At 66.0% G+C, this 115343-nt stretch carries 88 protein-coding genes and 3 pseudogenes (1 of these 91 running past the window's edge); 57 read left to right on the top strand and 34 right to left on the bottom strand.

What is annotated here, in order from left to right:
• The 4 genes from BLU54_RS11445 to BLU54_RS11430 all read right to left on the bottom strand — a co-directional run.
• Positions 1-206 carry the start of a branched-chain amino acid ABC transporter substrate-binding protein gene (locus BLU54_RS11445; protein ID WP_091908223.1) on the bottom strand. It extends 937 nt beyond the left edge of the window, so the window shows 206 of its 1143 coding nt (coding positions 1-206); the start codon lies at positions 204-206; the stop codon falls past the left edge of the window.
• 158 nt (positions 207-364) lie between these two features.
• A complete protein-coding gene (locus BLU54_RS11440) occupies positions 365-910 on the bottom strand; it encodes a GAF domain-containing protein (RefSeq protein WP_091908221.1) in 546 nt (181 codons plus the stop codon).
• 9 nt (positions 911-919) lie between these two features.
• Positions 920-2332: an MFS transporter gene (locus BLU54_RS11435; protein ID WP_091908219.1), complete on the bottom strand. Its 1413-nt coding sequence runs from the start codon at positions 2330-2332 to the stop codon at positions 920-922.
• A 469-nt stretch (positions 2333-2801) separates the two neighbouring features.
• On the bottom strand, positions 2802-3815 hold the full coding sequence (locus BLU54_RS11430; RefSeq protein WP_328586122.1) for an Ldh family oxidoreductase: 1014 nt from the start codon (positions 3813-3815) through the stop codon (positions 2802-2804).
• 531 nt (positions 3816-4346) lie between these two features.
• Between BLU54_RS11430 and BLU54_RS11425 the strand changes: the two genes are divergently transcribed.
• The 6 genes from BLU54_RS11425 to BLU54_RS11390 all read left to right on the top strand — a co-directional run bounded on the left by BLU54_RS11425 (position 4347) and on the right by BLU54_RS11390 (position 11871).
• Positions 4347-4865 (top strand): hypothetical protein, encoded by a 519-nt coding sequence (locus BLU54_RS11425; protein ID WP_139169657.1) that lies wholly within the window; start codon positions 4347-4349, stop codon positions 4863-4865.
• Between the two features lie 102 nt (positions 4866-4967).
• A complete protein-coding gene (locus BLU54_RS11420; protein WP_091908216.1) occupies positions 4968-5627 on the top strand; it encodes a GntR family transcriptional regulator in 660 nt (219 codons plus the stop codon).
• Between the two features lie 715 nt (positions 5628-6342).
• Positions 6343-7890 (top strand): Rieske 2Fe-2S domain-containing protein, encoded by a 1548-nt coding sequence (locus BLU54_RS11410; protein WP_091908212.1) that lies wholly within the window; start codon positions 6343-6345, stop codon positions 7888-7890.
• Between the two features lie 86 nt (positions 7891-7976).
• Positions 7977-8990 carry a PDR/VanB family oxidoreductase gene (locus BLU54_RS11405; protein ID WP_091908211.1) on the top strand — a complete coding sequence of 338 codons (1014 nt, stop codon included), beginning with the start codon at positions 7977-7979 and terminating at the stop codon, positions 8988-8990.
• Between the two features lie 597 nt (positions 8991-9587).
• The gene (locus BLU54_RS11395) at positions 9588-10442 is read left to right on the top strand and encodes a class II aldolase/adducin family protein (protein WP_091908207.1); all 855 of its coding nucleotides are present in this window, start codon (positions 9588-9590) and stop codon (positions 10440-10442) included.
• 118 nt (positions 10443-10560) lie between these two features.
• Positions 10561-11871 carry an MFS transporter gene (locus tag BLU54_RS11390; RefSeq protein ID WP_235837908.1) on the top strand — a complete coding sequence of 437 codons (1311 nt, stop codon included), beginning with the start codon at positions 10561-10563 and terminating at the stop codon, positions 11869-11871.
• A gap of 297 nt (positions 11872-12168) precedes the next feature.
• Here the strand turns inward: BLU54_RS11390 and BLU54_RS11385 are convergent, their stop codons facing one another.
• The 7 genes from BLU54_RS11385 to ggt form a co-directional block, all read right to left on the bottom strand.
• Positions 12169-13146 (bottom strand): ABC transporter ATP-binding protein, encoded by a 978-nt coding sequence (locus BLU54_RS11385; protein WP_235837926.1) that lies wholly within the window; start codon positions 13144-13146, stop codon positions 12169-12171.
• Positions 13147-13226: 80 nt separating this feature from the next.
• Positions 13227-14240 (bottom strand): ABC transporter ATP-binding protein, encoded by a 1014-nt coding sequence (locus tag BLU54_RS11380; RefSeq protein ID WP_235837907.1) that lies wholly within the window; start codon positions 14238-14240, stop codon positions 13227-13229.
• On the bottom strand, positions 14237-15163 hold the full coding sequence (locus tag BLU54_RS11375; RefSeq protein WP_091908200.1) for an ABC transporter permease: 927 nt from the start codon (positions 15161-15163) through the stop codon (positions 14237-14239). Before BLU54_RS11375 ends, BLU54_RS11380 begins: the two co-directional genes overlap by 4 nt.
• Before the next feature lie 3 nt (positions 15164-15166).
• Entirely contained in the window at positions 15167-16144 is a 978-nt protein-coding gene (locus tag BLU54_RS11370; RefSeq protein ID WP_091908198.1) for an ABC transporter permease, read from the bottom strand.
• On the bottom strand, positions 16141-17529 hold the full coding sequence (locus BLU54_RS11365) for a dipeptidase (RefSeq protein WP_091908196.1): 1389 nt from the start codon (positions 17527-17529) through the stop codon (positions 16141-16143). The genes BLU54_RS11370 and BLU54_RS11365 overlap by 4 nt, the downstream gene beginning before the upstream one ends.
• Positions 17526-19127, bottom strand: coding sequence for an ABC transporter substrate-binding protein (locus BLU54_RS11360; protein ID WP_091908540.1), 1602 nt, complete (start codon positions 19125-19127; stop codon positions 17526-17528). Before BLU54_RS11360 ends, BLU54_RS11365 begins: the two co-directional genes overlap by 4 nt.
• A gap of 29 nt (positions 19128-19156) precedes the next feature.
• The gene (ggt, locus tag BLU54_RS11355; RefSeq protein WP_235837906.1) at positions 19157-20812 is read right to left on the bottom strand and encodes a gamma-glutamyltransferase; all 1656 of its coding nucleotides are present in this window, start codon (positions 20810-20812) and stop codon (positions 19157-19159) included.
• Positions 20813-20924: 112 nt separating this feature from the next.
• Here ggt and BLU54_RS11350 point away from each other — a divergent pair, with 112 nt between their 5' ends.
• Positions 20925-21842, top strand: a complete 918-nt coding sequence (locus BLU54_RS11350) for a LysR substrate-binding domain-containing protein (RefSeq protein ID WP_091908194.1) — start codon at positions 20925-20927, stop codon at positions 21840-21842.
• 231 nt (positions 21843-22073) lie between these two features.
• Here the strand turns inward: BLU54_RS11350 and BLU54_RS11345 are convergent, their stop codons facing one another.
• The 3 genes from BLU54_RS11345 to BLU54_RS11335 all read right to left on the bottom strand — a co-directional run bounded on the left by BLU54_RS11345 (position 22074) and on the right by BLU54_RS11335 (position 25149).
• Positions 22074-22376 carry an AtuA-related protein gene (locus BLU54_RS11345; protein ID WP_091908537.1) on the bottom strand — a complete coding sequence of 101 codons (303 nt, stop codon included), beginning with the start codon at positions 22374-22376 and terminating at the stop codon, positions 22074-22076.
• A 1-nt stretch (position 22377) separates the two neighbouring features.
• Positions 22378-23760: an acyclic terpene utilization AtuA family protein gene (locus tag BLU54_RS11340; protein WP_091908191.1), complete on the bottom strand. Its 1383-nt coding sequence runs from the start codon at positions 23758-23760 to the stop codon at positions 22378-22380.
• Positions 23761-23844: 84 nt separating this feature from the next.
• A complete protein-coding gene (locus BLU54_RS11335) occupies positions 23845-25149 on the bottom strand; it encodes a CitMHS family transporter (RefSeq protein ID WP_091908188.1) in 1305 nt (434 codons plus the stop codon).
• 98 nt (positions 25150-25247) lie between these two features.
• Here BLU54_RS11335 and BLU54_RS11330 point away from each other — a divergent pair, with 98 nt between their 5' ends.
• Positions 25248-26150, top strand: coding sequence for a LysR family transcriptional regulator (locus BLU54_RS11330; protein ID WP_091908186.1), 903 nt, complete (start codon positions 25248-25250; stop codon positions 26148-26150).
• 122 nt (positions 26151-26272) lie between these two features.
• On the top strand, positions 26273-26482 hold the full coding sequence (locus BLU54_RS11325) for a DUF3820 family protein (protein WP_091908184.1): 210 nt from the start codon (positions 26273-26275) through the stop codon (positions 26480-26482).
• 236 nt (positions 26483-26718) lie between these two features.
• Here the strand turns inward: BLU54_RS11325 and BLU54_RS11320 are convergent, their stop codons facing one another.
• Positions 26719-27606 (bottom strand): fumarylacetoacetate hydrolase family protein, encoded by an 888-nt coding sequence (locus BLU54_RS11320; protein ID WP_091908183.1) that lies wholly within the window; start codon positions 27604-27606, stop codon positions 26719-26721.
• A 490-nt stretch (positions 27607-28096) separates the two neighbouring features.
• Between BLU54_RS11320 and BLU54_RS11315 the strand changes: the two genes are divergently transcribed.
• Both BLU54_RS11315 and BLU54_RS11310 read left to right on the top strand, forming a co-directional pair.
• The gene (locus BLU54_RS11315) at positions 28097-29449 is read left to right on the top strand and encodes an MFS transporter (protein WP_091908181.1); all 1353 of its coding nucleotides are present in this window, start codon (positions 28097-28099) and stop codon (positions 29447-29449) included.
• 26 nt (positions 29450-29475) lie between these two features.
• A complete protein-coding gene (locus BLU54_RS11310; RefSeq protein WP_091908179.1) occupies positions 29476-30093 on the top strand; it encodes a carboxymuconolactone decarboxylase family protein in 618 nt (205 codons plus the stop codon).
• Positions 30094-30223: 130 nt separating this feature from the next.
• Here BLU54_RS11310 and BLU54_RS11305 read toward each other — a convergent pair whose 3' ends face one another.
• Both BLU54_RS11305 and BLU54_RS11300 read right to left on the bottom strand, forming a co-directional pair.
• Complete coding sequence (locus BLU54_RS11305; RefSeq protein WP_091908177.1) at positions 30224-32524, bottom strand: TonB-dependent hemoglobin/transferrin/lactoferrin family receptor; 2301 nt, start codon at positions 32522-32524, stop codon at positions 30224-30226.
• 428 nt (positions 32525-32952) lie between these two features.
• Positions 32953-33642, bottom strand: coding sequence for a GntR family transcriptional regulator (locus tag BLU54_RS11300; protein ID WP_170845121.1), 690 nt, complete (start codon positions 33640-33642; stop codon positions 32953-32955).
• 419 nt (positions 33643-34061) lie between these two features.
• Here BLU54_RS11300 and BLU54_RS11290 point away from each other — a divergent pair, with 419 nt between their 5' ends.
• From BLU54_RS11290 to BLU54_RS11275, 4 genes are all read left to right on the top strand, one after another.
• Entirely contained in the window at positions 34062-35399 is a 1338-nt protein-coding gene (locus tag BLU54_RS11290) for an FAD-dependent oxidoreductase (RefSeq protein WP_091908170.1), read from the top strand.
• A 10-nt stretch (positions 35400-35409) separates the two neighbouring features.
• Positions 35410-36150: an enoyl-CoA hydratase/isomerase family protein gene (locus BLU54_RS11285; protein ID WP_211435340.1), complete on the top strand. Its 741-nt coding sequence runs from the start codon at positions 35410-35412 to the stop codon at positions 36148-36150.
• A complete protein-coding gene (locus BLU54_RS11280; RefSeq protein WP_091908168.1) occupies positions 36147-37766 on the top strand; it encodes a CoA-transferase in 1620 nt (539 codons plus the stop codon). Before BLU54_RS11285 ends, BLU54_RS11280 begins: the two co-directional genes overlap by 4 nt.
• Before the next feature lie 116 nt (positions 37767-37882).
• Positions 37883-39208: an MFS transporter gene (locus BLU54_RS11275; RefSeq protein WP_235837905.1), complete on the top strand. Its 1326-nt coding sequence runs from the start codon at positions 37883-37885 to the stop codon at positions 39206-39208.
• Positions 39209-39368: 160 nt separating this feature from the next.
• On the opposite strand, the gene BLU54_RS11270 is transcribed toward BLU54_RS11275, so the two are convergent.
• Together BLU54_RS11270 and ppx are read right to left on the bottom strand one after the other, a co-directional pair.
• Positions 39369-41552, bottom strand: a complete 2184-nt coding sequence (locus tag BLU54_RS11270) for a putative bifunctional diguanylate cyclase/phosphodiesterase (protein ID WP_091908166.1) — start codon at positions 41550-41552, stop codon at positions 39369-39371.
• A 684-nt stretch (positions 41553-42236) separates the two neighbouring features.
• Positions 42237-43754, bottom strand: a complete 1518-nt coding sequence (ppx, locus tag BLU54_RS11260; protein WP_091908162.1) for an exopolyphosphatase — start codon at positions 43752-43754, stop codon at positions 42237-42239.
• Between the two features lie 135 nt (positions 43755-43889).
• Between ppx and ppk1 the strand changes: the two genes are divergently transcribed.
• Both ppk1 and BLU54_RS11245 read left to right on the top strand, forming a co-directional pair.
• Complete coding sequence (gene ppk1, locus BLU54_RS11255) at positions 43890-46028, top strand: polyphosphate kinase 1 (RefSeq protein WP_091908159.1); 2139 nt, start codon at positions 43890-43892, stop codon at positions 46026-46028.
• 574 nt (positions 46029-46602) lie between these two features.
• Entirely contained in the window at positions 46603-47463 is an 861-nt protein-coding gene (locus tag BLU54_RS11245) for a DMT family transporter (RefSeq protein WP_091908155.1), read from the top strand.
• A 94-nt stretch (positions 47464-47557) separates the two neighbouring features.
• On the opposite strand, the gene BLU54_RS11240 is transcribed toward BLU54_RS11245, so the two are convergent.
• The 3 genes from BLU54_RS11240 to cobA are packed head-to-tail and all read right to left on the bottom strand — an operon-like array spanning position 47558 to position 50112.
• Complete coding sequence (locus BLU54_RS11240; RefSeq protein ID WP_091908153.1) at positions 47558-48766, bottom strand: CmpA/NrtA family ABC transporter substrate-binding protein; 1209 nt, start codon at positions 48764-48766, stop codon at positions 47558-47560.
• On the bottom strand, positions 48763-49344 hold the full coding sequence (locus BLU54_RS11235) for an ANTAR domain-containing response regulator (protein ID WP_091908151.1): 582 nt from the start codon (positions 49342-49344) through the stop codon (positions 48763-48765). The genes BLU54_RS11240 and BLU54_RS11235 overlap by 4 nt, the downstream gene beginning before the upstream one ends.
• A 12-nt stretch (positions 49345-49356) precedes the next feature.
• Complete coding sequence (cobA, locus tag BLU54_RS11230) at positions 49357-50112, bottom strand: uroporphyrinogen-III C-methyltransferase (protein ID WP_091908149.1); 756 nt, start codon at positions 50110-50112, stop codon at positions 49357-49359.
• A gap of 744 nt (positions 50113-50856) precedes the next feature.
• Here cobA and BLU54_RS11220 point away from each other — a divergent pair.
• The 4 genes from BLU54_RS11220 to BLU54_RS11205 all read left to right on the top strand — a co-directional run bounded on the left by BLU54_RS11220 (position 50857) and on the right by BLU54_RS11205 (position 59591).
• A complete protein-coding gene (locus BLU54_RS11220) occupies positions 50857-52239 on the top strand; it encodes an MFS transporter (protein ID WP_407919414.1) in 1383 nt (460 codons plus the stop codon).
• A 101-nt stretch (positions 52240-52340) separates the two neighbouring features.
• Positions 52341-54950 carry a nitrite reductase large subunit NirB gene (gene nirB / locus BLU54_RS11215; protein ID WP_091908145.1) on the top strand — a complete coding sequence of 870 codons (2610 nt, stop codon included), beginning with the start codon at positions 52341-52343 and terminating at the stop codon, positions 54948-54950.
• A 14-nt stretch (positions 54951-54964) separates the two neighbouring features.
• On the top strand, positions 54965-55384 hold the full coding sequence (gene nirD / locus BLU54_RS11210; RefSeq protein WP_091908143.1) for a nitrite reductase small subunit NirD: 420 nt from the start codon (positions 54965-54967) through the stop codon (positions 55382-55384).
• Between the two features lies 1 nt (position 55385).
• Positions 55386-59591, top strand: coding sequence for a bifunctional nitrate reductase/sulfite reductase flavoprotein subunit alpha (locus tag BLU54_RS11205; RefSeq protein ID WP_091908141.1), 4206 nt, complete (start codon positions 55386-55388; stop codon positions 59589-59591).
• On the opposite strand, the gene BLU54_RS11200 is transcribed toward BLU54_RS11205, so the two are convergent.
• Positions 59585-60370, bottom strand: coding sequence for a TetR/AcrR family transcriptional regulator C-terminal domain-containing protein (locus BLU54_RS11200; RefSeq protein ID WP_091908138.1), 786 nt, complete (start codon positions 60368-60370; stop codon positions 59585-59587). The genes BLU54_RS11205 and BLU54_RS11200 overlap by 7 nt on opposite strands.
• A gap of 88 nt (positions 60371-60458) precedes the next feature.
• Here BLU54_RS11200 and BLU54_RS11195 point away from each other — a divergent pair, with 88 nt between their 5' ends.
• The 8 genes from BLU54_RS11195 to BLU54_RS11160 all read left to right on the top strand — a co-directional run bounded on the left by BLU54_RS11195 (position 60459) and on the right by BLU54_RS11160 (position 67925).
• The gene (locus tag BLU54_RS11195; RefSeq protein WP_091908137.1) at positions 60459-61808 is read left to right on the top strand and encodes a TCR/Tet family MFS transporter; all 1350 of its coding nucleotides are present in this window, start codon (positions 60459-60461) and stop codon (positions 61806-61808) included.
• 89 nt (positions 61809-61897) lie between these two features.
• Positions 61898-62620, top strand: a complete 723-nt coding sequence (locus tag BLU54_RS11190; RefSeq protein WP_091908134.1) for a GntR family transcriptional regulator — start codon at positions 61898-61900, stop codon at positions 62618-62620.
• A gap of 229 nt (positions 62621-62849) precedes the next feature.
• A complete protein-coding gene (locus tag BLU54_RS11185; protein ID WP_091908533.1) occupies positions 62850-64016 on the top strand; it encodes a mandelate racemase/muconate lactonizing enzyme family protein in 1167 nt (388 codons plus the stop codon).
• An 80-nt stretch (positions 64017-64096) separates the two neighbouring features.
• Positions 64097-64969, top strand: a complete 873-nt coding sequence (gene ehuB / locus BLU54_RS11180) for an ectoine/hydroxyectoine ABC transporter substrate-binding protein EhuB (RefSeq protein ID WP_091908132.1) — start codon at positions 64097-64099, stop codon at positions 64967-64969.
• A 30-nt stretch (positions 64970-64999) separates the two neighbouring features.
• Positions 65000-65656 carry an amino acid ABC transporter permease gene (locus BLU54_RS11175; protein WP_091908130.1) on the top strand — a complete coding sequence of 219 codons (657 nt, stop codon included), beginning with the start codon at positions 65000-65002 and terminating at the stop codon, positions 65654-65656.
• Positions 65649-66305, top strand: a complete 657-nt coding sequence (locus BLU54_RS11170) for an amino acid ABC transporter permease (RefSeq protein ID WP_091908128.1) — start codon at positions 65649-65651, stop codon at positions 66303-66305. Before BLU54_RS11175 ends, BLU54_RS11170 begins: the two co-directional genes overlap by 8 nt.
• A gap of 10 nt (positions 66306-66315) precedes the next feature.
• Positions 66316-67074 (top strand): amino acid ABC transporter ATP-binding protein, encoded by a 759-nt coding sequence (locus BLU54_RS11165; RefSeq protein WP_091908126.1) that lies wholly within the window; start codon positions 66316-66318, stop codon positions 67072-67074.
• Between the two features lie 272 nt (positions 67075-67346).
• Complete coding sequence (locus BLU54_RS11160; protein ID WP_091908124.1) at positions 67347-67925, top strand: NADPH-dependent FMN reductase; 579 nt, start codon at positions 67347-67349, stop codon at positions 67923-67925.
• A gap of 42 nt (positions 67926-67967) precedes the next feature.
• Here BLU54_RS11160 and BLU54_RS11155 read toward each other — a convergent pair.
• Positions 67968-68789 (bottom strand): annotated as a pseudogene (locus tag BLU54_RS11155) (FecCD family ABC transporter permease); the annotation flags it as partial.
• A 448-nt stretch (positions 68790-69237) separates the two neighbouring features.
• Here BLU54_RS11155 and BLU54_RS11150 point away from each other — a divergent pair.
• From BLU54_RS11150 to BLU54_RS11135, 4 genes are all read left to right on the top strand, one after another.
• Positions 69238-70311: an ABC transporter substrate-binding protein gene (locus BLU54_RS11150; RefSeq protein ID WP_091908120.1), complete on the top strand. Its 1074-nt coding sequence runs from the start codon at positions 69238-69240 to the stop codon at positions 70309-70311.
• Positions 70312-70348: 37 nt separating this feature from the next.
• Positions 70349-71428, top strand: coding sequence for a hypothetical protein (locus BLU54_RS11145; RefSeq protein ID WP_091908118.1), 1080 nt, complete (start codon positions 70349-70351; stop codon positions 71426-71428).
• 44 nt (positions 71429-71472) lie between these two features.
• Positions 71473-73017, top strand: a complete 1545-nt coding sequence (locus BLU54_RS11140) for an AMP-binding protein (RefSeq protein ID WP_091908116.1) — start codon at positions 71473-71475, stop codon at positions 73015-73017.
• Positions 73018-73816: 799 nt separating this feature from the next.
• A complete protein-coding gene (locus BLU54_RS11135; RefSeq protein ID WP_091908114.1) occupies positions 73817-75298 on the top strand; it encodes a SulP family inorganic anion transporter in 1482 nt (493 codons plus the stop codon).
• Between the two features lie 54 nt (positions 75299-75352).
• On the opposite strand, the gene BLU54_RS11130 is transcribed toward BLU54_RS11135, so the two are convergent.
• On the bottom strand, positions 75353-76003 hold the full coding sequence (locus BLU54_RS11130) for a TetR family transcriptional regulator (RefSeq protein ID WP_091908112.1): 651 nt from the start codon (positions 76001-76003) through the stop codon (positions 75353-75355).
• Positions 76004-76670: 667 nt separating this feature from the next.
• On the opposite strand from BLU54_RS11130, the gene BLU54_RS11120 reads away from it, so the two are divergent.
• The gene (locus tag BLU54_RS11120) at positions 76671-77795 is read left to right on the top strand and encodes an LLM class flavin-dependent oxidoreductase (protein WP_091908108.1); all 1125 of its coding nucleotides are present in this window, start codon (positions 76671-76673) and stop codon (positions 77793-77795) included.
• 33 nt (positions 77796-77828) lie between these two features.
• Positions 77829-79160 carry an LLM class flavin-dependent oxidoreductase gene (locus tag BLU54_RS11115; protein ID WP_091908107.1) on the top strand — a complete coding sequence of 444 codons (1332 nt, stop codon included), beginning with the start codon at positions 77829-77831 and terminating at the stop codon, positions 79158-79160.
• Positions 79161-79298: 138 nt separating this feature from the next.
• Here the strand turns inward: BLU54_RS11115 and BLU54_RS11110 are convergent, their stop codons facing one another.
• The 3 genes from BLU54_RS11110 to BLU54_RS11100 are packed head-to-tail and all read right to left on the bottom strand — an operon-like array spanning position 79299 to position 83341.
• Positions 79299-80369: an ABC transporter substrate-binding protein gene (locus tag BLU54_RS11110; protein ID WP_091908105.1), complete on the bottom strand. Its 1071-nt coding sequence runs from the start codon at positions 80367-80369 to the stop codon at positions 79299-79301.
• 45 nt (positions 80370-80414) lie between these two features.
• Positions 80415-81509: an ABC transporter ATP-binding protein gene (locus BLU54_RS11105; RefSeq protein ID WP_091908103.1), complete on the bottom strand. Its 1095-nt coding sequence runs from the start codon at positions 81507-81509 to the stop codon at positions 80415-80417.
• Positions 81506-83341, bottom strand: a complete 1836-nt coding sequence (locus tag BLU54_RS11100) for an ABC transporter permease subunit (RefSeq protein WP_170845120.1) — start codon at positions 83339-83341, stop codon at positions 81506-81508. The genes BLU54_RS11105 and BLU54_RS11100 overlap by 4 nt, the downstream gene beginning before the upstream one ends.
• On the opposite strand from BLU54_RS11100, the gene BLU54_RS23255 reads away from it, so the two are divergent.
• Complete coding sequence (locus BLU54_RS23255) at positions 83323-84468, top strand: IclR family transcriptional regulator (RefSeq protein WP_139169655.1); 1146 nt, start codon at positions 83323-83325, stop codon at positions 84466-84468. The two genes, BLU54_RS11100 and BLU54_RS23255, sit on opposite strands and share 19 nt — an antisense overlap.
• A 286-nt stretch (positions 84469-84754) precedes the next feature.
• Here the strand turns inward: BLU54_RS23255 and BLU54_RS11090 are convergent, their stop codons facing one another.
• Complete coding sequence (locus BLU54_RS11090; protein WP_091908531.1) at positions 84755-86137, bottom strand: aminotransferase-like domain-containing protein; 1383 nt, start codon at positions 86135-86137, stop codon at positions 84755-84757.
• A gap of 189 nt (positions 86138-86326) precedes the next feature.
• Here BLU54_RS11090 and BLU54_RS11085 point away from each other — a divergent pair, with 189 nt between their 5' ends.
• The 4 genes from BLU54_RS11085 (at position 86327) to BLU54_RS11070 (ending at position 90729) form a co-directional block, all read left to right on the top strand.
• On the top strand, positions 86327-87613 hold the full coding sequence (locus tag BLU54_RS11085; protein WP_091908099.1) for a hydroxymethylglutaryl-CoA reductase, degradative: 1287 nt from the start codon (positions 86327-86329) through the stop codon (positions 87611-87613).
• Positions 87606-88619, top strand: a complete 1014-nt coding sequence (locus tag BLU54_RS11080) for a hydroxymethylglutaryl-CoA lyase (RefSeq protein ID WP_091908097.1) — start codon at positions 87606-87608, stop codon at positions 88617-88619. The genes BLU54_RS11085 and BLU54_RS11080 overlap by 8 nt, the downstream gene beginning before the upstream one ends.
• A 209-nt stretch (positions 88620-88828) precedes the next feature.
• Positions 88829-89356, top strand: a complete 528-nt coding sequence (locus BLU54_RS11075; RefSeq protein WP_211435339.1) for a hypothetical protein — start codon at positions 88829-88831, stop codon at positions 89354-89356.
• Positions 89353-90729: a tripartite tricarboxylate transporter permease gene (locus tag BLU54_RS11070; protein ID WP_091908093.1), complete on the top strand. Its 1377-nt coding sequence runs from the start codon at positions 89353-89355 to the stop codon at positions 90727-90729. Before BLU54_RS11075 ends, BLU54_RS11070 begins: the two co-directional genes overlap by 4 nt.
• A 442-nt stretch (positions 90730-91171) precedes the next feature.
• Here BLU54_RS11070 and BLU54_RS11065 read toward each other — a convergent pair whose 3' ends face one another.
• The 3 genes from BLU54_RS11065 to BLU54_RS11055 are packed head-to-tail and all read right to left on the bottom strand — an operon-like array spanning position 91172 to position 93354.
• Positions 91172-91588 (bottom strand): HTD2 family dehydratase, encoded by a 417-nt coding sequence (locus BLU54_RS11065; protein WP_211435338.1) that lies wholly within the window; start codon positions 91586-91588, stop codon positions 91172-91174.
• Positions 91589-91605: 17 nt separating this feature from the next.
• A complete protein-coding gene (locus BLU54_RS11060) occupies positions 91606-92061 on the bottom strand; it encodes an FAS1-like dehydratase domain-containing protein (protein ID WP_091908091.1) in 456 nt (151 codons plus the stop codon).
• A gap of 54 nt (positions 92062-92115) precedes the next feature.
• Positions 92116-93354 carry a CaiB/BaiF CoA transferase family protein gene (locus BLU54_RS11055; RefSeq protein ID WP_091908089.1) on the bottom strand — a complete coding sequence of 413 codons (1239 nt, stop codon included), beginning with the start codon at positions 93352-93354 and terminating at the stop codon, positions 92116-92118.
• A 471-nt stretch (positions 93355-93825) separates the two neighbouring features.
• On the opposite strand from BLU54_RS11055, the gene BLU54_RS11045 reads away from it, so the two are divergent.
• The 6 genes from BLU54_RS11045 (at position 93826) to BLU54_RS24195 (ending at position 102282) form a co-directional block, all read left to right on the top strand.
• Complete coding sequence (locus BLU54_RS11045; protein WP_268874521.1) at positions 93826-95100, top strand: MFS transporter; 1275 nt, start codon at positions 93826-93828, stop codon at positions 95098-95100.
• A 224-nt stretch (positions 95101-95324) separates the two neighbouring features.
• Positions 95325-98051 carry an aconitate hydratase AcnA gene (acnA, locus tag BLU54_RS11040; RefSeq protein ID WP_091908529.1) on the top strand — a complete coding sequence of 909 codons (2727 nt, stop codon included), beginning with the start codon at positions 95325-95327 and terminating at the stop codon, positions 98049-98051.
• Positions 98048-99328, top strand: coding sequence for a 2-methylaconitate cis-trans isomerase PrpF family protein (locus tag BLU54_RS11035; protein ID WP_091908083.1), 1281 nt, complete (start codon positions 98048-98050; stop codon positions 99326-99328). Before acnA ends, BLU54_RS11035 begins: the two co-directional genes overlap by 4 nt.
• A 20-nt stretch (positions 99329-99348) precedes the next feature.
• Positions 99349-100065 (top strand): GntR family transcriptional regulator, encoded by a 717-nt coding sequence (locus BLU54_RS11030; protein ID WP_170845118.1) that lies wholly within the window; start codon positions 99349-99351, stop codon positions 100063-100065.
• Between the two features lie 115 nt (positions 100066-100180).
• Positions 100181-101539 (top strand): 2-hydroxycarboxylate transporter family protein, encoded by a 1359-nt coding sequence (locus tag BLU54_RS24200; protein ID WP_235837902.1) that lies wholly within the window; start codon positions 100181-100183, stop codon positions 101537-101539.
• Positions 101536-102282, top strand: a complete 747-nt coding sequence (locus BLU54_RS24195; RefSeq protein WP_235837901.1) for a transporter substrate-binding domain-containing protein — start codon at positions 101536-101538, stop codon at positions 102280-102282. The genes BLU54_RS24200 and BLU54_RS24195 overlap by 4 nt, the downstream gene beginning before the upstream one ends.
• A gap of 113 nt (positions 102283-102395) precedes the next feature.
• Here the strand turns inward: BLU54_RS24195 and BLU54_RS11020 are convergent, their stop codons facing one another.
• A complete protein-coding gene (locus tag BLU54_RS11020) occupies positions 102396-103292 on the bottom strand; it encodes a LysR family transcriptional regulator ArgP (RefSeq protein ID WP_091908078.1) in 897 nt (298 codons plus the stop codon).
• Between the two features lie 116 nt (positions 103293-103408).
• On the opposite strand from BLU54_RS11020, the gene BLU54_RS11015 reads away from it, so the two are divergent.
• The 9 genes and pseudogenes from BLU54_RS11015 to BLU54_RS10975 all read left to right on the top strand — a co-directional run bounded on the left by BLU54_RS11015 (position 103409) and on the right by BLU54_RS10975 (position 111760).
• Positions 103409-104047, top strand: coding sequence for a LysE/ArgO family amino acid transporter (locus BLU54_RS11015; RefSeq protein WP_211435337.1), 639 nt, complete (start codon positions 103409-103411; stop codon positions 104045-104047).
• A gap of 39 nt (positions 104048-104086) precedes the next feature.
• Positions 104087-104722, top strand: coding sequence for an FMN-binding negative transcriptional regulator (locus BLU54_RS11010; RefSeq protein WP_091908076.1), 636 nt, complete (start codon positions 104087-104089; stop codon positions 104720-104722).
• A 557-nt stretch (positions 104723-105279) separates the two neighbouring features.
• Positions 105280-106155: a LysR substrate-binding domain-containing protein gene (locus BLU54_RS11005; protein WP_091908074.1), complete on the top strand. Its 876-nt coding sequence runs from the start codon at positions 105280-105282 to the stop codon at positions 106153-106155.
• Positions 106152-107291, top strand: coding sequence for a YbfB/YjiJ family MFS transporter (locus tag BLU54_RS11000; protein WP_091908072.1), 1140 nt, complete (start codon positions 106152-106154; stop codon positions 107289-107291). The genes BLU54_RS11005 and BLU54_RS11000 overlap by 4 nt, the downstream gene beginning before the upstream one ends.
• A 229-nt stretch (positions 107292-107520) precedes the next feature.
• A pseudogene (locus tag BLU54_RS10995) lies at positions 107521-108342 on the top strand (tyrosine-type recombinase/integrase); the annotation flags it as partial.
• A 135-nt stretch (positions 108343-108477) separates the two neighbouring features.
• Positions 108478-109596: a protein adenylyltransferase Fic gene (gene fic / locus BLU54_RS10990; protein ID WP_091908523.1), complete on the top strand. Its 1119-nt coding sequence runs from the start codon at positions 108478-108480 to the stop codon at positions 109594-109596.
• A gap of 136 nt (positions 109597-109732) precedes the next feature.
• Positions 109733-110554, top strand: coding sequence for a type IV toxin-antitoxin system AbiEi family antitoxin domain-containing protein (locus BLU54_RS10985; RefSeq protein ID WP_091908070.1), 822 nt, complete (start codon positions 109733-109735; stop codon positions 110552-110554).
• Positions 110538-111448: pseudogene (locus tag BLU54_RS24465) on the top strand (nucleotidyl transferase AbiEii/AbiGii toxin family protein). The gene BLU54_RS10985 and the pseudogene BLU54_RS24465 overlap by 17 nt, the downstream one beginning before the upstream one ends.
• A gap of 69 nt (positions 111449-111517) precedes the next feature.
• Entirely contained in the window at positions 111518-111760 is a 243-nt protein-coding gene (locus tag BLU54_RS10975) for a transcriptional regulator (protein ID WP_091908521.1), read from the top strand.
• A gap of 25 nt (positions 111761-111785) precedes the next feature.
• On the opposite strand, the gene BLU54_RS10970 is transcribed toward BLU54_RS10975, so the two are convergent.
• Positions 111786-112148: a helix-turn-helix transcriptional regulator gene (locus tag BLU54_RS10970; protein WP_091908068.1), complete on the bottom strand. Its 363-nt coding sequence runs from the start codon at positions 112146-112148 to the stop codon at positions 111786-111788.
• A 226-nt stretch (positions 112149-112374) separates the two neighbouring features.
• Between BLU54_RS10970 and BLU54_RS10965 the strand changes: the two genes are divergently transcribed.
• Positions 112375-114732, top strand: coding sequence for an AAA family ATPase (locus BLU54_RS10965; RefSeq protein WP_091908065.1), 2358 nt, complete (start codon positions 112375-112377; stop codon positions 114730-114732).
• On the top strand, positions 114729-115265 hold the full coding sequence (locus BLU54_RS10960; protein WP_091908061.1) for a UvrD-helicase domain-containing protein: 537 nt from the start codon (positions 114729-114731) through the stop codon (positions 115263-115265). Before BLU54_RS10965 ends, BLU54_RS10960 begins: the two co-directional genes overlap by 4 nt.
• The last annotated feature ends 78 nt before the right edge of the window (positions 115266-115343 follow it).

Here is a 115343-nt window from a genome sequence, read left to right as displayed (position 1 = left end):
TTGCCATCGACCTTGGGCCTCGTCGAATTGAAGTCGTCGATTGCAAGTTGCACACCGGATGCGAAGTCCGCGCCGTACTGGGCTTGCGCCCCCGTCATGGGCGCTGCGAGCCCCAGCTTGACGGATTGCACGTCGGCAGCATGCGCGCTGAATGACAGTGCCATGGCACCCGCCGCGGTAGTGAAGCATGTGATGTGACGGTTCATGCAAATCTCCTGGTGGCCGAAAGGTCCTGTCAAAGACGAATCCCGATGAGTAAATTGGATCCAATATCCAAGAGTTTGGTGTATGTTGCCGCCCGCCGTCTCTTCTGTCAATCGACACTTGCGCACGGAAACACGCGCTGCGTGCTCCGCATCGCCCCTTACACTTGCTCCATGTACGCCGGATCGGGCAGTCCGCGCAAACGCGCTGCCTCGTCCTTGAGCACGGACGCTGCAAGTTGGCCGAACACTGCCGCGAGTGCTTGGTCAGCATGGTCGTACGCGCCCGCTGCGTCTAGAAGGTTCAGGGTTCCTACCGTCACGCCGCGCGTGCGCACAGGAATGTTCAGCACGCTCTCGCATCCGATCGACCACAGCGTTTCATATTCCGAGAACACCGACTTTATGTCCTCGCGATTCGATCCGATCAGAAGCTCGCCACGCACGAGAACCTGCTCTGTCCATCGACTTTGCGTCACGCGCTTGATGCCTCCGACTGGGTTGATGTCCGGCCGGTTGCTGTAGAGCCGACAGAGGCGGCGCGAATCCGTGTCGAACGCCAGCACCGTGAAAAGCCGTTGGCCGAATACTGCCGTAAGCGACGTTTCTAGCGTCTTCCAGAACGCTTCGCTGGAATGATTCTCTCGCAGTGCTTCGGCAACGCGTTCGAGAGCCGACAGCGCCGGCGATTTGCCGTTCCGTTCCATATGCGCCTCTTACCTGACTGTTTTCAGACGATTGACGTTTCCATCGGCGCTACCGTCGCCGTACTCTTCCGCCGTGATTTCCTCCAGCGTCTTGCCACTGGTGGACACACCTAAAAAGATGACCGCGAGTGCGCCGAACAGCAGGATGGCGGTCGTTATTCCGAAGACACCGGCGAAGCCCCAGATCGGATAGACATACCCGACGAGCATCGGAGAACAGATTGCGCCGATTCGACCGAATGCCGACGCGGTACCCATCCCGGTCGCCCGCAAGTGCGTCGGAAACACCTCAGGGGTATAGGCGTATTCGCCCGCGTTCACACCATTCATCGCGAACGACATGAAGATCGACGCCATGACGACCGACGTGTCGCTGGCGGCGTTCGCCAGCCAGATGCCCGCCACACACGCAAGCGCCATGTAGGTGACGATGGTCGCCTTTCTGCCAAGCTTCTCGCAGAAGTAGGCCGACGAGTAATACCCCGGAATTTGAGCCAGGTAGATCAAGATCGAAACTGAGAAGCTCTTCGTGATGGTCATGCCACGCTGCATCAGCAGGCCAGGGATCCACACGAAGAACGCGTACGAGCAGAAGGTGACCGAGAGCCACAGGCACCAGCTCATCAGTGTCGTCTTCGCCATCGGCGGCTTCCACAGCAGCCTCAGGTTGCCGAAGAACGAACCGGAGTGGCCATGCGTGGCGGCCGCGTCGCCCTCGACCGGCGTCACCGGCGCGAGTGTGACGCCAGTGCGCTCGACCTGTTGCTCGATGTCCGCAACCACTGCTTCCGCCTCGGCGTGCCGTCCCCGAATTTCGAGCCAGCGCGGCGACTCGTGCAGCGAACGTCGCCACCACAGAAGCACGATCACCGGCAGCGATACCAGGACCAGGGCGTAGCGCCAGCCTTCCGGGCTCAAAGGAATCACGAAGTAACCGATCAGAGCCGCTGCGACGAAGCCGAACGAGAAGAAGCCGGCGAGCGCGCCGGTGAACGCACCGCGATAGCGATTGCTGACGAATTCGACGAGGAACGGCGCGATAATCGCACCCTCTGCGCCCATGCCGATGCCGGCAATTGCGCGCAGGGCCGCGAATGTGTGCCAGTCGCTCACGAACGCGTTGGCAAATGTCATCACGCAGAAGAAGGTTAGCGCCCACATCATCACGACGCGGCGACCGAAGCGGTCGCCCAACAAGCCCGCAAACAACGCACCGATCAGGAAGCCTACGTAGGTGCTGCTGCCGAGGATGCCCGTCTCGAAACTGCTCAGATGCCATTTGGTTCGGACGACGGGAAGGATGAACGCAATGATCGCCGCGTCGATGGCCTCGAACATAAAGCCCAAGCCACCCATTACAAGGAGCTTGAAGTGGAAGCGACTGAACGGCAGCCGTTCGAGACGTGCGGCAATCGGAGACATACGAAACTCCCTATCGGAGACGAGGCCGCACGGAGCGGAGATATGAAAACAATATCCTGTATCCAAAATCCTAAGTCAAGACCCGGTTCGTGCCAATGCTGCGCGGATGGCGCGCGCTTGGCTCAGGCGAAACGCATGGGTGGGGCGCGACCGCGTCGGTGTCGTTGCATGTCGCCCGTTGTCAGGAAGGGCTGGACGCGGGCAACCTGAGTTTCGAAGGCGAGTGTTTGCGGACCGAGAAGATGGGCGGCGCGTCGAGGCGGCAGTCCCATGGTAGTAGTCGTGCCACAGCCGGTAAGTGCGTGATTGCACCCTGGGCCGGCAGTCGCGGTCGATGAACGACATGGCGCCGAAATCCCGTTCCGAGGCGCCGGGCGCACGGGATGCCGGATACGCGGCTTCGCTTGATCGGTCGGGGCTGATAGCGCGGCGACGTCAGTCGAACCAAGCTTGGCACGATGTCCGCTTGTCAGGCAGGAATGAGCGCTTCGACGTCCGCGAGAAGTTGCGCCGATACGAATACACCGTTCGTCTCGCTTCGTGCCCGCGCCTCGAATCGACGCTGGGATGGCAGGCGGGCACCTTGACCGACGATTGCAGCGAATAGTTCCTCGGCGTATGCGTCACCTTCGGCGCGGCGGCCCGCCCCGAACACTTCGGGGTCGAACGCAATAAGCAACTCTCCGTGGCAGGGCGTGGCCCCAGCGCCTTCGTCGAATTTTTGCGACTCGATGGAAGTAAGGTCACCGATAAGCGAGCCTGCGAGCAATTCGACCATGGCAGCCAACGCCGATCCTTTGTGCCCGCCAAAGGTCAACATCGCGCCATGCATCGCGGCGCTCGGGTCGGTCGTTGGCGCACCGGCCTCATCCACCGCCCATCCCAGCGGGATCGATTTTCCGGCGCGTCGGTGCAGTTCGATGTCGCCACGCGCAATGGCGCTTGTTGCGAAATCGAAGACGAACGGCAGTTTCCCAGGCCGGGGCCACGCAAACGCGATTGGATTTGTACCGAATACGGGCTTCGTACCTCCTGCGGGGGCCACCCAACTATGGCTCGGCGTCATCGCGATGGCGGCCAGACCCTCTGCAGCAAGTGCCTCGACTTCCGGCCACAATGCGGAAAAGTGGAAGCAGTTGGTAATGGCCATCGCTGCAATACCCAGACGTCGGGCGTTCTCCACGAGAACTTTGCTTCCCTGCGCGAAGGCGAGTTGCGAGTATGCGAAATGCGCGTTGACGCGCACGACCGCTGGAGACAGATGAGAGATTTCAGGTCGAGCCCCCCCCGAGAGCTTACCTTTGCGCAGCGAGTTCACGCAGACTAGAAGCCGATAAATGCCATGGGAGTGGCATTCGTCACGCTGGCCCGCCGTGATGACCGTCGCGATCGCCTCCGCGTGATCGTGCGCCATGCCATTGCTTGTCAGCACGCTTACCGCAAGCTCGTGAACTGCCTCAAGGGACAAGTTGACCACGTCCACCGCAACTCCTGATTGGATACAATATTCTTCCAGCTTAGGCGGTGGCCGCGTTCGGGTCAACCGTCGAGACAGCGCCCCGACGCCTGCGCCCAGGCAACGCGCGCGCTATTGCCACTGGTGATGTATGCCTCTCTATTTCGGTGCGGGGAACCTTGCGCGCGGCGGCTGCCATGCCCTGTTCGCGTCGCCGAGCTTGCGTTAGGTTCGGCTACTGCGCGCAATGGGGTGGTCGCCTGAGCGGGCGTCGGTCGACGCGTCAGTACCTCGCGCGTCCAGCCAGGCTCGCCAGTAGTTGATGAGCACTCACAGCAACGCGCGCGACCTCTCAGGCAGCCCAGTCGCCGATGCGAACGCTGCATCGTGAGAAGCGCGGTCGCGGCGATCGGCTTACACGTTTGCACGGATACGTTATCCCGGCGCCGGCGAGTAATGTCCGGGTACAGCATTCACTTGGCGCGCTTCCGGGTGTCGGCGCGCGTCGACGGCCCACCGACAGGCGCGATGCATCTTATGTTGAGACTTCCCGATTTCTTGACTGTCGAGTCTGGCGAAGTGACCGAGCCCACGCCCTCGCTGCTCGGCGACTCGGGCTTCAACGCTTTGCGGCCCGGATCGGCTGGCGGCGATCTCGCGGCATGGGACATCGGCGACGAGATCCCGGTCGCCGGCCGGCGTGCATTGAAGGCGCGCGCCTCGCTCTCCGAAATCAGCGGACTGCTGCGTGTACGCATCGACTCGCCCGTGCTGGGCGGCAGCGACGCGTGGTGGATCCTCGCCCGGGCCGCCGAGGCGCTGGCGTCGCTGGTCGTCAGGGACGCGGGCGGCATCAGCGCCGCCCAGTTCGAGGCGGACAAGCGCTTGGCATTGGAGCAAGCACAGCGTTATCGCGCGGACAAAGCGATCGTTATGCTGCAGGCGCTCAGTTGGGACGACGTCAGGCGCGCGAGACACGCGCTCACGAGTGCGGTGTTGGCGCGGGAACTGGTCAGCTATTGCGAGAATGGGCATGTGCCAGTGTGGCTCGCGGTCGTTCCGCACACGAATGGATGAGGGGGAACAGTCCTGATCGCGCGGGAGGTACGCGGTCCTCACGTTTCGGTTATCGAAAGTGCGATTCTGATAGTATCGGGTATCCAGTTCGAAAATCGAAATATGTCGGCTCAACTCGCCAAGGTTCAGGCTCGTACGGACTACGTCGAAGAGGTCTATCGGATTCTGCTGGACGCCATTAGCGAAGGGTCGATTGCGCCGGGCACGCGCATCGTTCAGGAAGAGATCGCGGAACAGCTGTCGGTGTCCCGCTCGCCCGTGTTGCAGGCTTTCCGGCTTCTCAAGAAGGACGGCCTGGTCGAGGATGCGCCCGGACGGGGCCTACAGGTGACGCCGCTCGACATCGCGCGGGTGGGGCACTTGTATCAATTTCGCGAAGCGCTCGACGGTCTCGCGGCGCGTCTGGCCGCGAGACAGCGCGTCGCGCTAGACGAGTCGCTTATCGCCACCGGCCGGAAGGTGTCGCGTGGCAACGATATCAAGGCGATGATCGAAGCGGACATGGCCTTCCACGGCGCCATCTATGCGGCGTCCGGCAATCCGCTGATCGTCGAAACGGCGCACCTCCAGTGGATGCATCTCCGCCGCGTCATGGGCGCCGTGCATCGGGTCGCGGGCCAGCGAAGAACGATATGGGACGAACACGCGGCGATCGCGAAGGCCATCGCGAAAGGCGATGAAGACCTGGCCGCGAGCCTGAGCGTTCGGCATCTCGAAGCGGCGCGCGAGAATCTGATTCGCAACATGCGCGAGCAGGGCTGACCCCGCGTCTGCCCGGGCACCGTTGCTAACGTACTGCCGGCGCCGCGGACGCGACGGCTTGGGCCGCGAGTGCGCTTTCGAACTGACTGCCGGGCCTGTCCCACAATCCATCCGCGTCGGCTCGCCATTGCATCCCGAAAAAGCCGACAACGCTTGGGGCATAGTCAGTAGTGCGCGACCAGCAGGCTGCCCCAGCGGGTTCGCCGCTCAGCGGTAATTGCCTCTTGTCGTCGTGCATTCCCTGCCGCCAGACGCGTTGATTGCGTAATGCGCGCCACAGGCATCAGCCGCTTGAGCGAACCTGCAACGCCACGGATGTTGTCGTCATGCTGGCGTGCGCAGGACGGGTTCGCGCGGGCCGCATCGTCGCGTATCTCGCGCCATTGTTTCCCCGCATTCCCTGATTTCGCGCTGCCCCCGCGGCACGACCGCGGCTTCTCGCGCCGCGCAGCCGAGCGGTTGCGGGCGCCAGCTTGCAGTCGTTCGACGCCAAGTCGCACGTCGGAGCGTTCCACCCAGACGCGCGGCGCGCGCACCGGCGGTAGCGAAAGCGCCCAACGCCAACGCTTTCTGGCAGCTCGGCGTTAACCCATAGAGACAGCAGCGGCAGCGAAATACTAAACTCTGTATACAGAATTCAGAGCACGGTATTCTAGCGACGCGTGCAACGACAAGAACACCAGTTGGTGGCCCCCTCAATCACCGGAGTACAGGCATGAGTGTCAAATCGGACAAGATGGATGAACAGAAGCGCGCCGGCGGCGCCGGTCCGGTGGCAAAGAAGCTGACGCCGTTCGGCGGCTACTACGCCAACCGCACGCCGGATCACGACCCCGAACTCACCGAGACTGGCCCCGGCACGCCGATGGGCGAATACATGCGGCGCTTCTGGCACCCGGTGTGTATGTCGATGGAACTGACGGACACGCCCCGCTTTCTGAAAATCCTCACCGAGGAGCTGGTCGCATTTCGCGACAAGAGCGGGCGCGTCGGGGTGCTGCATGCTCACTGCGTGCATCGTGGCGCTTCGCTGGAATATGGTGCAATCCAGGAACGCGGCATCATGTGCTGCTATCACGGCATGGTGTTCGACGTCGACGGCGCCTGTCTGCACGTCCCCTTTCCGAAGGGCGAGGAAAAGGAAGCGGAGAAGTATGCATGCTCGATTCGTCAGGGCGCATACAAGGCGGTCGAGCGCAACGGGCTGGTTTTCGCGTACATGGGGCCGCCGGAAGAAGAGCCGCCTTTTCCGGAATGGGAAGGGGACTACACGGTGCTGCCTGGCGACGAGCTGGTGCCGTACAGCAATTTCCAGCATTGCAACTGGCTGCAGGTGCAGGACAACGCCGCCGATAACTATCACCCGACGGCGCTACACGCCGGCAAGAATGTGGTGGACGGTCACTATCAAGGCACGACTTTCGACGAAGTGGGCGCCGCCTCGATGGAAGTGGCGCCTGACATGAACTTCGTTCCCGTGCAGAGCGGTCGCAGCCTGGCGTGTGCCGGCGCGCGCCGTGTCAACAAGGACCGGCTTTTCGTGCGCGTCCAGCACCAGGTGCTGCCGAACCTCAGCCTGCACGCGTACACGTCCGAGGACGGCTCGAAGAAGAAGTTTTTCAGCCGCTTCCACATCATCCGCTGGACGGTTCCGGTGGACGACGAGAACAGCAAGATGATCGGCTGGCGAGTGATGGGGCCGGGTATCGACACGCGCGGCGTGGGCCACAAGGAGATGGTCGGCTACGAGACGATCGACTTCCTCGAGGGGCAGGTTGCAATGCGTCGTCCAGAACGCTTCGGCAAGTACAAGCTCGAGGACATGCCGCCGATCCCCACCAACCATCGTGAGCGAGCCATCTACAAGGAGGCTCAATACGCGCCGGGCGACTACGAGGCCATCATCAGCCAGCGACCGATCGCGGTCCACGCGCTGGAAAATCCGACCAAATTCGATGCCGGCCTGTACCAATTCCGCAAGATGCTGCGCGATGCCGTTCGTGGCAACAACGCCGCATCGTCGGCGCACGGCTTTGCCGAATGGTTCCGCGAACTTGGTGGCGCGCCGAACAGCTTTTGTTCGGGCAATGTCTTCGAAGTCGAGGAGGGTGCCACCGTCGAAGAGGAGGTGACGCGGCGGCGCAAGGTGCTCAAGTCGGTCGTCCAGATCCTGACCGAGAGCGACGGCATGAAGGGCGCTGAACGCGCGGACTTCGTGCGCGACAGGTTCGAGGCGCTCGAGCAATCGCTGAAGCGGGCCTGACGCGCGCCTGCAGAGCCGCAGCCGCTTGCACGCCAGCGTTGGCCGGGCGCGGCGGGCGGCGGTCGAACGCCAGGGAGGAAGCGTATATGGACACGGTGTTGGAAAGGATGGAAGCGGTACAGGACATCGAGGCGGGCACGCTCGATGTCCGGGTCAAGCAGATTCGCTACGAGGGCAACGGCATCAACTCCTATGAACTGACGAGTCCGAGCGGGAAGATGCTGCCGCCATTCGATGCCGGCTCGCACATCGACGTTCATTTGAAAAATGGCGTCATCAGGCAGTATTCTCTTTGCAACGCTCCCGCGGAGCGACACCGATACGTGATCGCCGTGCTGAAGGATGCGGGCGGGCGGGGCGGCTCGCGGGCAGTGCATGAGAGCCTGCATGCTGGCGACATTGTCACGATCAGCATCCCGCGCAATCACTTCGCGTTGGCTGCCGGCGCCAGAAAGGTGATTCTCATTGCGGGTGGCATCGGGGTCACACCCCTGAAGGCGATGGCGCACGAACTGGAAATGCGCCACGTTGACTTCGAAATGCACTACTGTGCCCGCAGTCCCGAAGCAGCGGCATTCGGGCCTGAACTGGAAGCGATGCGGCGTGCCGGCAAGGTGCACTATCACTTCGATGATGGCGACGATGCCAATCGCCTTGACCTGAAACGGTTGCTGCTCGAGCCCGCGCCCGACACGCATGTCTACTATTGCGGGCCAGGCGGTTTCATGGCGGCATGTGCCGACGCTGCCAGCCATTGGCCAGCCGGCACCGTTCATTTCGAGCACTTCAAGGCACCCGAGAAACCCAGGCGCGAGGCAGGCGAAACCGCCGAGCGGGCGGCCGGTTGCCAGGTGACGATTGCAAGCACGGGACAGGTCCTGCACGTCGGTCCCGACCAGAACCTCGCCGACGCACTGAACGAGGCGGGTGTCGAAGTACCCACGTCGTGTTGTGCCGGCCTGTGCGCGACTTGCAAGGTGCGCTATCGCGACGGCGAGGTCGAGCACAACGACTTCATCCTCAACGATGACGAGCGCGACGAATTTCTGACTGTGTGCGTTTCGAGACCTGCCGGCCCGACGCTGACCCTGGATCTCTAGCGATAGCCTGCAACGAGTACGGAAAAGTGCTCGCCGTACCAAAGCCGCAGCGACCGGATCGTCGCATGCGGCAGCGCTTTCGCGATACGCGCTCCTCGGAGGTGGTTCATGGCAACGAAGCTGGGCGACGGGACGGCGTCCTACGCGGGCGTGGGCGGGGCCGATGGCACGGCGCGCCAGGTGGTCGACAAGACGCGGTGCGCTGCCGGCCCATGCCAGTGCGGTCGGCGGCGGCAGCGGCGCGAGCAGCCCTCGGCAGGCCGCACCGGCAGGGACCCGACGTGTGTCGACACGACTGACGTCATGATGACGGCGAACCGGCGAGTCGCCGGAGCGCCAGGCTTCCTATCGATGGTCGGTTGCCGATTCGTCAAGCCGCTCATCTGCTAAGCACTACTTGGAATAGGCATGCCAGGCCTGACCGTACCTTTCTTACCTGCATTTTCGAGTCTTTTTACCGTTTTCTTCGCTTCCGGAGGATCAATGCACTGCCCCATTCGGCCCGACCGATGCTGACGGCGCGTCTGGTGCCGCCTCGGGAGGCGTCTTCAAGTGCGCTCGTTTCACGTGGTTCCCTATCAATCGAAGGAGTCTTTCATGTCAACAGTTGCCGAGCCGCAAGCAGAAGTCCAGGCCGCGCCCATCGTCAAAGCGGGAAAGGTGTCGATCTACGAACCGGAGCAGGACGGGCTGATTTTTCCGCGACAACCCGACTTTGCCAACTTCGCCGAGCATCGCAGATATCTGAAGGAACGCTTGGTGGCCGCCTGCCGCGCTTTCGCGCTGCAGGGCTATGACTATGGCTTTGCAGGGCATTTGACCGTACGCGATCCAGAGAACCCAGGTTTGTATTGGACGAATCCGATGGCGGTGCATTTTTCGCAGGTCAAGCTGTCGAATCTCATCTGTGCCGATCACAACGGTACGGTGGTCGAAGGCGAGTACGCGATCAACCGCGCCGGCTTCGTCCTGCACGCGGCCGTGCACCAACAGCACCCGGACATCGTCGCGATGTGTCACGCGCATACGACATATGGCACCGCCTTCGCTTCTCTGGGCCGCCCGCTCGCGCCGATCTCGCAGGATGCGGCCGCGTTCTTCGAGGACCACGTCGTCATTGGCGACGAGGCTGGCAAGGTCGCCGTCGAAGTGAAGGGCGGCAACAAGGTCGCGAACGCTTTCAAAGGTGTGAAGGCAGCGATTCATCAGAATCATGGCCTTCTCACCGCAAGCCGGCACAGCATCGATTCGGCGGCGTTCTGGTTCATCGCCCTCGAGCGCTGCTGCCAGCAGCAATTGATGATTGAAGCCACCGGTCTCACGCCGAGGGAAGTGACGCCGGAACGGGCGCGCTACAGCCGCGAGCACGTCGGCAGCGACTATATCGGCTGGCTGCATTTTCAGACCATCTGGAACGACCTGGTCGTGAGCCAGACAGACATGTTCGACTGAGACGCTCCGTTGTGCCAACCCGCGTACGTCGCTTGCCAGCGAGTCGCGGGTAAAACCGGCGAAAGAATGCCCGAAAAAGGGCACGCGCCGATACATGCAGGTCCCCAGGAGACAAAACGTGAGTTCTCACATCCCTGCCACCTATGTGGAAGGCGCGGACACGCCGGTTTTCACCAAAGCGGCGTGGCGCCTGATTCCCTTCCTGTTCGTTTGCTATCTGTTCGCGTACCTTGACCGGATCAACGTCGCATTCGCGAAACTGCAGATGCTCAGCGATCTCGGCTTCAGCGAAGCGGTGTACGGCTTCGGTGCGAGCGTGTTCTTCGTCGGGTATCTGCTCTTCGAAGTGCCGAGCAACCTGTTGCTGCTTCGGGTCGGTCCGCGCCGTTGGATTGCGAGAATCATGGTCACCTGGGGGCTGATCTCGGCCGCGATGATGTTCGTGTCGACGCCGACGATGTTCTATGTCATGCGTTTCTTCCTGGGCGTCGCGGAGGCGGGCTTTTTTCCAGCCATCGTTCTGTACCTGACGATGTGGTTTCCCGCGTCGCGACGTTCGAAGGTAACCGCGTTGTTCATGACCGGGATTCCGATGTCCGGCGTGCTCGGCGGCCCGATCTCCGGATGGATCATGACGGCGATGAATGGGTCGCATGGTTTCGCGGGCTGGCAGTGGCTGTTTCTGATGGAGGGCGTTCCGACCGCAGTGCTCGGCTTGGTGGCGTTCTTCTACCTCGATGATCGGGTCGCCGACGCGAAGTGGTTGACCGAACCGCAGAAGGCAACGATCGAAAGCGCGCTCCGGCGCGAGCAACCGGAGAATGGTCTGCACTCGACGAGGGATGGCTTGATCAACCCGAAAGTGTTGCTGGTCAGCGGCATCTATTTCTTCTACACGATGGGCTTGTACGGCGTCAGCTTCTGGCTGCCCACGCTCATCAAGTCGAGTGGGGTTGCCGACCCGCTCCACGTCGGTCTGTTGACCGCGATCCCCTATGCGGCGGGTGCCGTGGCCATGGTGCTGGTCAGCCATAGTTCGGACCGCACCGGGGAACGACGATGGCATCTGATCGTCCCCGGGCTGGTTGCGGCGGCGGGTTTGACGATGAGTGTCTGGTTCGCGAATTCGACCTTGCTGGCGATGATCGCGTTGACGATAGGCACGATGGGCGTGATGACCACCATCTCTCAATTCTGGGTGATCCCGCCCGCGTTCCTGGGTGGCGCCGCCGCTGCCGCGGGGCTGGCGTTGGCCAATTCGGTGGGCAGCATTTCTGGCGTGGTCAGCCCCGCACTCATCGGGCTCGTCAAGGAGGCAACCGGTTCGGCGGGCTCCGGCGTGCTGGCGCTCTCGGTCAGCCTGGTGGTGGGCGGTGCGCTGGTGCTCTCTGTGCCGAAAGCGCTGGTGAACAGCCGACGGCGGCCCTAGGCCCTGGCTGGCGCGGTCGAACGCCGGCTTGAGCGAACGCCGGCTTGAGCGAACGCGTCGGGCGCTGCTGCCAGGGGGCTTGGGCGGCGTGTCGCCGAACCATATCGTGTACGGCGTAGATTCGTCGACGCGGCCGTGTGCCGAGCCATGCGGCGTCTGCCCTCGCGCTGGCGCGCTGGACGCGCGGTGGCACCCGATAGTGCCGGCGCCGGCGCCGGCGCGAGAGCGATTCGAAAGCATTTGTCGGCAACGCTTCCGCCACCGGCGCGGCCGGCCGTGACGGCTGTGCGGCCTGCGTCAACTTCCCTGGTCGTTCAAGTGACAGGCGCTCCAGTGTCCGGCCTGTACTTCCTTGAGAAGCGGCTTCTCCGTCCTGCACCGGGCAAACGCGAATGGGCATCGAGGATGGAAATGGCAGCCGCTGGGCGGTGCCAACGGACTGGGCAAGTCGCCCTGCACCAGTGGGAAGGTACGGTTCTTGGTGTCGATGCGCGGCATTTCCTCCAGAAGCAGCCGCGTATACGGATGATTGGCATGAGAGAAGATCTCATGCGCCGGTGCTTCCTCGATCACCCGGCCGAGATACATGATGGCGACGTCATCCGACAGATGGCGCACGATGCCAAGATCATGGCTGATAAAAAGGTACGTCAGGTCAAGGCGCTCACGAAGTGACATGAAAAGATTGACGATCTGCGCCTGAATCGACACGTCGAGCGCCGCCACCGCTTCGTCACAAATCAGCACGTCCGGCTTGACCGCGAGCGCGCGTGCAATGCCGATGCGCTGGCGCTGGCCGCCGGAGAACTGATGCGGATAGCGATCCTTCAATGATGGATCGAGACCGGCACGTCTGAGTTGCTCATCGACATACGGTGCCACCGGGCCATCGATCAGGCCGTGCTGGCGCGGTGCCTCGCCGACGATATCGCTGACGCGCATTCGCGGGTTGAGCGCGGCGAAGGGGTTCTGGAACACCATCTGCGTGCGCAGCCGGCCGCGTCGGCGTTGCTTGGCCGACATGTGCGCGACATCCTCGCCGTGCCACATCAGTCGGCCGGACGAGACAGGCAGAATGCCCGCCGCGATGCGGCCGAGCGTCGACTTGCCGCAACCTGATTCGCCGACCAGTCCGAGCACGCGACCCTTGCGAAGCGCAAGGCTGACGCCCTGCACCGCATGCACGGCGGGCGCGGGCCGAGCCAGCCCCAGTTTCGTGACACCTTTTTCGATCAGCCCCAATCGGGGCGCGAACACCTTGCTGACGTCCTGCATTTCGACGATCGGTACCTCGGCGCGCCGCGCGCCGCAAGCGGCAGCGGCTTGCAGATCGGATCCGGCCTCGCTGGTCGTATTCATCGCAGCGCCTCGTGCGCGGCCACCGGATGGCAGCATCGGTGCGAATGCGTGCCATGGGTCCGCAACGGCTGTGCCGCGGCACATTGCGCATCCGCCGCGTCACAACGGGTCCGGAATGCGCAGCCCGTCGGTAGCGCGAGTAGGCTCGGCGTGATTCCGTCGATCTGCCTGAGCCGCTCTCCCGGGCGATTGCGGCTCGGGACCGACTCGATCAGTCCAACCGTGTAGCGGTGACGCGGTGCATTCAGCACATCCTCGGCCTTGCCATACTCGACAATCCGTCCCGCGTACATCACCGCGACGTCGTCGGCGAGGCGCGATACCACGGAAAGATCATGCGTGATCCAGATCAGCGTCATGCCAAGCTCCCGCACCAGCCGTTGCACCTGCGCAATGATCTGAGCCTGTATCGTCACGTCGAGCGCGGTCGTCGGCTCGTCGGCGATGATCAGCTCGGGACGATGCAACAACGCGATCGCGATGGCGACGCGCTGCCGCATGCCGCCGGACAATTGATGCGGGTAGGCGGAAAGCCGTTCCGCCGGGCTGGGAATGCCGACGGCGGCCAACGCAGCCGTCGAACGCTCGCGTGCTTGTGCCTTCGATACCTGGTCGTGCGCCAGGATCGCTTCGATCATCTGCGTGCCAACCTTCAGAACCGGGTTGAGCGTCATCATCGGGTCCTGGAAGATCATCGCGATGCGCTTGCCGCGCAGACGTCGCATCGACTCTCGATCGAGCGTGGTCAGATCGCGACCGCCGAACAGAATCGATCCTTCGACTACGCGGCCGGGCGGCTCGAGTTGTCCCATGATCGAAAAGCCGGTGACGGATTTGCCCGAGCCCGATTCGCCGACCAGCCCCAGCACGCGGCCACGCGTCAGCGAGAACGAGACCTCGTCGACCGCCTTCACTTCTCCCGCGCGCGTCGGAAACCAGGTCTTCAGCCCCCGCACGTCGAGTACCACGTCGCTGCGCGGAGGGGCGTGTTGATCGATGATGTCTGTCACTCCTGACCTCGCGGATTGAGCACGTCGCGCAACTGGTCGCCGATCAGATTGATCGACACGATCACCAGCAGCAGCGCGATGCCGGGGAAGAAGCTGATCCAATACTCTCCCGAAAGCATGTATTGATAGCCGTTTGCGATCAGCAGTCCCAGGCTCGGTTCGGTGACCGGCACGCCGACGCCGAGAAACGACAGCGTCGCCTCGAGCGCGATCGCACGCGCCACCTGCACGGTAGCAATCACGATCAGCGGCGGCAGGCAGTTCGGCAGCAAGTGGCGGAAAATGATCTTCGCCGACGGGATGGCCAGCGCTTCCGCGGCTTCCACATACTCCTTGTGTCGCTCGACCAGCGCCGCGCCGCGGGCAGTGCGGGCGTACGCGGCCCACTCGGCGATGACCAGCGCGATCACGACATTGACGACCCCTTTGCCGAGGAAGGCGAGAATCATCAGCGCGATCAGGATTGTCGGAAACGACAGTTGGAGATCGACCAGGCGCATGATGACCGAATCCACGCGCCTGCCGAAATACGCGGCGGTCAAACCGAGGGACGAGCCGATCAGCGCCCCGATGAACGCGGACACGAGCCCGACGCTCAGCGAGATCCGCAAACCGTAGAAGATGCCGGAGAGGATGTCACGACCTTGATCGTCCGTTCCGAGCCAGTAGGTCAGCGCGCCCGAGCTCGCCTTCGTGAGCGGTTTCATCCGTCCGTCAAGGACGTCGAGCTGAGCGAGGTCGTACGGGTTCTGTGCCGCAAGGAGCGGCGCGAAAACCGCGATCAACGCAATGGCGACGAACAACACGAGGCCGGCAACCGCGAGCTTCGAGCCGGTAAAGGCGCGATAGAAGCGACGCCATGGCGTTTCCGGCGCGCCGAGCGCACGCTGCGAGTCCGACACCGGGCTGATAGCGGGTTCCATGGGTCAGTTGCCTCGGCCTTCGAGCCGCACGCGTGGGTCCAGTGCGGTGTACAACAGATCGACGATGAGATTGATCGTGACGAAGAAGGCAACCACGATGATCAGGTAGGCGACGATCAATGGCCGGTCCAGTTGATTGATGCTGTCGATGATCAGCTTGCCCATGCCGGGCCAGCCAAAGATGCTTTCGGTCACCACCGAGAACGCGATCACGGAACCAAACTCGAGCCCGATCACCGTCACTACCGGAATCATGATGTTCTTCAGCACGTGCACGCCGATCACGCGCGTTTCCGTCAAACCTTTCGCGCGCGCGAACTTGATGAACTCCTGCGGCATCGTTTCGCGTACGCCAGCGCGAACGAGTCGGATCATCAGCGAGATCTGGAACAACGCCAGATTGACCGACGGCAGCAGCAGATGGTGCAGGCCGTCCCACGTCAGAAACGACCATTGGACGCCGAACAGCAGGCTGGTCTGGCCACGTCCGCTGGCCGGCAGCCAGCCCAGCTGAACGGAGAACACCATGATCAGCAGCAGTCCAACCCAGAACGTCGGCAGCGAAAAGCCCAGAATCGAGCCGCCCATGATCGTGCGTGCCATCGTCGATCGGGGCCTGAGGCCGGCATACAGGCCGAGTGGGATTCCGATGACGACGGCAAGCAAGGTCGCGCTTACCGCGAGTTCGAGCGTCGCCGGCATGCGTTCGAGAATGACGTGCATGGCCGGTTGTCCGAACACGAAGCTGCGCCCGAAATCGCCATGCAGCGCGGCTGCGGCAAAGGCCAGGTACTGGCGCCCGATCGGCTGGTCGAGGCCGAACTGGTGAATCAGTGCCAGCCGTTCTGCCTGCGTCGCGTCGGGCGGCACGAGAACCTGTACCGGGTCGCCGATGACGTTGACACCGACGAACACGATCGCCGACATCGCGATCACGACGAACAGCGCCTGTACGACGCGCCGGCCGATCCACGAAATCATCGGGGGGCCGTCCCGCGCAGTTCACGCAACAGCAGGGTCCAACCCTTGAGACCGAGACCGATCGATTCCATTCGAAAGAATTCGTCGGGCGCGTGCACCGGTTCGTCCGGCAGGTTGTAGCCGAACATCAGTGTGCCAATGCCTAGCATTTCCTGAAAGATTGCGGTGATCGGAACGCTCGCGCCCAGGCGCACGTGGATCGCGCGTTGTCCCATCTGCGTCAGCAGGACACGTTCGGCGGCCGCGACCATGGGGCTGTCGGCGGCCAGTGTCGAGGCGGGGGATGCACCGCCGATGTGATCGATGGTGAGCGTGACGCCGGAGGGGCAGTGGTGCTCGAGGTGCTGTCTAACGGCACCGATCACGCGATCCGGGTCTTGTCCAGCGACGACCCGTACCGACAGCTTGGCGTGCGCTTTAGCTGGAATCACGGTCTTGGAACCGCTGCCGGTGTAGCCGCCCCACATGCCGTTGACGTCGAGCGCCGGACGCAAGGTAATCCGCTCCCGGGTCGTGTAGCCGGTTTCGCCTGCAGGACTTGCCCCGACGTCCTCGAAGAAGGCGTTCTCGTCGAACGGGAAGGCCGCCGTGTCCTCCCGCTGACGACCGGTCAGCGGCAGGGCGTCGATGTCGAAATCGCGCACGGCCACGTTCCCTGCGTCGTCGTGCAGCGTCGCGACGAGGCGCGCCATCTCGTGCAGCGCATTGCGCACCGCACCGCCGTAGCGGCCCGAGTGCAGGTCTGTCGAAGCTGTACAGAGGCTGAACTCCAGCTTGGCATTGCCGCGGGCGCCGGTGTTGACCGTTGCCACGGTGCGGCTGGCCCGCCCGCCGTCCGCGGACAGTACGCCGTCGCTACGCAGCAGGTCGCGGTATTTGGCCACGATCGCACGCAGCGATGGGCTGCCGGTTTCCTCTTCGCCTTCCAGGAAGATCTTGATGTTGACCGGACAGGCGCCCTCGGTCGCCAGAAACTGCCCGACGGTCTCGATGGCGATCGTCGTCGACCCCTTGACGTCCGACGCGCCGCGCGCGAACAGGCAGCCGTCGCGCACGGTCGGTTCGAATGGCGGCGAGGTCCAGGCATCAATCGGGTCGGCCGGCTGCACATCGTAGTGGCCGTAGATCATGTAGGTCGGCTGGCCCGGTGCGTGCAACCACTCGCCGTAAACGGCTGGCTCGCCGCCGCCGTCGAGCAGTTGCACGTTCTCCAAGCCGAATGACTCGAGCCGGCTGACGAGCAGGGCCCTGGCCTGCTGCATGGCGCCCGCGCACGCCGGATCGGCGCCCACCGTCGGAATGCGCAGCAAGGCGTTCAGCCGTTCGACGATTTCCCCTTCACGCGCCAGCAGCGCATCGATCACCGCGTCGTTGCCCGGCGTCATTTGGCTGCCTCCGGCGCCACGTTGATGGGCAACGTGCGTTCGTCCATGCGGGGTGTCATGACGTAGCCGACACGGGTCGCCCAGAAGTTGCTCATCTGCAGCAACGGGATCATCGCGACGTCTCGCGAGGCCATCTCGACCGCTTCAACCAGCAGCTTTTCGCGCGTGCCGTCGTCCAGCGTCGACATTGCCTTGTCGGTCAGGCTATCCAACTGCGGATTCGAGTAGTTGCCGAAGTTGAACACGCCATGGCCCTTGCTCTTGTCCGGCGTCTCGAGCACGTTCGAAAGCAGATATCCCGCTTCGAGCGTCGGGCTGCCCCAACCCCAGAGGGCCGCCATGTAGTCGTCCCGTTCGCGCTGATAGACGTTCCATGGCCGCGCGTCGACCGTGGTCTGCACGCCGATGCGACTCCACATTTGCGCGACTGCCTGCGCGACACCGGCGTCGTTCGGGTAGCGGTCGTTGGGCGTCTGCAGCGTCAGCTTGAACCCTTGCGGAAAGCCCGCCTCGGCGAGCAGCTTCTTCGCCTCGCCGACGTCGTAGGGCGGCACCTTGACGCTGTTCGCGTAGGAGTACGCACCGGGTGGCAGCCATTGACCGGTTGCGACCGCGGTCTTCTGCATCAACCGATCGGCGATTGCGGTGCGATTGATGCTCTCGGACAGTGCAAGCCGTACACGCCGGTCGAGCATCGGATTCTTTGCGAGCGGCTTTCCGTCCGTGTCGGTCGCCCATTTTGAACCGGTCTTGGCCTTGAAGTTGAGTGCCAGGAAGATGAGCCGCATGCCGGGGATCGACGCGACGTGCACAGCCTTGTTCTTGCTGAGGTTCGGCAGATCGGCCGGCGGTACGTCGTCGATCACGTCGACGCCGCCGGCCAGCAGTGCACTCACGCGCGCCGCCGGATTCGGAATCAGCCGGAACGTGACCGTTTGCCAAGGCTGCTTCGGCCCCCACCAGGCGTCGTTGCGTTCGAGTTCGACGCGATCACCGGGCACGTATTTCACCAGTTTGTACGGCCCGGTGCCGATCGTCTTGCGGCCCGCGTTGTAGTCGTCGGTCGACGCGCCTTCGCCGGCATGACGCGAGACAATCGCCACGAACGCGAGCTGTGCCGGCAGGTTGGGCGCCGGCGCCGGCGTGACCAGTCGCAGCGTCAGATCGTCGACTCGTTCGGCTTTCGCGATATCGCGCAAGAATCCGCTGAAGCCTCCGGGGCTGTTCGGCACGTTGCGCGCCCGGTTGATCGTGAACAGCACGTCGTCGGCCGTGAACGGCTTGCCGTCCGACCATTTGACGTTGGGACGCAGTTTCATTTCCCACACGGTCGGCGTGACCGCTTTCCAGGAGAGCGCGAGCCCGGGCTCCAGGCGCCCGGACGGCGAGCGCTCGGTCAGGCGGTCGAACAGGCAATGCGCAATGACCTGGTTCGGCGTGGCATTGAAGAAGTGCGGGTCGATCGTCGTAACGGCGCCGCCGAGGCCGATATTGAGGCTTCCGGCGGGCGCCGCCTGCACGCCGCTGCTCGCCGACGCGACCAGCGCTGTCGCCACCAGAACGTTTGCGGCCGCTTTCCTGAACCTGCCTGTTTGCATCGAAATCGTCTCCTTGCGGGTTGAGGTGTTCACGCCTTCGGTTCGTGTGCGACTGCCAGTGCGACGCCGTCGCGCTGCGGGTCGGCCGCTCCCGCCAGTCTCCCGGCGAGCCGCGTGATCGCATGCGGCGCGGCGAACGCGAAGCCCATTGGCGAGCGCGTGACCGGGTAGCCATCGGATTCGAGCACATCGGTTACATAGCGAGGGATCCGATTCGATACCTCGATCACATTGCTGGTGACCGATACGCGCGGTGCCGAGACGGCTTCGACGATCGGCATGTCGAAATCGACGACGTTCACGATGCTTTGCGTTAGCGCGGGGTTGATCGCGGTGCCGCCCGGCGCGCCGATTGCGACGACCGGTGCGCCATTCCTGAACAGGATCGTCGGACACTGTGCACTGGTGCGGCTCTTGCCCGGGCTGATCGAGCCCGGCCGGCCGGGCCGTGGGTCGAAGCCGCTGATCAGGCCGTTATAAAGGAAGCCCAGGCCGTCGGTAATGACGCCGGAGTTGGTGCCGAGGGTATGCGTCAATGTGACGGCCATGCCATTGCGGTCGATCACGCAAACCTGGGTGGTGTCCTTCGGCTCGGCACCCGCATCGATTCGTGCGACATTGGCGCGCTCGCCCGCGCGAATCGCGTCGGCGTGCTTGCGCGCGTGCGCTTTGGACGCCAGCATTTCCACTGGGACGTCGACGAACTCGGGGTCGCCGATCAGCGTGTCCTTGTCGATCGTCACCCGCTTCAATGTTTCGGCCAGCGTTGTCAGATAGGCGGGCGTGTTGTGTCCCATGCCGCGCAGATCGAAGCATTCAAGGATGTTCAGGCTCTGGATCAGGGTGAGGCCGGCTGCCGGCGGCGGGAAGCCGGCAATGTCGAAGCCCCGGTAGGTGCTCCAGATCGGCGCCACTTCCCTGACCGCGTAGGTCGCCAGATCGCGACGCGACAGTAGCCCGCCGTGCTTGCGCATGTCGGCGTCGATCTGCTCCGCGATCTCGCCGCGATAGAAGGTGTCGATGCCCGCCCTTGCGATACGTTCCAGCGTGTCGGCGTAGTCGGGATTGACGATCACGTCGCCGAGGCGCTTCGAACTGCCATCTTCCCGGAAATACACCCGCCGCCCGGTGCTCGACAGCTTGAGGCGCTGCGGCGTCTGCATCATCCCGCCCTTTGCCTGTTCGATCGCACAATAGTGGTACATGTGCGGCCGCATGCGGAAACCGTTGCGCGCGTAGCCGATCGCGTCGGCGAGCACATCGGCCAGGTCGAGCGTTCCGAAGCGCCGGAGCGCATGCTCGAGACCGGCCAATGTGCCGGGCGTGCCGATCGACAGATAGCCGGCGTCGTTGAGGTTGCCTTCGACGACGAACGCGTAGCCGTCGCTGGTTTCGCTGATGCGCTTGTCGGCCCAGATGTCGGGCGTGATGGCAAGCGGCGCGCGTGCGCAGAAGTCGATGCACGTGTGTGCGCCGCCATTGGGCTCCGACACCTGCATCGTCCCGTAGCCGGCGATGCCGCTCATGAGGGGATCGACCACGCATTGCGTGAAGGCTGCCGCGACCGCCGCATCCACCGCGTTGCCCCCGCGCTGCAATACCCGCGCGCCGGCCTCGGCAGCTTCGGGCTGTGCCGCGACGATCATCGATGTTGGCACGACAGGTGGATTTCGCACGCGCTTCATATCTGTTAATGGGTAGGAATGGGCGATACTATGCGCATGCAAATAGATCGGCAACGATGTCAAAATACTTTCCGGGTTAACGTGAACCCTCCGACCAGAGCATATTGATCGCATGGAATTCCGACATATCGATGCTTTCCGAGCGCTGATGCTGACCCGCACCACGACCAAGGCCGCGAGTTTGATCGGCGGATCGCAATCGGGAATAAGCCGGCTCTTGTCGGAACTGGAGACGCTGACGAATTTGACGCTCTTCGATCGCCAGCGTGGACGCCTGGTGCCAACGCGCGAGGCCATGCTCCTGTTCGAGGAGGTGCAGCGGCGCTACGCCGGCCTCGACAACCTGCGCGAGTTCGCACTGCAGCTGGCGGCGCCGCGTGCCGCGACGGTGAAGCTCGGAACCAGCTTCAGCTACAGCCTCGGCTTCTCTGGCAGTGTCATTTCGCGCTTCCGCAAGCTGCACGAGGACAGCAAGGTGGTGCTGTCGCTGGGCGCGTCCGACCTGATTCGCGATCGTTTGCTGGCTGGCGCCGTGGATCTTGGTATCGTCGCGGCGGGGCGGGATTTGTCGTCATTCCATTGTTTATGCGACATGACGCAGCGCGCGATCTGCGCAGTGCCGTCGGGACACAGGCTGGCCCGCAACAAGTCGATTGCGCTTGCCGAACTGTTGCGCTATCCGTTCATCGCATACCAGGACGACGACATGATTCGGTGGGGCCTGACGCAGCTGATCGCGCAGCGTTCGAAGGACCTCGATATCGCCGCGGTCGTTCGCTACGGTGTGAATGTGTGCACGATGGTGTCGCGCGGCGTAGGCGTCGGCATCGTGCAGGCAGTGGCGGCGTATGACTACCTGGAGTCGTCCGCAATCGTTTTCCGCCCGTTGGAGGAGCCGATCGATTTCCATGCGTACCTGATGGCACCGTCGACTGTCGGGCTCTCTCCGCTTGCCGAGAGCCTGGCTCGGATGGTGCGGGAAAGCTTCGAAGAGGTGCAGACGCAACTCGAGAGGGCAATCCGGTCGTAAGCGATCGGCCGAATCTCCGCCGCGGTATCCGTCCCGACGCGTTGGCGGTCGGGTGCCACGGGCCACCCGCCGCGGCTTGTCTGGCGGAGCGACAGCGGATTGCAGGCTCCGCCCGGGTCACTGCAAGCGGCGTCGACACGCGCCGGGTGGTCATGTTCGCGGCTGTCGTCCGCTGTCGTCCGCTGTTGGCCGACGCGGTCGGCGGCGTGGTCGCGACGGGGGCGCGTCAGCCTAGGCGATCGGCAAGCCAAGCAATGCCGAGCCGAGCGACTTGCCATGTGCGTCCAAGGCCAGCGAGCGCGTGACGCCGCCCCCGAGCGCTTGCTGCATCACGAAGTTCAACGCGGCGATGTTCGGTAACTCGTAGCGAACCACCTCGCCCTTCACCACGTCGGCGAGGTGCGCCTTCACCCGCGCGGCGGTGACCTGCTCGCAGATTGTCAAATAGTCGGCCGGGTCATGGCAGATCACCGATACGTTGAGCGTATCGCCTTTGTCGCCGGTGCGCGTATGCGCGATCTCGCGAAGTTCCATCTCAGGCTTCTCCTGCTGCATCGTCGAGCGTGACCATTTCGAAACGCGGCTGCACGGCGCTGCGCGGCAGCAGTACCGACTGGACGGCGACGATCGCGCGCGTCTGTTTGCTGGCGCCGCCGCCGCCTGCCGGGCCGTTGGTGTAGAGCGTTTCAACCTCGTTGCCGATGCGTATCGCCTCGGCTTGCGTGGCGGTGCGTCCGGCCACCCGCAGCCGGACTTCATAGGGATGAGCGCCGCTTTCCCGCGCACGGGCCGGGCCATGCAATGCGTCCACGCCGATCAGGTCGAAACGCAGTTCGCTGGTTTCGACACCGGTCAACGCAAGCCGCTCGCGAACGATCTCGCGCGCCAGTTCCGCGCGCGCAACGGCGTTCGGGCCGGCGTAGGAAATCTGTCCTTCGCCCATGAAGCCGTCGCGGTAGGCCACCGACACCTTCAGCGTGTCGGGACGGGCGCGGCCCCGCCCGCCGGTCACACGGACGCGATCGGGCGCGAGCGTCGCGACGCGTACGTCGCTGAAGTCGGCGCTCACGTCCGGTTGCAGGTAGCGCGCTGGATCGTGAATCTCATAAAGCAGTTGTTCCTTGCAGGTCGCCTCGCTGACACGGCCGCCGGCGTGCGCCACCTTGCAGATGACGACCGTACCGTCGGCGCTGACCTCGCCGATCGGGAAACCCAGCCGTGCAAGATCCGGTATGTCCTTGACGCCCGGATCGGCGAAGTAGCCGCCGGTGATCTGGCCGGCGCATTCCAGCAGATGGCCAACCACCGTGCCTTGGCCCAGGCGATCCCAGTCGTCCATCGACCATCCGAAGCGATGGATCAGCGGCGCGAGAAACAGGGCCGGATCGGCGACCCGGCCGGTCAGCACGACATCCGCGCCAGCCGCCAACGCATCGACGATCGGCTGCGCGCCGAGGTAGGCGTTGGCTGCGACCAGCCGATCGTCGAAGGCGGCGACCGGCTGGCCGGACTCCTCGAAGCGCAGGCCGCTGGCGCGCACCTGCGCGAGCACGTCGTCTCCACTCACCGCGGCGATGCGCAGCGCGGGCAGGCCGAGTTCCCGGGCGATCTGCGCGGTGCGGCGCGCCGCGGCGCGCGGATTGGCGGCGCCCATGTTCGAGATGATGCGCACGCCGCGGCGCTGCGCGGTCGGCAAGACTGCCCGCATGCGGGCGTCGAGCAGCGGGTCGTAGCCGTGCGACGGATCGGCCTGCCGGAGTTGCTGGGCCAGCGCGATGGTGCGTTCCGCAAGGCATTCGAAAACGAGGTAGTCGAGTTCGCCATGCTCGGCCAGTTCGACAGCCGGCTCGATGCGATCGCCCGAGTAGCCGGCGCCGGCGCCGATGCGAACGGTGGAGGACGGTAGGGCGTCAGTCATGCGGATGAACTCCTGTGGCTGCGGTGGACGACAGGCTGAACGGCGATGGCGCGTGCAGCGGCGCGCGCGAGTGGCGCGGGCCGATCACAGCGGGAAGACGCCCAGGACGACCGCGGCGACTGTCATGACCAACGACGCGCCAAACAGCAGTGGGAAAGTGAAACGTTGATGGTCGGCCAGGTCGATGCCGGTCGGTCCGACCACCAGGAACGTCGCTGGAGTGAGAGGGCTCACCGGAAAGCCGGTGGTCATCTGGCCCAACAGGGCCGCCTGACCGACGTGCAGCGCAGGCACGCCGAGCTGGCCGGCCACTTCGGCAATCACCGGCAGCACGCCGAAATAGAAGGAGTCCGGGTCGAACAGCATGCTGAGCGGCATCGACAGCACGCCCAGCACGACCGGGATGTGTCCCGCCATCGACGGCGGCACGAAGCCGACGGCCGCCTGCGCCATGGCCTTGAGCATGCCGCTGCCCTGCATGATGCCGGTGAACACGCCAGCGGCCAGCAGGATGCCGGCCATCATCAGCGCGGCGCGCGCGTGCGCATCGATGCGGCGCCGCTGCATCTCCATATTCGGATAATTCACCATCAGGGCGATGCAGAGGCCTACCATGAACATCATGGCCGGCGGCACCTTCTCCCCCATCACGACCATGGTGCCCAGCACCACTACGGTGAGAATGATGTTGAACCAGAAGTTGCGCGGGCGGCGCAGCGCCTTTTCGTCATCGCTCAGGACACGCTGCGGCAACGGTGCGCCGCTGACCAGGCCAGCGGTGCCCAGACGCTTTTCCTCGCGGCGGCCCAGCAGATAGGCGACGCTGAAGACGAACACCAGTCCCACCAGCTGCACCGGAATCAGCGGGTTGAACAGCGCGGAGACCGGCAGGTGCAGCGATGCGGACGCGCGGATCATCGGACCCGTCCAGGGCAGGAAGTTGATGCCCGCGGCCAGCGACACGGCGGCCGCGAGCACGCGCCGGTCCATGCTGAGGCGGTCGTAGAGCGGCAGCATCGCGGGGATCGTGACGAGGAAGCACACCGCGCCGGAGCCGTCCAGGTGAATCAGCAGGGCCAGCAGCGTGGTGCCCATCACGATCCGGGTCGGCCGGGTGCCCACCGCGCGCAGGATGCGGTCGATGATCGGGTCGAGCGTGCCGGCATCGGTGATCGTGCCGAAATACAGGATCGCGAACACGAACATGCCGACGACCGGAGCCAGGTTGCGCAGGCCATCGATTGCGAACTTGCTCGTCTGAAGTCCGAAGCCGCCCAACAATGCGGCCACGACGGGAACGATGATGAGGGCCACCAGCGGCGACATCCGCTTCGACAGGATGGCCGCCAACAGGGCGACGATCGTGCCCAGGCCGAGCAGTGCGAGCATGCCGAGTCTCCAATCTTGTTATTTAGTACCGGCTAGCGTAAGGTGCGTCGAGCCATACAACAATTGAAATGATTTGATCGCAGCCATCACGAAATCATATGGACCTGACGCTGCGTGATCTGCGTGCCTTCGTCGCCGTGGCCGACACCGCGAGCTTCACCCGGGCCGCTGCCCAACTGCATGTGTCGCAGCCCGCGCTCAGCGTGCAGATCCGTCGGCTGGAGGAAACGGTGGGCGCGCGTCTGCTCGACCGCAACAGCCGCCGCGTTGCATTGAGCGCGCTCGGCCGTGACCTGCTGCCCGCCTTGCGCAAGTCGTTGCGGGACATGGAGCAGGTGCTGCTCGACGCGCGCGCGCTGAGCGGTGGCACGACCGGCACCGTACGGCTGGCCTGTCTGCCGACTTTCGCGGCCAGCGCGCTGCCACGCCTGATCGAACGCTTCGGTGCCGCTCATCCGGGCGTCACCTTCGAGATTCGCGACGCGATCGCGCAGGCAGTGGACGCACAGGTGGTCGACGAGGCGGTCGATATCGGCGTGACCGGCGGTGCATCCGCGCATCCCGCGCTGGAAGTGCTGCATCGCGCGGTCGACCGGCTCGTCGTGGTCTGTCCGGCTGAACATCGACTCGCCGGCAAGGCGCGGGTCACCCTCGCGGATATTGCGCGAGAGACCCTGGTGCTGACCCCGCGTGGCACGAGTGTGCGCGAGGTGGTTGATGCGGCACTTGCTCGATCGCGCCGTCAGCCGCGCGTCAGTTGCGAGCCGACCTACATGATGACTGCCGTGGCGATGGTGCGCGGCGGGCTTGGCATCACGATCCTGCCGGGCAGCGCCCGGGAGGTACGCGCGGAGCCGGAGCTGGTCGTGCGGCAGATCGACGACAGGCAGTTCGCCCGTCCGATCGCCGTCATCAAGAAACGCGGACGAACGCTGCCGCCAGTCGCGCATGCGTTCATCGACGCGCTCGCCACCGCCCTGCGCGAAACCGGCAGGCCATGAGGCAAGCCGAGCGCCATCGCTCGCGGACCGCTGTCGGCGCTTCGGCCCCTGCGGCCCGCTGCGGCCCCCCGCGCTCCCCTGCGCTCCCCTTTCACCCGCTCCCACCCACGCGAGGCGCAACGATGCAGGCCGATGATCTGGAAAGCCTCGTCACCATCACGATGCCTTACGGCAAGTACCAGGGCCGCGTGCTCGCCGATTTGCCGGGCGCTTATCTGGCGTGGTTCGCGCGCACCGGTTTTCCGCGCGGACGGCTCGGCGAGCTGCTGGCCCTGATGCACGAGCTCGACCACAACGACCTGCGGGGCCTGCTCGCGCCGCTGCGGAAGTAAGTCGCCGTGTCGAGCGGCGATGCCGTGCTCGGAGCCGAGCCGTCGGTGGCGGACCGCGGCACATGCCCGGGCGCCGGCGAACCGCATGTGCGGTAAATACGCAAAGCATGCGCCTGCATGCTTGGTTTCGCGGCTACGCCAGGAATGGCGTAGCCGGAGTCGTTGCCGCAGCTGGACGGCGCCGGGCAACGTTGGCACAGCCGGGTCGAGCCGCATGCCGACGGGGCGCGTCGCCCTCAGTCTTCCGCGACCACCGTATTGCGCAGGGTCCCGAGACCCGCGATTGCCACCTCGACCTGGTCGCCGACCTGCATGAAACGCGGCGGCTTGCGCGCGAAGCCGACGCCGGACGGTGTGCCGCTGACGATCACGTCGCCCGCGCGCAGCACAAACGCTTCGCTCAGGTAGGCAATGATCGCCGGCAGGTCGAAGATCATCTGATCGGTATTCGCGGCTTGCAGACGTTCGCCGTTGATGCGCGTTTCGATCGCCAGCCCCTTGCCCAGCAAGGGGACTTCGTCCGCGGTCACCAGCCACGGCCCGAGCGCGCCGCTCGCAGCGAAGTTCTTGCCCATGGTCCACTGCGGGCCGCGCTCGAGTTGATAGTCGCGCACCGAGCCTTCGTTGCAGATCGTATAGGCGGCAATATGGCGTGCGGCGTCGCTCGGGGCGATGCGGCGACCGCCGCTGCCGAGGACGGCCACCATCTCCCCCTCATAGTCGAAGGCATCCGACGCGCGCGGCTTCACCAGCGGGGCGTCGGCACCGACGAAGCTGTCCAGCGTGCGCAGGAAAATCACCGGATGCGCGGGCCGGGCCATCGCGCTTTCGTCTGCATGGTCGGCATAGTTGAGTCCGACGCAGAAGATGCGAGCGGTCGGCGCCACCGGCGGCAGCAGCGTGACGGTGGCGAGATCGACGGTAGCGTGCGACCGCCGCGCGGCATGCGCGATCGCTGCATGCTCCGCGGCGCCGAGGGCCAGCAGCGTCTCCGGCCGCAGCTCGAAGTCGAGATCGAGCGCGGCGGTGTCTAGCCACGCTTCACCGGCTTGCACCGCAACCTCGATGGTGCGCGTTTCCTCGGATGACGCCGACCTGCCGGTCTGGAAAAAGGCGAAGCGCATATGGATTCCTGTCGTGAATGGGCGGGCGGCGGCAGGCGCCGGGGGTGGCGTCATGATACGACCGCGCACGGGCGCTGCGTGATCCATCGACTCAGGGCCGCCTCGGCTTCGGCATGCAATGCGTCGCGAGTTGCGTCGCGCTGTGGCACCCACTAACGCTCCGCCCGCCGCGCTGAAGAGCACGTTCTGGTCGGTGGCCGTCGACGCTCGGCTGCGACTCCGATCCGCATGCCGAGAGGGTCGCTCGAGTGGTCATGCGATCGCAAAGTCCGGATCACGATCGCGTCGGCGCTCGTCGGCAACCTCGGCACCTGTCTTCGAGCTACGAGCTTGCAGGTCAGGTCGATGCGGCTTCGCGCCGCGCGGTCGGCGCCCCTTGCCAGTCCGTCTGCAATGTTAAGCAGAATTCTTCGTTTGGCATCGCGCAGCGCCCATGGTCAACTGCTCGGCTGAGGGTAAACACTGACCCTCCTTATATCGAGATTGACACATGTCGAACCCATCCGCCGCGGCCGCTCCAGCCGCGCCCGCCACCCGAGTCGGGTTGGCGGCCTTCCTCGGCACCACCATCGAGTGGTACGACTTCTACATCTACAGTACCGCGTCGGCGCTGATCTTCAGCCGGGCCTTCTTCCCGGCGTCCACCGACCCGGTCACCGCGCTGCTCGGTTCCTTCGCTGCCTATGGCGTCGGCTTTTTCGCGCGACCGTTGGGCGCGGTGCTCGCCGGGCATTTCGGCGATCGCGTCGGACGCAAGCGCGTGCTGGTGTTTTCGTTGATGCTGATGGGGGTGGCGACAGTCCTGACAGGTCTGCTGCCCACTTATGCGCAGGCGGGGCTCTGGGCAACGGGTTTGCTGGTGGTGCTCCGCCTTCTGCAAGGTGTAGCCACCGGCGCCGAGTGGGGCGGCGCGTCGCTGCTGTCGGTCGAACATGCGCGGCCCCGCTCGCGGGGCCTGCTCGGTTCCTTCACGCAGGTGGGATCGGCGGCGGGTATGTTGCTGGCCTCCGCGACCTTCCTCGGCGTGCGCAGTGCCTTGACCGAGGCGGACTTCGCCGCCTGGGGCTGGCGCCTGCCGTTCCTGTTCAGCGTGGTACTGGTTGCGGTCGGCATCTTCGTGCGCTTGCGGATCGAGGAGCCGGCGCCCTTCCAGGCCGCCAAGGCCGAGGGCAGGATCAGGCGGCTGCCCGTCGCTGACGTGTTCCGGCATCATCGCCGCGCGCTGTTCGTGACGATCGGTCTGCGCTTGGTGCAGCCCGCCATGTACGCGATCGTCACCACCTATGCGATCAGCTATCTCAACCTGAAGCGGGGCGGGGGCGCTTCCTTCGCGTTGAGCGCCGTGATCGTCGGCTCGGCGTGCGCGGTGCTGGTCACGCCGCTGTGGGCCGCCCTGTCGGATCGGATCGGCCGTCGACGGCCCGCCATCTGGGCGGTCGTCGGCATCGGGCTCTTCGTCTGGCCGTTCTTCTGGTTCCTCGAACACGGCGATCTGCGTTGGCTGCCGCTGGTGTTCGCGATCGAACTGGCGGTGTTCGACGCAGCGATCTACGCGCCCGGCGCGGCATGGTTCGCCGAGCAGTTCCCGGTCGAGGTGCGCTACAGTGGCATCTCGCTGGGCTATCAGATCGGCACGCTGCTCTCCGGCGGGCTGACACCGTTTGTCGCGACATGGCTGTTCGCGGCCGGCGACGGTGCGCCATGGCTGATCTGCGCCTACATTTCCGCGCTCGCAGTGTTGAGCCTGCTGGCCGTGTTCGCCGCCGTCGATCCCGCGCGCCAACTCGGCAGACGCACCGATCCCGTCGCGGCCAGCGATGCCGCGCTTGCCGACCCGCGTTGAGCGCAACGAACCAAGGAGGCAGGCCGATGAGCCATCCGCGTAATCACGATCAGGAAGCGCGCATCGTTGGCGCGCTCGAGCGGCAACACCCTGACCCGAAGGCGTTTCGCACGCTGTCCGCGCCGGTGTGGCGCAGCGGCGCGTTGAGCGAGAAGGACAAGCATCTGATCGCGGTCGCCATTGCACAGATCACCCGCTGCGCATTCTGCATCGAGCATCACGCCGCGCTCGCGCGCAAGACGGGCGCAACGCGCGACGAGGCGTTGGCCTTCAGCTATCTGAGCGCCGTGCTCGAAGCGTTGGGCAGTAGCGACGTGTCGATCGAGGCCGGGCAACTGGTTACGGTCGACGAGGCCGCGGTGGCTGGCAAGCCGATTGCCGATGCCCGCCTCGCTTTCGCGCGCCAAGTCTTTGGCAATGACCTGCTGGAACCCGGCCTGCGCTGGCTGGCCGCCGCGGCCATCGCCTACGCACAGTCGAACGAAGCCAACCGGCAACTGTTCCACCGGCAGGCGCTGGCCAACGGGCAACCCGAGGCGGCGCTGGACGAAGCCTACGCGCTGGTCGTGGTGCTGCGCGCCGGCGCCGTCTATGCGCACACGCTGCACGTCGTCGACGCATTCGAGGATGCGCCGGACGCCTGAGCGCTTCCGAGCAGGTTTCGGCACGGCCGCCGCGCGCTGGCAGCCTGCGCGCGCGGCGCAGGCGCTCTCGCACGGACCGCGATGCGCGGCCTGCCCAGAGGCGACGTTCAGGCGTCGCCGGGTCGCGTGCTCAGAAGTCGACCTTCAGGCTCACCGACACGCTCCGTCCCGGCGCCGTGTACGCGCGGGTGACTGCCGACGTCTCGGCAATGCCGCGCACGTCGGACCACGTCCAATACCGCCGATCGAACAGGTTGTCGATGCCGACATAGCCCACGACGTGTTGGCTGAAGCGGTAGCCGGCGTGCAGATCGACCACCATCGAGCTGGGCGGCAGGAAGCAGTCCTGGCCCGCGCAGCTTTTCGCGGTGACGTCCGATGCCCGCTTCGCCGCCTGGAACAGGACGTCGGCTTGCGCGAACCAACGCGTCGACGGTTCGTAGCGCAGGCCTAAGACTGCTGTCAACGGATTGACGGTGTCCAACGGCTGCGCCTTCCCGTCGTCGCTGCGCACCGTGCCGCGCGTGAAGGCCATCGCGGCTTTGAACGTGACGCTGCGTGGCAGCAGCCACTCGACCCGTCCCTCCAATCCGTGCAGCCGGGCGCGCGCGACGTTCACGTTCTGGAAGACCATCGGATCGCCCGGCCGCCCGCTGCCGCGCACCACGCGTTGGCTGATGAAGTCGTGATAATTCCCCGCGAACACCGCTGCCTGGTAGTGCAGCGGACCGGCGCCCGTGCCAAGGCGGCCACGCACGCCGAGTTCGACCGCGTCGCTGGTTTCCGGCTTCAGATGCGGGTTGCCGATCGTCGTGTAGCCGAACAGCGGATTGGCGAAGCTGTTGTTCACCTGATCCGGCGACGGCGCCCGGAAGCCTCGTGCGTATTGCACATACACCATCGCCGTGGGCGCCCATTCGTACTGCACGGTCAGGCGAGGCGAAACGGTGCTGGCGTGCGACGGCACGGCGTCGCCGACGAAGCGCGGATCGCCGGTTGACACATTCAGTCGGTAGACGTCGAAGCGCAGACCGGGCGTCACGGCGAGCGCGCCGTATCGCACGCTATCCTGCAGGAAGGCGCCGAACAGAACATAGTCGGTGTCCGGAAATGCCTTGTTCGGAAATGGCGGCTCGCCGACACCAGGCACAGTGCCGTCACGCAGGTTGGTGATCCTGTCCACGCTGCCGTCGGCACCGTAGACCAGCGTGTGAGCAAGCGCACCGGTAACAAAGCGGCTCTCCGCCAGCACGCTGCCGCCGAGCGTCCGCTCGTCGTAACGCCCAACGCGTGAGCGCGAAGCGGCGCGGCCCCGCGTCTCGAACGCGTATTGCCGCTGCGACGCGTCCTGCAGATACAGCTGCATGTGCGCACGCTGTAGCCAGGGCGTGTCCGGGTCGCGGCGGTCGTAGCGCACGCTGTAGCGATTGCGCTCCAGACGGTCGTTGCCGATGAGCGCGAGCGTTGTCGGCGGCCGTACCGCGGAGAGTACATCGCTGTTCAGCCGGCGCCTGACGGTTTCCGCGGTCAACGTGACCGTGTCCTGTCGCCCAGGCGTCAACACCAACTTGCCGAGAAGGGTCTCTGCATACGTGTCCTGCGGGTTGGGGGCGGTACGCGCGGTACTTGCGGAGTTGTCGTCGCCCTTGTTGCGGCGTTCGTGGCCGCGCCTGCCGTCGGCGATCACCATCGCCTGTATGCGGTCGTTGCCGCCGGCTAGAGAGACGGTTGCGCCGACGCTGCGGTCCAGCGAGTCATAGCCGGCGCCCAATGCCGCATACGACGACTTGCCATGGATCGCGAGCAATTCGGCAGGCGTGCGAGTGACGAAGTTGACTGCGCCAGTCAGTCCGTCGCTACCGTAGAGCGTCGAGGCGGGCCCGCGCAGTACTTCGATGCGCGATAGCGTGGCGATGTCGGCATAGTCGCCGCGCCCGGCCTCGAGCGGTCCGAAGGTAAAGCCGTACGGCAGTCGTACGCCGTCTTCCATCAACAGAACGCGATTGCCTTCGAGTCCACGGATATTGACGCCGGCATTGCCGTCGCGCCCGCCGCCGCCCGCGGCGGAAGCTGGCCGGTAGCTGGCATGGCGCACGCTGACCGACGGCTCGTAGCGCAACGCATTCTTGAGATCCTGCGACTGGTATTGCGCCAGGGTCTCGGCATCGATGACCGAGAGGCTTGCAGGCGTGCGGCTCTCGGGGGTCTCCATGCGGGTTGCGGTGACCGTGACCGGGTCGAGTCGCGCCGAGACCTGCGCAGCCGCGCCGGAACGCCGAGCCAGTGCCGGTTGTACCGTTGCGGTTGTGCTGTCTGGATGGGGCGTTGGCGGTGTTTCGGCGGCAGTGGAAGTGGAAAACGGCAGCGAGGTCAGTGCCGCGAGTGTTGCGAAGGAGAAGCCGTGCCTGGCGTGGAAGCGATTACTAAGCATGACGTAGCAAGTGATGCGTGAGTATCCCGACGCGATGCGAAGTCGCCCCTGGCGTCGGCGCAAGCCTGCACGTTATTGGTAATGAGAATCAGTTTCAATTTTGGGGATGGTTAAATTGTCATTCTGTAACTGCATCGCCGCTGCGCCTCATCCCCGTCCGCGCGCCGTTGGCGCCATTAGGGAGCCGGCCTGACGGCTCGACGGCTCGACTGGCCGACCGCTATGGCGGCATGCCGCGCATCAGTGGGCCGTCAAGCGGCGGGCGAGACGATCGTGCCGCCAGGTCCGACAGGAGGCGACGCGTCGCCGGCCGGACGCTGAATCACGCGAGCGTTGGCCAGCGTCCCGCGGTGTCGGACAGGCGTGGCTCGGTCACGCACCTGGACGCGGGCCGCGAGCCAGCGTCGCGGGGAAACGCTCGGGCAACGCTATCTGAACGACTCGATGGCCGAGCGCGTCAGGCGGTCCAGAAAGAGCAGCAGTTGCGCGGCACCGTCGCTCGCCTCGGTTTCGTGGCCGCCGACGATTGCGTCGAGGACCGCAGCATGCCGCGCCGCGCCCTCCTTGAACGCGCCGCTCTGTTGCACATGGACGTACCAGAAGCGACGTGACTGCGCATGGATGATTTCCATCGTGTTGGCCAGCATCGAATTGTGCGCGGCGGCAACTTCGATGTCGTGGATCGCGCGATTGACGCGGAAGTAAGCATGCACATCGCCGCTGTCGGCCGCTGCGACGATTTCCGCGGCGAGACGCTGCATTTGTGCGCGCTCGCCAGGCGTCGCGCGTGAGCACGCTGACACGACCATCAACTGTTCCAGGACCCGCCGCACCTCCAGCAACTCTAGTTGCTGACGCACGTCGACGCCGGAGACCAGCGTGCCGCGGCGCGGATGGGTTTTCACGAAACCGACATGCTGCAGGCGGGCAAGCGCCTCGCGCACCGGCGTGCGCCCGAGCGCCAGTTCGCTGGCCAGCTGGACTTCCGAGACAAGGGCGCCGGGTGGCAACTGGCGCGTGACGATCATTTCTTCCAGGCGCCGATAGGCGTACTCGGCCTTGGGTTCGGCGGCCTCGGCTTCCGGCGAGGCGGTGGGTGCGCTGTTCTTCTTGATCACTGCGGGAGCGGATTCGCTTCGGCTGTTCAGGTTAAGTCGAATAGTACACATGAAACCAGGCGCGGCCGGTGTCGCCGGGGCCGCCGCCGATCCAGGCGCCAGCGAGACGCTCGACAGGTCCGCCGCGGGGGCGCTGTCCTGCGCCCGGAGCAATGTCGAATGCGTCGCAATGTGGATCGTCGTGGGGCAGCGTGTCTCGATGCCGAAACGTGCCGCTCAGCGCCGCTTAGGCCCGCTTAGCGGGCAGGGCGGGCTTCTCGTCCAACCGCGGGTCGGCGGCAGCACGGTCCGTGCGTCACAGCGCGCTTCCGCCGTGTACCGGCTCGCGGGGCCCATGGGGTAAACACGCAGGGTCCGGTCGTTGACTGAAAAACGTATAGTCGGTAGCCTGTCGTCATCTGACATATCAGATGAACATTATGAATTTCGAAGATGTGGATCGCCGTCCGGCGCTTCGGCGGGTTTCGGACGTGCTTGTGGTCGGCGGCGGTGCGGCCGGCGTCGCGGCGGCCGCGACCGCGCGGCGTCAGGGCTTGCAGGTCACCTTGCTTGAGAAGTACGGCTTTTGTGGCGGCGGCGCGGTGGCTGGGCTGTCTGGCACGGTGTGCGGCCTGTACCTCGCCACCGAGCGTGCCGGCGCAAGGCCTGAGCAGGTCGTGTTCGGGTTCGCCGACGAATTCGTGCGGGCGCTGGACGCACGTGGCGGCATCGCGCCGCCGGTGCGCTACGGACGGACCTGGACCCGGGTACACGACCCGTTGATCTGGCGTGACACGGCGGACGATCTGCTGGCCGCGGAGGGTGTCACGGTGATCTACCACGCGCTGGCCACGCGCGTGCTGCTGGACGGCGACCGTATCGCTGGCGTATCCGCCTGGACCAAACAGGGCCGCGTCGACATCGAGGCTGCCATCACTGTCGATGCGAGCGGCGATGCCGATGTGGTCGCGATGGCGGGGTTGGGCAGCTTCGTCGGCGACGACGGGCACGTGCAGAATCCGACGATGATCTTCCGGCTGCTGGGCGTCGACGTCGCCCGTTTCCGGGCCGAATACGGCGACGACACGATCATGGGAGAGGCCGTGTCGGCGGCGCTGCGCCGTGCGCAGGCCGCGGGCAGGCCGCTGCCGCGCAGCAAGGTTTGGCTGTTTCCCACCACGCGGCCCGGCGAACTGCTCTGCAACTGCACACGCATCACCGGTGCGGACGGACGTGAACTGGATCCGCTGCGTTTCGCCGACTTCACCGAGGCCGAGATCGAGGGACGGCGCCAGGTACACGCGTATGCCGCGTTCATCCGCGACCATCTGGTCGGCTGCGAACAAGCGTTCGTCAATGACACCGGTGTCCAGGTTGGCATCCGTCAGAGCCGGCAGGTGCAAGGCACCGCGCGCCTGCTCAACGCCGACGTGGTTGCCGCCCGCAAGTTCGACGATGGCATCGCCCGCTCGCCCTGGCCGATCGAATTGCACGCCGGCGACCGGCCGAAGGTCGAGTGGATTCTCGACGACTACTACACGGTGCCGTACGGCTGCTTCGTACCGACCGCAGGCGAGGGCCTGTTGGTGGCCGGCCGCTGCCTCTCGGCGGAGCACGAGGCGGTCGCTTCGGCGCGGGTCACCGCGCAATGCTTTTCATACGGTCAGGCTATCGGTCATGCCGCGGCGCTGGCGGTACGCGACCGACGGCAGCCACGCGCGGTGGACGCCGCGGCGGTGCGCGATGCGCTGCGGCGTGACGGTGCCGCCATCAACTAGGGAGACACACTTGAAGATCGACACTATCGGCCACGTCCGCCATCTGATCAACGACCGTCCGGAGCGGCGCAATGCGCTTGGTGCGGAAACCATGCGCCAGTTGCTGGCCGCCCTCGAAGCCGCCGAGCGCGACGCCGAGGTCAAGGCCGTCGTGCTGTCGGGCGCGCCGCCGGCGTTCTGCGCCGGCAGCGACCTGAAGGAACTGGGCGCGCTGTCGATCGACGGCATGTGCGAACACGAGCTTGAAACCGCACGTATTGCACGCCGTATCGGCAGTCTGTCGAAGCCTGTGATCGCCGCCGTGGAAGGCTTCGCGCTGGGCGGCGGCTTCATCCTCGCCATCTCCTGCGATCTGGTGGTGAGCGCCGCGGACGCGCGCTGGCACTTGCCGGAGGTGGCCAACGGCTGGCTGCCGCCGTGGGGATTGCAGGCATTGTTGACGCGCGTGAGTCCCGCACAGGCGCGCCGCCTGGTGTGGGGCGATGTGCCGATCGACGGTCGGCGAGCGGAGGCTCTCGGCCTGGTCGATGTTCTGGCCGATGACGGCCGCGCGCTCGGCGAGGCTCTGGCGCTCGCGGAACGCCTTGCCGCGCTGCCGGCGCAGGCCGTCGCGTCGACCAAGCGTTTCTTCGCGCCGTTCACCAGCCTCGATGGCGAACGACTCGACGTGCTCGCGGCGCGCTATTTCGCCGACGACTGCCGCGGCAGCGCCGCGCAGACAACCCTTCGGAAATTCATGGTGAAACAATGAGCAAGATCGTTACGGCCGAACAAGCAGTCGCCTCGATACGCGATGGCCAGACCGTCGCCTCGGTCGGGGTGATCGGCTGGGTGGTGCCCGATGCCACCCTGAGCGCGCTGGGGCGACGCTTCGAGCAGACCGGCGCGCCGCGCAACCTGACCTTCTACTTCCCCTGCGGCACGGGCGACGCGGTCGGCATCAAGGGCATGGACCACGTGGCGAAGGAAGGTTTGATGAAACGGATCGTTTCGGGGTCCTACATCAATCCGGTCGATCCGCGTACCGGCGAAAGGCCAGCCTTGATGCGCTTGATCCAGGAGAATCGCATCGAGGCGTATTCCTGGCCGATCGGGGCGTCGATGCACTGGCTGCGCGAGGTGGCGCGCCGCAGTCCCGGCTACGTTACGCGCGTCGGCGTCGGCACCTATGCGGACCCCAAGCACGGCGGCGGGAAATTCACTGCGCGTTGCGAGGACGATCTGATCCAGCGGCTCCAGTTGGGTGATGAGACCTGCCTGTTCTATCCGACCTGGCCGCTCGACGTCGCGATCATCCGGGCCAGCAGCGCAGACGAGTTCGGCAACCTCTCCTTTGAGGACGAGCCCTTGGTATCGGCGGGACTCGCGCTGGCGCTGGCCGCGAAGGCGAGCCAGGGACGCGTGATTGCGCAGGTGCGGCGGATCGTGCCGCGCGGCAGTCGGCCCGCGACGAGCGTGCGCCTGCCAGGCAACTTCGTCGATGCGATCGTCGTCGATGCCGACATGATGATGACCACCGACGTGCCGTACGACCGAAACTATCTCGTGCCGCAGGCGGATCGACACGCATTCCCGGTGCTGCCGTTCGGTCCTGACAAGGTGATCGCGCGACGCGCGGCGCGCGAGGTTCGCAAGCGCGAGCTGGGCATCTTCGGCTTCGGCGCGGCGGCCGATATTCCGCTGATCATGGCCGAGCAAGGGTTGATCGATGCACAGACGGGCTCGGAGGATTACTGGTTCACGACCGAGCACGGCTCATATGGCGGCATCGTGATGAACGGCTGGCAGTTCTCGGCAAACCTGCACCCGACCGCGCTGCTCGATGGTCTGCAGCAGTTCGACGTGATCGACGGCGGCCTCTGCCGCTTCGCGGCGCTGGCTTTCGCCGAGTACGACGCGCGCGGGCACGTCAACGTCAGCAAGTTCGGCAGGGCCAATCCCGGCGCGGGCGGCTTCACCGACATCGCGGCCAACGCCGAACGATTGGTCTTCACCGGCAGCTTCACCACAGGCGGCCTGGACGTCGACTATGCCGGCGGACGCGCGACCATCCGGCGCGAGGGCAAGGTGAGCAAGTTCGTCGACACCGCGCAGAGCATCACGTACGCGGTGCAGGACGGCGTCCGGGCCGGTCAGAGCGCGCTCATCGTGACCGAGCGCGCGGTCTTCGAGGTCGGGTCCGAGGGTCTGGTATTGAGCGAAGTCGCGCCAGGCATCGACGTGCGCCGCGACGTGCTTGGTCAGATGGGCTTCGCGCCCGCCCGCATCCTCGACCCGCTGCCGCTGATGGACGCGCGTCTGTTCGAACCGCACGAGGCCAGCGCGGCAGCGGCGCTGGCCGATGGCGACCCATCCGTCGTGAGCTGAGCGCGGGTGGCGCGGCGCCGCGCTGCCGGTGCGCCGCGCCCCCGACCGGCGGTTCACGCGAGACGCGGACCGCCTTCAAAACATACAAGGTTCGTGAAGAGCCGCAGGAGACCGCCGTGAAACTTTCGCAATTCCGTTGGTTCATCGTATTCATGCTGTTCCTGGCCGGTGCGATCAGCTACCTGGACCGCGCGGCGCTCGCGATTGCGGCGCCGCTGATCACCAAGGACTTGAACCTGACGCCTGCGGAGCTAGGCATTGTGTTCAGCGCCTTTTTCGTCGGCTATTCGCTGTTCTGCTTCGTCGGTGGGTATGCAGCGGACCGCTTCGGCGCGAAGCGCGTGCTGGTGGCAAGCATGGGCCTGTGGTCGGTCTTTTGCGGCCTCACCGCGGGCGTGGTCGGCATGGTCTCGCTGCTGGTTGTGCGCGTCGTGTTCGGCGCCGGGGAAGGCCCGTACGCGACATGCACGAACAAGATGATCAGCGGCTGGTTCGAGCGAAGCAGACAGGCCACGGCGGTGGGCTATGCGAATGCCGGGCAGCAATTCGGTGGCGCGATCGCGGGGCCGATCGTCGGTTTGCTGGCGGTGGCCGTCGGATGGCGGGTCGCCTTCGTGATCATTGCCGCCCTCGGCCTGCTCTGGGTGCTGCTGTGGGCGCTGACGGTCACCGACCTCCCCGAGCAGAACCGGTGGATTCGGCCCGATGCGCGCGACGCGGCGGGCAGCGCCGCGCTGGCGCCCGGTCGTTCCGCGGCGTCGGATCGGCTGCAGGCGACCGCCGACCCGGATGCGTCGCTCGGCACCTTCCTGCGGAGCCCGGCCATTCTGGCCACTGCCTTCGCGTTCTTCGGTTATGCGTACATCCTCTATTTCTTCCTGTCCTGGTTTCCGAGCTATCTGACCATGGAGCGGCACCTCAGCATCCAGTCGATGAGCTTCGTCAACGTCATCCCCTGGGCGTGCGGCGCGGTCGGCATCGCTCTGGGTGGCCTGACGTCGGACACGATCTTCCGTGTCACCGGCAAGGCCGTGCTGTCACGCAAGATCATCATCGTCACCAGCCTGCTGATCTCGGCGGCGTGCGTGGCGTTGGCCGGGCGTGTGCAGACGCTGGAATGGGCGGTGGCGCTGATGGCGATCACGGTGTTCTTCATCAACCTGACGCTCAGCGCCTACTGGGGCATCATCCTCGACACCGTTCCCCAGTCGCGCATGGGCAGCGTTGGCGGTTTCATGCACCTGATCGCCAATACGGCGGGCATCGTGGCACCGGCCGTCACGGGCTTCCTGGTGCAAGGCACGGGCTTGTTCGCCAGCGCCTTCCTTCTCAGCGGCGGCGTGGCGCTGGCGGGGGCACTGGCCGTGCTGTATTTCGTGCGCGCGCCACGTCAGCCGGAGCCCGCGGGCCGCGCAACGGCGATGGCGGCCAGCGGGCATTGAGGCAATGCTCGAGACGCGCGGTCCCTGCGGCAGACTGGCAGACGACGTATCGACGCCGTGCAGCGATGCCAGCGTCGATGCCTGCGTCGGTACCAGCGTCGGTGCCACCGTCGATACGTCGGCCCGGGCAGCGGTGACAGGCGTCGGCCGCGAGGTCCTGTCAGTTCGGCGCCGCGCCGGCCGTGATGAAGCGCTGCGTGAACTCGTCGGCCGGCAGCGGCCGCCCGAACAAGTAGCCCTGTGCCTCCGCACACTGGTTCTCGACCAGGAAAGCGAGTTGCGCCTCGGACTCGACGCCCTCGGCGATGACTTCCAGGCCGAAGCTGCGGCCCAGGTAGACGATTGCGCGCACGACCGCGGCGTCGGCCGGGTTGCGGGCTGCCTCGCGCACGAATGAACGATCGATTTTCAGCCGCGAGACCGGATAGCGTTTGAGCAGGCTGAGCGATGCGAAGCCGGTGCCGTAGTCGTCGAATGCGAGTCCGACGCCCAGGTTGCGCAGTTCCCGAAGTAGGCGCAGCGTCGACGGATCGTCGCGGATCAGGATGTTCTCGACCAGTTCGAGTTCGAGGGCGCTTGGTGCCAGCGTGGTGTCCGCGAGCGCGCGGCGCACTACGGACAGCAGCGTGCCGGCGCGCAGTTGCGCCTCGAACAGGTTCACGCTGATGCGAAAGCCCGGCACCGAATCGCGCCACCGCACCGCCTGCTGGCAGGCGGTACGCAACGCCCATTCGCCCACCGCGGCGGCCGACGGTTTCTTGCCGAGGATTTCGATGAACGCGGCCGGTGCGAGCAGGCCGCGCTCCGGGTGACGCCAGCGCATCAGCGCTTCCGCACCGATCAAACGGCGCTCGCCGATCGAGAATTGCGGTTGATAGTGCAGTTCGAATTCGCCACGTTCGAATGCGAGCTTGAGTTGCCGCTCGAACTCCCGGCGCGCGACCGCGACCTCGCGGATCGCCGGCACGAAAAATTCATAACGGCCGCCTCCGGACGCCTTGGCCCGATAGAGCGCGAGGTCGGCCGCGCCGAGCACATCCTGCACCGATGCGCCGTGCGCGGGCGCGAACGCGATGCCGACGCTCGCGCCGATCCTGACCGTATGGCGGGCGAGCGAGATCGGGCGCGACAGTTCAGCAATCAGGCGCTTTGCGGTGAGGCGGGCCCGGCTTTCGCCACTGCCCGCGAGCTGCGCCACGAACTCGTCGCCGCCGAGACGCGCGACCGTCACCGCGCCGTCGCAGATCGCGCTGAGGCGGCTCGCGACTTCCTTGAGCACGGCGTCGCCCGCGGGATGCCCCAAGGTGTCGTTGATCTCCTTGAAACCGTCCAGGTCGACGAGCAGCACCGTGGCGGGCTCGCCGCGCACCAGCGCTTCCTCCAGGCTCATTTGCCAGGCGCCGCGATTGGGTAGGTCGGTGAGCGGGTCGAGCGACGCCAATTGAAAGAGGCGCGCTTCCTTTTCGCGCAGACCGGTCACGTCCCGCACGAAGGCGGCGATGCATTGCGCGCCGCATTCCGGCCAGGCCGACAGGAAGATCTCCGCCGGGAATTCGCTGCCGTCGGCACGCAGACCGAGAAGCTCCAGCGCCTGTTCCGACCGTACCGCCTCGGGACACTCCTGGAGATGCTGCCAGCCGGCCTCGAACGCGGCGCGCGAGGCCGGCGCGACGATGGCTTCGCCGGCACGCCCCAGCACTTCGCTGGCGCGTCGGCCGAACATGGCTTCGGCGGCCGGATTCCAAAAGACGATGCGCGCCTGGGCGTCCCAGCACACGACCGCGTCCGGCGCGTTGTCGGCCAGCGTCGCGAAACGTATCCGCTGCAGCTCGTTGACGCGGTTGACACGATGCACTTCCATCCTGTCCATCACCAGCGCCGCAAGGTCGCGCAGATTGCCGCGTTCGGCCTCGCTGAATCCGGCATGGGGCAGCGTGTCGATCAGGCAGACCGTGCCAAGGCGGGCGCCGTCGGGCGTGACCAGCGGCTGCCCGGCATAGAAGCGGATATGCGGCGGGCCCAGCACCAGCGGATTGGTACTGAAGCGCGGATCCAGAAGCGCGTCGGGCACGAACAGGACGTCGTCCGAGACCAGTGCGTGTGCGCAGAACGAGACGTCCCGGCTGGTTTCGCAGACATCGAGACCGGCGCGTGCCTTGAAGAACTGCCGCTCGGCGTCGACCAGCGACACCAGCGCGATCGGTACCGAGAAGAGATGCGTCGCCAGCCGCACCAGCCGATCGAAATCCTCGCTGGCCGCGGTGTCGAGCATGGCGTAGGCACGCAAGGCTTCCAGTCGGCGCGCTTCGTCGTCTGGCAGGGGATACGGAAGCGCAGTCGTCATGGCGGTGTCGGAAGCGGGCGCACGGGCAACGCACGCAGCCGTGCCTTCAACGCGAATCAGGCATCGACGGCGTCTCGCGAAATCGCGTGCTGGACGTGTGCGTGTACGGTTCCAGAACGCGGGGCGCGGTCGTTGCCGAGACAATGTTGCCACAGCATTTGGCGTGACGAGACGCGCAGACGCGATCGGAAGAAACGAGTCGCATGATACGCGAAGCCGCGCGCGCCGCGGCGTTTCGCGTCGAGGCGATCGGCGCGGAAGCGTTTGGCGCGAAGGCGCGCCGGGATGCGACAGGGCCCGCGCAAGCGGCGAGCCGGCCTTCGGGAGCGGCGATTCGTGACCGGCGCGTCCCCCGCCTGCATTGGTCGCCGGTATCAGTCGCCGGCATCAGTCGCCGGCATCAGTCGCCGGCATCGGTAGCCGGCATCGGTAGCCGGCATGCGGGCGCTTGCTGCAGCCAGCGGGGTGTTGATCGCCTTGGGCGGCAGGCGCGGTTGAGCGACGGCGGCGCGCGGCCACTGGTGGGGACGTGTGTCGGCTCGGCACCGCGTCGGCGTCGACCGACCACGCCAATACGGCGGGCGCTTCGACCCATGTGGGGTCGACCGATGTGGGATCGACCGATGTGGGATCGACCGATGTGGCGCCGGGACGATCGCCTCCGCGCGGCGTTTGCGCCGGCGCTCAGTCGGCGCTGATGACGTAGCTCCAGCCGATGCGCTGCCATTCCTCGGCCTCTGCGCTCAGCATGTAGGCGGCGAGCGGGTTGGCCTCGGACCAGGCGGGCGGCAACCTTACTTCGATGTGCAGGTTCTCGACATCGGCGCGAACCTGCGGCACCGGTGCCACAACCGGATGGCGCGGCCGGTTCAGCACCACGGCCAGGCGCAGCGCAAACAACATGGCCCAGTCGATCGGACGTTCGCCGTTGGCAAGCTTGCCCAGTTTGCCGGTCTGGCCGAGCAGCAGCGTCGCGAGCCGCGTCTGGTCGGTCCGGCTGAAGCCCGGCATGTCGGCATTTTCAGCGATGTAAGCGCTGTGGCGGTGATAACCGGTGCGCGAGACGAGCAAACCGATTTCATGCAATGCGCACGTCCAACCGAGCAGCGCGTGGTCCGCGGCGCCCTCGTCGAGGGCAACGCTCTGTTCGTGTACCGCGAGCGCCAGCCGACGCACGCGTTGTGCGTGCGCGACGTCGACGCCATATTTCTGCATGAACTGGCGCGTCGTCACTTCGCGCACATCGTGATGGCTGTGACGGCCGAGCAGATCGTAGAGCACGCCGAGCCGCAGACCGCCGTCGGTGACCTGCATCGTCTCGACGCCCAGCTCGTCGAACACTGCAATCATGATCGCCAGTCCGCCCGGCAGCACCGGCACGCGATCCGGCTTCAGCCCCTTGAGCGTGGTCCGGCCTGCGTGTCCGGCCTCGATCAGCAGCGCCTTCAACGCGTGCAGGCCGGCGCGGTCGATCGTTTGGGGTGAGCCGCCGCCGAGCGCATTGACGTGGATCAGTTCGGCCAGTGCGCGGGCCGTGCCCGAGGAGCCGAGCGCCTGCTCCCAGCCAAGTTCGCGAAACTGGCCGGCGACGGATGCCAGTTCCTGGCGCGCCGCGTACTCCGCTTCGTGGAACGCCCGCGCATCGACCTGGCCCTGCGCGAAGAAGCGCCGGCTGTGCGACACGCAGCCCATGTACAGGCTTTCCATCGGGCCGGGTTCGTGCCCGGTGCCGATGATTAATTCCGTCGAGCCGCCACCGATGTCGACGACCAGCCGCTGTCCCGCCACGGGGGGCGCGTCGTAGGAGGCGCCGACGTAGATCAGGCGCGCTTCCTCGCGCCCGGCAATGACTTCGATCGGGAAACCGAGCGCGTGCTCGGCTTCGGCGAGAAAGGCCGACGCGTTGCGTGCGACCCGCAAGGTGTTGGTCGCGACCGCGCGCACCTGCTCCGGCGCAAAACCGCGCAAGCGGTCGCCGAAGCGGCGCAGCGCGGCGACGCCGCGCCGGCGCGCGGCCGCGTCCAGATGCTGCTCCGGCGTCAGACCGGCGGCCAGTCGAACCGGCTCGCGCAGCGCGTCGAGCGGCACCACCTGCCGGACCTCGTCGCCGTCGGCGCGAGTCGAATAGACTCGCCCGACCAGCAGGCGAAAGCTGTTGGAGCCCATGTCGACAACGGCGAGGGGCGAGGATAGATCATTCATGGCGGCGGTTCCGGTGCCGATGCAGGGTACGCCGCGCGCGTGACAACATCGTGACGGCGCACCGTCATCATCTTGCAATGAAACGTGTGCATGCTCCGAGCGCATCGCCTCGATGCGCTACCAAGTCAGCTGTACATGCGTCCTCCCTTTGCACTTACGTTGATCAACCGCGAACTGGGCATCCTGGAATTCAATGCCCGGGTACTGGCTCATCATGCCGCGCGCGACCTGCCGCTCCTGGAACGCCTGCGCTACGTGTGTATCGTATCGGGCAACCTGGACGAATTCTTCGAGGTGCGCGTGGCCGGTCTGCGCGAGAAGCTTCGCGACAATCCCGCCGCGGTCAGCTCCGACGGCATGCTGGTGCGCGAGGTGTACCGCGCGGTGGCCGAGCGCGCTTGCGAACTCGTGCAACAGCAATACACCGCTCTCACACAGGATATCCTGCCGAAGCTCGCCGAGCGAGGCGTGGTGTTCCATGCCGCGGACGACTGGAACGCCGTCCAGCGCGAGTGGGCCGCGCGCTACTTCCATCGCGAACTCACCCCGATCCTCACGCCGATCACGCTCGACCCCGCGCATCCGTTCCCACGGGTGAGCAACAAGAGCCTGAACTTCATCGTGCAGCTTGGCGGCCGCGACGCATTCGGACGCGCCGTGCGATTGGGCATCGTGCAGGCGCCGCGCACGCTCGCCCGCGTGGTGCGCATGCCCACCGAACTGTCCGGCCACCCGTACGGGCTGGTGCTGCTTTCCGCCTTCATGGAAGCGTTCGTCTCGTCATTGTTCCCCGGCATCGAGGTGCTCGGCTGCTATCAGTTCCGCGTCACCCGCAATGCGGAGTTGTTCGTGTCGGAGGACGAGGCGACCGACTTGCGCGAGGCGTTGCAGGGCGAGCTGCCGGAACGGCATCACGGCGCGGCGGTACGGCTGGAAATCGCTCGCGGCGCGCCGCCGCCGCTGGTCGACCGCCTGCTGCGTGAATTCGACCTCGGCGCGGACGATTGCTACCGCGTCGACGGCCCGGTGAATCTCGTCCGTTTGCTGACCGTGCCGGACATGATCGACGAGCCGGACATGAAGTTCGATCCGTTCGTACCGAACATTCCTGCCGAGATGGCGGGCGAGTCGGTGTTTCGCACGCTGCGCAAGCGGGATGTGCTGCTGCATCACCCGTACGAAAGTTTCGCGCCGGTGCTGGAGTTCCTGCAGGAGGCGGGGCGCGATCCGGCCGTGCTGGCGATCAAGATGACGATCTACCGCACGGGCAGCGAATCGGCGGTCATGGAAGCGCTGATCGATGCGGCCCGGCACGGCAAGGAAGTGACCGCCGTGGTCGAGCTGTTCGCGCGCTTCGACGAGGAAACCAATATCGACTGGTCGGCGCGCCTGGCCGCGGCTGGCGTGCAGGTGGTGTACGGGGTGATGGGCCACAAGTGCCACGCCAAGATGACGCTGATCGTGCGCCGCGAGAATGACGCGCTCGGCACGCCGTATCTGCGCCGCTACGTCCACCTCGGCACCGGCAACTACCATGCGCGGACGGCGCGCCTGTACACGGACTTCGGCCTGCTCACCAGCCAGGAGGAGATCGGCGAGGACGTGCACCACCTGTTCCAGTTGCTGACGGGTGCCGGCGATCCGCCGAAGCTGCATCATCTGTGGCACGCGCCATTCACATTGCATGACAAGCTGATCGAGAAGATTCAGGCCGAGGCCGAGCAGGCGCGCCAAGGCCGTCCGGCCCGCATCATCGCGAAGATGAATGCGCTGCTCGAACCGACCGTGATCGCCGCGCTTTACGACGCTTCGTGCGCAGGCGTGCGGATCGACCTGATCGTGCGCGGTGTGTGCGCGTTGCGGCCGGGCGTGCCGGGGCTCTCGGAACACATCACCGTGCGCTCGATCATCGGCCGATTCCTCGAACATCACCGCGTTTTCTACTTCCACGCGGCCGGACAGGACCAGGTTTACCTGTCCAGCGCCGACTGGATGGACCGCAATCTGTTTCGGCGCGTCGAGATCGCCTTCCCGGTGCTGGACCGTCGCCTGCGCGATCGCGTGCTGCGCGAAGGCTTGCGTCTGCCGCTGCGGGACAATAGCAACGCGTGGCTGATGCAGAGCGATGGCCAATACGAATTGCGCCGGTCGCGCGCCAAGCAGCGGCTGTCGAGTCAGGGCGCGCTGCTCGCGCACTTCAGGCAGGGCCGGGCCGGGGCCGGCAAGGTCCCGTTGCTGCCGCTCGATCCGCGCCTGCGCAAGCGGCAGGAGTGAGGACCGGTGCACGCCGCCGCCTGTCTCGACAGGTCGCGTTGGCGTGCCGCCTTCGTCAGCGCTGCCAGCGCCGTGCCAGCGCCTGAGCCGCAGGCGGGACACGCCCCGCAGGCGTGACGCGCCCCGCAGGCGTGACGCGCCAAATCGGATCGTTGCCTCGATCGCATCGTGTGCCTGCTGGTCTCGGCGTGCTAGACTGCCGCACAGGCGTGGTACTCACGCCTGTGCGCATCCCTCTCTTTCTGACCGATTCAATGGACTCGTCGGCACCTGCCTGCTTCGCGACTTCGATCACGCATCGCGTGACGCGCAGCGCATTGCGGGCGACGGATCCGCCCCCGGTCTCATCTGTCGCACCGCCGACTGACGTCGCAGCCACCTGCGTCGCAGTCGCCTCGGTCGCACTCGCCGGCGTTCATCCGCCGCGCGCAGTCGCGCTGGGCTGATCCAGCCCTAGACCCTTCCGGCTCCCGGCTTCTCGCGCTCGGCATTCTGGTCGCGAGCGATCTTCGCCGACGCACGTCGTCAGCGAAGCGCCGGAGCCTGTGCGTTCAATCGACAGATGAGTCACCCTATGACGACCCATTCCTCCTCATGGACGGCGACCGCCGCCATGATGCTCTTCGTGCTGCTTTGGGGCAGCGCCGCCGTGTTCACCCGCTGGGCACTTGACCATGGCTCCGTGTTCGCGGTGCTGATTCTCCGCTACGGCGTGGCGCTGTTCGCGTTGTTGCTGATCGGGCTGCCGCGCCGACGATGGCTGGCCAAGCGCGGCACGCGTTCGCACGTGGCGGCGGCCGGGCTGCTGCTGATCGGCTGCTATTCCGTCTGCTATTTCCAGGCAATCGCGCACGGCGTGACGCCCGGCCTGCTCGCGACGCTGCTCGGTGTGCAGCCGCTGCTGACGCTGCTGATCACCGAGCGACGCGTGTCGCGATGGCGCCTGCTTGGCTTGCTGTTGTCGCTGACCGGTCTCGCGCTGGTGGTTTGGCAAAGCCTCGAGATGGCTCGGCTGTCCTGGCTCGGCATCGGTTTCGCGCTCGGCGCGCTGGTGAGCGCCACGCTTGGCGCGATGCTGCAGAAGCGCGTGCAGCAAGCGCCGTCCGAAGTGCTGCCGCTTCAGTATCTGGTATCGCTCGTGCTGTGCCTGTGCTTCCTGCCCATGCAGCCGTTTCGCGTGGAACTGGACGCCGGCCTGCTGATTCCCGTGCTGTATCTCGGCCTGGTCGTGTCGGTTGGCGCGCAACTGCTGCTGTATCGGTTGATTCGCGGCGGCAATCTGGTCAACGTCACCAGCCTGTTCTATCTGGTGCCCGTTGTCACGGTGATCTTGGATTACCTAGTGCTCGGCAACGTGCTGCCGGTGCTGGTGGTCGCCGGCATGCTTGCGATTCTCGCAGGGCTGGTCCTGGTCTTCAGACAGCCGGCCGGCTAGGCACGCGGCGGCGTCATCGTCGTCGGGCGCTCTTGGCCGGAACGTCGCGTTGCTTTCGCGTGCGCCGGCGCCCGACGCAGCTGCGCTTCAGGGGTCACGCCCGCACGGACAAGGCCGCGAGGTAGTCGGACGTGGCTTGACCGTGCCAGACGGTGCCGTCACACAGGACGTGCCGGTACCCGGGATCGGCGGGCAAGGAGACGCCGGCGCGTGCCGCGGCGTCTCGGTACAACGCCGCATGGGTCACGCGGGCCGCGGTGGCGGCGTCCTCGGCATCGGCTCCGCCCTGTTTCGCGCGCGTTTCGCTCGCGTCGGGCCCCTGCCGGTTCGGATGCATGCCCCAGCGGCGGAATTGCGTGATGAACCACAAGCCATCCTCCGCGCGCGGCAGGTTGACCGCGCCGTCCGCGTGAAAGCGCAGCGGCGCCGCGCCGTCGATGGCGCCATCCGGGAAGCGGTCGAGCAGCCGTGCGGCAATCAGCTCGCGCGGCGCGTCGAGCAACGTGGGTGCGGCCAACCATTGCGCGGCGCGCAGCCGGTTCGGCGCACTGTCGAGCCAACGGCATGCTTCGAGCAGCGTGCCGATCAAGGCACCGGCGATGTCGGGGTACAACGCGGCGAAATCGCGGCGGCAGGCCAGCACTTTTTCGGGATGATCGGGCCAGATCGCGCTGGTCGGCAAGATCGTCCGGCCGGCGCCGGCTGCTTCGGCCACCGCGTGCCATGGTTCGCCGGCGCAAAAGCCGTCCAGCTCACGCGCGGCAAGCGCGGCAGCCATCTGCGGCGGCGGAATCACGATCGACCGGACCTCAGCCAGCGGATCGATGCCGTGCGCAGCCAGCCAGTAGTTCAGCAGCATCGCATGGGTGCCGGTCGGAAAGGTCTGCGCGAACACCGGCTTGCGGCCGAGTCCCGCCATCGCGCCGCGCAGCTCGCCCGACGCGCGATAGGCGTCGGCTAGCCCAGGCGCGAGCGTGATCGCCTGGCCATTCCAGTTGAGGACCATCAGTACGGCCATGCCACATTGCGGGCCGCCGATGCCCAGCTCCATGCCGTACGGCAGACCGTAGGGCATGTGCGCGGCATCGAGTTCGCCCGACATCAGCTTGTCGCGAACCGCCGACCATGACGGCTGTCGGCAGAGGACGATCTCCACGCCATGGTGTGCATCGAGTTGCAACCGGTGCGCGGCGACCAGCGGGGCGGCGTCGCTGAGCGCGACGAAACCCACGCGCACGCGTTGCGCGCCGGCATGCGGCGAGGCGGACGCGCCCGTGGGCGCAGGTAATGTCGGTGCAGTCATAGGTCTCCGTGGCGCCCATTGCTGGCCGTCACCATCGCGCGGGCCACCTCTGCAATGCGTTGACCGCTGTCCATCGCGGCGCGGCGCAATGTCGTGTACGCAGCCTGTTCGGTGAGGCCCTGATCGATCAGCAGGCGTTTGGCTCGGTCGATCGCCTTGCGGTCGGCCAGCTCGGCCTCAACCGCTTCGAGCCGCCTGCGCAACTGTGCCTCGTGCGCAAAGCGGGCGACGGCCACCTCCAGAATGGGCGCGAGCCGGTGCGGCGCAAGGCTCTCGACCGAATACGCGGTGACGCCCGCGCCGACGGCTGCGCGGATGAATTGCTGATCGCTTTCGACGCCGAACATGACGACCGGACGCGGCGCATCACGGCTCATCACGGCCAGTTGCTCGAGCGTGTCGCGCGACGGCGACTCGGCATCGATGATGATCACGTCGGGACGCTGCCTCTCGACCGCGCGGGGCAGGGCGGCGGGCGAGGCCACCGCGTCGAGCATGTCGTAGCCGAGGCGCGCGAGCGCCTGACGCAATTCGCCGATTGGCTTGTCGGTGTCGGTGACCAGCAGCACGCGCAGCATGAGGACGACGTTCTAGGCGGCGCGCGCGAGCGTCGCCTCGGGCCGCGCGGACGCGTTCCGCGCTTCGGCGATCGCAGGTCCGACCAGAATGATGGCGGGGCTGCCCAGTCCCGCGGCGTGCGCTGCATCCGCCAGCCGATCGAGCCGAGCGACCACGCTTCTCTCGTTGGCGCCGCCGGCATGTTGCACCACTGCGCCGGGCGTATGCGGTCCCAGCGCGTCGCCCAGCGCTGCGCACAGGGCGTCCAGCCGGCTCATGCCCATGTAGATCGCCAAGGTGGTGCGCGTCGCAGCCAGCGCCGACCAATCCGGCTCACGGTGATCCTGCAGATGCGCGGTGACGAACGTCACTCCCTGGCAGTGCGCGCGATGGGTGAGGGAGATGCCCAGCGCATTGGCTGCCGCGAAGGCCGACGACACGCCATTGACGATCGCGGTAGCGATGCCGGCGTCGCGCAGCGCTGCGAGTTCTTCGCCGGCCCGTCCGAACATCAGCGCATCGCCGCCCTTCACGCGGACGACGTGAAGTCCGCGGCGCGCGTAGCGCACCATCAACCGTTCGATGAAGGCCTGCGGCGTGGAACGGCAGCCACCGCGCTTGCCGACGCGCAGGACGCGCGCCGATGGCGCCAGCGTCGCGATCTCGGGATTGGCGAGATCGTCGAGAAGCACGACGTCGGCGCAGGCCAGCACGCGCGCCGCGCGCAACGTCAACAGGTCGACGTCGCCGGGTCCGGCACTTAGAAGGGTGACTTTTCCGCTGCTCATGGTGAAGTGATTCCGCGTGACGCAAAGTGGCACGAAGACGGCCTGCGCATCGATTCATGAAAGACAAAACGGCGGCCGCTCGCTCTACTGCGAGTGGACGCCGTTGTCCGTTGCTGCCGATACTGCCGTTGTTCGCCGCATTGCCGCATTGCCGCTTTGCCGCTTTGCCGCTTCGCTGTTAGCCGTCGTGGCTATCGACGCCGGGCCGTGGCGGCCGTTGCCATCCGCGCGCTGCTGCCCGCGCCATTGCGGACCATGGTTGGGACAAGGCAATAAGCGGACCATCGGCCGCGACGACGCAGATCCATGAGTTCGGCGGTGCGCCCGCGAATCGTCTGCACGGCCGTAGTGCTCTTGCGCACCACGTGTGTGCAGGCACATGCCGCCGCGATCACACGATGAGCGCCAACGGTGCGTGCGTCCCCTCGCGATCCGTTGCGGAGCGGGTGCAGGGTTGGCTCGGTGAGCGGCAGCGCGAAACGCAGCCTTCGCATCGTCGGACGCTTTTCGCCCGCCGCTACGGCAACGCGCGGCATGCCGGGCCGGCGATGACATCGCCGCCGGCTGCGGCGCGTGGCGGTTCCGCGGTGCATGGCATGCCGCTTGCCTTTGGTGACCGCGCGGCATCAACGGCGACGTCGCGCGGTTTTCGCAAACGAAGCACCCCCCAGTATCCGGACAAAGGCGTCCCCGGAACGGTCATCGACCGATTCCGCGGACGCCTTTTTCATTTGAGAGACAGCTATGGCCGAAAAAGCGACAGTGACCGCACGCGACGACGCAATCGCTGGCAAGGCGACGCGTATCGACTTGTTCAGCTTGCGAACGCCTGCGATGCGGATCTTCCATCTGACGTGGCTCGCGTTCTTCGTGTGCTTCTTCGCATGGTTTGCCTGCGCGCCGTTGATGCCATTGATGAAGCGCGAGTTCGCGCTGAGCGCCGAGCAGATCGCCAACATAAATATCGCCGCAGTGGCGATCACCATCGTCGTACGACTGCTGATCGGCCCGCTGTGCGACCGTTACGGCCCGCGGCGCGTGTACTGCGCGCTGCTGGCGCTCGGTGCAGTGCCTGTGCTGGGTGCCGCGTTCGCGCACAGCTACGAGAGCTTTCTGATCTGCCGGCTGGGCATCGGCGCGGTTGGCGCCAGCTTCGTCATCACGCAGTATCACACCTCCGTTTCGTTCGCGCCGAATGTCGTCGGTACGGCGAACGCAACCACCGCGGGTTGGGGCAACGCGGGCGCTGGCGCGGCGCAGATGTTCGTGCCGTTGCTGCTGGCGGGACTGATTGCGCTCGATGTCGACGCATCGCATGCATGGCGCGCCACGCTGTTGCTGCCCGGCCTGGCAATGCTGTTGATGGCCGGCTTGTATTGGCGCTTCACGACGGATACCCCGCGCGGGAACTGGCCAGTCGGCGGCAGTCGGGGCAACGCGCGCGGTGCCGACGGGCGTGGCCCGTTGCGCCGTGGCGGCGAAGGCTGGCGCAGCTTCGTGGCGGCGTGCGCCAACTATCGCGTGTGGATGTTGTTCGTTACCTACGGCGCCTGCTTTGGCGTCGAGGTGTTCATGCACAACGTCGCGGCGCTCTACTTCGTCGAACACTACCGTCTGTCGCTGACGGCGGCCGGCATCGTCGCGGGCAGCTTCGGACTGCTCGCACTGTTCGCCCGCGCGCTTGGCGGGCTGCTGTCGGATCGTCTCGCCGCGCGCCGGGGCCTGGGCATCCGCGCGACGTTGCTGTTTGCGCTGATCGCGGGCGAAGGCCTCGGCCTGTTGGGCTTTGCCCATGCGCCGGGGGTCGCTGCGGCGGTGGTGGCGATGCTCGTTTTCGGTCTTTTCACGCACATGGCCTGCGGTGCAACCTACGCGCTCGTGCCTTTCATCGACCGCAAGGCGCTGGGCGGCGTGGCGGGCATCGTCGGCGCCGGCGGCAACGTCGGTGCGGTGGCGGCGGGCTTCCTGATGAAGGGCATCGGCGAATTGGGCCAGACCTTGAGCGTGCTCGGTCTGTTCGTGCTGGCCGCAGCCGTCTGTGCACTGGCGGTTCGGTTCAGCGCCGAACACGCGGCGCGCGAAGCGGCGTTGCGCGATGAGGTGCTGGCGCTGGGCGCCGGCCACTGACCCGGCATGCCAGGAAGCGGCACGCTGCGCGGCCCGCACGCCAGCATCGAATCACATGTACGGCGTGCCGCGATACGCGTTGCCGTCCACCGGAGCAAATCATGAAGATCGTTGTCATCGGCAATGGCATGGTAGGCCATCGCTTTCTCGAAACGCTCGCCGCTGCGGCGGACCCGGCGGACGCGCTCGACGTCACCGTGCTGTGCGAGGAGCCGCGACCGGCCTACGATCGCGTGCATCTCTCGTCGTTCTTCTCGGGCACGTCGGTGGACGAACTGTCCCTAGTAACGCCGGGCTTCTTCGAGACGGCAAACATCTCGTTGCGGCTGGCCGCCCGCGCGGCGATGATCGACCGTGCCGCCCATGCGGTCACCCTGGCCGACGGCAGCGTGGTGCCTTACAACAAGCTGGTACTGGCCACCGGGTCCTACCCGTTCGTGCCACCGGTGCCTGGCCGCGAGCGGCCCGGATGCTTCACTTATCGCACCGTCGACGATCTGCTCGCCATGCAGGCGCACGGCGCGACGGCCCGTTCGGGCGTGGTCGTCGGCGGCGGTCTGCTCGGCCTCGAATGCGCAAAGGCGCTGCGCGACATGGGGCTGGAGACGCACGTGGTCGAGTTCGCCCCCCGTCTGATGGCGGTGCAGGTCGACGCCGACGGCGCGACGCTGCTCGCCGAACAGATCGCCGCGCTGGGGGTGCAGGTTCATACCGGCAAGAACACGACGTCGATCGAGCCGGGTGCCGATGCGCTGCACCGCATGTGCTTCAGCGACGGCAGTGTGCTGGAGACCGACATGATCGTCTTCTCCGCGGGCATTCGCGCTCGTGACGAACTGGCGCGAGCCGCAGGCCTCGCGCTCGGGCCACGCGGCGGCGTGGCGATCGACGACGCTTGCACGACCAGCGATCCCGATATCCTCGCGATCGGCGAGTGCGCCGCGTGGCGGGGCCAGACGTACGGCCTGGTCGCGCCCGGTTATCAGATGGCGCGGGTCGCGGCCGCCACGTTGCGCATCGCCGCAGGCCTCGCCGCCGACGCCATGCATTTCGCCGGTGCCGACATGAGCACGAAGCTCAAGCTGATGGGCGTCGACGTGGCCAGCATAGGCGACGCGCACGCAACTACGCCCGGCAGCCGCGTGTGTCGCTACGCCGACGATCGACGCGGGGTCTACAAGAAACTGGTGCTGTCTGCGTGCGGTACGCGGCTGCTTGGCGCCGTGCTGGTCGGGGACGCGGCCGACTACGGCTCGCTGCTGCAATACGTGCTGAACGACATGCCGTTGCCGGCTGAGCCCGAGCGTCTGATCCTGCCGGCATTCGACGGCGCGCCGGCCAGTGGTGCCGGGGTCGCGTCGCTGCCCGGCGGCGCGCAGATCTGTTCGTGCAACAACGTCAGCAAGGACGCGATCTGCGCCGCGGTTCGCGACGGCGCGAGCCACATCGGCGCGGTGAAGCAGGCGTGTGGCGCCGGCACGTCCTGCGGCGGCTGCGTGCCGCTCGTCACGCAGGTGATGCAGGCCGAGATGAAGCGATGCGGCTTGGCGGTGGACGAACGGCTGTGCGAGCACTTTGCGTACTCGCGGCAGGCGTTGTATCACATCGTGCGGGCGGGCCGCATTCGCACCTTCGAGGCGTTGCTGGCCAGTCATGGGCAGGGGCACGGTTGCGACGTCTGCAAGCCAACCGTCGCCAACATCCTGGCCTCGTGCTGGAACGATTTCGTGCTCGAGCCCGAGCACGCGTCGCTGCAGGATTCGAACGATTACTTCCTCGGCAATATCCAGCGCGACGGCACGTATTCCGTCGTACCTCGCATGGCCGGCGGGGAAGTCACGCCGGATGGCTTGATCGCGGTCGGGCAGATTGCCAAGCGTTACGGCCTGTACACGAAGATCACGGGAGGCCAGCGGGTCGACCTGTTCGGCGCCCGTGTCGAGCAGTTGCCGGACATCTGGGAAGCGTTGATCGCCGCCGGCTTCGAGACCGGGCATGCGTACGGGAAGTCGCTGCGCACGGTGAAGTCGTGCGTCGGTTCGACTTGGTGCCGGTACGGCGTGGGCGACTCGGTTGGCTTGGCGGTGATGCTGGAAAACCGCTACAAGGGGCTGCGCGCGCCGCACAAGATCAAGTTCGGCGTCTCCGGATGCGCGCGCGAATGCGCGGAGGCGCAAGGCAAGGATGTCGGCATCATCGCCACCGATGCCGGGTGGAATCTGTACGTCTGCGGCAACGGCGGGATGAAGCCGCGCCATGCCGAGCTGCTGGCCGCCGATCTCGACATGCCGACGCTGGTGCGGTACATCGATCGCTTCCTGATGTTCTATGTGCGCACCGCCGATCGCCTGCAGCGCACCAGCGTGTGGCGCGACAACCTGGAAGGTGGTCTTGCCTACCTGGTCGACGTGGTGGTCAACGACAGACTCGCCATCGGCGCGGAACTGGAGGCGCAGATGCAGTCGGTGGTGGACAGCTACGAATGCGAATGGCGGCGTGCCGTCAACGATCCGCAGACGCGGCGGCGTTTCCGCCATTTCATCAACAGCGACGCCGCCGACGACACGCTCGCCTTCATGCCGGTACGCGGCCAGCACCGGCCGGCGTTGCCCGACGAGCGCGCGTCGCGTCCCGAGGGCGAGGCGGCGCACTTGGCCGACGCGGCCGACGCGGCCGACGCGGCGCTCGCGTCCGTAGACCTGTCGGCCTGATGCAAGGAGGAACGATGACACTTCACCAGCGTTCGAGCCATTCCGCTGTCTCCGACCCGTCGTCGACCGGCCCATCGACACCCGCCGTCGCCTGGACCCGGGTGTGCCGGTGCGAGGAGATCGTGCCGGACACCGGCGTGTGCGCGCGCGTCGCTGGCCAGCAGGTGGCGGTGTTTCGCCTCGCTGACGGCAGCGTCCATGCGATCGGCAACTACGACCCCAATGGCAGGGCAGCGGTGTTGTCGCGTGGCCTGACCGGCAGCCTGGGCGGACGCCTCGTCGTGGCGTCGCCGCTTTACAAGCATCACTTCGATCTGCGCACCGGCGAATGTCTGGAGATACCGGCGAACAGTGTGCCTGCCTACCCGACACGCGTCGAAGATGGTGTGGTTTGGGTGCAGACGCAAGCGGTGCCCGCCGCATTGGATCGGTGACATGACGCAAGCGCCGAACGAGGTATCGACGGTCTGCCCGTATTGCGGCGTCGGGTGCGGCATGACGCTCCATGTCGAACGCGGCGAAGTGGTGCGCGTGAGCGGCGACAAGCGGCATCCGGCCAATCGCGGGCGCCTGTGCACCAAGGGCCTGTCCGCCCATATTCCATTGCGGAACTCAGGGCGGCTCGAACAGGCGTTCATCCGGCGCGAACGGGGCGTCGATCCGCTGCCGTTGCCGATCGGGCAGGCCGTGGCCGAAACCGGGCGCCGCCTGCGTGCGCTCGTCGACTTGCACGGACCGGACGCCGTTGCCTTCTACGTGTCCGGCCAGTTGTCGTTGGAAGCACAGTACCTCGTCAACAAGCTCGCCAAGGGCTACATCCGTACCCGGCACGTGGAGGCGAACTCGCGGCTGTGCATGGCGAGCGCGAGCACGGGCTACAAGCTGTCACTGGGCGCGGACGCGCCGCCGGGTTCCTACGACGACATCGACGCCGCCGATCTGTTCCTGGTGATCGGCGCGAACATGGCGGATTGCCATCCGATTCTGTTCCTGCGGATGATGGACCGCGTGAAGGCCGGCGCACGCCTGGTCGTCGTCGATCCGCGGCGCACGGCCACCGCCGACAAGGCCGACCTCCATCTCGCGATTGCGCCGGGTACCGACCTGGCGTTGCTCAACGGCCTGCTGCACCTGTTGGTCCGCGACGGGCACATCGATCGCGACTTCATCGAGGCCCATACCGAGGGCTGGGACGCGATGCCGCCGTTCCTTGCCGACTACGCGCCCGCGCGCGTGGCCGAGATCACCGGTATCGCCGTGGACACCATCGAACAGGTCGCGCGCTGGCTCGCGGAGGCGGGCGAGTGGCTGAGCCTGTGGACGATGGGCTTGAATCAAAGCACGAACGGGACGTTTCATACCAACGCCCTGTGCAACCTGCATCTCGCCACCGGACGCATCTGCAGGCGCGGCAGCGGGCCGTTCTCGCTGACCGGACAACCCAATGCGATGGGTGGCCGCGAGATGGGCTATATGGGCCCCGGCCTGCCGGGGCAGCGCTCGTCGTCGGACGCCGACGATCGCGCCCAGGTCGAGAAACTGTGGTCGCTGGCGCCCGGCACGCTGCGCGCGGACCCGGGCGACGGCACCATCGACATGTTCGAACGCATGCGTGACGGCGAGATCAAGGCGTGCTGGATCATCTGCACCAACCCGGTGGCCAGTGTCCCCAACCGGCAGACGGTGCTCGACGCACTGCGCACGGCGGAGCTGGTCGTCGCCCAGGACGGTTTCCTCGACACGGAGACGAACCGCTACGCCGACATCCTGTTGCCGGCGGCGCTGTGGGCGGAAGGCGAGGGCGTGATGGTCAATTCCGAACGCAACATGACGCTGATGCAACGGGCCGTCGCGCCGCCGGGCGACGCGCTGCCGGACTGGCAGCTGATCGCTGCCGTGGCGCGCGAGATGGGCTATGGCGACGCGTTCGCCTATGCGAATGCCTCGGCGGTTTTCGACGAGATCGTCGGCGCGTCGAATCCCCGCACGGGTTACCTTCTGGACGGCGCAAGTCATGCGCGTCTGCGCGAGGGGCCGGTGCAGTGGCCATGCCGGCGCGACGCGTCGCGCAGTCCGATTCGCTACGTCGATGGCGCGGGGCAACTGCGGTTCCCGACGCAGAGCGGCAGGGCACGCTTCCACGCGCGCGCCTGGACGCCGCCAGCGGAGGCCTGCAACGACGAACGACCGTTGGTTCTCAACACAGGTCGACTCCAGCATCAATGGCACACGTTGACGAAAACGGGCAAGGTGCCGACGCTGAATCGCCTCGACCCCGCGCCGTTCATCGAATTGCACCCGACCGATGCGGCGGCGCGTGGCATCGTCGCGGGCGACGGCGCGACGATCACGTCGGCGCGGGGCAGCATCCGACTGACCGCGCGGCTCAGCGAGCGCGTGCAGCCTGGTCAGGCTTTCGCGCCGATGCATTGGAACGACGTCTACGGCGATGCGTTGTGCGTCAATGCGCTCACCCAGGACGCGGTCGATCCGCTGTCTAAGCAACCCGAGTTCAAGTTCTGCGCGGTGTCGATCGAACGCGCGACGCGGCCGGCCGACTTCCCCGGCGATGCAGATGCTTCTCCTGTCGGACCCGCGTCCACCGCCGCGACGCGTCACCCCGCAGCGACCTCGAGCGGGCGCCGGACGAGGCAACCAGGCCGCGCCGCGCGCACGCCTTCATCCACGCACCCTGCCACCGCCGAGAATGCGATGCTGTCGAATACAGGCGAAGCCTTGGCCGATCTGCTCGGCCTGCCACCCGTCGCGCCGCCCTTGACGGACCAGGAACGCCTCTATCTGGCCGGCTTCAGCCGTGGTCTGCAGTCGCCACACGCGCAGCCGGGCGTGCCGATGCTGCCGGCCGATGCGCCGTTGTCCGTCGCCGCGCGGCTGTGGGCGGCGGGACTGCTTGCGGGTCTGCATGCGCGCGCGCCGCTGGTGGCGTGCTCATCGCCGGCAATGCAGGACGGGCATGCTGATGCGCCCGTGGGCCTGGCGCGCCACGGCGAAGGCGCGGGCCGGCAAGCGGCGACCCGACCGAGAGTGCTGCTGCTGTGGGCGTCGCAGACCGGTAACGCCGAAGCACTGGCCGAGCGCTTCGCGATGCAACTGGTCGACAACGGCTTCGACATCCGCACGCACGCGATGTCGGAGCTGGCGCCGGCGGCCTTGCCGAAGGACCGGCACCTGCTGCTGCTGACCAGCACGTTTGGCGATGGCGACGCACCTGACGATGCGCAGTCGTTCTGGCGATCCCTGGCGGCCCCGGACATGCCTCGCCTGGACGGCGCAACCTTCGCGGTGTTGGCGCTGGGCGACCGCAACTACGACGACTTCTGCGCGTTCGGCCGGCGCCTCGACGCACGGCTGGCCGAACTTGGCGGCCGGCGCCTCGCCGAACGGGTCGACTGCGATGTCGACTACGACGCGGCGGCGGGCGTATGGCTCGACCTGGCGGTGGACTCGATCAAGGCCGCGGAAGCGGCGCGCGTCGTCACCGGCGGCATTGCACCGGGAATAGCGCTGCCCGCCACCAAGGCCCGGCCACAGCCGGCGCTGGTTGTGGGGAATACGCGGCTCAATGGTCCCGGCGCCGCGAAGGACACGCGCTGCATCGCCTTGCGCAGCAGCGGCGCGGCACTCGCTTACGAGCCAGGGGACGCGCTCGGCGTGTGGCCGAGCAACTGTCCGGCTCTCGTCGACGAACTGCTGTCGGTGCTGCGACTGCGCGGCGAGAGCACGGTACGCGGGCTCGACGATGAGGACTGCCCGCTCGCCGACTTGCTGCTGCATCGCATGGAAATCGCGCGGCCCAGCCCGGCCATGTTGCAGCTGATGGCCGAGCGCGGCGGCGACGCGACGCTGCGCGGCTTGCTGGCCAGCGAACGGCGTCAGGAGCTGCGGCAATGGTTGTGGGGTCGGCAGCTTGTCGACCTGCTGCGCGAGCTGCCGATCGCATTGACGGCAGACGAGCTGGTCGCGGCGCTCGCCCGCCTGCAGCCGCGCCTGTATTCGATCGCGTCGAGTCCGGCCACGCACGGCGAGGACATTCATCTGACCGTGTCGACGGTGCGGTACGAGGCCGCGGGGCGAAGCCGCAAGGGCGTCGCGTCGACCTTTCTGGCCGAGCGCGCGACGCGGGCGTCGATCTACGTGCAGACGTCCGCGCATTTCCGATTGCCGACCGATGGCGAGACGCCGATCGTCATGATCGGGCCGGGCACCGGCATCGCGCCATTCCGTGCTTTCCTGCACGAGCGTCGTGCCCGCGGCGCGCGCGGGCGCAACTGGCTGTTCTTTGGCGAGCAGCATGCAGCCACCGATTTCTATTACCGGGACGAACTGGAAGCGATGCGCGCCGACGGCTTTCTCGATCGTCTCGACACCGCCTTCTCGCGCGACCAGACCGACAAGGTGTACGTGCAGGACCGGATGCGCGAGCAGGGCGCGACGCTGTGGCGTTGGCTGCAGGAGGGTGCGCGCCTGTACGTGTGCGGCGACGCCAGCCGCATGGCCCGGGATGTGGACGCCGCGCTGCACGACATTGCGATGCGACACGGCGGCATGTCCGACGACGCCGCGCGCGCCTGTCTCGACGGCCTGACGCGGGACAAGCGTTATCTGCGCGACATCTACTGAGCGCCGGGTCCGCGTTTGCGTCGGCGGGGCGACGGAGCCGAGGCAGTCGGCGCAGTGTCCGCGGGTGAGCCGTCCGCGGTGGCGGCGGAGCGACTGCGGTTGCCACTGCTTGTACCCGATGTCCCGCGTGTCGCGGACAAGCCGGACCTGCCGGGCCTGACCCTGTCATCCGGCGCGGCAAGCCGCGCTCGTGCGCCGTCCACCAAGAGCGCAAGTCCGGCCTCGAAGGTTGCCTCGTGACCCTGGGCCCGGTAATGGGCGAGGCCGCTGGCCAGCAGTGGAAACGCGGCGACGGCGCGGTCGAGCGTGTCGTCTTCCGGACGCTCTGCCTCGGCCTGCTCCTCGAGCACGCATCCGACCGTATAGCGGCTGATCGCCACCAGGATGTCCAGCGCTTGCGCGGGCGTGAAGCCGGCGCCGGTCAGGCAGGCCATCTGCCGTTCCGATGGCGCAAGGTCGTCCAGATTCGCTTCGGTGCCTGCATGCACCCGCGCGCCGTCGCGCCGGCTGCACAGTGCCCGCCTAAAATTGCGCGCCACCTTGAACAGGAATGCGTCCCAAGGCTCGCCGGCGGCCGGCACCCGGTCGGCATAGGCGTCGGCCAGAATGCGGTCGTTCATCGCATCCAGCAGCGCGCGACGACTCTTGAAATGCCAGTACAAGGCTGGCTGTTTGACCGCCAGGCGCTGCGCCAGCGCGCGGGTCGACAGGGCATCCAGCCCGACGTCGTCTAGCAGCGCCAGTGCGGCGTCGACGATGCGTTCGCGATCCAGTTTCATGCAGTGCTTCCGCGCGGTTGTCAGTCGATTTTATCGGTGATAAAGTACTTATCAACGATAAATTATCGGCTCGACGCATCTGGTCCGCATGCGACTCTCACTTTCAGCGGTGCTGGCGACGGCCGCGCTCGACGCAATGGGCGTCGCGCTGACGCTGCCCATTCTGCCGGCCTTGCTGCGGCAGGTCGGGCACGACGGCGCGCCGGGTTGGCGTTATGGCGGCTTCCTGGCGCTCTATGCGCTCATGCAGTTCCTGCTCTCGCCAACGCTCGGGGCGTTGTCCGACCGCCACGGTCGTCGTCCCGTGCTGCTGCTGTCCTTGCTCGGCCAGTGCGCCTCGTATCTGCTGCTCGCGCTGGCTCCCAACTTCACGCTGCTGATGCTTGGACGCGCGCTGGCAGGCGCCACTGGGGCGACCGGCGCGGTGGCGGCAGCTTACCTGGCCGACGTCACGCCGCCGGCCGGGCGCGCTCGCCGCTTCGGGCAGCTTGGCGCGTGCGTCGGGCTCGGCTACATTGCCGGCCCCGCGCTGGGCGGTGCACTCGGCGAGCACGGCGTGCGGCTGCCGTTCCTGGCCGCCGCGGCGCTCGCGCTCGTCAATGCAGCGTGGACCGCCTCGGTGCTGCGCGAATCCCGGCAGCATCTGCGTGACGAAGCACCGACGCCGGCAATGCCTCCTGCTTCGGAAGCGACGCCGATGACCTCGGCGACTGGTCACCTTGCCGGGCCGGCAGCGTGCGCCGACGCACAGCCCGCGGCCGGTTTGGACCGCACGATGCACGTTGCCCACCACCCACTCGATCCACTCGGGCCACTGCGCTGGGGCTGGCGCACGCCAGGGCTGCCGCCGCTGCTCGGGATCTACGCGATCTTCGCATTGGTCGCCGAGATTGGCGGGACCGTCTGGGTACCGTACGGAGAAGACCGCTTCGGCTGGTCGCCTTGGTCCGTCGGCGTGTCGCTTGCCTGCTTCGGCGCGTGCCACGCGCTTGTGCAAGCCTGCCTGACCGGCCCGCTTGCCGAGCGCTGGGGCGAACGGCGAACGTTGCTGCTGGGCGCCGCCGCGGACGCCAGCGCCTACCTGCTGATCGCCATTGCGTCGCAGGGCTGGATGGCGTTCGCGCTGCTGCCGCTGTTCTGTGTCGGCGGCCTGGCGGCGCCGGCACTGCAGTCACTGCTCAGCGCCAGCGTCGACGGCGCGCATCAGGGACGCCTGCAGGGACTGCTGGCGAGCACGGCGGGCCTGGTGTCGGTCGGCGGGCCGTTGACCATCAGCGTGCTGTACTTCGCCTCGCGGCACCGCATGCCCGGCCTCGTCTGGTGCGTCGGCGCCGCCTTGTACGGGCTTGGGCTGCCGCTGGCACTGCTGGCACTGCGATCCCGTTCCGCACGCTCGACGCACCCGCCACGGGCGACGCCGCCGACCGGTCAGGCGTAGTGCTGCCGTTGCGTGCTTCAGTGCCGCACGGGCAACCAGGCGTCGTGCAGGCAAGCTACACTTCGGGCTGCATTCATGGAGGTAGAGCAATGGCTCTGGTCAAAATCGAGAAGCAGACGGCGGAGACGCTGGCTGCCGACGCCATCCGCGAGTACATTTTGAGCGGGCAGATCGCGCCGGGCTCGCGGCTCACCGAAGCGTTTCTCGCCGAGCGCTTCGGCCTGTCCAGGGCGACCGTGCGCGGAGCGTTGCAGCGGATGTCGCAGGAAGGCCTGGTCCGTCTCGAACCGTATACGGGTTGGGAGACGATCAGCATCACTTCGCACGATGCCTGGGAGCTGTACACGCTGCGCGCCAGCATGGAATCGCTCGCCGCCAGCCTGGCATGCGCGAATCTGGACGACGCCGGGCGGCGGGCGCTGCGCACCGCCTATGAAGCGCTCCTCGACGCCTGCAAGGCGCAAGACAATCGCGCAGTCTCGCGCGCGGACTTCAATCTGCACCGGACCATCATCGAACTCAGCGGGCACGAGCGGCTGGCGCAGTGGTATCGCGTGGTCGAACAGCAGATCACGCTCTACATCACGTGGAGCGATTTCATCCCGCGCAATGTCTACGAGACGGTGCCGAAGCATCATGGACCGATCGTCGATGCGATCCTCGCGGGCGATGCCGGCACGGCCGCGCGTCTGTCGTCCGAGCACAACGTCGCAGCTGGCGAGAAACTCGTGTCGCATTTGAAGCGGCTCGAAGCGTCCGAGCGCAAACCGGAAAGCGCGCCGCTGCGTACGGCGCGTGCACTTGGTGCTTGACTGACCGAATTTTGTCCGCCTACACTTCGGGTCGATGGTCGACCATCGTCCATCGACCACGGGCGCGGCGATTTCGGGATGGTACGGGCAGCGCGGCGCTCCGCAGGTGGCGGCGGCGTCCGCGCGCCCAGCCAGCGGCGCGCGCTGTGTTGCGCAGCGCGCCAACCGTGTCGCGCGGGACGATGGCGAGCGACAACCGTACACAGTCAGGCATTTCAAAGGAATCCATATGAAGATCCGTGAGGTCCGCGTCTACGTGGTGCATACCGCGCGCATCCACCCGGTGGTCATCGAGGTCGAGACCGACGAAGGGGTGGTAGGCATCGGCGAGGCCGGCATTGCGTACGGCCTCGGCCAGACCGCGGTCTCCGGCATGGTCAAGGACATTGCCGAGCGTCTGTTGATCGGCAAGGACCCGATGCGCATCGAGGCGCTCTGGTCGGAGATGTACGACCACACCTTCTGGGCCAAGGGCGGCGGCGGTCCGATCGTCTTCGGCGCGATCAGCGCGATCGAGCTGGCGCTGTGGGACATCAAGGCCAAGACGCTGAACGTCCCGGTGTTCGAGCTGCTCGGCGGCAAGATCCGCGACAGCGTGCGCCTTTACGCGAACGGCTGGGGCCAGCCGCATGAGGAAGTCAAGGCGTTCGCGGACGCCGCCGAAAAGACGGTCGCCGAAGGCTTCGATGCCCTCAAGTGCTACCCGTTTGCGTATCGCGAAAGCGACGCGCGCGCCACGTCGCGTCACCCGTCGATGCGCGCGCTGGACAAGAGCGTGCTCAAGCGCTCGCTCGAAAAGCTGCGGGCGGCACGCAAGGCCGTCGGGCCGGACGTGGAAATCATGCTCGACCTGAGCGGCGGCCTCACCTGTGACGAAACCATCCGCTTCTGTCGGCAGGTCGAGGAACTGGACATCTTCTTCGTCGAAGAGCCGTGCGACCCGTACGACGTCGGCGCGATGAAGAAGATCTCCGACCAGGTGCGCATCCCGATGGCGGCCGGCGAGCGCCTGTATACGCGCTACGGCTTCCGGCCCATCATGGAGGCGCACGCGGTCGACATCATCCAGCCGGACATCACCCTCGCCGGCGGTTTCATGGAAACGAAGAAGATCGCGGCGATGGCCGAAGCCTACGACATGCGGGTCCAACCGCACGTCTGCGGCAGCCCGCTGTCGACGGCGATCGCGCTGCATCTCGACGCATGCATCCCGAATTTCGCGATCCAGGAAATCTATCCGTACTGGCAAACGATGCCGGGCTATATCGAGATCGTTGACGATGCACCCGAGGCCCGTATCAAGAACGGCCGCCTGGATATCACGGACAAACCGGGCTGGGGCGTGAACCTGCGGCAGGAAGCGATTCGTCCGTTCCTGGTGCACACGATCGCCTGAACACGCGATACTCCGTCTTGCGCTTCAAACTGGCCGCGTCGCGATGACGCGCTTCAATTCGTAGAGAAAAAAGAAAAGCCATGAAAAACCTGAACCTTCGCAAACTGGCCGGCGCACTCGCCATCGCTGCCGCGGGACTGAACGCTTCGGGGACGAGCGTCGCGGCCGAACCCGCCCTGGGTGTCGAGACCCTGAACGTGGGCATCGCCAACAACAAGCCGTGGGCGTACAAGGACACCGACGGCCAGGTCAAGGGCGTGAACGCCGACATCCTGCGCGCCGTGTTCGAGCCGCTTGGCGTCAAGCAATTCAACTTCGTGGTCGGCGATTTCGGCTCGCTGATTCCGGGCCTGCTGTCGAAGCGCTACGACGTGGTCGACTCCGGGGTGGTGATCACGCCCGCGCGTTGCAAGCTGGTGAATTTCGGTGATCCGGAACTGACCAGCCTCGACGCGCTGCTCGTCGCCAAGGGCAACCCGAAGAATCTTCACAGCTTCGCCGATGTGATCCGCAATCCGGACGTCAAGATCGGCGGCAGCCGTGGCGGCCAGCAGACCAAGAACGCGGCGACGGCCGGTGTCACCGGCGAGAAGCTGCAGCAGTTCCAGAACACCGAGACGACGGTTTCGGCGCTGCTCGCCCATCGCGTCGACGGTGTCGTGTTCACCTCGGGCACCGCGCTCAGCCTGCAGCAACGTCCGGAACTGGCCAGCCAGATCGAACGCGCGAAGCCGTTCACCGGGCTGATCGATCCGAAGACGGGCAAGGAGACCGAATCCTATATCGGCGCCGCGTTCGGCAAGGACGGCGTGAAGCTGCGCGACGCGTACAACACGCAACTGGCCAAGCTCAAGGCGGACGGCACGATCGGCAAGATCATGCGCAAGTATGGCTTCGCCGACAACGAGAAGGCGCCGGCCGGCCTGACCAGCGCCAAGGTCTGCGCGGAATAAGCAAGCGACTGAACAGGGCACGTCGAGCCGATGCACTTCACTGACATTCTTGTTGCGATCTGGGGTGGGTTCGGCGTGACGGTAACCGTCGTCGCGCTGGCTCTGCTCTATGCGATCCCGTTTGCCTTGGTGTTCGGCACGTTGCAGCACGAACTGAAGGACTGGAGACGCGCGCCGGTTACCGCGTTCATCGAGTTCTGGCGCAGCTCGCCGATCGTCGTGCTGCTGTTCGTGTTCTATTACGCGCTGCCGATGTTCCGAATCGAACTGTCGGCATTGAGCGTCGGCAGCCTGGTGCTCGGCATGAACATGGGCGGCTATGGCACGCAGGCGGTGCGCGCGGGTCTGCAGGCGGTGGACCGCGGCCAGAAGGAGGCCGCGATTGCGCTCGGTCTCTCCCCGCTGCAGGACCTGATGCTGGTGCAGCTGCCGCAGGCACTGCGCGCCGGCATTCCGACCTACGTCAATCTCTTTATCCAGTTGGTCAAGGGCACGGCGCTGGTGTCGTTGTTGAGCCTGGCCGACATGACCTACCGGGCAAAGGAGATCGCGCAGGTCACGTTCGCGCCCGCCCCCGCATACATGGGCCTGCTGCTGTCGTATTTCGTGATCTGTTATCCGCTTACCGTGCTGGGCCGCAGCCTCGAACGTCGCCACGGCGCATCCAACGCAAAGCGCAATGTTTGATCCGACCTTTCTCGTACAGGCCTTTCCGGTCATCCTGGCGTCGCTGGGCACGACGCTGTGGGTCGCCGTGGCGGCCAGTCTGCTCGCCGCGGTGCTGGGCTTCGCGCTCGAAATCCTTCGCCGTGGCAGCGGCCGCGCCAGCGCCGCGGTGCGCTTCCTGATCGACTTCATCCGGTCGACGCCGATCCTGGTCCAGATCTATTTCTTCTACTTCGTGCTGCCGCAGTGCGGCGTGACATTGCCCGCACTGTTCATCGGCGTGTTCGCGCTCGGCCTTTACTTCTCGTCTTATCTGGCGGAAGTGTTCAAGGCCGGCATCGACGCGGTGCCGCGCGGACAGAACGAGGCGGCGGTCAGCCTTGGCCTGTCGCACGCGGACACGCTGTTTCGGGTCGTGGCGCCGCAGATGCTGCGGCATATCGCGGCGCCGATGGGCAACTACTTCGTGTCGCTGCTCAAGTCCACGCCTTATCTCGCCGTCATTGCCGTGCCGGAAATGCTCGGCGCGGCGCTGGAACTGGGCTCCGACAGCTTTCGCTACGCCGAGCCGATGGTTGCGGCGGAGATCATCTTTCTGCTGCTTTCGATCGGCATTGCACAATTGGTCCGGCTGCTCGAGCTGCGCATGATGCGCTCGGCACGGCGCTGAGGAATCGACGATGAACACCATTTCGCCCGCCGCTTCCAACCACGCGGTCGCCATCCAGGGGCTCAACAAGTGGTACGGCAGCTACCATGCGCTGCGTGACATCGACCTCAACGTCGCACAAGGCGAGACCGTCGTTGTCTGCGGACCCTCCGGCTCGGGCAAGTCGACGCTGATCCGCTGCATCAATGGGCTCGAGCACCATCACAGCGGCACGATCCTCGCGAACGGCATCCGGGTCGGACAGGATGCGCGCAGCATGCGCGAAGTCCGCAAGAACACCGGCATGGTGTTCCAGCACTTCAACCTGTTCCCGCACATGACGGTGCTGCAGAACTGCATGTTGGCGCTGGTGCGCGTGCGGCGACAGTCGCGCGCCGATGCGGAGCAGGTCGCGCGTACCTTCCTGGCCCGCGTGCGCATGGACGAGCATGCGCACAAGTACCCGAGTCAACTGTCCGGCGGCCAGCAGCAGCGCGTCGCGATCGCCCGCTCGCTGTGCATCAGGCCGAGCGTCATGCTGTTCGACGAGCCGACCTCGGCACTTGATCCCGAAATGATCAAGGAAGTGCTCGACGTGATGAAGTCGCTGTCGAACGACGGCATGACGATGATCTGCGTGACCCACGAGATGGGGTTTGCCCGCGAGGTCGCCGATCGCGTCGTTTTCATGGATGCGGGTGCGATCGTCGAGGAGAACACCCCGGCGGCATTCTTCACCGCGCCCCGGCACGAGCGCAGCCGCCAGTTCCTCGCGCAACTGCTGCATTGAGCGGTTTGTGGCGCGCGTCGCGGCGGAATCACGGCACGAGCCGGTCGCCCGGTCAGGGGCGCGGCGGGCGCCGCATCGATTCGGCTGCATGCCGACGGTGCGGCCGATGACGGGAAGGAAGTTCGGCGAGCCGTGCGAACCCGGTCGCGGCGCGCCATCGAACTCCGTGTGCCCACGGACCCGCTCGATGGCTGTTCAGACGCGTCACGCGGAAACGCGCGATGATAGTGCTTGCGCCGCGGCGCTTCCGCCACTCTCACCGGGAATCTGCAATGAGCACTGAACGTCCCCTGCATTTCGTCACCTTGCTGGGCAGCTTGCGCCACGGCTCGTACAACGCCGCGATCGCCCGCGCGCTGCCCGAACTGGCACCGGCGGGCGTGACCCTCTCGCCGCTTGGTTCAGTGGGCGATTTCCCGCTTTACGACGCCGACGTGCAGGCCGAAGGGTTCCCGGCACCGGTGCTCGCGATGGCGGATCAGATTCGCGCGGCCGACGGCGTGATCGTGGTCACGCCGGAATACAATTATTCGATCCCGGGCGGCCTCAAGAATGCCATCGACTGGCTGTCGCGGGTCTCGCCGCCGCCGTTCGCGGGCAAGCCACTGGCCATCCAGACCGCGTCGCCAGGTGCCTTGGGCGGCGCGCGCGCGCAGTATCATCTGCGCCAGACCTGCGTGTTCCTCGACGCGCTGGTGCTGAACAAGCCGGAGGTGATGGTGGGCCAGGTCGCGTCGAAGGTCGATGCCGAAACGTTGACCCTGACCGATGCCTCGACGCGTGAGTTCATCGCGGGGCAACTGAAGGTTTTTGCCGAGTTTGCCCGCCGCGCGGCACGACCGGCGGCCTGACGCGGACGGCGGACGGCGGCCGCCAATGCGACCGCTGCGCACCTAGCGACATCGCATCAGCGCGACCAGCAAGGCGCCGCCGAACAGCGACGTGACGATGCCGACCGGCAGGTCGTCGGGGGCGATCAGTGTGCGCGCCGCGACGTCTGCCCAAGTCAGCATCAGCGCGCCCGCCAGCGCGGCGCACGGCAGCGTGCGGCCGTGCTCGACGCCAACCAGGCGACGCGCGAGGTGCGGGGCGAGGAAGCTGACAAAGCCGACAAAGCCGACAAAGCCGACAAAGCCGACAAAGCCGACAAAGCCGACAAAGCCGATCGTGCCGCTGACTGCCATCATCGCGGCGGTCATCAGCGAGCACACCACGAACAGTTCGCGGCGCAAGCGCCCGACGTCGACGCCGAGCGTGCTGGCGGCAACGTCGCCGCTGCCGAGTGCGTTCAGTTCGCGACGCCCGGCAAGCAAGAGCAGGACGCCGGCCGCGCAAAAACACGCCGGCGTCAGCAAGCTTTCCCATCGTGCATTGCCCAGCCCACCCAGCATCCAGAACAGGACCGAGGGCGCGGCGCGTTGATCGCCGAGGTACAGCAGCAGGTTGGCGCACGACATCGGCACGAACGACACCGCCACGCCCGACAGCAGCAGCCGTTGCGGATCGACCCGGCCGGCTCGCATGCCGAGCAGCACGGTCATGCCGGTCGCGCCCAGTGCACCGACGAAGGCGGTGGCCGGCAGCGTCAACGGGCCGAGCGCCGCGCCGAGCGCCGCGCCGGAACTCACGCCAAACAGATGCGGCTCGGCGAGCCGATTGCGCGTGGCCGCCTGCAACGCCACGCCGACACTGGCCAATGGTGAGCCGGCGACGGCTCCGGCCGCGCGTGCAACACCGGCTGACGCGAGCCACGGCTGTACGCGTCACAGGTGCCACGCGCGCCGCTGCCGTGGCGAGCCGAGGTGGCGCCGGCAGCGTGCGCGCCTCGGCAGGCCTGATCGCACCGGAGCGGCCCAGGTGCGTGGCGCCAGCTTCTTGGGGGCCCGAACGCGCCAATTTCTACACAAACGCGCGCACGTATCACCATCCTGGTGCGTGATGCGACGTCTCGCGCATGGCGACTACTCCGCATCCCGACGGTTGCGCAAAGAAGAACGACTGCTTATCCATTGGATAAGCCAGCAAAGGATTAAGGCCACGCGCTTTTTTGCATGCTTAGTCTTTGTTCACGCGGTCGAGCAGGCGCCGCGGCCGTTGCCGGGCCGGCACGTGCGACGCCGACCCGTCTTCCTGAAGCGAGTATCGAGCGAGAGAGCGGACACCATGTCGAAGCATCGAGATGCACTTGTTTCCCGGGAACGCAGGCAGTTCCTCGCAGGCGCGACCGGCCTGGCGGTAGCCGCCAGCGCGCCGGCGATTCTGCACAGTCGGTCCGCACACGCCGCCGACAAGCGCATGACGCTGGTCAGTTGGGGCGGCGCGTATCGTCAGGCCGTCGAAGAAGCGTTGGTCAAGCCTTTTTCAAAGGCGGAAGGCGTGCAGGTGACCATTGTCGACACGCCCGATCTGGCCAAGCTCCGCGCGCAGGTCAGCACCAATAACGTTCAGTGGGACGTATTCGATGCGCCCAACGCGCTCGGCGTGGCCGGCGCCAATGCCGGTCTGTGGGAACCGCTCGACCTGTCGCTGTTCGATCGAAGCGACCTGGTGATCGACATCAAGAACAACCTGCTGCCCTGGTACGTGTTCGTCGGCGGCATCGCCTGGGACCCGAAGAAATATCCGGAGGGCAAGCATCCACGCAACTTCCGCGAATACTTCGACGCCAAGGCGTTTCCGGGCCGGCGCACGTTCCGGAACCGACCGAGCGAAACGCTGGAGGCGGCACTGCTGGCCGACGGCGTCTCGCCGAAACACCTGTACCCGCTGGATGTCGATCGCGCGTTCAAGGTGCTCGACCGGATCAAGCCGCACGTCGTGAAATGGATCGACCAGACCCCGCAGACGCTCAGCCTGTTGCAGACCGGCGAGACCGACTTCAGTTACACGTATGCGTCGCGCGTCAAGCCCGCCAAGGCCAGCGGGCAGTCGGTCGACTTCTCGTTCGACCAGACGATCAACGGGTTCGAATATCTGGCCGTCGTGAAGAATGCGCCGAACAAGGCGAACGCGATGAAATTCCTCGCGTTCGCCGCCCGTCCGGATCGGCAGGCCGCCTTCATGGAACTGCTCGGCAACACGCCCAGCAGCAAGAAGGCGCTCGGCTTGATGAGTGCCGAGAGCCGCAAGTGGATCCCGGATCTGCAGGCGCCGAACAGCGTGCTGATGGACGACGCCTGGTGGACCACGCATTTCGACGACATCACGCGTCGCTTCAAGGAGTGGGCGTTGTCCTGAGGACGCGTCCGTGACCCCAAGGTACGGAGACATACAGGTGGAAAAGAGCAAGCAAGATAGTTTCGCAGGCGAAGACCTCGACGCACTCAAGCGGCGCGCCGACATCGTCGGCAACTTCGGCTGGTCGGTGGTGTCGGGCGTGACCGCAATCGTGCTGCGGGAGAAGGGCGAGACCGCGCTGAACAACGTGTGGCGCGCGCTGATGACCGCCGAACAGTCGCATCGCTTCGTCGAGGCGCTTGAAAAGCTGGGCATCCGCAACGACCCACCCGCCGTCACGGCAGCCAAGTATCACTATTTCAGCAACACGATCGGTGGCCTGCGGCTGCAGTACATGGCCGAGTCGCCGAAGAAGGTGTGGATCCGCTATCTGCCACCGTGGGGCACGTTCCCGGGCATCTCGGCACTGGCCGTGCCTTCGTCGGTGCGGCGCACGATCCTGTCGACCTGGCACCCGCGCAACGGCGAGCTGCTCGGCTGCCCGCGACTCGGCTGGGTCGCGACCAAGTTCGTCGCGGAAGGGCATCAGTACGATGAAGGCTACTTCATGGAGTACGACCACGATCTGCGCCCGGAAGAGCGTTTCAGGGTCGAGCATGTGGCGCACACCCCGGAGTTCGATCCGGCGACGGCGCCGCAACTCGATCCGCAGGTCTGGCCCGAGGCCCGCATTGTGAAGGGCGGCGCGAACTATGCGTCGGACTACGTGACGCACGTGATCGAGGCAATCGTCGCGCAGTTCGGCATTCACGCCGCGAGTCAGATGGTTTCCTCGGCCATGAAGCTGTTGGCGGTGCAGTTCACCCCCGCACTGAAAGCGCAGACCGGCACGACGGGCAACAGCGTGGCAGCCATTGCCGAGACGTTCGCGACCATCGTCGGCGCGTTCAAGAACACCGTTCACGTCAAGGCACTCGACAACGACCGGGTCGAACTGGTGTTCGACAGCTTCAAACCGTTCCCCTTCCTCGACGCGCCCGCGATGCGCAACGCGGTATTCGATTTCTTCGAGATGAGCGTCAGGACGCTGAATGGTCATGTGCGTATCGAGCGGCGAAACCAGCCCGACGGTACGGAGCATTGGACGCTCACCGATACCCATGCCTGGCTGTGGTGATGACGACACGACATTTACATCGACCCGTTGCGAGGTGACCTTCGATGGCCCATTTCTCGGCGGATGACAACATCCCCCGCCTGCTGCGCACATGCGCGCGCGACAACCCTGCGCATGTGTTCTGCCGCTCCGGCGACGAAACGGTTACCTACGCGGCCCTGAACACGCGGGTCAACCGGCTCGCCGCAGGCTTCGATGCCGCGGGCGTGCGCGCTGGCGATCGCGTCGCGGTGATGCTCGAGCACCACATCGACCATGCGCTGACCTTCTTTGCGCTGTGCAAGGGTGGCGCGGTGCAGGTGCCGGTCAACGTCCATCTGAAGGGCGCTGCGCTGACGCACGTGCTGACGCATTCGGACCCGGCGTTCGTGGTGGCGGACCTATCGTTTCGCGCAGCGCTCGCGCCGATCCTCCAGGCGCGGCCGGCGCTGCGCGTGATCTGGCGCGGCAGCGGCGAGGAAGGCGAGCTGGCATTCGAACGCCTGGCGGACAACCCGAGCGATGCGGAGCCGGCAGTGCGGAGCGACGACAGCGACCTGCGTGCGATTCTCTACACGTCCGGTACGACGGGGCCCGCGAAGGGCGTGCAGATGAGCGACCGCATGTATCGCGCGGCCGCCCTCGGCGCGTCATGGATCGGCTCGATCACGCCGGGCAGCGTATTGCATTTCTGGGATCCGATCTACCACGTGTTCGGCAGCGAAGTGCTGGTGATGGCGCTGATGCAGCCGATCACCCTTGCATTCGTGCCGCGCTTCAGCGCGTCGCGCTTCTGGCAGGAAGTGGCCCTGTACCAGGCGACGCATCTGCATTTCGTCGGCGGGGTCTTGCAGCTCCTGCTCAAGCAGCCGCCGTCCGAGGACGACCGCGGGCACTCCATCAAGGTGGCCTGGGGTGGCGGCGCACCGGTGGAGGTCTGGAAGGCGTTCCAGGCCCGCTTCGGTGTTCCGGTGCGCGAAGGCTACGGCATGACCGAGACGTCGAGTTTCAGCCTGATCAACCTGGACGACACCGTGGGTTCGGTGGGCAAGGCGGTCGACTACTTCGACGTGGAGATTGCTGGCGACGACGGCCAGACCTTGCCGCCTGGCAGCGTCGGCGAGATACGCGTGCGGGAGCGCGAGCCGGGCACGATCACGACCGGCTATTTCCGGCAACCGGAAAAAACCGCCGAGACGCTTCGCGATGGCTGGCTCTACACCGGCGATCTTGGCCGGCAGGACGAGGCGGGCCATTTCTTCTTCCTCGGTCGCAAAAAGGATAGTCTGCGCCGACGGGGGGAGAACATTTCCGCGTGGGAGGTGGAAAACGTCGTCAACGAGCACCCGTCCGTGGAGGAAAGCGCACTGATCGGCGTCGTCAACGAGTTCGAGGACGAGGACCTGAAGCTGTTCGTCAAGCTCAAACCCGGCGGCGCGCCATTGATTCCCGCCGACTTCGTCGCATGGTGCGAGACCCGCATGGCGAAATTCCAGGTGCCGCGTTTCATCGCATTGGTCGACGAGTTCCCGAAGACGCCGACGCAGCGCATCCAGAAGCAACTGCTGTCGAAACGGACCGACGACTGTTGGGATGGCCAGAAACGTTAGCAGCACGTGACGGGCGCGGTCGCATCGGGCATCGCCGAGTCTGGCGTCGCGCGGTGCCTGCGCGGTGCCCGCGCTTCGCCCGCGCCGTGCCGGCGTCGGGCGCGCGGCATCGGTTGACCTCGCTCGCTCGCCGCCGCCGCGCTGCGGTTGCATTGCCGGTTTGATGGTCCCCGCCTGGCCCCTGGCCCCTGGCCCCTGGCCCCTGGCCCCCGGGCGTCGTGCGTTCTGGCGGTGGCATGCGCCTGTCCGCACGCTGGACGCGTCGCGAGGGATCGGATAGTATCGGCCGCTTCCGGCGCAATGCCGGGCTTCCCGCCTGACGAGATTCCCATGTAGTCCTCCGCGCCGCGCCCGCCGTTGTTCAATCCGACCGACAGGCGTTCGCGCATTTGTCACTGGTCTGCCGCTTCCGCTACCTGTCCGGGCAGCCGTTTCCGCCCACGTGCGCCCCTCGCGTCCCTCGCGCCGCTTCCGCAGCGGCGTCCGCGAGCGGCGGCAGGCCAGGCGTCACGCCAGCGGCGCATGAGCCGCGCGGCCATCGCGTTTCATGCGACGACGTTCGGCGAGCGACGCTCGTGCCGCCTCGAAGCGCAGCTGCTGCCGCCGCGCGACCTGGCGTGGCACGGCACAGCGCGGCACGACGCAACGAAGCACAACGCAACGAAGCACAACATGCGGCATGCCATCGGCGCGTGGCACGGGATGTTCCCACCTCGCGCGGCGCCGTCCGTTGCGGGCTGTCGTCATGCCGATAGGGTCGGTCGGCCGCTTCCCGTCTTCTCTTTCCCGATTCCTTGCCATGCCCACACGCACCCTCCGTGACGAATGGTTTTCCAATGTTCGCGCCGATCTCCTGGCCGGGCTCGTCGTCGCGCTCGCGCTGATTCCCGAAGCGCTCGCCTTCTCGATCATTGCCGGCGTCGATCCACGCGTTGGCCTGTATGCCGCCTTCAGCATCGCGGTGGTGGCGGCCATCGCCGGCGGCCGGCCGGGCATGATCTCGGCGGCCACCGGCGCGGTGGCGCTCGTCATCGCGTCGCTGGTCCGAACGCACGGTGTCGAGTATGTGCTGGCCGCCGGCATCCTGGCGGGCATCCTGCAGATCGCCGCGGGCTACCTGAAGCTCGGGGCGTTGATGCGCTTCGTGTCGCGATCGGTCATCACCGGCTTCGTCAATGCGCTCGCGATCCTGATTTTCCTGGCGCAGTTGCCGCAATTGCGCGGCGTGCCGCCGTTGGTCTACGGCATGGTGGCGGGCGGGCTCGCGATCATCTACCTGATGCCGCGCCTGACCCGGGCCGTACCGTCGCCGCTGCTGTGCATCGTGGTGCTGACGGCGCTTTCGATCGCGATGGGTTGGCACCTGCCGACGGTCGGCGACATGGGCGCCTTCCCCGACCGGCTGCCGACCCTTGCGCTCCCAGCCGTGCCTTACACGCTCGACACGTTGCGGATCGTGTTCCCGTATTCGGCCGCCATCGCGGCGGTGGGCCTGCTGGAATCGCTGATGACCGCGGCCATTGTCGACGACTTCACCGATACGGCGAGCAGCAAGAACCGCGAGTGCCGGGGGCAGGGCCTGGCCAACATCGTGGCGGGGTTCCTCGGAGGCATGCCGGGCTGCGCGATGATCGGACAGACCATCATCAATCTGAAATCCGGCGGCCGCGGCCGCCTGTCGACCTTCGCCGCCGGCGTCTTCCTGCTGGTGCTGGTCGTGTTCCTTGGACCTTGGGTGCGTCGCATCCCGATGGCAGCGCTGGTGGCTGTCATGATCATGGTGTCGATCAGCACCTTCAACTGGCGTTCGATTGCGAATCTGCGTACCTACCCGAGGAGTTCGTCCTGCGTGATGCTGGCGACGGTCGCGGTGGTCGTCGCAACCGGCAATCTTGCAATCGGCGTGCTGGTCGGCGTGCTGCTGAGCGCGGTCTTTTTCGCCTCGAAGGTACGACGGGTTCTGAGCGTCGATTCTGCCCTCGACGCCGCCTCGTCCGTGCGCCGCTATGCGGTGCGCGGCCAGGTCTTCTTCGCCTCGTCGGCGTCGCTGTTGGCGGAGTTCGACTTCAAGGAAGCGCTGCGCGCCGTGCAGCTCGATCTGACTCACGCCCACTTCTGGGACATCACGGCGATCGAGGCCCTTGACCGCATCGTGCACAAGTTCACGCGCAACGGCATCGACGTCGAAGTGGTGGGCTTGAACCGGGCGAGCGCGACGATGGTCGAGAAGTACGCGACGCACGACAAGCCGCATGCCGCAGCGGGTGTGCCCGGGCACTGAACGCCGCGTCCGTGCCGATCGTGCCGGGCGGGGCGAACACTGCGCGCCATCCGCTCATTCCCGGCGATCTCGCTGGTCTCGCTGGTTCAGCTGGTCGATGTACGCGCGGAACATCTGTGAAAGCGCATCCGCGTAGCGCGTCATCTCGATCGGCGCCGGCGTGCTCGAAAACTCCTTGCCCACCGTGCTGAGCGTCGTGGTCAGCACGTTTCCCGCGAGGGCGCGCGTCTCCTCGGAGGCAGCCGGCAGCATCTCGCGCATGAATTTCGCGAAAATCGCTTCGCCTGCGGCACGCGCTTCCCTGGCCTCGGGCGCATCTCGATAAAGCGGCGCCGCGTCATTCAGTGCGACGCGCATCTCGGCTTCCTCGCATTCCGACCGAATGAACGCGTGGACCAGCGCATGCAGGCGCTCAGGCGCCGGCGCGTCGTCGCTTTCCAATATCTCGCGCAGCATGTTGGCGGTCTGTTGCCACTCGTCGCTCTGCAGCCGGAACAGAATCGCAGCCTTGTTCGGGAAATATTGATACACCGAGCCGATGCTGACGCCGGCTTTTTCGGCAACGCGCGCGGTCGTGAAGCGGGCCGCGCCCTCCTTGGTCAGCACCTGTGTCGCCGCCTGCAGGATGGCGGCGACCAGTCCGGTGGAGCGGGCCTGCTTGGGCTCTTTACGCGAGGCGATCTTGGGCGGGCGGCGCGGGCTCATGGCGAGATCGGTTGGGGACGACGTGGCGTGTGGCGCGACTGCGTCAACCGCAGCCAATGGCGGCGGCGCAACGCGACCAAAACATCGCATTCTAACCGTGCGACGGCATCAGTCGGACGAGGCGTCGCAGCCGCGTCGGGCGGCCGGGCTGCGCGGCATGGCAGGAGGGGAATGCGCAACGCATGTGCATCGGCGCAAGCTGCATCGCGCCGATGCGACGGCGAAACACGTTGTCCGAGGGGGCACGGGCGCGACGGCGGCTCGTGAAGCAGAAATGCAAGCGCCCGCGCGGCATCCGGGCATCGACATCGGGGCGCGCGCCTGCACCGCCGTGTTGATCACTTCGACGCGGCGAGCCCGTCGATCGCCCGTCGCGTGGCAACCGTGTGCTCGGAACCGTGTGCTCGAAACCGTGTGCATGCGCGCCGTGCACCCGTCGGCGGGCGTCATGCGAGGGGCATGCGGAGGCGTCCCGCCCGCAGAGTTTACCGGGCGATCAGGTCTCCCGTGAACCACGGATTTCGGCTTTCCTTAGCGCACGAAATGATATGCCGGTGCGTGGTCCGCGGGCTATTGACTCGCGCGCCAGATGAACTTTAAATGGTCTTTCGTGAAATGAGATTTCTTATTTAGAAATCTTTCCGGCGTCAATTTTCGAGAACGATCGATGTCTGTTGAACTCATCGGCTACGTGCCGCACACCCGTTCCACGGAGACCACGGGCCTGTGGTGGTCGGACGACTTCGACCTGTCCTACATCGAGGAAACCGCGCAGGCACACGAGGCCGCCGGGTTCGACTGGGTGCTGGTGGGACAAAGCTCGTGGGGCCCCGATCCGATGATCATCGCGGCACACGTGCTGCGGGTGACGCAACGCCTCAAGGTATTCGTCGCGCATCGACCGGGCTTCGTGCAACCGACCGTCGCGGCACGGCAGGCTGTCACGCTGCAACGGATCGCCGGGGGCGATCGCGTCGGTCTGCACATCATCACCGGCGCGCCAGGCGGTGAGTTGCAGCGCGATGGCGATACCTTGCCGGACGACGAACGCTATCGCCGCACAGCGGAGTACATCGATGTGCTGCGTCGCACGTGGGTCGAGCAAAGCCCTTTCGATCACCACGGCGCGTACTTCGAGGTGCGCCAGGGATATAGCAGCGTGCGCCCAGCCGCGGTGCCCGCCGTTAGCTTCGCCGGCTCGTCGCAAGGCGCGCTCGACGCCGGACCTGGCCGGGCCGACCGCTACATGATCTGGGGCGAGCCGCTCGCCGAAACTGGCGCCAGCATCGACACGCTCCGCCGGCTCGCACGCGAGCGCGGCCGCGACCTCGCGATCAGCGTGTCGCTGCGCGCGATCATCGGCGAGACGGAGGCACAAGCTTGGCAGAAAGCACAGGCGCTATACGACCGCGCCGAGGCGCAACTCAAGGCGTCGCGCGCAGACACTGCGACGCACCTGCAGCAAGTGGCGGCCAAGATCGATTCGGTCGGCGCCCGCAAGCTCGATGACATTGCGAAGCTCGGCGATGTGCACGACGAGCGCCTCTGGTTGGGTTTCACCCGCCTGGTCGGCCGTGGCGGCTCGACTGCCGCGCTGGTCGGCACGCGGGAGCAGGTGGTCGAGTCCTATCTGCGCTACTACGCGCTGGGCGCGCGTGCGTTCTATCTGCGCGGATGGGACATCGCCGAGGACGCGCGCGCGTATGGGCGCGACCTGATCCCCGCGCTGCGCGCCGCGATCGCCGCGGCAGACACGGCAGACACGGCGCCGGCGAGCGGCCGCCACGCGTGAATTCACATTGCGATTCCAGTTCAAAGACAAACCATGAGCAAACGTACCGGCCTCAAGCTTGGCCTCAGTGTCACGTCCAACGGCTCGCACGCGGGCGGCTGGCGCGACCCGGGCGTGCCCGCCAACTGCTCGCTCGATTTCCCGTTCTGGCGGGACCTCGCGCGTCGCGCGGAGGCGGCGAAAATTCACTTCATCTTCTTTGCCGACGGGGCGGCCGTGCGGCAGGGCGCGGACGATCCGGACCAACTGCGGTACATCGGCAAGATCGACCAGTTTGAACCGCTCACGCTGATCGCGGCACTGTCGGCCGTGACTTCGCGCATTGGCTTCGTCGCGACCGCGTCGACCACCTACAACGAGCCCTATACGATCGCGCGCAAGTATGCGTCACTCGACCATCTCAGTGGCGGACGGGTTGGCTGGAACGTGGTGACGTCCTGGAGCGAGGCCGAGGCGAAGAATTACAACCTCGAGACCTCGTTGCAGCACGACGTGCGCTACCGGCGCGCGCAGGAATTCGTCGACGTCGTCACGGGGCTGTGGAACAGCTGGGAGGACGACGCGTTCGTACGCGATCAGGTCAGCGGTGAATATGTCGACCCGACCAAGCTGCACGTGCTGAATCACAAGGGCGAGTTCTTCTCGGTGAAGGGTCCGCTGAACATCGCCCGGCCGGTGCAGGGCTTCCCGCTCATCGCGCAGGCGGGGTCGTCGGAGCCCGGCCAACAGCTCGCCGCGCGTACCGCCGATCTCGTCTACACCGCGCAGCAGGACAAAGCCGCCGCGCAGGCCTTCTACACCGGGCTGAAGGCGCGCGTGCGCGCCGAAGGTCGCGGCGCGGATTCCGTCAAGATACTGCCGGGCATCCTGCCGATCATCGGCCGCGACGAGGCCGACGCACGCGCGCGTCACCAGGCGCTGCGCGAGCGCGTCCATCCGAAGGTGATTTATGCAATGCTGGAGCCGAAGTTCGGCGACATCTCGGGCTACCCGCTCGACGGCCCGATTCCGGATCTCCCGGAGACGAACGGCATCAAGAGCATCAAGGGCCAGCTCGACGCCGCGCGCGCGAAAGGCCTGACGATTCGCGAGCTGTATGAGGCGTCGGGTGTCGGCGGGCACCGTCAGATCGTCGGCACAGCCAGCACGATTGCCGACCTGATCGAGGAGTGGTTCCAGGACGAAGCCTGCGACGGCTTCAATCTGATGCCGCCGTATTTCGGTGACGGGCTTGATGGTCTGCTGCAGTGGCTGGTGCCCGAGTTGCAGCGCCGCGGGCTGTTTCACGACGACTACACCGGGCACACCCTGCGCGAGAATCTCGGGCTCCCGCGTCCACAGCACCCGGCCGTGCGAACCCGCTGAGGAAACGGCCCTTGCGCCGCCGTGGCAGCGGCTTGCGCTGCCACGACAGGGGCACGCGTCGCCACGACGCGCGTCCCGCCACGCGTCCCGCCACAACGCGCCTCCCGCGGAGTCGCGCGTCCCGCCCGGCCGCGCCGTTCAGGCGGCCAGCCAATCCTGCCAGCGCCGGCCTACTTCGGCGCCGTGCTTCCCCCACCACTGTGCGTCCAGGTAGAAGCTGGTCTTGCGCGTGATATCCGTGCCAGCCAGGTCACGAGCGCGCTCCGGCGTGATGCGCGCCAGCGCGGTACGCGTCACCGGTGTGCAGCCCAGCGAGTCCATCAAGGCTTTTTGCGGCTCCGGACGCAGCGCATAGGCAATCGCCTGGCGGGCTTGCGCCGCATCCGGCGCGCCTTTGAGCACGACCAACTGCTGGACGTCGGTGAGCGCCTGCTGCCACGTATAGCGCAGCGGAACGCCGGCCGCCTGGATCGCCTTGATCCGCGCGAGACTGATGATGCCGATCACCAGTTCCTGCGACGAGATCGCGCTTGCGAGCGAGTTCGTGTCGAGGAACACGGCGTGCGGCCGGATGCGATCAAGACTTGCGAACGCGCGATCGACGTCGAGCGGGTAAAGCTTGTCCAGCGGCACGCCATCGGCCAACAGTGCAATTTCGAGAGAGAACCAAGGCAGCTTCGAAAGCCCGCGCTTGCCGGGAAACTTCTTCACATCCCACACGTCCGCCCAGGAGGCCGGCTCGCCGCTGACAGCGCGCGGATTCCAGAACAGATTGAGGCTGAACTGGTACCACGGCACGCTGAAGGCGGTTGCACGCGAGCGGTCGAAGAGGTCCGCGTTGGCGATCAACTTGCTGTCGATGGGTTCGAGCAGGCCGTCGTTGATGAACTGCCCCAGCGTCGCCCCTTGTGCGTCGACCAGATCCCAGCTTGGACGACCGGACCGCACCATCGCGCGGATCTTGGCGACATCGGAGCCACCGGTTGTCAACGTGACGTCGATTCCGGTTTCCTTGGCGAATGGAGCGAACAAGCCTGCGTTCACGGCGCGCTCGTAGCTGCCGCCGAAGCCCGCATAAACGAGACGTCCTCGGTCCGCGGCGCGAGCCTGGGACCGGCCGAAGCCGAGGGGAGCGAGTGTTGAGCCGGCGAGCAGGGCGCCGTTGGTGAGAAGGAAGCGACGACGATCGAGGGCGGAAGGCTTGTCCATGCGCGTAACGAAAGTTGGAAGGAAGCGAGCCGTGCTCGCGGGAAATCAAACGGTTTGATCGACTGGAAAGACACGGACGTCGCTGGCGGCCCAGTCGATGCTCACGGTGTCGCCGATGGCGGGTGCGCAACAGCGACCGTCGCTTGCGCTCAACACGCGGAGTTGACCGAAGCCGGGTGCGTCGACGATGAGCTCGTACTGGCTGCCGAAGTAGGTCGACGCTTCGACCCTGGCGATGTGTCCGGCACCGTTCGTGTGCCACCGCAGCCGCTCCGGGCGCAGCGTGGCAATGACCGCCGCGCCGTCCGGCAGGCCGTGTTCTGCGGTGGCCAGTAGACGGCCATTGTCGAGGCGGATCGCGCCCGGGCCCGCGCTTCGCGCTGCCGGCAGGCGGTTGTTGTCGCCGAGGAATTCCGCGATGAACAGACTGGCCGGCGTGTCGTACAGCCGTTGCGGGGGATCGACCTGTGCCACGCGGCCATGCCGCATGATCGCGATACGGTCCGACATCGCCATCGCTTCGTCCTGGTCGTGCGTCACGTAGATCACCGTGATGCCCAGCCGGCGCTGCAGCGCGCGCAGCTCTCGCTGCAGATGTAGGCGCAGGCTGCGATCCAGCGCGCCCAGCGGTTCGTCCATCAGCAGCACCGGTGGATCGAACACCAGCGCGCGTGCAACAGCCACGCGTTGCTGCTGGCCGCCGGACAGTTCGGCCGGCAGTTGATCGGCCTGCGACAGTTGCACCAGCTCGAGCACACGACCGACACGGTCGGCAATCTCGTGGCGCGGCATCCCACGCATTTCGAGTGGAAAGGCCAGGTTCTCGCGCACGCTCAGGTGCGGGAACAGCGCGTACTGCTGGAACACGACGCCGAGGCCGCGCTGCGGCGGCGGCGTGGCGGTGATGTCCACCCCGTCCAGTCGCACATGGCCCGCGTCCGGCTGCAGAAAGCCGGCCAGCATCATCAGTGTCGTTGTCTTGCCACAGCCCGACGGTCCGAGCAGCGTGAAGAATTCGCCGGGCCGGATATCGAGCGACAGCGTGTCGACGCCGGCCTGTCCGCCGAAACGTTTGCGCAGGCCGACCAGTTCGAGGCGGCCGCGCGGGGCCGGAGCCAACGAAGCAGAGATGGCATTCATGGTTCGGTCCTTGGCGTCGAGGTTTCCGGTCGGACGTCGGCAGGAGGCCGCTGCCGCCCACTTGACCACCGTCCCGACAGCAGCGTCGCGGCCGCCGTCACGGCCATCGCCACGATCGCCACGACGGCAACCGTCGGGTCGCTTTCCCAGGCAAGGGCCTCGTACATGCGGCGCGGCAGCGTTTTGACATTGAGGCCGGACAGCATGATCGAGATGGCGGCTTCGTCGAACGATGTGGTGAATGCGAAGAACGCGCCGGTCAGCACACTGCGCTTCAACAATGGCAGAACGATGCGTCGGAGGATCGCGCCATTGCCGGCACCGAGGCTCGATGCGGCCCGTTCGTAGGTCGGATTGAGGGCACTGAGGTGGCCGCTGACGATCAAGAACACAAATGGCACGGCGAGCGTCGTGTGCGCGGCGACCAGCCCGATCCAGGTGTCGTCGAGGTGCAGCGGCAGGAAGGCGATGAAGAACGCGGTGGCGGCGACGATGGTGGGAAACAGCAAAGGCAGCAGAAGGAGCAAGCGCGCAATCGCACCGGTGCGGCCGCTCAGGCCGCGCGTGACGCCAAACGCAGCGAGCGAACCGAGCAACACCGCCAGCGCGGTGACTGCCAGACCGACCGTTACGCTGGTCAGCAGCGGACCTGTCCAGTCCGGCGTCGCGAACGAGGCGTACCACTGCAACGACCAGCCCGGCGGCGGGAATACGAGCGTTCGACTGGACGAGAAGGACAACGGAAGCGTCACCGCCTGCGGCAGCACGACCGCCAGGCCCATGACGGCCGCGAAGCCGCTCACGCTGCCGGGCAGCGACGACAGGCCGGCACGATCGAGCCAGGCTGCCGGACCGCTCAGCACCTTGACCAGGGTCGACGCGAACCAGCCAGGACGTGCCGCGGTTGCGTCACGTGCGAGTCCCTGCGTGCGGTCGCGGGCCGGCACCTCGACCGCCACCGCTTGACGGCCCGACAGGCCGCGTCGGAGCACGAATCCCACCGCGCAGACGAGGCTGGCCAGAATCACCGACGCAGCGGCCGCCAGACCGTAGTCCGCCTGCTGCGAGATCGCGGTCTGCACCAGCGCGCCCAGCATGCGTCCGCTGTTGCCGCCGAGCAGCGCGGGAATCACAAAGGCGCCCACACCATAGATGAAGCACAACGCGGTGCCGGTGCGAATGCCGGGCACACTTGCCGGCACGAACACGCGCACGAAGGTCACCGCGGGACCGGCGCCGAGGCTGGCGGCGGCACGCCGCAGCGTCGGGTCGATGCCTCGCATCACGCTGACCAGCGGCAGAATCATCATCGGTAGCAGGAAATGCGTCAGTCCGATCAGGACCGCGGCGGGCGTGAACAGCAGTTCGAAGCGCGCCAGGCCCACTGCGTGCAGCAGTTGATTGAACGGGCCGACGCGGCCCAGCAGTACCTGCCAGGAGAACGTCCGGACCAGGAGGCTGGTGACATAGGGGGCGACGATGCAGAACGTGAGGAAACGCGCCAGGCGCGTGCCGGCACGCATGGCCATCACGTAGGCAATCGGATAGCCGAGCAGCAGTGCGAACACGGTCGACAACGCGGCCAGCCCGAGGGTTCGACCGATCGTGCGGAGATAGCCGGCATGCTGGAGGATGCGGCGGTAGTTTTCCAGCCCGGGCTCGGGGTCGGAGACGCTACGCGTCAGCAGTGCGAGCAAGGGCACGGCGTAGACGAGCGCCATGAAGCCGAGCGCGGGCACGGCCAGCCAAGCGACCGGCGAAGCGGCGCCGCCCGCCCACGCACCGAACCGACGCCCGTGCCTGGCGGCGGAAAATGCGGAATCCAATTTCATGTTCAGAAATTTGCTGGTGGGCATCTCTTATAGCGCCGGGCGCCGAGCAAGCAAACCAACGATTTTCGCTAACGTTATCGACGGCGCCGCTAATGCGGGCGTGGTCGGTGGAAATTGATCCGAAGCCGCGGAATATCCTATTATTCAGGCCGGTCGCGGGCAGACCGCCTGCCGACCGATGGTCCGACGCAGGCTCGCGCGGGTCGTCCTCCGCCTGCCGCGCCGCGTCACCGCGGCGTGCAGTCGTGCCGATGCGCAGACGGATGCGCGCGCGGCGGATCGGTGCCGTCGCCGCGACGACCCGTCGGGAACGGCTCCAATGTTTCGTCTGGCTCCCGAGCCGGATCCATCTCGGGGAGAAAAGCCGGGTGCTTACATCGGTAAAGAAAGCAGCGACCATCATCGAAGCGTTTGTCGGTGGCCAGCGGGAGTGGACCATCCTCGAGCTCAGCCGCAAGCTCGGCATGCCGCAACCCACCGTCCATCACTTTCTGGCGTCGTTCCGCGAACTCGGCTGGATCACGCAGGACAGCGCGACCAAGCGCTATCGACTCGGCATCAAGCTGTGGGAAATCGGCTGCGCGTCGGTGAACTTCCGCGAACTCGCCGAAAGTGCGCGTCCACACTTGCGCAAGCTGGTCGAAGCGTGCGGAGAGACCGCCCACCTGGGCATGATTTCCAACGAGGACCCGACCACCGTCGTGTACGTCGACCGTGTCGACAGTTCGCAGCCGGTACGCATCGTCACCATGCTTGGCAGCCGCGCGCCGTCACATTCGTCCGCGATGGGCAAGGCGATCCTGGCGCACAACGCCGACTTCGAGGCGCGGGTGCTTGCCGGTCCGCTCGAGGCGGTCACGCCGCATACCTTGATCGAACCCAAGGCTTTCCGAAGGGATCTCCAGCAAACGCGCGCGCGGGGTTATTCGATCGGGCGCGGCGAATTTGCCGGCGACATGATCGGCATTGCTGCGCCGGTCTATGACCGGGTCGGTGCGGTTGCACTCGGCGTCGGAATTTGGGCACCCGCGGCACGTATGACACGGGAGGTTATCGAACGCGATGCGCCGAAGGTGGTCGAGGCCGCGCACGGCATTTCCCGCACCCTGGGATTCCTCGGCGCCTAAGCCGTCTTTTCGGCAACCGGCGCGCGGCCCTGCGCGCGTCGATGTCATCGTTTTCCGATGAGCGGCACACAGGCCTTCTAGCCACGGTCCCGAAATGTCGGCAATGCGGTCATACCGACAGGCGAGCGCTGCGCAGGGGTCGGCCGCGATGGCCCGCCACTTGGCTTGCAGCGCTGTCGCGCAGCGACGGGGGCACGATGCCGCCGCGCCTGCAAAGCGCTCGACGCTACCTCAAAAAACGATCTTTTCCGTGCATTCGGCGTACCGTCGCCCCGACCGGTCGGGCTCACAACTTCTGCAGCGCCTTGACGAAACGCGGGTCTTCGAGATAAGCAACGTTGAAGCGGCACCACGGCGAGCACTTATCGCCCTGCGGCGAGAACACCGCGCCGGGCGCGAGAATCACGCTCTGCTCGAACATCCTTCGCGCCAGCTCGACCGAGTCGTCCTGGCCCGGCAGACGCGCCCACAGATAAAGGCTTTGCTCGCTTGGCCGGAACAGCGTCGCGCCAAGGCGCTCCAGCGCCTTGATGCCGTTCGCGGTTGCGCGCCGCAGCTTGTCCTGCAGGTGCGTGGTATGGCGCAGGAAATGCCCTTCGCTGAGGATCACCTCCAGCGTGCGTTCGCAATATTCGGAACTGCTCACGTGGGTGAGCATCTTGACGTCCGCGAGATCGCTGGCAAGTGCCGCGTCACACGCGATGAAGCCGACGCGCAGTGCGGCCGATACAGACTTCGAGAAGCTGCCGATGTAGATCGTGCGACGCAACTGGTCGAGCGTGGCGATGCGCGGCGTCTGGCGCGGTTTCAGATCGGCGAGCGCGTCGTCTTCGACGACGATCAGATTATGCGCCTCCGCTAGCTGCAGGATGCGATGCGCCTTGGCCGCGCTGGTGTCAGTGGCGGTCGGGTTGTGGCCGACCGACTGCGTGAAGAAAAGCTTCGGTCGGTGCTGCTTGAGCAAGCCGGTGAGTACGTCGATGTCAGGACCGTCCGCCCGCCGTGGCACGCCGACCATTTTCACGCCGCTCAGTTTGATTTTTCCGAACAGCACATAGTACCCAGGGTCGTCCACCAACACCGTGTCGCCCGGCCGGGTGAAGTAGCGCAGGACCAGGTCCATCGCCTGGTTCGCGCCGTGCGTCAAGACGATCTGCTGCGGCGCCGCCTCGATCTCGTACGCCGCGAGCTTGTGTTGCAGGTGTTGTCGCAGTGGCAGATAGCCAAAACGGCTGCCGTAGCGGAACAGCGACGCGAGGCCGGTGCGTACCACGCGTTGATGGAACTGGTCGAGCCGGATCTCTTCGAGCCATCGAATCGGCGGAAATCCCTCGCCCAGATTCAGGAATTCCGGCTTGCTCTGCAACTGTTCACGCATCAACCAGACGATGTCGATCGCGCGGTCGAGCGTCGTCGTCTCCACCATGTCGGGCTTCGGTCGCCCGCCGCGCGTCACGAAGAAACCCGCGCCGCGCCGCGGCTCGATCATGCCATTCGCCGTGAGGATGTCGAAGGCGCCGATCACGGTGTTTTTCGAGTAGCCGTTGCCGTTGGCGTATTCCCTAATCGACGGCAGCTTGTCGCCCTCGCGCAGCACACCGTCTTCGATCTGTCTGCTCAAGTTGTCCGCGATCGTTGCCGCCAGGCTCTGCGCTTTGCGCGCCATCATGCCTCCGTGCCGCCAGGACGGCTTGTTCAAGCCGCGCTGTTCTGGATACAGTTGTCGAAGTGTTTCCGTCGATTGTACCTTTCATGTGCCTGCAGTCCGCTTAGTATTTTCGTTCCAACCCGCCCGTGGCAGGCACGCGTGACTACGGGCACGCCGTCGACGGCGCAATAGAACGAGAGGAGCAAACGGATGAGCATCGATTCGGCCCTGGCCAATTTTCGCGCGCTGACCCCCGCGCAGCGATCGGACCACATCGCGCGCGTCGCGGAACTGGACGACGCCGAGCGCGCGCTGTTGAGCCGGCCGGGCGCGCTGCCACTGGAGACGGCCAACGGCATGATCGAGAATGTCATCGGCACATTCGAGCTGCCGCTGGCCGTTGCCGGCTATTTCCAGGTCAATGGACGCGACGTACTGGTGCCGATGGCGGTGGAAGAACCGTCGATCGTCGCCGCCGCCTCCTTCATGGCGAAGCTCGCGCGGCAGGCGGGCGGTTTCAAGACGTCGACCAGCGGGTCGCTGATGCGGGCCCAGGTGCAGGTGCTCGGCCTGAGCGACCCGTACGGCGCACGCCACGCGATCCTGCAACACCGCGACGCGCTGGTGGACTTGGCGAATAGCCGCGACAAGGTGTTGATCGGCCTCGGTGGCGGCTGCCGCGATATCGAGGTGCACGTGTTCCCGGACACGCCGCGCGGCCCGATGGTCGTTGCGCATCTGATCGTCGATGTGCGCGACGCGATGGGTGCGAACACGGTCAACACGATGGCGGAATCGGTGGCCGGCAAGATCGAAGCGATCACCGGCGGCAAGGTCAGGCTGCGCATCCTGTCCAACCTGGCGGACCTGCGGCTGGCGCGGGCGCAGGTGCGTTATGCGCCGGACACGCTGGCGACGAAGGAATACAGCGGCGAGGAAGTGATCGCGGGCGTCGTCGATGCCTACGTCTTCGCGGCCGTTGATCCCTATCGCGCTGCCACGCACAACAAGGGCATCATGAACGGGATCGATCCGATCATCGTCGCGACCGGCAATGACTGGCGCGCGGTCGAGGCAGGTGCGCATGCCTACGCGAGCCGCAGCGGCCGCTACACGTCGTTGACGACGTGGGAGGTCGCAGGCAATGGCGATCTGGTCGGCACCATCGAGATGCCGATGCCCGTCGGCTTGGTCGGCGGCGCGACCAAGACGCATCCGTTGGCGCGGCTGGCGCTCAAGATCATGAACGTGCGTTCGGCGCAGGAGCTGGGCGAGGTGGCGGTTGCCGTCGGTCTCGCGCAGAATCTGGGCGCATTGCGGGCGCTCGCGACCGAAGGTATCCAGCGTGGCCACATGGCGCTGCACGCGCGCAACATTGCGCTCGCCGCGGGCGCGGCGGGCGCGGATGTCGACTGGGTGGTACGCAAGATGGTCGAAGCGCGCGACGTGCGGGTCGACTATGCGGTGAGCCTGCTGGCGGGTCCGCGCGATGCCTGAGCGTCACCTGCGAAGCGGTACCGAAGGCCTGCCGCCGGTGGTGCGCATCGTCGAGGTCGGGCCGCGTGACGGCCTGCAGAACGAGGCCGGCTTCGTGCCGACCGAGACCAAGGTGGCGTTGATCGAACGGCTGCGCGCAGCCGGCATTCGTCACATCGAGGCGGCGGCATTCGTCTCGCCAAAATGGGTGCCGCAGATGGCCGACGGGGCAGAGGTGCTGCGACGCGTGCGACCGGCATGGCGCGCGCAGGCCGGTGCGGCGCCGGTACGCTTCGCCGCGCTGGTGCCCAACCTGAAAGGCATGGCTGCCGCGTTGGAAGCGGGCTGTGACGAGGTGGCCGTGTTCGCCGCCGCTTCGGAGACCTTTTCCAGACGCAACATCAACTGTTCGATCGAGGAGAGTTTCGCTCGCTTCCAGCCTATCGCGCAGCTGGCCCATGCAAATGGCATCGCGTTGCGCGGCTATGTCTCCTGTGTGCTTGGCTGCCCGTTCGAGGGCCGTATCGCGCCGGAGCAGGTCGCCGTCGTCGCGCAGCGCCTCGTCGACATGGGCTGTCACGAGGTGAGCCTGGGCGACACGATCGGCGTCGGCACGCCAGCCGCAACCGAGGCACTCGTCGCGGCGTGCGCCGCGCGTGTCCCGATCGGAGCGCTGGCCGGCCATTTCCACGACACCTGGGGCATGGCGATCGCCAACATCCACGCCGCCATGCGCTGCGGCGTCGCCACCTTCGACAGTTCCGTCGCGGGTCTCGGCGGCTGTCCGTATTCGCCCGGCGCGACGGGCAATGTCGCGACCGAGGACGTAGTGTATTTGTGCGACGGTCTCGGTGTCACGACCGGTGTCGACTTCGCGCGCGCGAGCGAGGCGGGCGAGTTCATCTCGGCGGCGCTGGGCCGCCCGACGTCGTCGCGGGCGGCACGTGCCTTTGCCGCGCGCAGGCAGCGCGACGCCGAGGCGAAGTCGACGCAAAGTCGACGCAAAGCCGACGCGAAGTTCGGCTGAGCAACACATGACCGGCGAAGCGGCTGCGCTGGCCTGCGCGAGCCACGTCGCGGCCCGCCTCGCAGCAGTCGGCCGTGCGGGTCGGGCGCGATGCCGGGCGCAACTTCAGCTGCACGGAGGTGAAGCGACACATTCGCACTGGCGGTAACAGAACAATGGGCTGCGCGCGGACGCGGGCAGATCCTCGAACTTCCATACAGGGAGGAGACATGGCAGTACAAGACATCGCCGTCGCGCGCGCGACGACGGCCAAGCGGCGTTACGAGCTTGTCGAAGTGTGGGGCGACACGGTCGACATCCGTCACCTGCGCTGGGCAATCGCGCTCGGCATCGCGATCAGCTTCGGTACGTTCATCGGCGCAAGCTACGTGCTGGCTCGCTTCATCGACGATCCCGCGATGACTCGCGCGTACGCGATGCTGGTCGGACTTGGCGGCTGCCTGGTCGCGGGTGCCGTATGCGCGCGCCTGTTCCAGCCCAAGCGCATCGCCGCCGAGGCGCACGCGGACGAGCGCCGGCGCGCGGAGCTGATCCATTCGCTGGTGGTTGATGGCAGCCATGGCACGGTTGCCGACGTGCGCACCCTGCCGGAACACGTGCTGGCCGAGATGCGTCAAGTCGGGTTGTACGAGCTTTTCGCCGAACAGGAACGCCGCGCGCGCGGCGCGGCCGGCGAGACGGACGATGGCCTGCGCGCCGCCGTGCTTGCCGACCAGCCGAAGGAGGTGCTGCGATGAATCCGCTCTATCACGATATTCTGTTTGCGCTGTTGATGGGTTTGATCGGCGCCGTCGTGTTCGCTGGCATCGGGCTGATCTCGGGCACCGACGAGACCACCACGCTGGCACCGCTCACCCTGCTCGTGGTCTTGCTGGGCGTGCCGCCCGCAGGCGTCTTCACCTTCTTCCTCGCCGGTGCGATCTCGAAACACATGACGCACGCCATCCCCACCGCATTGCTCGGCATACCAGGGGATACGTCGGCGGTACCGCTGCTGCAGGACGCGGATACGCTGCGCCATCTCGGCGTGCCGCACATCGCCCTGCGCAAGATGATCTCCGGCGGCATCATCGCCGCGCTGGTTGCGGTGCCCGCAGCGGTACTGTTCGCCGTGCTGCTCGCACCATTCGGCAAGGCAATCGCCGCGGCCGCGCCATGGGTGTTCCTGCTGGCGGCGCTGATCATCGCGTATTTCTCGGGCGGTCGCTGGGCCGGTGTCGCGGCGCTGGTGCCATTCGTGTTCGTGATCATCGCGTTGCAGGCCGTCACGGCCGCGTATCACGTGAAACTGGGCGTCAGCTACTTTCTCGGCATCGCCGTGGGGCCGTTGATCGCCGACCTGTTCTCGGTGTTGTCGCCAGCCGATCGCGTCGCGATGCGTCGCGAGACGGCGCGGACGTTTTCGCTGGCACCGGACGTCAAGGGGTGGGGCGGCTATTTCCCGAACCCATTGCGCGTGCTCGACGCCAAGCAGGCGCGGCTGACCATCGGCAGCGCGACCGTTTCCAGTGCGACGTTCGTGTTCAGTCCAGTTGCGATGACCATCGTGATCGGGGAACTGATCGGCGCCCGCATTCATCACGCCTACCACCGCTTGACGACGGTTCTGGCGGCCCGCAACGGCGTGACCGAGGCCACCTACATCGCCGAGACGCTGATTCCGCTGATCGCCTTCGGCTTGCCGCTCAGCCCGGTGGCCGCCGGCCCCGCCGGGCCGCTGTTCAATGCGCCGCCCCGCTTTTTCGTCGAAGGCGGCCATATCCAGAACCTGCACACCATGATGACCTCATGGGAGTTTCTTGGCTACGGTCTGATGTCGGTGGTGCTGGCCGGCCTCATCGCCTACCCGCTGTCGATGAACTTCGCGCACCGCGCCGCGTCGTTCGTCGCGCGCCGCATCAGCCATGAAGCGATCATCGCAACCTTCATGGGCCTGGTCGTGGTCATCGGCTACTGGGAAGGAAAGTTGCTCGGTGTCCTGTGCGTGCTGACCGTGGGGCTGTTGGGCGGCGTGCTGGCGCGCAAGTTCGCAGTCAACACCGGCGTACAGTTCATGGGCTACTACACCGCCGTGCTGAGTGTGCCGGCGTTGACCAAGCTGATCGCGTGACGCCCTGCGCCGCATTCGACGCGGCGCATGACGATGCGCCGCGCTCAACTTGCGGGCGGACAGTCCGGACCTGCACTGGACACCGGCCGTGCTTGCGGCGACACGCATCGCGCGCCGGCCCCAACTTCCTGTAGACGGTCACGCCGCCGCAACGCGCGGTGTCAAGGACGCGGCCCCCCGGCTTTCTAGCCGCGGACGGCGGCGCGAGCGTGACGGTATGTGCCCGGGCGTGGCGCATGACGCGGCTGGGCAGCGCGAAGCCAAGGCGTGGCGATGCGGTAACGTGCGGCTCGACGGCAACGCCCATCTGCCGTCGGGCGCGGGCAAGCGTGTTTCCGGAGCACGGCGCCGCGCGAGGAGCGCGAAAAGCGAGAGAAGCACGTGCGCCACCGTTGCCGCGGCAGGCGCGAGCGGTGCGGCAGATATTGCCAGGCCGGTGCGCTCAGCCGCGCCGCACCGTGGCCTCGCCAACGGTGGTCGGCAGTCCCTCTGCGTTGCGTGCGCGCAGCGAATACGCGATGATCGCGCCGTCGATCGATGCGACCTCTCCCTCGATCCGCAAGGTTTCGCCGACGTAGGCCGGTCGTCGATTGCTGAAACGGAAGGCGAGCAGCGTGTCTTGCTCGCGCATCGTTTCGTACACAGCCTGCAGCAGCCAGTCGCCTTGCAGCGGTCCGTCGATCAACAGGCCCGGATGACCTTCTTCGCGCTCGGTGTACGGCAGGTCGTAATGAATGCGGTGCGGGTTCCAGATCGCGGCGTTGTAGAGGAATAGCTGAACGGTGTCGGCGCGTCGGTCGCACGCGGGCAGCGGCTGTCCAATGCGCGGTGGTTCGTCGTGGGGCAGGGTAGTGTCCATGTCGTCAGAGCGCGAAGTCAGCGAGCAATGCGGGTCAGCCGCTCCGTCACCACCGGCTCCCCGTCCGGAGTTTCGAAACGGTTTTCGAACACGAGAAAGATCAGCGGCCCCTCGCTGCCGCTCTTTTCGAAGATGTCGGCCAGGGACTGCTTGCAGACGAGCATCTCGCCGCCCATGATGCGGCGGTGCACCTGATACTCGCTGCCGCCTGCCATGATGCGCTTCAGCGGCAGGTCCGGGATCAGCGGGCTGTCCGGTTGCCGGCCGTCGGCGAGCAGTGCGTCAAGCGGCAAAACGGGCATCATCGCGCCGAACAGGAACATCAGCGGCGCTTCGTCGCCGGACAGGAAACGGGCCGCGCGCTGGCCCGTCGCCACCGCGTACTTGCGGATGTCCTGACGGCTGCACTCGAAAGTGAATGGCGGCAGCTGCGCGCCGATCTGCCGCCTGATTTCATCGGTCAAAACGCTCATGCTTGACGATCCGTGTTGGGCCTGCGGTGAGCGCGGCGCGGCCGCGCCGGGCATTCAGATCACTTTTTGCGCGGCGAGCGCGTCGTAGCGCGCCGCATCGAGGCCCAGCCATTCCCTGAACACCTGACGATTGTGCTGGCCAACGCTGGGCGCGTGTGCGTTTCGTTCCAGCGTGCCGCCGGACAGCTTGATCGGATTGCCGAATACGTCGAACCGCGCGCCCTGATAATGCACGGGCACGACCATCTCGCGGGCCTGGATATGCGGGTCGGCGACCACTTCCTCGATTGTCTTGATCGGCGAGAGCGGGAAGCGATCGCCGGTCATCGCTTCGAGTTCCGCTTTCGTGTGAGCCCCCAACCAGCGCTTGACCACTGGTTCGACGCGGCGCCGATACGTTTCGTCGTCGAAGCGTTTCGCCATCGTGTCGATCTCCGGATCGTCGGCGAGCGCCGCGTCGCCGAACACGCGGCACGCCTCGCGCCAGAACTTGTCGGTGTAGGCGCCGAAGAACACGAAACCATCCTTGCACGCAAAGCGTCCGTACGGTCGCACGAACGGATGGCCATTGCCGGTGGGTTCGGCGACCTTGCCCGTCTCGGTAAAGGTGACCAGCGCGTTCTCCGTCAGCGATAGGATCGAATCCTGCTGCGAGACGTCGACCAGTTGTCCGCGGCCGGTCCGTTCAGCCTCGCGCAGCGCGCCCAGCGTACCGATGGCGGCGTACAGGCCGGCGGCCAGGTCGCCCAGCACGGTGCCGACGCGCATCGGTTCCTCGCGCGTGCCATTGATCGACCACAGTCCGCCGGACGCCTGAGCGCTGCTGTCGAACGCAGGACGCAGCGTATTCGGTCCCGACTGGCCGAAGCCGCTGATCGCCGCGTACACGATCGCCGGGTTGGCGGCCTGCAACACTTCGTAGCCCAGCCCCAGCTTGGCCATGGTGCCGGGGCGGAAGTTCTCGACGACGATGTGCGCGTTCTCGACCATCTCGAGGAACAGCGCCTTGCCTTCCGGCTGCTTGAGATCCAGGCGCACGGCGAGCTTGTTTCGATTGTACTGGGCGAAGAAGCCGCTCGACACGGTCCCCGCGTCGTTCCGCGCCGGTGGAAATTCGCGCGTCAGATCCGGTTCGCCGGGGTTCTCGATCTTGATGACCGTGGCGCCCATGTCGGCGAGGATCATCGTGCAATAGGGACCGGCTACCACCCGAGTCAGGTCGAGCACCGTCACGCCGCGCAGCGCGCCGCTCGATCTTGCCAGCAAAGCCGTTGTTTCGGCGGTACCAATCATTTTCAATCCTCCTTTTGCGGCGGTCGACGCCGTGGCCGTCGCGATGGCCGCGGAAGCGTTCGTCGAGCGCCGGGCATCAGCCGCATCGAGCGCGATCGCTGAATGGGTCGACGGCGCGCGCCCGCCGCGTCTGACTACGCGGTCGCAGGGCATGGTTCGGCGCGTGCCTGGTGAACGTGTGGCATGGCGAGCCGGGCGCCGCAAGGCGCCGTCTGTCTCCGATTTCGTCGAGTTCTTGTGCGAAGCATGGTAGCACCGGTGTACCCATGCAGAAAGGTACAGCTTGGCCGGACAGTTTTGCGACAGCCGCGCTGTCCACGGCGCCAGTCAAGCCGCGCAGGCATGACAGGTCCGTCCCCCTGCGGCTGCGTCGCGTGCGCTGTGGCTCGAATGTGAAATAGCGTTCAAGACGCGGATCCGGCAACGCGGCAGCATCGGGCTTTCTTTGGCTAGATCGCCGCGGCGCGCGGCGTGGGAGACGGCATCTTGAATGACGCGAGCGGCGGCGGGGCGAACGCGGAAGGCGCTAGTCGCGCGCTTCTCGCATGTTTCGCGTTACTGGCCATTTCTTTTGCGATACGGTCCAGCATCGGACTCGGCATGACGCCATGGCTGCGCGACTTTGGCTGGTCCAGAGCCGAGGTTTCGGCAGTGGGCGCGCTGGCGCTGTGCGTGATGGCGTTGGCGGTGTCGGCGAGCGGCCACGCCGCCGATCGTTGGGGCGCTCGGCGGATCCTCGTCGCAGGCTGTGTGGCGCTCGGCGCGGGCCTGGCGGTCGTCGCGTCGATGCGTCATTTCTGGCAGTTCGTGCTTGGCTACGGCGTGCTCGGCGGCCTTGGCTTCGGACTCGTGTCGTTACCCGTCGCGGGGAGTCTCGTCGTGCGCCGGGTCCGGCACAGGCAGGGCATTGCCACGGGCGTCGCGACCTCCGGCACGACCGCCGGACAACTGCTGATCCTGCCGGCCATGACCCTGTTGTTCGCCGCCATCGGGTGGCGCGGCACGTTCGCGGCCTTCGCAGTCGCCTGTGTCGGCACGGCCGCCGGGGCTTACTGGCTGATCGGGCGAGAGCCTGTTTCGTCGCCGCGCGGTCTTCGTAGGCCCACAGCGGCCGGGCCGGCCGCCAGCGGATCGCTGTTGCGCAGCCGCGCTTTTCATGGCCTGTTCTGGAGTTTTGCGCTGTGCGGCTTCACCTCGACCGGCGTGGTCGAAACGCACTTGATCCCATTCGCACGCGCGTGCGGCTTTGCGCCGATGCCGAGCACCGTCGCTTATGGCGTGTTCGCCGCCTGTAATCTGCTCGGCATGCTGGGCGTCGGCTTTCTGTCCGATCGCGTCGACCGGCGCCGTCTGCTCGTTGGCATCTATGCCGTACGAAGCCTCGCGTTCGTGATTCCGCTGTTCGTCGGCAGCAACTACGCGCTGCTGGTGGCATTCAGTGCGCTGGTCGGCATGGCGTTCTATGCGAGCTTCCCCGCCACGATCGGCTTGTCGGCGGCTCACTTCGGCAAGGAGCGATTGGGCCTGGTGATGGGAGTGTTGACCGTGGGTCATGCCATCGGCGCGGCGGGCGGCGCCTACGTCAGCGGCTATCTGTTCGATCTGTTCCTGCGCTACGACAGTGCTTGGCTGCTCTCGATTGCGCTTGCCGCCTCGTCCGCGGTACTGGCCGCACTGGTCAGCGACCCGCGCTCCGCAACGCCGGCACCGCTGGCCACGGGCGCTGGCGCGCCGGCGCCACGCTAAGCGCCGTTGCTCGGACGCGCGGCGCTTGCTAACGAGGTTGGGCTGCAAGGCGGCGCCGCTTGGTGGTGGGCGACGCTAGCCAAACGTGTTTCGACAGCGCCATATTGTCGACATAATTTCGCTTTATCACGCCTTAGCTAGCCAGTATCAGGGTTTACCTGCTTAATGTGTCGACACTTATCGCTTATCATGGCGGCTCGAACAGGTCCCGAGCGGTGAATGCAGTGAATGAGCAGGGCAAGCGGATTGGAATTCTCGAAGTAGGCGGCGAACAATTTCGCTACGCCAGTCTGTCGTCATTGCACGACGACTATCCTGGCGCGGTGGCACGCCTGCCGAAATGTCTGCGGGTTCTAGCAGAGAACGTGCTGCGCAACCTCGGCAACAGCGACGTGGAAGAGGCCGATCTGGCGCGGCTGCTCGGCTGGCGCGCGCAAGGCGATGATGTGGTGCCGGTGCCGTTTCATCCGGCACGCGTGCTCATGCAGGACTACACTGGCATTCCGACGCTGGTCGATCTGGCGGCGATGCGCGACGGCGTGACGGCGTTGGGACTGGACCCGCAGCGCGTCAATCCGCGCATCCCGGTCGACCTGGTGATCGACCATTCGCTGATTGTCGACCGCTCCGGCAGTGCCGATGCGATCACGTTCAACCTCGCCCGCGAATTCGAGCGCAATGCGGAACGCTATCGCTTGGCGAAGTGGGCAAAGGCTTCGCTTGACCGCGTGCGCGTCGTTCCGCCGGGCAACGGCATCCTGCATCAGATCAACATCGAGCGAATCGCCCAGGTCGTGCATTGCGAGGCGTCCGATGGACCGGCCTGGCTGTATCCCGACACGATGGTCGGCACCGACAGTCACAGCACGATGGTCAATGGCATCGGCGTGCTCGGTTGGGGGGTCGGCGGCATCGAGGCAGAGGCGGCGATGCTGGGCTTGCCGCTGATCGTGCCGCTGCGGCGCGTGGTCGGCGTGCGCCTGACCGGCTGCCTGAGTACCGGCGTGACGGCAACGGATCTGGTGCTGAGCCTGACCGAACGGCTGCGCGCCTTCAACGTGGTCGACGCGTTCGTGGAGTTCTTCGGGCCCGCGCTTGACCGGCTCGCGGTCGCCGATCGCGTCACGATCGCGAACATGGCGCCGGAGTACGGTTCGTCCGCTGCGTTCTTTCCAATCGATCAGGCGACGCTCGACTACCTCGGCACGACCGGGCGCGACGCGCGCCAGGTCGCGCGGGTCGAGGCCTATGCAAAGGTGCAAGGGCTGTGGCGCGAGGCGGGCGACGCGGGCGCCGATGGCGAGTGCTACAGCGCGACGATCGCGTTCGACCTGGGCGAGGTCGTGCCGTCGGTCGCCGGGCCGCGACGTCCGCAGGATCGTGTCTCGCTTGCCGACGTGCCTGACAACTTTCGTCGCGCGTTCGAGCCGCGCGCGGTTTCGCGTGACGTGCTGTCGGACGGCGCGGTGGTGATTGCCGCGATCACGAGCTGCACGAACACCTCGAATCCCGCCGTGATGCTGGCCGCGGGCCTGTTGGCGCGGCGCGCGCGGCAACGCGGTCTGCGCACGCGTAGTTGGGTGAAACCGTCGCTGACGCCGGGTTCGCGCGCAGTGGGCGAGTACCTTGAACGAAGCGGGCTGCAGCAGGATCTGGATGCGATCGGCTTCCAGATTGCCGGCTACGGCTGCGCGACCTGCGGCGGCAACTCCGGCCGACTGTCGGACGACGTCGAGGCGGAGATCGCGCAGTCGGATATCGTGGCGGCCGCGGTATTGTCCGGCAACCGCAATTTCGAGGCGCGCATTCATCCGCTGGCCCGCGCCAATTATCTGCTGTCGCCGCCGCTGGTGGTGGCCTACGCACTGGCTGGCAACGTGCAGATCGATCTGGCGCACGAACCGATCGGCTTCGGCGCCGACGGCGCGCCGGTTCATCTTCGCGACATCTGGCCGAGCGACGAGGAGATCGCGACCGCGGTGAGGACGTTCGTCACACGGGACGCGTTTACCGACGCCTACCGCACGCTCTTCGACGGGAGCGCGGCATGGCGCGAACTGGACGTGCCCTCGGGCGCCAACTTCCCCTGGGATCCGGACAGTGATTACATCCGGCGCCCGCCCTATCTGGACGACTTCACCGAGACCGCGCCGCGTGTGGAAGACGTGCGCGACGCGCGTGCATTGGTCATGCTGGGGGACAGCACGACGACCGATCACATCTCGCCGGTGGGCGACATCGACGTGGCCTCGGCGGCGGGGCGTTTTCTCGCCGCCCGCGGCGTGCCGCGCAGTGCGTTCAATGCCTATGGCGCACGGCGGGCGAATCATGAAGTGATGGTTCGCGGCACCTTCGCGAACATCCGCCTGCGCAACGAACTGGTGCCGGGCGTCGAGGGCGGTTACTCGCGTTTCGTGCCGGACGGTCCAGTGGAGTCGGTCTTCGAGGTCGCGATGCGCTATCGTGCGGCGGGCACACCGCTGGTCGTGATCGCAGGCAAGGAATACGGGACGGGCTCGTCGCGCGACTGGGCGGCCAAGGGAACGCGTCTGCTCGGCGTGCGGGCAGTGATCGCCGAGAGCTTCGAACGCATCCACCGCTCCAACCTGATCATGATGGGCGTGCTGCCGCTGCAGTTCCCCGCCGGCACGACGCGTCGCTCGCTCGCGCTGGACGGCAGCGAGACCTTCGATCTGCCCGGACTTGCCGCGCGGGCCGTGCCGGGCGGCACGGTCTCGCTGACCGTGCGCCGTGCGGACGGCAGCGCAGTGGCGGTGCCGCTGCAATGCCGCCTCGACACCGCGAACGAGTGGAAGGTATGGTCTGGCGGCGGCATGATGCCCCATGTGATTCGGCAGCTCGTGTCGCAGGCGGCCGACGAGGACGGGGTGCGGTCACAACCCTCACAGCAGCCGCAGCACCCGCAGCGGTCTTCGGAGAAAACGGCATGAAGCAACGGCGGATTCCCGCGGTCTACGTCCGCGGCGGCACGAGTCGGGCCCTCGTCTTCAAGACGACTGACCTTCCGTCGGACGCCGCGGCGCGCGACGCGATCCTGCTTGCCGCGATCGGCAGTCCGGACCCGAACCGGCGTCAGCTGAACGGGCTTGGCGGCGGCGTCTCATCACTGTCGAAGATCGCGATCGTCGGCCCCTCGACGCGCCCGGATGCGGACGTGGACTACACCTTCGGACAGGTCGCGATCGACGCGCCGCTGGTTCAGTACAAGGGCAATTGCGGCAATATTTCCGCGGCGATCGGCCCTTATGCGGTGGAAGCCGGCCTGGTGGAAGTACGGGGCGAGCGGGCCCGGGTGCGGATTCACAATACCAACACCGGCAAGATCATCGTGTCCGAATTCGCGCTGCTGGACGGCGTGCCGGACGTGGACGGCGACTTCGAACTGGACGGCGTGGCCGGCAGTTGGGCACCGGTTCGTCTCTCGTTCCTGGCGCCCGGCGGCGCGGCAACGGGCAAGCTGCTGCCGACCGGCCGCGTGCGCGACACGCTCGACGTCCCCGGCCTGGGCGAGGTCGAGGTCTCGCTGGTCGATGCGAGCAACCCGGTGGTGTTCGTGCGGGCCAGTGCCTTCGGCCTCGACGGCACCGAGATGCCCGATGCGCTGGACGCCCGTCCCGATCTGCTGGCCCGCTTCGAGGACGTGCGCGTTGCCGCGGCCTTGGCGATGGGTTTGACGTCGGACCCCACAGTTGCGCGGCACGGCATTCGGAATCTGCCTCAGGTGGCGCTGGTCGCCTCGCCGATCGAGAGCCGAACGCTGGCCGGCAAGACCATCGCGGCGCGCGACGTCGACATCCTGGTAAGGATGATTTCGGCGGGTCAGCCGCACCGCGCGACGCCGCTGACCGGCGGCATGTGCGTCGCCTGCGCGATGCGCCTGCCCGGCTCGCTGGCCGCGGCGGCGATGCAGCCGCGGCGGCCGCACAACGACTCGCAGGACGACGCGCAGAACGACCCGCACGCAGGCGATGACGACCTGCTGATTGCGCATCCGTCCGGGGTTCTCCGCGTCGCGGCCCGCGTGCGCGACGACGCCGGCCGGCCGTACGTGGAGTCGACGGCGGTCTATCGCAGCGCGCGCCGGTTGATGGAGGGTAACGTGCTGGTCCCTGAAAGTCGGCTGACGCCTTCGACCGGCAGCGCAGCCGAGACTGCAGGAACGGCGGGGGCGGCCGGCGCGCGCGCCAAGGCGTCGGGACAGGCATGAAGATAGGCACGGAGCTAGGCATGAAGACCGAGCAAGCGGAGATGGACGGTCAAGGCGGGCTGGAGCTGGTCGCGGACAGCGTCCTGTCGCGCCTGCGGGAAGGCATCATGGCCGGCGATCTGGCTCCCGGCGCCAAGATCAGCGAGCCGGAGGTGGCTCGACGCCTCGGCGTGAGTCGCGCGCCGCTGCGCGAAGCCTTGCGTCGGCTCGAAGAACGTGGCCTCGTCACGCGCACGCCGCGCCTGGGCGCACGCGTCGTGGTGCTGTCGCCGGAAAAGATCCAGCAGATCTTCGTGGTTCGCGAGGCGATCGAAGGGATGGCGGCGCGTCTGGCTGCTACCCACATCACCGATGACGAAATCGTCAGGCTGCGCGCCCAGCTGGAACATCAACGCGCGCGCTCCTCGCAAATCGGCGCGGTCCAGTTCCTTACCAAGGAGCTGGACAACGACTTCCATTCGACGATCGTCGAGGCAAGCCGCAACGAATTTCTGATCCGTGCGCTGCGCGAGGACTACCGCGATCTGATCAACCTGTGCCGCGTGCATCAGCGTCATATCGAAGCGCGCGCGCATCGCGCGCTGGTCGAGCATTCGCGCATCGTCGATGCGCTCGAAGAGCGCGACCCGGATCTCGCGGAGCTCATGATGCGGCGCCACGTCGCGTCCGCGCGCAAGGGCATGCAGGCGCAGGCAATCCAGCTTGAGGTGCCCGAGGCCGCTGGCAGCCGGCGCTAGACCGACGCGCCCCGCGCGGGCGCACACAAGCATGCAACACCCTATAAGGCGATGCCGCCCGGACATCGCCATGCCGGCGCACGTCCATCGTGCCCGCTTCACGGAGACAAGCCCCATGAAGGCGAACCCGCAGGACACCCTCGATGTCTCGCATGCCGACGAGACGATAAGCGCGCCCGTCCGGCGCGCAGGCCTCTGGCCACGGCTCGTCGACGCCCGCATCGGCGTGCTGCCAGTGCCGCTGTTCCTGCTGATGGCGGCGGTACTCGCCGGACTCACCTTGACCGGCAAGCTTCCGAACGACATCGTCACCTCGATCGTGCTGCTGTCGGTCGGCGGCTTCGCGTGTGCGGAACTCGGCAAACGCATCCCGGTGCTCAACAAGATGGGCGCGCCATCGATTCTCGCCACCTTCGTTCCTTCGGCGTTAGTGTTCTACCACGTGCTGCCGGCGCCGTTCATCAAGTCGGTGACCGAGTGGACCAAGTTCAGCAACTTCCTCTACCTGTGCATCGCCGCGATCATCGTCGGCAGCATCCTGGGCATGGACCGGCGAGTGCTGATGGTGGGCTTCTTCAAGGTGATCGTGCCGCTCGCGCTTGGCTCACTGGCGGCCGCGGCGGTGGGCACGCTGGTCGGCACGGCGCTGGGCATCGGCGCCTACCGATCGTTCTTCTTCATCGTGGTTCCGATCATGGCAGGCGGCGTTGGCGAAGGCGCAATCCCGTTGTCGATCGGTTACGCGACGCTGCTCGGCCTGGAGCAGGGCACCCTGTTCGGACAGATCCTGCCATCGGTGATGCTCGGCAGCCTGAGTGCTATCCTGTTTTCGGGCATCCTCGACTCATTGGGCAAGCGCTATCCGCGCCTCAGCGGCAACGGCGCGCTGTTCAAGAGCGAGAACGACGACTTCGCCGCGCCCGCCAATGCCGCGCCGCGCAGCGTCGCGCTGCAGGATGTCTGGTCGGGACTGGCGCTGGCGGTGACGCTTTATCTGCTCGGCTATATCGTGCAGCGGCTGACGCATTTCCCCGCGCCGGTTCTGATGCTGTTGTTCGCCGTGCTGCTCAAGATCGGTCGCATCCTGCCGCCGCACCTCGAACACGGCGCCTACCGCGTGTATCGTTTCTTCGCGGTGTGCGTGAATTTTCCGCTGTTGTTTGCGGTCGGGGTCGCCCTCACGCCGTGGGAGGAACTGATGGCTGCGCTCAGTTTCGCGAACGTGCTCACCATCATGACCACGGTCGCCACGCTGATGGGCACGGGTTTCGTGGTCAGCCGCTGGCTGCGCATGAACGCCATCGAGGCCGCGATCGTGAATGCGTGCCACAGCGGGCAGGGCAGTACCGGCGACCTTGCCATCCTGAGTGCTGCGAACCGGCTGGGCTTGATGCCGTTCGCACAAGTGGCGACGCGTCTGGGCGGCGCCGCCACCGTGACTATCGCTTTGATCGTGATGAGGTGGTTTCTGTGAGTGACATTGCATCCCGTGCCGCATTGCTGGCGCCGACGGGCGTGCTGCGCGCGTCGATCAATCTGGGCAATCCATTGCTGGCCAGCCGCGGCGGCCCGGCAGGGGCCACCGGCGTATCGGTCGATCTCGCCACTGAACTCGCCGCTCGTCTCGGCACGCCGTTGTCGCTGGTAGTCGTCGAGTCGGCCCGGGAATCGGTGGAGCGCGTCGCCGGCGGCGACGCCGACATCGGCTTCTTTGCGGTCGATCCGAAGCGCGCGGAGGACATCGCGTTTACCGCGCCCTACTTGTTGATCGAAGGGGCCTACCTGGTTCCGGCGGGGTCTGCGCTGCGCAGCCTCGGCGAGGTGGACGACGAGCGCAACCGGGTCGTCACCGCGACCGGCAGTGCCTATGACCTGTTTCTCACGCGCTCGCTGCAGCACGCCCGCATCGAGCGCGTGACCGAGTCGCCGAACGTCGTCGATGCGATGGTGGCAAGCGGCGCCGAAGTCGCCGCAGGCGTGCGTCAGCAGCTGGAGCGCGACGCCGCGCGTATCGGCGGCCTGCGTCTGCTGCCGGGCCGCTTCATGGTGATCCCGCAGGCGATGGGCGTCGCGCGGGCGCGCGATCCCAAAGCCGCCGTTGGTCTTGCGCAGTTCGTCGAGGAGATGAAGGCGTCGGGCTTCGTCGCGGCGGCGCTGGCGCGACATCGGATCGACGGGGGAAGCGTGGCGCCGAGGGCGGACCGCGCACCGACCTGAGCCGAAGCCGCGCGGCCACCACCACGGCCCGGCACGAGACAGCGTCGCATGGCCGCGCGCATGGTGCGCCGCAGCCAGGCGTTGCAGTCAGCGGCTGCAGTCAGGGGCTGCAGTCAGACCCGCAGCGCGGTGGCCGCAGTCTCGCGCAGCGCGAGACTCAGCTGTTGCAGCGTGCTTGACCGCACAGCGGCATGCTGCCAGTAGAGCGGCACGTCCAACCAGCGCGCTGGATCGATCACTACGATGGTGCCGGCTGCGAGCGCCGGATCGGCGAGCGACTCCGGCGCCAGGCACCAGCCCAGGCCTCTTGCCGCGGCTTCCACGAAGCCTGTCGCACTCGGCAGGTAGTGTACGGGTGGGACAAGGCGCGCGCGGGTGATACGGCGGACAAAGCGCCACTGTAGGGCGTCCTTGCGGTTGAACACGATCATTGGCGCGTGCGCAAGCGCGGCTGCGTCGACGCCGGCGTCGAAGTAGCGCGCCGCAAACGCCGGCGACGCGATCGCGCGATAGCGCATGACACCCAATGGCTGCACGTTGCAGCCGCGCAGCGGCGTGGCCTCGGCCGTGACCGCGCCGAGCACCGAGCCATCGCGCAGCAGTTCCAGCGTGTGATCCTGATCGTCCACCCGTACGTCGAACAAATAGCCGTGTTGCGCGTGCAGGCGCGACAGGGCGGCGACCACCCAAGTGTTGAGCGAATCGTCATTGACTGCGATGGCGATCGACCGCGCACTCGACACTGCCGTGTCTTCCGGCAGGAAATCGGCCAGTGCCTCGGCTTCGAGCGCCTGCATCGGGCGCACCCGACGCAATAGCCGCTCGCCGGCCGGCGTCGGCCGACACGGTGCCTGCCTCACGACCAGAACCTGACCCAAGCGGTCCTCCAGCGCCTTGATGCGCTGCGAAACCGCTGACGGCGTGATCGAAAGGCGTCGTGCTGCTACTTCGAAGCTGGCTTCCTCAATGACCGCGGCGAATGCCGCGAGTTGCGGATGGATCAGGTCCATCGTGGGCTCCGCTTAAGTTTCTCTTAATTATATGCAGAACAAATAGCTGTGCTTCGGCTGGCTGGCACGCGAGAATGGCCGCTCGATTCCGTTCCACAGACACGCGGTAGCTTTCCATGATTTCCCTCGCAGCGGCCAGCGCCGGCTTTGCAGCCAGCGCCGGTCTGATCATCGCCATCGGTGCCCAGAACGCATTCGTGTTGCGGCAAGGACTGCAACGTTGCCACGTCGCCCTGGTGGTGGCGATTTGCGCATGCGGCGACATCGCTTTCATCCTTGCCGGTGTGGCCGGCATCGGCGCGCTCGTGCAGCGATGGCCGGCAATGCTGTTGGCCTTGCGCTTCGGCGGCGCGCTGTTTCTGGCAGCCTACGGCTTGATGGCAGCGCTCCGGGCCTGGCATGGTTCCGGCGGTCTCGCGCCGACCGAGGCGCAGCAGTCGAATCGCCGACGCGCGGCGCTGGCATGCCTGGGCTTCACCGTGCTCAACCCGCACGTCTACCTCGATACGATGGTGCTGCTTGGCAGCCTTTCCACCCAGTACGCCGGTGCCGCACGCTGGGCATTCGCCGCTGGGGCCTGCGGCGCAAGTCTGGCCTGGTTCACCGCACTCGGCTTTGGCGCGCGCCTGATGCAGCCAATATTCCGCAAGCCGGCGGCGTGGCGCATACTTGACGCGTCCGTCGCCGCGTTCATGTTTTCGCTCAGCGCTTTGCTGCTGCTCGATCCGCTTGAGACGCTGGCGCAGGCGTCGTAGCGCGCCGCGCTTCCATTCCTTGAATCCGAAACTGCTCTCATGTACGTGCCCACGATGTTCGCCGAGGATCGACCCGAGATCCTGCATCGTCTGATCCGCGACAATCCGCTCGGCGTACTCGTCACGCACGGAGCGGGCGGACTGGAAGCCAACCACCTGCCGTTCCTTCTCGACGAGCGCCATGACACCGGTCCGCTGCTGCTCGCGCACGTCGCGCGCGCGAATCCGGTCTGGCGGGAGCTGGCGGACGGTGCCGAGGTCATGGTCATTTTCCGCGGCGCGCATGGCTACATCTCGCCGAGCTGGTACCCCAGCAAGCATGAGACCCACCGTCATGTACCGACCTGGAATTACGAAGTGGTGCACGCCCACGGCCGCTTGCGCATCCGGGACGACGAAAAGTTTCTTCGGGGTGTGCTGGCGAAACTGACGCGCACGCATGAGGCAAGCGAAGCGCGGCCATGGAAGATGGGGGATGCCCCGTCGGACTTCCTGGACACGCTGATCGGGCAGATCGTGGGCATCGCGGTCGAAGTGACGCGTTTCGAAGGCAAGCGCAAGCTGAGCCAGAACCGCGACGCCCGCGATTTCTCGGGCGTGGTGGGGTCGCTGCAGGAGCGTGGCAATGACACGCTCGCCGCGACGATGGCCGCGCTCGACGAGCGGCCGCGATGACGGCGTGAGGTGACGGCGTGACACGACGGCGTGACACGACGGCGTGACATGACACTGCGCCGTGACATGACGTTCGAGTCGGGCTGACGGTCCGCCGACGCGGCCAGCGACAGCGCGCCGCTTCGGGCATGCGCGGTGTCCGCCACGCGCGGTGCCAGGCTCGTGGTTGCTGGACCTGCCGAACTGAATTGCGGCACGGACGCGCTGCACGGTCGCATTCCATCCGCCTCCGCGGCGCGCTTCCGTGGCCGTCGAATGACCCGAAAGACGGGCGCGGCGACGCGCATCCCGCCTTGCGTATCGCCGCAGGGGACGTTCGACAGTCGCGCACCGCTCGGTGCCGCTCGTCGCGCGGCGACATCCGCGCATCATATTCTGCTTCGCCGAGCCGGCCCACCCCCTGGTGCTTGCGCGGCAGGCTGACGGCGCTCACGCAGTCGACGCGAGGGACCTCGGCAACCGATTGCAACCGCGGATGGAACGCGGTGCCGGAGCGCTGGCGTAATATTCTCAAAAAAAGAATACAATTCGCCCTCTATTCATTTTTTGAGAAATAGATGGATTCCGACTCGCTGCGGATCTTTTGTACGGTTGCGACGGAGCTCAGCGTGACGCACGCGGCCACGCGGCTCGGCAGAGCGCCGTCCAATGTCACCACCCGCATTCAGCAACTCGAAGCCGATCTCGGCACCGCCTTGTTCGTGCGCTCGGGCAAGCGCCTGACGCTGTCGAATTCCGGCGTGCAGTTTCTTGACTACGCGCGTCGCATGCTGGCGCTGGAGGACGAGGCGAGGCACGTCGTAAGCGACGGACGCGAGGGTGGGACATTGCGGATCGGCAGCATGGAAAGCTCGGCTGCGAGCCGTCTGCCGTCCCTGCTGGCCGGCTATCACGCACGGCATTCGGCCACCCGTCTCGAACTCAGCACCGGCGCATCCCGCCCGCTCATCGAACAGGTACGTACCGGACGCCTCGACTGTGCATTCGTCGCGCCGCCGCCATCGCTCGGCGATCCATCCTCGATCGAGGCCTTGGGCCTGACGGCCACACCGGCCTGGCGCGAGACGCTGTTGCTGCTGTTGCCCGCGAGCGAAGCCGACGTCGGTGAACCGCGTGCGGTACGGACGCGCTCGCTTGCCGCGTTTCCCCAGGGCTGCACCTATCGCGGCCTCGCCGAAGCACTGCTGGGCATGGCCGGTTCGGGCGAATGGCGCGTGCAGGAGATGGCGTCGTACCACGCAATGATCGCGTGCGTCGCGGCGGGCAGTTGCGTCACGGTGCTGCCCGAGAGCGTGCTGAAGCTCGAGCGCGCGGCGGCCGGTCTGAAAACGCTGCCCGCGGGCCATGCCGACACGGTGTTGATGTGGCGGCAAGGGTACGACGTCCCCGCCTTCCAACGCCTGCGCAAGCAACTTGCCGAGTCCATCCAATGACATCCTCCATTCGAACGGCCGGCCTCAGGGCCGCCGCGGAAGCCGCGTTGATTCTGGCGGTAGGCATGGGCTTCGGCCGCTTCGCGTTCACCGCCGTGCTGCCTCACATGGTCGAGGAAGGCGTGATTACGCTGCAGCAAGGCAGCCTGGCTGCGTCGGCCAACTACGCCGGCTACCTTCTCGGCGCCTTCGTCGCGGTCCGAGCGCGGGCACGCCATGCGCATCGTCTTTGCCTGTGGTCGGTCGTTGCCACCGCCCTCTGCCTTGCAGTCCTGGCGCTGCCACTTCCCACCTGGGGCATCGTCGCGGTTCGCGGCATCGCCGGCGCCCTCAGTGCGATGTCGATGGTGGCCGCGTCGCTCTGGCTGCTGGAGCATCGTGGCCACTTTCGCGGCGCACCGTTGTTGTACGCCGGCGTCGGGATCGGCATCGCTCTGTCGGCCGAGACTCTCGTCTTGGCGGCGCATGCAGGTTTACACAGCTCGGGCATGTGGCTGGTGTTGGGGATCGCGAGCCTGGTCGTCGGACTTGCCGCGGCGCCGGGCCTCCTCGCCAGTGCAGACCGGCCAGCGGCAGTGCCCGACGCACCCGCGTCGACGGCCCAGGCGCAGATCGCCGCCTGGCCACTGACCGTCGTCTATGGACTTGCCGGGCTTGGTTACATCGTGACTGCGACCTACCTGCCGACGCTGGTCCATAGCGCGTTGCCTGGCCTCGATCCCGCGCACGTGTGGGCCGTGTTCGGACTCGGCGCGGTACCGTCGTGCTTCGTCTGGCACCGCGTCCACGAGCGCCTCGGCACGCGTCGCGCGATGCAGTTGAATCTGCTCGTGCAGGCGGTGGGCGTTGCGTTGCCGACGCTGTCGGGCTCCGTGGCCAGCTATGTCCTCAGCGCGCTGCTGGTCGGTGGCACCTTCACCGGTGCGGTGACGATCGCCGTACCGGCCGCGCAACGCGTCGCTCGCAGGACGGGGAAGAACCTCGTGGCGACGCTGACGCTGTTCTACGGCATCGGTCAGATCGCCGGTCCGGTACTGGTCGAGGTGCTGCGCGCGCACGGCAACGGTCTGTCCAGTTCACTGCTGGCGGCTACCGCGGTGCTGCTGGTCGCAGCGCTGCTCGCTTCCCGCATCTGAGCTTGCCGGCCCGGTGGCGATGCCACCGGGCGCCGGGCGGCAGCGCTTCAGCAGCCCAGCGTTTCAGCGGCTAGTCCCGGCGCCGGCAAGCGCCAAGTCCATCCACCGCGAAGCGCCGGACTCCGTCTGCAAGCTCGTGCGGAGATTGGGCGGACAACGGCTATAGGTGTTTAGATATGGCTTATCGTTGATCGATGATCAGCCTCGACCTTGGGGCCGTCAGTCGTTGGCGTTGTGCAACAAGGTGAAGGCGCGCGGCGCGCCGGCTACGGCCATCCACATCCGAGACATCGTGAAGCAGGTCTATGCCTTCGCCATCCTGCATGGCGAACGGCTCGCCAACCCGGCCGACGACGTGAAGGCGGCCTCGATCGCGACCTTCATTGCCAAGGACCGGGCGCTGTCGCCGGCCGAAATCCGGCTGGCCTTCCACCAACTGGAGACCATCGCGTCCTATCCGACCATCCGGCTGGCCTTGCGGCTGATCCTTCTGACGATGGTGCGCAAGAGCGAACTGGTCGAGGCGACGTGGAACGAGGTGGATTTTGAGAACGCCACCTGGACGATCCCGAAGGCGCGGATGAAGGGGTGCAAGCCGCACGTGGTCTACCTGTCGCGGCAGGCGATAGACATTTTCGTGGCCCTGCACACCTGCGCGGCAGGCTCGCGATTCGTGCTGCCGTCGCGCTATGACCCCGATCGGTGCATGTCGCATGCAACGCTCAACCGGGTGACCCAGCTCGTTGGTTCACGCGCGAAGGAAGCCGGGCTGCCGCTGGAGCCATTCACGGTGCACGACCTTCGGCGCACCGCGTCCACGCTGCTCAACGAGGTCGGCTTCAATGGGGACTAGATCGAGAAGTGTCTGGCTCACGAAGAAGGCAGCCGGACTTCGCGGTCGGTCTACAACAAGGCCGAGTACGCCGGGCCGCGGCGTCACATGCTGCAGGAGTGGGCTGATATGGTGGAGGCTTGGATCGATGGGCGTACGCATGTGCCGAAACTGGTGCCGGAGGACGTGACCGTGCCGGTTCTGAGTCCTGCGCTTTGATGCTTTTGAGCTGTGTTTTGGGGACATGAGCACCCTACGTGTCGCTATTTCGAGGAAATAAGAACATGATTCGTTGACGTGTCGCCAGCAGCGACATAAGTTGAGAACGTGTCGCTGAAATCGTATTTTTGCATCATGACTGATATGGCACTTGCCTGGCATCGAGATCAGCCTCACAACCACCTGCCAACGCTCCCCCCGGCGCAGGAACTGGAGACCCGGCGCGTGCTTAAGACCTGTATCGAGGCCCGTGCTGCGTTGGCCGAGCTCAAGCAGGCGGCCGAGTTGATTCCCAACCAGGCGATGCTGATCAATACCATTCCGTTGCTGGAGGCCAAGGACAGCTCGGAAATCGAGAACATCGTCACCACCACCGACCAACTGTTCCAGTACGCGCAGGGCCACGACAACGCCGATCCTGCCACCAAGGAGGCGCTGCGTTACCGCACCGCGCTGCACCAAGGTTTTCAGTCGCTCAAGGCGCGACCATTGTGTACTGCCACTGCCGTGGATGTCCGCCGCACCCTCAAGGGGGTGGACATGGACTTCCGCCGCACCCCAGGCACGCAACTCGCCAACGACCGCACGGGGGAGGTGGTCAACACCCCGCCCGAAGGCGAGGCCCGCTTGCGTGACATGCTGACCAACTGGGAGCGATTCCTGCACAACCAGGTCGACCTGGACCCGCTGATCCGCATGGCCGTGGGCCACTACCAGTTCGAGGCCATCCGCCCATTCACCGACGGCAACGGCTGTACCGGCCGCGTGCTCAATATCCTCTATCTCATCCAGGAAGAGCTGCTCAATCTGCCGATCCTGTATCTCAGTCGCCATGTGATTGCCCACAAGGCCGACTACTACCGCCTGCTGCTCAGTGTGACGCGAGATGGCGCCTGGGAACCCTGGCTGCTGTTCATGCTGCAGGCCGTCGCCGACACGTCCAAATGGACCACAGGGAAGATCGCGGCCATTCGCGGGCTGGCCGAACACACCACCGAGTACGTGCGCACACGCCTGCCCAAGATCTACACCCGCGAATTGGTGGATGTCATCTTTGAACAGCCCTATTGCCGCATCGGCAACCTGGTGGAGAAAGGCATTGCCCAACGCCAGGCGGCCTCGCGCTACCTGCACGACTTGGCCAGCCTGGGTGTGCTGCGCGAAATGCAGGTTGGCAAGGAAAAGCTCTTCATACACCCCAAGCTGATGCAATTGATCAGCCGCGACAACAACGACTTCCAGTCTTACGCCTGAAGCGCCGGGAATGGCTTCGGGCGTGCAGCCTCGGGTTTGCATTTTTCAAGAAAAGATCACTCTGGATGATCTTTTCACTGAAGTTTCAAACTCGTGGTCCTCGGCGGAGGTTTATAAAACTGATTTTTTGAGCACTATGGATGCTCAAAATTCACGAAAATTGAACCGCTTGCTGGCCGAACTGGGCGATACGCGCCTGGTCTCTAGCCGCTGGCTGCGCGCGCATGACCACGCCAATAGCCTGGTCGCGCGCTATGTCGGCAGCGGCTGGCTGGTGTCGCCGGCGCGCGGCGTCTACATGCGCGCGGGAGGGCGGCTGCAATGGGATGGGGTGGTCCGCAGCCTGCAGGTCGGAGAGGGCCTGCCACTGCATGTCGGCGGGCGTTTTGCACTGGCCTTGCAGGGGCACGAGCACTACTTGCGACTGGGCGATGCCGGGACGATCACGCTTTACGGGCCAGCGCCTCCGCCGGGCTGGGTCGGCCAGCTGCCCATGGAGCAGCGCTTCGAGTACCAAGGCGAGGGGCCGTTCGATCTGCCGGCCGTGTCCTTCACTGCGGAAGTCTCCGAGACGGCGCTATCCAAGGTAGGTCTGGACTTGCACTCTGCTGCATCTGGTGTCGATGCCCTGGTCTGCTCGACGCCCGAGCGGGCCATGCTGGAGTTGTGCGATGGCGTATCGGATGCGGCAGGGGTCAACGAGGCCGATGCGCTGATGCAGGCCATGACCACGCTGCGCCCGCAGCGCGTCGGCCTGCTGCTGCGCCACTGCCGCGGCATCAAGGCCAAGCAGCTGTTTCTGGCGCTGGCCGATCGCCATCGGCATGCGTGGCTGGCGCATGTGCCGTTGGATGGCGTCGATCTGGGCCGGGGCAAGCGTGCGCTGGTGCCCGGCGGGCGCCTGCATCAGACCTACCGAATCACCTTGCCGGTAGACCTCGATGAGCACTTGGCTTGATCGGTGGGATCGGCGCTACATGGACCGGGTGCGGCTGCTGGTCGAGATCCTGCCGGTGCTGGCCCAGGAGCCGCGCTTCGCGCTCAAGGGCGGCACCGCCATCAACCTGTTCGAGCATGACCTGCCGCGTCTGTCGGTAGACATCGACCTGGCCTGGCTGCCGGTGCACGACTATGCCGAGGATGCGAAGCTGATCGCCGAAGCACTCGGGCGACTGGCCGACGCGATGCGCGCCCGGCCTTTGCAATTGCAGGTCCAAGCTTCAGCGGGCGAAGGCGGGGCGGTCACCCGGCTGGTGGCCAGTCGCGGCCGCGCGCGTGTAGAGATCGAGACGACGCCGGTGATGCGCGGGACGGTCCATCCAGTGCGAACCATGGTCGTGCGGCCACGGGTGGAGGAGGCGTTCGGCTTCGCCGAGGTGCAGGTGCTGAATTTCGCCGACTGTATGCAGGAAAGTTGGCGGCGGCATTGTCGCGACAGCATCCGTGCGATCTGTTTGATGTAGGCCTGCTGCTGGAGGATGAGCGGACGGATGCTGGTCTCTGGCGTACCTTTCTCGTGTACCTGACGTGCAGCCCCAAGCCGGCGTGGGAGATGCTGGCGCCGCGCGTACCTGCGGATTTTAAGGCCACCTTCGAGGCTCACTTCAAGGGCATGACGGCTGAGCCCATTGAAGCGACGGCTTTGTTGGAGAGCCGCGAGCGCCTGTTGGCGCGTGTGGTGCAGTCGTTGGACGAGCCGTCGTGTGCCTTTCTGCAATCGGTTGAGGATGAGCAGCCGGATTTCGGTTTGATTGGCCTTGGCCATGCGGCCGATCTGCCCGGGGTACAGCGCAAGCTGCACAACTTGGCACAGCGCACGGCGGCCAAACGCGCTGCGGATCGTGGGCAGTAGGCGGACGTGCTGGCGCGTATCAAGGTGCGATGACGTGGCGGGTAATACAAAGGCGATGGGGTGATCGCGATGGTTCACGATTTCACACTGGTATATGCGCTGAATCCTGAACTGGATTCGCAGGATGAGGTCCTGCGCCGATTGGCCGGCAGCGACTGTGCCGACGCCACGGTGGGCTGGGGTCGGCCTGGGCACGTCGCGCTGGCCTTTAGCCGGGAGGCGTCGGATCGCGATGCGGCGGTCACGTTTGCCGCGGCGCAGATGGCGCAAGTGATGCCCGGGGTGAAACTCGTCCGGGTGGGCGCCGGGTAGTTGCCATGGACGCCAGATGGCGGTGTCACCGAACAGGGTGGCGCCGGCGCAGCCTCACGTCCGGGCCAGGCGATGTGTCGGCCTTTGCTGATCGTGAGGCTTGCTTGCGGCCTTCGATCCAGGCGTCGACCTCTTCCAGATCCCAGACCACGCAGCGCGGTGTCAGTCGGAAGCGCCGGGGAAACTCGCCGCGCTGCTCCATTTCGTAGATGGTGGTTTCCGCCAAGGGCACGATCTGATGCAGCTCACTTCGGCGGATCGTGCGGCGAAAGGGGAGCGGAGATCCCTTCGGGAACTGCGGAAGCTCGGCGTACCGCTCGATCCCAGGGTGGGGCAGGGAAGTAGTGTCTTGTGCAGCGGTCCTGATCGGTTCCGAGTCGGCAGCCATCGTCCAGATTCCATGTGTTCGCAATGAGCTTCATGGTGACTATCGGTAGCGATCGCGACAACTTGCAGCAGCGAGGCCGGGCGTAGGAGATATTATGCGGCACCATCACCATCGGTAGTGCCTACATGCATCAGCGCTAGATCATCAAGGAGGCGTTACGGGCCAAAGCGGCGGAGCGGATACCTGTTCTTGTTTTATAGTTGTTATAGCCGGGGGAGACAGGGAAATGCACATTCAACATGTTGAGATTGGCAATTTTCGGAAGCTGAAAGCGGTACGCATCGATTTTTCAGAAAAGAAAACGGTTTTCGTCGGTGCCAACAACAGCGGGAAGACCTCCGCAATGGTGGCGCTTAGGCGATTCCTGATCGAGCCATCCGAGCTCACCGTCAATGATTTGACGCTCTCGCACTGGACGGAGATCAATGCCTCGGCCGCAGGGTGGGAGTCGGCCGTCAGCAGTGGCGAGGTGTCCACTGCGCTTGACTGGAGCAAAGTGCTCCCGTTCCTCGATGTCTGGCTCAGCGTTGCCAGCAACGAACTGCACTATGTCCAGAAGTTGCTGCCTACCTTGGACTGGCAAGGCGGCCATCTTGGCGTTCGACTGCGCTTGGAGCCCAAGGACGCAGAAGGTCTTCAGCGAGAGTATCTGAGGGCCAGAGCGACCATTACAGAACTGCTTACGCAGCCGCTTGCCGCCGCCGTAGTTGGGGGCGCCGAGGGCGCCGCAGAGGTGGTGGTGGAGACGGGCTCAGTGCCATTGGCAGTGCCTGCCTATACGTTCTCGCTTTGGCCACAGTCCATGATGGACTTCCTGGGTCGCCGATTGCACGGCCTGTTCACGGTTCGCGCCTACCTACTGGACCCGGCAGCACTCATGTCGCCACAAGGCGGATTGGCTTTGCCCCAGGTGCTGTCCCCTAACAGCGATCCGCTCGACGGCGACCCATTCAAGGGATTGATCTGCATCGACGAAATCAACGCACAGCGGGGCTTTGGGTATACAGGCAGCACACGAACTTCCAGCGAAGATGACTCCAGGTATGACCCGCAGGAAGCACGCGGTGGCAGGAAGCTCTCTGCGCAGCTGCGGTCGTATTACACGCAGCATTTGGATCCCTACGACAAGCCTGAACCAAAGGATCTGACCGCCTTGCAGGCTCTCCATGATGCAGAGGCAGCTTTTGAAGCACGCTTGACGGAAGGCTTCGCCGCAGCATTGAAGGAACTGGAGCACATCGGCTATCCAGGCATTACCGATCCGAAACTGACGATCACCACGCGGATCAAGCCGACGGACGGCTTAAATCACGGCTCCGCCGTCCAGTACGAAGTACCAACCCACTTGGCAGAGGGGGCAAAGGGGCATCGCCTGCCAGAGGATTCGAACGGACTTGGGTACCAGAACTTGGTTTCCATGGTGTTTGCCTTGATGAGTTTCCGTGACCGATGGATGCGCGTCGGCAAGGCAGGAACTTTGGTCGCGGAGGAAGACAGCTTCGTGCCTCCACTTCATCTTGTACTCGTCGAAGAGCCGGAGGCTCACTTGCATGCACAGGTCCAGCAGGTGTTCATTAAGCAGGCGTATGCGGTGCTTCGAAAGCATCCGAAGCTTGGTAACACCACTGCCCTAAAGACCCAGTTGATTGTCAGTACACATTCCAGCCATCTTGCGCACGAGTGCGATTTTGAGTCCCTGCGATATTTTCGTCGCCTGCCCGCTCCGACCGAGGCGGGCGCAGTGCCGATCGCGTCGGTGGTCAATCTATCTGAGGTATTCGGCGGTGCTGATATTACCGAGAGGTTCGTTACGCGCTATCTCAAGGCTACTCACTGCGATCTTTTTTTCGCAGACGGCGCCGTATTAATCGAAGGGCCTGCCGAAAGGATCCTTGTACCGCATTTTGTGCGTGAACGCCCTGATTTTGAGTATCTGCGCCGGTGCTACATTACTTGGCTCGAAATCGGCGGCAGCCATGCCCATCGGCTCAAGCGCCTGCTAGAACACCTCGGGCTTTCCACCTTGATCATCACTGACATCGACGCCAAGGATGGAACGTCGGGCGCTGCGCTACCGCCGAGGAGAAACAGTGGACAAAAGGCGCGAAACGAGACATTGAAGTCTTGGGTTCCTGTGGAAGAGTCGCTTGATGCATTGCTCGACAAAGCAAGTTGTGACCTTGTCAAGGAAGATCCCAGCGGATACGCGATACGGGTGGCTTATCAGCAGCCGATAGCATTGAGCTTCAAATCGAAGCCTCCATCGGAGGCACTGGCGAATACTTTCGAGGATGCACTCCTATATGAAAACCCAGACATGTTTGCCAACTTGGCTGGTGACGGGCTCATCAAGACGTTTCGCGACGCACTTTCGGATAGCGTCGATCTCGATGCGCTCGCGACGGCCGTTCATTTAGGCTTGAAGACCGGAAACAAGGCGAAGTTCGCACTAGACCTCCTCTACAGCGACAAGATCACAGCATTGAAGGTGCCTGCCTACATTCATGACGGTCTGGCCTGGCTGACCTTGCAGTTGAAGCGCAAGGAGCAAGACGCCCTTGGTCAAACGAAGGTGCCCGCATGACAGCTGCGGACGGTGTGCCTGACAACGATCTGGATAACCCGGCTGATGCCGAGATCGCAGCATGTCTTGACTTGACTGCTCCCCGAAGCTTTTTCCTATTCGCAGGCGCAGGCTCCGGCAAGACGCGATCACTGGTCAAAGCACTTGATCACGTGCGCCAACTGTACCGCGAGACGCTTCGGTTTCAGGGGCAGCGGGTGGGTGTTATTACCTTCACCAATGCGGCATGCGATGAAATCAACCGCCGCTTGGAGTTTGATCGCACGATCGAGGTTTCGACGATCCACAGCTTTGCATGGAATCTTATAGGAGGCCTGAACCATGACATCCGGGAGTGGCTACAGACGAATCTCGCCATGGAGATTGCTGAACTCGAAATGCTTGAATCTAAGGGCCGTAAGGGAACCAAGGCGTCAGCGGAGCGCATAAGCAAGATAGCGTCCAAGGGAAAGCGTCTGGCCAATTTGAACACCGTTCGCCGCTTCGTCTACAGTCCGACGGGGGATAACAGTGGACGTGACCTGTCCCGGTAATGTAAGACCAAATTGATCTGGGATAATGGCGCATCGAGGGTGGGAGCGTCATGAAGAAGGGCCGATATAGCGACGAGC

The sequence above is a fragment of the Chitinasiproducens palmae genome, assembly GCF_900095735.1.
GTDB classification, from domain to species: domain Bacteria; phylum Pseudomonadota; class Gammaproteobacteria; order Burkholderiales; family Burkholderiaceae; genus Chitinasiproducens; species Chitinasiproducens palmae.
This window is presented reverse-complemented; position numbering and strand designations above follow the sequence as displayed.

Bases quoted from the DNA above. Each gene is read 5' to 3' on its own strand.
- BLU54_RS11440 (WP_091908221.1), bottom strand. From the start codon at position 910: ATGGAACGGAACGGCAAATCGCCGGCGCTGTCGGCTCTCGAACGCGTT.
- BLU54_RS11435 (WP_091908219.1), bottom strand. From the start codon at position 2,332: ATGTCTCCGATTGCCGCACGTCTCGAACGGCTGCCGTTCAGTCGCTTC.
- BLU54_RS11420 (WP_091908216.1), top strand. From the start codon at position 4,968: ATGTCGGCTCAACTCGCCAAGGTTCAGGCTCGTACGGACTACGTCGAA.
- BLU54_RS11410 (WP_091908212.1), top strand. From the start codon at position 6,343: ATGAGTGTCAAATCGGACAAGATGGATGAACAGAAGCGCGCCGGCGGC.
- BLU54_RS11405 (WP_091908211.1), top strand. From the start codon at position 7,977: ATGGACACGGTGTTGGAAAGGATGGAAGCGGTACAGGACATCGAGGCG.
- BLU54_RS11395 (WP_091908207.1), top strand. From the start codon at position 9,588: ATGTCAACAGTTGCCGAGCCGCAAGCAGAAGTCCAGGCCGCGCCCATC.
- BLU54_RS11385 (WP_235837926.1), bottom strand. From the start codon at position 13,146: ATGCAGGACGTCAGCAAGGTGTTCGCGCCCCGATTGGGGCTGATCGAA.
- BLU54_RS11375 (WP_091908200.1), bottom strand. From the start codon at position 15,163: ATGGAACCCGCTATCAGCCCGGTGTCGGACTCGCAGCGTGCGCTCGGC.
- BLU54_RS11370 (WP_091908198.1), bottom strand. From the start codon at position 16,144: ATGATTTCGTGGATCGGCCGGCGCGTCGTACAGGCGCTGTTCGTCGTG.
- BLU54_RS11365 (WP_091908196.1), bottom strand. From the start codon at position 17,529: ATGACGCCGGGCAACGACGCGGTGATCGATGCGCTGCTGGCGCGTGAA.
- BLU54_RS11360 (WP_091908540.1), bottom strand. From the start codon at position 19,127: ATGCAAACAGGCAGGTTCAGGAAAGCGGCCGCAAACGTTCTGGTGGCG.
- ggt (WP_235837906.1), bottom strand. From the start codon at position 20,812: ATGAAGCGCGTGCGAAATCCACCTGTCGTGCCAACATCGATGATCGTC.
- BLU54_RS11350 (WP_091908194.1), top strand. From the start codon at position 20,925: ATGGAATTCCGACATATCGATGCTTTCCGAGCGCTGATGCTGACCCGC.
- BLU54_RS11345 (WP_091908537.1), bottom strand. From the start codon at position 22,376: ATGGAACTTCGCGAGATCGCGCATACGCGCACCGGCGACAAAGGCGAT.
- BLU54_RS11340 (WP_091908191.1), bottom strand. From the start codon at position 23,760: ATGACTGACGCCCTACCGTCCTCCACCGTTCGCATCGGCGCCGGCGCC.
- BLU54_RS11335 (WP_091908188.1), bottom strand. From the start codon at position 25,149: ATGCTCGCACTGCTCGGCCTGGGCACGATCGTCGCCCTGTTGGCGGCC.
- BLU54_RS11330 (WP_091908186.1), top strand. From the start codon at position 25,248: ATGGACCTGACGCTGCGTGATCTGCGTGCCTTCGTCGCCGTGGCCGAC.
- BLU54_RS11325 (WP_091908184.1), top strand. From the start codon at position 26,273: ATGCAGGCCGATGATCTGGAAAGCCTCGTCACCATCACGATGCCTTAC.
- BLU54_RS11320 (WP_091908183.1), bottom strand. From the start codon at position 27,606: ATGCGCTTCGCCTTTTTCCAGACCGGCAGGTCGGCGTCATCCGAGGAA.
- BLU54_RS11315 (WP_091908181.1), top strand. From the start codon at position 28,097: ATGTCGAACCCATCCGCCGCGGCCGCTCCAGCCGCGCCCGCCACCCGA.
- BLU54_RS11310 (WP_091908179.1), top strand. From the start codon at position 29,476: ATGAGCCATCCGCGTAATCACGATCAGGAAGCGCGCATCGTTGGCGCG.
- BLU54_RS11305 (WP_091908177.1), bottom strand. From the start codon at position 32,524: ATGCTTAGTAATCGCTTCCACGCCAGGCACGGCTTCTCCTTCGCAACA.
- BLU54_RS11290 (WP_091908170.1), top strand. From the start codon at position 34,062: ATGAATTTCGAAGATGTGGATCGCCGTCCGGCGCTTCGGCGGGTTTCG.
- BLU54_RS11280 (WP_091908168.1), top strand. From the start codon at position 36,147: ATGAGCAAGATCGTTACGGCCGAACAAGCAGTCGCCTCGATACGCGAT.
- BLU54_RS11270 (WP_091908166.1), bottom strand. From the start codon at position 41,552: ATGACGACTGCGCTTCCGTATCCCCTGCCAGACGACGAAGCGCGCCGA.
- ppx (WP_091908162.1), bottom strand. From the start codon at position 43,754: ATGAATGATCTATCCTCGCCCCTCGCCGTTGTCGACATGGGCTCCAAC.
- ppk1 (WP_091908159.1), top strand. From the start codon at position 43,890: ATGCGTCCTCCCTTTGCACTTACGTTGATCAACCGCGAACTGGGCATC.
- BLU54_RS11245 (WP_091908155.1), top strand. From the start codon at position 46,603: ATGACGACCCATTCCTCCTCATGGACGGCGACCGCCGCCATGATGCTC.
- BLU54_RS11240 (WP_091908153.1), bottom strand. From the start codon at position 48,766: ATGACTGCACCGACATTACCTGCGCCCACGGGCGCGTCCGCCTCGCCG.
- BLU54_RS11235 (WP_091908151.1), bottom strand. From the start codon at position 49,344: ATGCTGCGCGTGCTGCTGGTCACCGACACCGACAAGCCAATCGGCGAA.
- cobA (WP_091908149.1), bottom strand. From the start codon at position 50,112: ATGAGCAGCGGAAAAGTCACCCTTCTAAGTGCCGGACCCGGCGACGTC.
- BLU54_RS11220 (WP_407919414.1), top strand. From the start codon at position 50,857: ATGGCCGAAAAAGCGACAGTGACCGCACGCGACGACGCAATCGCTGGC.
- nirB (WP_091908145.1), top strand. From the start codon at position 52,341: ATGAAGATCGTTGTCATCGGCAATGGCATGGTAGGCCATCGCTTTCTC.
- nirD (WP_091908143.1), top strand. From the start codon at position 54,965: ATGACACTTCACCAGCGTTCGAGCCATTCCGCTGTCTCCGACCCGTCG.
- BLU54_RS11205 (WP_091908141.1), top strand. From the start codon at position 55,386: ATGACGCAAGCGCCGAACGAGGTATCGACGGTCTGCCCGTATTGCGGC.
- BLU54_RS11200 (WP_091908138.1), bottom strand. From the start codon at position 60,370: ATGAAACTGGATCGCGAACGCATCGTCGACGCCGCACTGGCGCTGCTA.
- BLU54_RS11195 (WP_091908137.1), top strand. From the start codon at position 60,459: ATGCGACTCTCACTTTCAGCGGTGCTGGCGACGGCCGCGCTCGACGCA.
- BLU54_RS11190 (WP_091908134.1), top strand. From the start codon at position 61,898: ATGGCTCTGGTCAAAATCGAGAAGCAGACGGCGGAGACGCTGGCTGCC.
- BLU54_RS11185 (WP_091908533.1), top strand. From the start codon at position 62,850: ATGAAGATCCGTGAGGTCCGCGTCTACGTGGTGCATACCGCGCGCATC.
- ehuB (WP_091908132.1), top strand. From the start codon at position 64,097: ATGAAAAACCTGAACCTTCGCAAACTGGCCGGCGCACTCGCCATCGCT.
- BLU54_RS11175 (WP_091908130.1), top strand. From the start codon at position 65,000: ATGCACTTCACTGACATTCTTGTTGCGATCTGGGGTGGGTTCGGCGTG.
- BLU54_RS11170 (WP_091908128.1), top strand. From the start codon at position 65,649: ATGTTTGATCCGACCTTTCTCGTACAGGCCTTTCCGGTCATCCTGGCG.
- BLU54_RS11165 (WP_091908126.1), top strand. From the start codon at position 66,316: ATGAACACCATTTCGCCCGCCGCTTCCAACCACGCGGTCGCCATCCAG.
- BLU54_RS11160 (WP_091908124.1), top strand. From the start codon at position 67,347: ATGAGCACTGAACGTCCCCTGCATTTCGTCACCTTGCTGGGCAGCTTG.
- BLU54_RS11150 (WP_091908120.1), top strand. From the start codon at position 69,238: ATGTCGAAGCATCGAGATGCACTTGTTTCCCGGGAACGCAGGCAGTTC.
- BLU54_RS11140 (WP_091908116.1), top strand. From the start codon at position 71,473: ATGGCCCATTTCTCGGCGGATGACAACATCCCCCGCCTGCTGCGCACA.
- BLU54_RS11135 (WP_091908114.1), top strand. From the start codon at position 73,817: ATGCCCACACGCACCCTCCGTGACGAATGGTTTTCCAATGTTCGCGCC.
- BLU54_RS11130 (WP_091908112.1), bottom strand. From the start codon at position 76,003: ATGAGCCCGCGCCGCCCGCCCAAGATCGCCTCGCGTAAAGAGCCCAAG.
- BLU54_RS11120 (WP_091908108.1), top strand. From the start codon at position 76,671: ATGTCTGTTGAACTCATCGGCTACGTGCCGCACACCCGTTCCACGGAG.
- BLU54_RS11115 (WP_091908107.1), top strand. From the start codon at position 77,829: ATGAGCAAACGTACCGGCCTCAAGCTTGGCCTCAGTGTCACGTCCAAC.
- BLU54_RS11110 (WP_091908105.1), bottom strand. From the start codon at position 80,369: ATGGACAAGCCTTCCGCCCTCGATCGTCGTCGCTTCCTTCTCACCAAC.
- BLU54_RS11105 (WP_091908103.1), bottom strand. From the start codon at position 81,509: ATGAATGCCATCTCTGCTTCGTTGGCTCCGGCCCCGCGCGGCCGCCTC.
- BLU54_RS23255 (WP_139169655.1), top strand. From the start codon at position 83,323: ATGCGGAATCCAATTTCATGTTCAGAAATTTGCTGGTGGGCATCTCTT.
- BLU54_RS11100 (WP_170845120.1), bottom strand. From the start codon at position 83,341: ATGAAATTGGATTCCGCATTTTCCGCCGCCAGGCACGGGCGTCGGTTC.
- BLU54_RS11090 (WP_091908531.1), bottom strand. From the start codon at position 86,137: ATGATGGCGCGCAAAGCGCAGAGCCTGGCGGCAACGATCGCGGACAAC.
- BLU54_RS11085 (WP_091908099.1), top strand. From the start codon at position 86,327: ATGAGCATCGATTCGGCCCTGGCCAATTTTCGCGCGCTGACCCCCGCG.
- BLU54_RS11080 (WP_091908097.1), top strand. From the start codon at position 87,606: ATGCCTGAGCGTCACCTGCGAAGCGGTACCGAAGGCCTGCCGCCGGTG.
- BLU54_RS11075 (WP_211435339.1), top strand. From the start codon at position 88,829: ATGGCAGTACAAGACATCGCCGTCGCGCGCGCGACGACGGCCAAGCGG.
- BLU54_RS11070 (WP_091908093.1), top strand. From the start codon at position 89,353: ATGAATCCGCTCTATCACGATATTCTGTTTGCGCTGTTGATGGGTTTG.
- BLU54_RS11065 (WP_211435338.1), bottom strand. From the start codon at position 91,588: ATGGACACTACCCTGCCCCACGACGAACCACCGCGCATTGGACAGCCG.
- BLU54_RS11060 (WP_091908091.1), bottom strand. From the start codon at position 92,061: ATGAGCGTTTTGACCGATGAAATCAGGCGGCAGATCGGCGCGCAGCTG.
- BLU54_RS11055 (WP_091908089.1), bottom strand. From the start codon at position 93,354: ATGATTGGTACCGCCGAAACAACGGCTTTGCTGGCAAGATCGAGCGGC.
- BLU54_RS11035 (WP_091908083.1), top strand. From the start codon at position 98,048: ATGAAGCAACGGCGGATTCCCGCGGTCTACGTCCGCGGCGGCACGAGT.
- BLU54_RS11030 (WP_170845118.1), top strand. From the start codon at position 99,349: ATGAAGACCGAGCAAGCGGAGATGGACGGTCAAGGCGGGCTGGAGCTG.
- BLU54_RS24200 (WP_235837902.1), top strand. From the start codon at position 100,181: ATGAAGGCGAACCCGCAGGACACCCTCGATGTCTCGCATGCCGACGAG.
- BLU54_RS11020 (WP_091908078.1), bottom strand. From the start codon at position 103,292: ATGGACCTGATCCATCCGCAACTCGCGGCATTCGCCGCGGTCATTGAG.
- BLU54_RS11015 (WP_211435337.1), top strand. From the start codon at position 103,409: ATGATTTCCCTCGCAGCGGCCAGCGCCGGCTTTGCAGCCAGCGCCGGT.
- BLU54_RS11010 (WP_091908076.1), top strand. From the start codon at position 104,087: ATGTACGTGCCCACGATGTTCGCCGAGGATCGACCCGAGATCCTGCAT.
- BLU54_RS11005 (WP_091908074.1), top strand. From the start codon at position 105,280: ATGGATTCCGACTCGCTGCGGATCTTTTGTACGGTTGCGACGGAGCTC.
- BLU54_RS11000 (WP_091908072.1), top strand. From the start codon at position 106,152: ATGACATCCTCCATTCGAACGGCCGGCCTCAGGGCCGCCGCGGAAGCC.
- fic (WP_091908523.1), top strand. From the start codon at position 108,478: ATGACTGATATGGCACTTGCCTGGCATCGAGATCAGCCTCACAACCAC.
- BLU54_RS10985 (WP_091908070.1), top strand. From the start codon at position 109,733: ATGGATGCTCAAAATTCACGAAAATTGAACCGCTTGCTGGCCGAACTG.
- BLU54_RS10975 (WP_091908521.1), top strand. From the start codon at position 111,518: ATGGTTCACGATTTCACACTGGTATATGCGCTGAATCCTGAACTGGAT.
- BLU54_RS10970 (WP_091908068.1), bottom strand. From the start codon at position 112,148: ATGGCTGCCGACTCGGAACCGATCAGGACCGCTGCACAAGACACTACT.
- BLU54_RS10965 (WP_091908065.1), top strand. From the start codon at position 112,375: ATGCACATTCAACATGTTGAGATTGGCAATTTTCGGAAGCTGAAAGCG.
- BLU54_RS10960 (WP_091908061.1), top strand. From the start codon at position 114,729: ATGACAGCTGCGGACGGTGTGCCTGACAACGATCTGGATAACCCGGCT.